Annotated in this window: 101 protein-coding genes, 6 tRNA genes, 1 other RNA gene and 1 pseudogene (1 of these 109 running past the window's edge); 32 read left to right on the forward strand and 77 right to left on the reverse strand. The window is 73.0% G+C overall.

Features of this window, described 5'->3' with window-relative positions; translation table 11 throughout:
• An RNA gene (rnpB, locus tag KKR01S_RS00005) (RNase P RNA component class A) lies at positions 1-264 on the forward strand; the annotation flags it as partial.
• A 65-nt stretch (positions 265-329) separates the two neighbouring features.
• Positions 330-557 (forward strand): hypothetical protein, encoded by a 228-nt coding sequence (locus KKR01S_RS00010; protein ID WP_058730331.1) that lies wholly within the window; start codon positions 330-332, stop codon positions 555-557.
• Between the two features lie 34 nt (positions 558-591).
• Here KKR01S_RS00010 and KKR01S_RS00015 read toward each other — a convergent pair whose 3' ends face one another.
• Entirely contained in the window at positions 592-1,494 is a 903-nt protein-coding gene (locus KKR01S_RS00015; protein WP_061224965.1) for a Nif3-like dinuclear metal center hexameric protein, read from the reverse strand.
• 113 nt (positions 1,495-1,607) lie between these two features.
• On the opposite strand from KKR01S_RS00015, the gene msrA reads away from it, so the two are divergent.
• The 3 genes from msrA (at position 1,608) to epsC (ending at position 3,770) form a co-directional block, all read left to right on the forward strand.
• Complete coding sequence (gene msrA / locus KKR01S_RS00020) at positions 1,608-2,132, forward strand: peptide-methionine (S)-S-oxide reductase MsrA (protein ID WP_058730333.1); 525 nt, start codon at positions 1,608-1,610, stop codon at positions 2,130-2,132.
• A gap of 115 nt (positions 2,133-2,247) precedes the next feature.
• Complete coding sequence (cysK, locus tag KKR01S_RS00025; RefSeq protein WP_058730334.1) at positions 2,248-3,183, forward strand: cysteine synthase A; 936 nt, start codon at positions 2,248-2,250, stop codon at positions 3,181-3,183.
• Positions 3,184-3,185: 2 nt separating this feature from the next.
• On the forward strand, positions 3,186-3,770 hold the full coding sequence (epsC, locus tag KKR01S_RS00030) for a serine O-acetyltransferase EpsC (protein ID WP_058730335.1): 585 nt from the start codon (positions 3,186-3,188) through the stop codon (positions 3,768-3,770).
• A gap of 113 nt (positions 3,771-3,883) precedes the next feature.
• Here the strand turns inward: epsC and gnd are convergent, their stop codons facing one another.
• The 3 genes from gnd to KKR01S_RS00045 form a co-directional block, all read right to left on the reverse strand.
• Entirely contained in the window at positions 3,884-5,410 is a 1,527-nt protein-coding gene (gnd, locus tag KKR01S_RS00035; protein ID WP_061224966.1) for an NADP-dependent phosphogluconate dehydrogenase, read from the reverse strand.
• A gap of 71 nt (positions 5,411-5,481) precedes the next feature.
• Positions 5,482-5,554, reverse strand: a tRNA-Val gene (locus KKR01S_RS00040).
• A 105-nt stretch (positions 5,555-5,659) separates the two neighbouring features.
• On the reverse strand, positions 5,660-6,073 hold the full coding sequence (locus KKR01S_RS00045; RefSeq protein ID WP_058731595.1) for a DUF3052 domain-containing protein: 414 nt from the start codon (positions 6,071-6,073) through the stop codon (positions 5,660-5,662).
• Between the two features lie 364 nt (positions 6,074-6,437).
• Between KKR01S_RS00045 and aceE the strand changes: the two genes are divergently transcribed.
• The 4 genes from aceE to KKR01S_RS00065 all read left to right on the forward strand — a co-directional run bounded on the left by aceE (position 6,438) and on the right by KKR01S_RS00065 (position 12,004).
• Positions 6,438-9,131, forward strand: a complete 2,694-nt coding sequence (gene aceE / locus KKR01S_RS00050) for a pyruvate dehydrogenase (acetyl-transferring), homodimeric type (protein WP_058731603.1) — start codon at positions 6,438-6,440, stop codon at positions 9,129-9,131.
• A gap of 188 nt (positions 9,132-9,319) precedes the next feature.
• Positions 9,320-10,213: an ACP S-malonyltransferase gene (locus KKR01S_RS00055; protein ID WP_058731596.1), complete on the forward strand. Its 894-nt coding sequence runs from the start codon at positions 9,320-9,322 to the stop codon at positions 10,211-10,213.
• Between the two features lie 144 nt (positions 10,214-10,357).
• The gene (locus KKR01S_RS00060) at positions 10,358-10,603 is read left to right on the forward strand and encodes an acyl carrier protein (protein WP_058731597.1); all 246 of its coding nucleotides are present in this window, start codon (positions 10,358-10,360) and stop codon (positions 10,601-10,603) included.
• Between the two features lie 132 nt (positions 10,604-10,735).
• Positions 10,736-12,004: a beta-ketoacyl-[acyl-carrier-protein] synthase family protein gene (locus KKR01S_RS00065; RefSeq protein WP_061224967.1), complete on the forward strand. Its 1,269-nt coding sequence runs from the start codon at positions 10,736-10,738 to the stop codon at positions 12,002-12,004.
• Positions 12,005-12,293: 289 nt separating this feature from the next.
• On the opposite strand, the gene KKR01S_RS00070 is transcribed toward KKR01S_RS00065, so the two are convergent.
• The 24 genes from KKR01S_RS00070 to ftsY form a co-directional block, all read right to left on the reverse strand.
• Positions 12,294-12,800 (reverse strand): DUF3145 family protein, encoded by a 507-nt coding sequence (locus KKR01S_RS00070; RefSeq protein WP_058731599.1) that lies wholly within the window; start codon positions 12,798-12,800, stop codon positions 12,294-12,296.
• 133 nt (positions 12,801-12,933) lie between these two features.
• A complete protein-coding gene (locus KKR01S_RS00075) occupies positions 12,934-13,986 on the reverse strand; it encodes a tyrosine-type recombinase/integrase (protein ID WP_269148336.1) in 1,053 nt (350 codons plus the stop codon).
• Positions 13,983-14,819 (reverse strand): uroporphyrinogen-III synthase, encoded by an 837-nt coding sequence (locus tag KKR01S_RS00080; protein WP_061224968.1) that lies wholly within the window; start codon positions 14,817-14,819, stop codon positions 13,983-13,985. The genes KKR01S_RS00075 and KKR01S_RS00080 overlap by 4 nt, the downstream gene beginning before the upstream one ends.
• Before the next feature lie 71 nt (positions 14,820-14,890).
• Positions 14,891-16,249 (reverse strand): DNA-processing protein DprA, encoded by a 1,359-nt coding sequence (gene dprA, locus KKR01S_RS00085; RefSeq protein ID WP_061224969.1) that lies wholly within the window; start codon positions 16,247-16,249, stop codon positions 14,891-14,893.
• A gap of 53 nt (positions 16,250-16,302) precedes the next feature.
• Positions 16,303-17,844 carry a YifB family Mg chelatase-like AAA ATPase gene (locus KKR01S_RS00090; protein WP_061224970.1) on the reverse strand — a complete coding sequence of 514 codons (1,542 nt, stop codon included), beginning with the start codon at positions 17,842-17,844 and terminating at the stop codon, positions 16,303-16,305.
• Between the two features lies 1 nt (position 17,845).
• Positions 17,846-18,232, reverse strand: a complete 387-nt coding sequence (locus KKR01S_RS00095; protein ID WP_058731763.1) for a YraN family protein — start codon at positions 18,230-18,232, stop codon at positions 17,846-17,848.
• A 306-nt stretch (positions 18,233-18,538) separates the two neighbouring features.
• Entirely contained in the window at positions 18,539-19,267 is a 729-nt protein-coding gene (gene rnhB / locus KKR01S_RS00100; RefSeq protein WP_244884064.1) for a ribonuclease HII, read from the reverse strand.
• 47 nt (positions 19,268-19,314) lie between these two features.
• Entirely contained in the window at positions 19,315-20,091 is a 777-nt protein-coding gene (lepB, locus tag KKR01S_RS00105; RefSeq protein WP_061224972.1) for a signal peptidase I, read from the reverse strand.
• 62 nt (positions 20,092-20,153) lie between these two features.
• Complete coding sequence (gene lepB, locus KKR01S_RS00110) at positions 20,154-20,747, reverse strand: signal peptidase I (protein WP_244884065.1); 594 nt, start codon at positions 20,745-20,747, stop codon at positions 20,154-20,156.
• 74 nt (positions 20,748-20,821) lie between these two features.
• The gene (rplS, locus tag KKR01S_RS00115; protein ID WP_058731467.1) at positions 20,822-21,172 is read right to left on the reverse strand and encodes a 50S ribosomal protein L19; all 351 of its coding nucleotides are present in this window, start codon (positions 21,170-21,172) and stop codon (positions 20,822-20,824) included.
• Between the two features lie 186 nt (positions 21,173-21,358).
• Positions 21,359-22,198 carry a tRNA (guanosine(37)-N1)-methyltransferase TrmD gene (gene trmD, locus KKR01S_RS00120; protein WP_061224974.1) on the reverse strand — a complete coding sequence of 280 codons (840 nt, stop codon included), beginning with the start codon at positions 22,196-22,198 and terminating at the stop codon, positions 21,359-21,361.
• Positions 22,195-22,821 (reverse strand): ribosome maturation factor RimM, encoded by a 627-nt coding sequence (gene rimM, locus KKR01S_RS00125; protein WP_061224975.1) that lies wholly within the window; start codon positions 22,819-22,821, stop codon positions 22,195-22,197. The genes trmD and rimM overlap by 4 nt, the downstream gene beginning before the upstream one ends.
• 143 nt (positions 22,822-22,964) lie before the next feature.
• Positions 22,965-23,204 carry an RNA-binding protein gene (locus tag KKR01S_RS00130; protein WP_058731470.1) on the reverse strand — a complete coding sequence of 80 codons (240 nt, stop codon included), beginning with the start codon at positions 23,202-23,204 and terminating at the stop codon, positions 22,965-22,967.
• A gap of 2 nt (positions 23,205-23,206) precedes the next feature.
• Complete coding sequence (rpsP, locus tag KKR01S_RS00135) at positions 23,207-23,617, reverse strand: 30S ribosomal protein S16 (protein ID WP_058731471.1); 411 nt, start codon at positions 23,615-23,617, stop codon at positions 23,207-23,209.
• A gap of 205 nt (positions 23,618-23,822) precedes the next feature.
• Positions 23,823-24,986, reverse strand: a complete 1,164-nt coding sequence (locus KKR01S_RS00140; protein ID WP_058731472.1) for an ABC transporter permease — start codon at positions 24,984-24,986, stop codon at positions 23,823-23,825.
• Positions 24,983-25,900, reverse strand: a complete 918-nt coding sequence (locus tag KKR01S_RS00145; protein WP_099049693.1) for an ABC transporter ATP-binding protein — start codon at positions 25,898-25,900, stop codon at positions 24,983-24,985. The genes KKR01S_RS00140 and KKR01S_RS00145 overlap by 4 nt, the downstream gene beginning before the upstream one ends.
• Positions 25,901-26,056: 156 nt before the next feature.
• On the reverse strand, positions 26,057-26,857 hold the full coding sequence (locus KKR01S_RS00150) for a response regulator transcription factor (RefSeq protein ID WP_061224976.1): 801 nt from the start codon (positions 26,855-26,857) through the stop codon (positions 26,057-26,059).
• Positions 26,850-28,289 carry a sensor histidine kinase gene (locus KKR01S_RS00155; protein ID WP_061224977.1) on the reverse strand — a complete coding sequence of 480 codons (1,440 nt, stop codon included), beginning with the start codon at positions 28,287-28,289 and terminating at the stop codon, positions 26,850-26,852. The genes KKR01S_RS00150 and KKR01S_RS00155 overlap by 8 nt, the downstream gene beginning before the upstream one ends.
• Positions 28,286-29,581, reverse strand: coding sequence for a hypothetical protein (locus KKR01S_RS10855; protein WP_061224978.1), 1,296 nt, complete (start codon positions 29,579-29,581; stop codon positions 28,286-28,288). Before KKR01S_RS10855 ends, KKR01S_RS00155 begins: the two co-directional genes overlap by 4 nt.
• A 62-nt stretch (positions 29,582-29,643) precedes the next feature.
• Positions 29,644-30,135: an NUDIX domain-containing protein gene (locus tag KKR01S_RS00165; protein WP_058731511.1), complete on the reverse strand. Its 492-nt coding sequence runs from the start codon at positions 30,133-30,135 to the stop codon at positions 29,644-29,646.
• 9 nt (positions 30,136-30,144) lie between these two features.
• Complete coding sequence (gene ffh / locus KKR01S_RS00170; protein WP_061224979.1) at positions 30,145-31,728, reverse strand: signal recognition particle protein; 1,584 nt, start codon at positions 31,726-31,728, stop codon at positions 30,145-30,147.
• Positions 31,729-31,895: 167 nt separating this feature from the next.
• Complete coding sequence (locus KKR01S_RS00175) at positions 31,896-32,246, reverse strand: P-II family nitrogen regulator (protein WP_058731509.1); 351 nt, start codon at positions 32,244-32,246, stop codon at positions 31,896-31,898.
• Between the two features lie 43 nt (positions 32,247-32,289).
• The gene (locus tag KKR01S_RS00180) at positions 32,290-33,546 is read right to left on the reverse strand and encodes an ammonium transporter (RefSeq protein ID WP_058731508.1); all 1,257 of its coding nucleotides are present in this window, start codon (positions 33,544-33,546) and stop codon (positions 32,290-32,292) included.
• Between the two features lie 157 nt (positions 33,547-33,703).
• On the reverse strand, positions 33,704-34,807 hold the full coding sequence (ftsY, locus tag KKR01S_RS00185) for a signal recognition particle-docking protein FtsY (RefSeq protein WP_058731507.1): 1,104 nt from the start codon (positions 34,805-34,807) through the stop codon (positions 33,704-33,706).
• Between the two features lie 53 nt (positions 34,808-34,860).
• Between ftsY and KKR01S_RS00190 the strand changes: the two genes are divergently transcribed.
• Positions 34,861-36,090, forward strand: a complete 1,230-nt coding sequence (locus tag KKR01S_RS00190; RefSeq protein WP_061224980.1) for an MFS transporter — start codon at positions 34,861-34,863, stop codon at positions 36,088-36,090.
• A gap of 125 nt (positions 36,091-36,215) precedes the next feature.
• Here the strand turns inward: KKR01S_RS00190 and smc are convergent, their stop codons facing one another.
• On the reverse strand, positions 36,216-39,824 hold the full coding sequence (gene smc / locus KKR01S_RS00195) for a chromosome segregation protein SMC (protein WP_061224981.1): 3,609 nt from the start codon (positions 39,822-39,824) through the stop codon (positions 36,216-36,218).
• 272 nt (positions 39,825-40,096) lie between these two features.
• Here smc and KKR01S_RS00200 point away from each other — a divergent pair, with 272 nt between their 5' ends.
• The 3 genes from KKR01S_RS00200 to KKR01S_RS00210 are packed head-to-tail and all read left to right on the forward strand — an operon-like array spanning position 40,097 to position 45,068.
• Positions 40,097-41,128, forward strand: a complete 1,032-nt coding sequence (locus KKR01S_RS00200; protein WP_061224982.1) for a 3-oxoacyl-ACP synthase III — start codon at positions 40,097-40,099, stop codon at positions 41,126-41,128.
• 44 nt (positions 41,129-41,172) lie between these two features.
• Complete coding sequence (locus KKR01S_RS00205; RefSeq protein WP_061224983.1) at positions 41,173-43,932, forward strand: alpha/beta fold hydrolase; 2,760 nt, start codon at positions 41,173-41,175, stop codon at positions 43,930-43,932.
• Positions 43,929-45,068, forward strand: a complete 1,140-nt coding sequence (locus tag KKR01S_RS00210; protein WP_244884067.1) for an NAD-dependent epimerase/dehydratase family protein — start codon at positions 43,929-43,931, stop codon at positions 45,066-45,068. The genes KKR01S_RS00205 and KKR01S_RS00210 overlap by 4 nt, the downstream gene beginning before the upstream one ends.
• 119 nt (positions 45,069-45,187) lie before the next feature.
• Here the strand turns inward: KKR01S_RS00210 and KKR01S_RS00215 are convergent, their stop codons facing one another.
• From KKR01S_RS00215 to coaD, 6 genes are all read right to left on the reverse strand, one after another.
• Positions 45,188-46,120, reverse strand: a complete 933-nt coding sequence (locus KKR01S_RS00215; protein ID WP_061224984.1) for a DUF4357 domain-containing protein — start codon at positions 46,118-46,120, stop codon at positions 45,188-45,190.
• 163 nt (positions 46,121-46,283) lie between these two features.
• Entirely contained in the window at positions 46,284-47,231 is a 948-nt protein-coding gene (gene mutM, locus KKR01S_RS00220) for a bifunctional DNA-formamidopyrimidine glycosylase/DNA-(apurinic or apyrimidinic site) lyase (protein ID WP_058730893.1), read from the reverse strand.
• Between the two features lies 1 nt (position 47,232).
• On the reverse strand, positions 47,233-47,931 hold the full coding sequence (rnc, locus tag KKR01S_RS00225; protein ID WP_058730892.1) for a ribonuclease III: 699 nt from the start codon (positions 47,929-47,931) through the stop codon (positions 47,233-47,235).
• A 14-nt stretch (positions 47,932-47,945) separates the two neighbouring features.
• On the reverse strand, positions 47,946-48,149 hold the full coding sequence (gene rpmF / locus KKR01S_RS00230) for a 50S ribosomal protein L32 (RefSeq protein WP_058730891.1): 204 nt from the start codon (positions 48,147-48,149) through the stop codon (positions 47,946-47,948).
• A gap of 2 nt (positions 48,150-48,151) precedes the next feature.
• Positions 48,152-48,763, reverse strand: coding sequence for a YceD family protein (locus KKR01S_RS00235; protein WP_058730890.1), 612 nt, complete (start codon positions 48,761-48,763; stop codon positions 48,152-48,154).
• Positions 48,764-48,829: 66 nt separating this feature from the next.
• Positions 48,830-49,321, reverse strand: a complete 492-nt coding sequence (coaD, locus tag KKR01S_RS00240) for a pantetheine-phosphate adenylyltransferase (protein WP_061224985.1) — start codon at positions 49,319-49,321, stop codon at positions 48,830-48,832.
• A 41-nt stretch (positions 49,322-49,362) separates the two neighbouring features.
• Here coaD and KKR01S_RS00245 point away from each other — a divergent pair, with 41 nt between their 5' ends.
• The gene (locus KKR01S_RS00245) at positions 49,363-50,625 is read left to right on the forward strand and encodes an aminotransferase class I/II-fold pyridoxal phosphate-dependent enzyme (protein WP_081046290.1); all 1,263 of its coding nucleotides are present in this window, start codon (positions 49,363-49,365) and stop codon (positions 50,623-50,625) included.
• A gap of 64 nt (positions 50,626-50,689) precedes the next feature.
• Here the strand turns inward: KKR01S_RS00245 and rsmD are convergent, their stop codons facing one another.
• From rsmD to KKR01S_RS11400, 5 genes are all read right to left on the reverse strand, one after another.
• Positions 50,690-51,262: a 16S rRNA (guanine(966)-N(2))-methyltransferase RsmD gene (gene rsmD, locus KKR01S_RS00250; RefSeq protein ID WP_058730888.1), complete on the reverse strand. Its 573-nt coding sequence runs from the start codon at positions 51,260-51,262 to the stop codon at positions 50,690-50,692.
• 79 nt (positions 51,263-51,341) lie between these two features.
• The gene (locus KKR01S_RS00255; protein WP_061224986.1) at positions 51,342-53,582 is read right to left on the reverse strand and encodes an ATP-dependent DNA helicase RecG; all 2,241 of its coding nucleotides are present in this window, start codon (positions 53,580-53,582) and stop codon (positions 51,342-51,344) included.
• Positions 53,579-54,571 (reverse strand): DAK2 domain-containing protein, encoded by a 993-nt coding sequence (locus tag KKR01S_RS00260; RefSeq protein ID WP_061224987.1) that lies wholly within the window; start codon positions 54,569-54,571, stop codon positions 53,579-53,581. Before KKR01S_RS00260 ends, KKR01S_RS00255 begins: the two co-directional genes overlap by 4 nt.
• Positions 54,561-55,694 (reverse strand): thiamine-phosphate kinase, encoded by a 1,134-nt coding sequence (gene thiL, locus KKR01S_RS00265; protein WP_081101420.1) that lies wholly within the window; start codon positions 55,692-55,694, stop codon positions 54,561-54,563. Before thiL ends, KKR01S_RS00260 begins: the two co-directional genes overlap by 11 nt.
• Positions 55,691-56,719 carry a hypothetical protein gene (locus KKR01S_RS11400; protein WP_263619161.1) on the reverse strand — a complete coding sequence of 343 codons (1,029 nt, stop codon included), beginning with the start codon at positions 56,717-56,719 and terminating at the stop codon, positions 55,691-55,693. Before KKR01S_RS11400 ends, thiL begins: the two co-directional genes overlap by 4 nt.
• Before the next feature lie 233 nt (positions 56,720-56,952).
• Here KKR01S_RS11400 and KKR01S_RS10420 point away from each other — a divergent pair, with 233 nt between their 5' ends.
• Complete coding sequence (locus KKR01S_RS10420; RefSeq protein WP_231377303.1) at positions 56,953-57,492, forward strand: DUF3515 family protein; 540 nt, start codon at positions 56,953-56,955, stop codon at positions 57,490-57,492.
• An 18-nt stretch (positions 57,493-57,510) separates the two neighbouring features.
• Here the strand turns inward: KKR01S_RS10420 and KKR01S_RS00285 are convergent, their stop codons facing one another.
• The 9 genes from KKR01S_RS00285 to leuC all read right to left on the reverse strand — a co-directional run bounded on the left by KKR01S_RS00285 (position 57,511) and on the right by leuC (position 68,112).
• Complete coding sequence (locus KKR01S_RS00285; protein ID WP_058731248.1) at positions 57,511-58,653, reverse strand: D-alanine--D-alanine ligase family protein; 1,143 nt, start codon at positions 58,651-58,653, stop codon at positions 57,511-57,513.
• A gap of 95 nt (positions 58,654-58,748) precedes the next feature.
• Positions 58,749-59,501 carry a succinate dehydrogenase/fumarate reductase iron-sulfur subunit gene (locus tag KKR01S_RS00290; protein WP_058731249.1) on the reverse strand — a complete coding sequence of 251 codons (753 nt, stop codon included), beginning with the start codon at positions 59,499-59,501 and terminating at the stop codon, positions 58,749-58,751.
• The gene (locus KKR01S_RS00295; RefSeq protein ID WP_058731250.1) at positions 59,498-61,462 is read right to left on the reverse strand and encodes a fumarate reductase/succinate dehydrogenase flavoprotein subunit; all 1,965 of its coding nucleotides are present in this window, start codon (positions 61,460-61,462) and stop codon (positions 59,498-59,500) included. The genes KKR01S_RS00290 and KKR01S_RS00295 overlap by 4 nt, the downstream gene beginning before the upstream one ends.
• Positions 61,459-62,229 (reverse strand): succinate dehydrogenase cytochrome b subunit, encoded by a 771-nt coding sequence (locus KKR01S_RS00300; protein ID WP_058731251.1) that lies wholly within the window; start codon positions 62,227-62,229, stop codon positions 61,459-61,461. Before KKR01S_RS00300 ends, KKR01S_RS00295 begins: the two co-directional genes overlap by 4 nt.
• Before the next feature lie 250 nt (positions 62,230-62,479).
• A complete protein-coding gene (locus tag KKR01S_RS00305) occupies positions 62,480-63,607 on the reverse strand; it encodes an NAD(P)H-dependent glycerol-3-phosphate dehydrogenase (protein WP_081046039.1) in 1,128 nt (375 codons plus the stop codon).
• A gap of 74 nt (positions 63,608-63,681) precedes the next feature.
• Positions 63,682-64,488, reverse strand: a complete 807-nt coding sequence (locus KKR01S_RS00310) for a lysophospholipid acyltransferase family protein (RefSeq protein WP_081046038.1) — start codon at positions 64,486-64,488, stop codon at positions 63,682-63,684.
• Between the two features lie 5 nt (positions 64,489-64,493).
• Complete coding sequence (gene murA, locus KKR01S_RS00315; RefSeq protein ID WP_061224989.1) at positions 64,494-65,825, reverse strand: UDP-N-acetylglucosamine 1-carboxyvinyltransferase; 1,332 nt, start codon at positions 65,823-65,825, stop codon at positions 64,494-64,496.
• 185 nt (positions 65,826-66,010) lie between these two features.
• Positions 66,011-66,610, reverse strand: coding sequence for a 3-isopropylmalate dehydratase small subunit (leuD, locus tag KKR01S_RS00320; RefSeq protein WP_058731253.1), 600 nt, complete (start codon positions 66,608-66,610; stop codon positions 66,011-66,013).
• A 62-nt stretch (positions 66,611-66,672) separates the two neighbouring features.
• Positions 66,673-68,112, reverse strand: coding sequence for a 3-isopropylmalate dehydratase large subunit (gene leuC, locus KKR01S_RS00325; protein WP_061224990.1), 1,440 nt, complete (start codon positions 68,110-68,112; stop codon positions 66,673-66,675).
• A gap of 236 nt (positions 68,113-68,348) precedes the next feature.
• Here leuC and KKR01S_RS00330 point away from each other — a divergent pair, with 236 nt between their 5' ends.
• On the forward strand, positions 68,349-69,074 hold the full coding sequence (locus KKR01S_RS00330; RefSeq protein WP_058731260.1) for an IclR family transcriptional regulator: 726 nt from the start codon (positions 68,349-68,351) through the stop codon (positions 69,072-69,074).
• A 181-nt stretch (positions 69,075-69,255) separates the two neighbouring features.
• On the opposite strand, the gene KKR01S_RS00335 is transcribed toward KKR01S_RS00330, so the two are convergent.
• From KKR01S_RS00335 to KKR01S_RS00395, 13 genes are all read right to left on the reverse strand, one after another.
• Positions 69,256-69,328, reverse strand: a tRNA-Glu gene (locus KKR01S_RS00335).
• Positions 69,329-69,458: 130 nt separating this feature from the next.
• Positions 69,459-69,530: transfer RNA gene (locus KKR01S_RS00340), tRNA-Gln, on the reverse strand.
• Between the two features lie 165 nt (positions 69,531-69,695).
• Entirely contained in the window at positions 69,696-71,213 is a 1,518-nt protein-coding gene (gene gltX, locus KKR01S_RS00345; RefSeq protein ID WP_061224991.1) for a glutamate--tRNA ligase, read from the reverse strand.
• A 95-nt stretch (positions 71,214-71,308) separates the two neighbouring features.
• Positions 71,309-72,088 carry a fumarylacetoacetate hydrolase family protein gene (locus tag KKR01S_RS00350; RefSeq protein WP_061224992.1) on the reverse strand — a complete coding sequence of 260 codons (780 nt, stop codon included), beginning with the start codon at positions 72,086-72,088 and terminating at the stop codon, positions 71,309-71,311.
• A 78-nt stretch (positions 72,089-72,166) separates the two neighbouring features.
• The gene (locus KKR01S_RS00355) at positions 72,167-73,276 is read right to left on the reverse strand and encodes a branched-chain amino acid aminotransferase (protein ID WP_061224993.1); all 1,110 of its coding nucleotides are present in this window, start codon (positions 73,274-73,276) and stop codon (positions 72,167-72,169) included.
• Between the two features lie 65 nt (positions 73,277-73,341).
• The gene (locus KKR01S_RS00360) at positions 73,342-74,418 is read right to left on the reverse strand and encodes a 3-isopropylmalate dehydrogenase (protein ID WP_061224994.1); all 1,077 of its coding nucleotides are present in this window, start codon (positions 74,416-74,418) and stop codon (positions 73,342-73,344) included.
• A gap of 54 nt (positions 74,419-74,472) precedes the next feature.
• A complete protein-coding gene (locus KKR01S_RS10650) occupies positions 74,473-75,081 on the reverse strand; it encodes a hypothetical protein (RefSeq protein WP_061224995.1) in 609 nt (202 codons plus the stop codon).
• On the reverse strand, positions 75,078-75,800 hold the full coding sequence (locus KKR01S_RS00370) for a helix-turn-helix domain-containing protein (protein ID WP_058730605.1): 723 nt from the start codon (positions 75,798-75,800) through the stop codon (positions 75,078-75,080). Before KKR01S_RS00370 ends, KKR01S_RS10650 begins: the two co-directional genes overlap by 4 nt.
• Positions 75,801-75,862: 62 nt before the next feature.
• A complete protein-coding gene (gene metG / locus KKR01S_RS00375; RefSeq protein ID WP_058730604.1) occupies positions 75,863-77,413 on the reverse strand; it encodes a methionine--tRNA ligase in 1,551 nt (516 codons plus the stop codon).
• 36 nt (positions 77,414-77,449) lie between these two features.
• Positions 77,450-79,045: a phosphoglycerate dehydrogenase gene (gene serA / locus KKR01S_RS00380; protein ID WP_058730603.1), complete on the reverse strand. Its 1,596-nt coding sequence runs from the start codon at positions 79,043-79,045 to the stop codon at positions 77,450-77,452.
• A gap of 140 nt (positions 79,046-79,185) precedes the next feature.
• A complete protein-coding gene (gene ilvC / locus KKR01S_RS00385) occupies positions 79,186-80,211 on the reverse strand; it encodes a ketol-acid reductoisomerase (protein WP_058730602.1) in 1,026 nt (341 codons plus the stop codon).
• 84 nt (positions 80,212-80,295) lie between these two features.
• Positions 80,296-80,805: an acetolactate synthase small subunit gene (gene ilvN, locus KKR01S_RS00390; protein ID WP_058730601.1), complete on the reverse strand. Its 510-nt coding sequence runs from the start codon at positions 80,803-80,805 to the stop codon at positions 80,296-80,298.
• Between the two features lie 6 nt (positions 80,806-80,811).
• Positions 80,812-82,626, reverse strand: coding sequence for an acetolactate synthase large subunit (locus KKR01S_RS00395; protein ID WP_081101422.1), 1,815 nt, complete (start codon positions 82,624-82,626; stop codon positions 80,812-80,814).
• Positions 82,627-83,049: 423 nt separating this feature from the next.
• On the opposite strand from KKR01S_RS00395, the gene KKR01S_RS00400 reads away from it, so the two are divergent.
• The 3 genes from KKR01S_RS00400 to KKR01S_RS00410 all read left to right on the forward strand — a co-directional run bounded on the left by KKR01S_RS00400 (position 83,050) and on the right by KKR01S_RS00410 (position 83,842).
• Complete coding sequence (locus tag KKR01S_RS00400; protein ID WP_058730599.1) at positions 83,050-83,511, forward strand: hypothetical protein; 462 nt, start codon at positions 83,050-83,052, stop codon at positions 83,509-83,511.
• Positions 83,512-83,649: 138 nt separating this feature from the next.
• Positions 83,650-83,725: transfer RNA gene (locus KKR01S_RS00405), tRNA-Lys, on the forward strand.
• Positions 83,726-83,769: 44 nt separating this feature from the next.
• Positions 83,770-83,842, forward strand: a tRNA-Lys gene (locus KKR01S_RS00410).
• A 91-nt stretch (positions 83,843-83,933) separates the two neighbouring features.
• On the opposite strand, the gene KKR01S_RS00415 is transcribed toward KKR01S_RS00410, so the two are convergent.
• Positions 83,934-84,434: a MarR family winged helix-turn-helix transcriptional regulator gene (locus KKR01S_RS00415; protein ID WP_064725622.1), complete on the reverse strand. Its 501-nt coding sequence runs from the start codon at positions 84,432-84,434 to the stop codon at positions 83,934-83,936.
• 60 nt (positions 84,435-84,494) lie between these two features.
• Between KKR01S_RS00415 and bcp the strand changes: the two genes are divergently transcribed.
• The 8 genes from bcp to KKR01S_RS00455 all read left to right on the forward strand — a co-directional run bounded on the left by bcp (position 84,495) and on the right by KKR01S_RS00455 (position 92,413).
• The gene (gene bcp / locus KKR01S_RS00420; RefSeq protein ID WP_058730598.1) at positions 84,495-84,974 is read left to right on the forward strand and encodes a thioredoxin-dependent thiol peroxidase; all 480 of its coding nucleotides are present in this window, start codon (positions 84,495-84,497) and stop codon (positions 84,972-84,974) included.
• A 112-nt stretch (positions 84,975-85,086) separates the two neighbouring features.
• Positions 85,087-85,168 (forward strand) — tRNA-Leu (locus KKR01S_RS00425).
• A 34-nt stretch (positions 85,169-85,202) separates the two neighbouring features.
• A complete protein-coding gene (locus KKR01S_RS00430) occupies positions 85,203-86,801 on the forward strand; it encodes an ABC transporter substrate-binding protein (protein WP_058730597.1) in 1,599 nt (532 codons plus the stop codon).
• 161 nt (positions 86,802-86,962) lie between these two features.
• On the forward strand, positions 86,963-88,486 hold the full coding sequence (locus tag KKR01S_RS00435; RefSeq protein ID WP_260008890.1) for a malate:quinone oxidoreductase: 1,524 nt from the start codon (positions 86,963-86,965) through the stop codon (positions 88,484-88,486).
• Positions 88,487-88,594: 108 nt separating this feature from the next.
• Positions 88,595-89,677, forward strand: coding sequence for a YihY/virulence factor BrkB family protein (locus KKR01S_RS00440; RefSeq protein ID WP_058730596.1), 1,083 nt, complete (start codon positions 88,595-88,597; stop codon positions 89,675-89,677).
• A 1-nt stretch (position 89,678) separates the two neighbouring features.
• On the forward strand, positions 89,679-90,569 hold the full coding sequence (locus KKR01S_RS00445; protein ID WP_061224997.1) for an alpha/beta hydrolase family protein: 891 nt from the start codon (positions 89,679-89,681) through the stop codon (positions 90,567-90,569).
• Between the two features lie 90 nt (positions 90,570-90,659).
• Positions 90,660-91,766 carry an S-(hydroxymethyl)mycothiol dehydrogenase gene (locus KKR01S_RS00450; protein ID WP_061224998.1) on the forward strand — a complete coding sequence of 369 codons (1,107 nt, stop codon included), beginning with the start codon at positions 90,660-90,662 and terminating at the stop codon, positions 91,764-91,766.
• On the forward strand, positions 91,763-92,413 hold the full coding sequence (locus tag KKR01S_RS00455; RefSeq protein WP_061224999.1) for an MBL fold metallo-hydrolase: 651 nt from the start codon (positions 91,763-91,765) through the stop codon (positions 92,411-92,413). The genes KKR01S_RS00450 and KKR01S_RS00455 overlap by 4 nt, the downstream gene beginning before the upstream one ends.
• Before the next feature lie 132 nt (positions 92,414-92,545).
• Here the strand turns inward: KKR01S_RS00455 and KKR01S_RS00460 are convergent, their stop codons facing one another.
• The 3 genes from KKR01S_RS00460 to KKR01S_RS00470 are packed head-to-tail and all read right to left on the reverse strand — an operon-like array spanning position 92,546 to position 98,504.
• Positions 92,546-93,895, reverse strand: a complete 1,350-nt coding sequence (locus KKR01S_RS00460) for an MFS transporter (RefSeq protein ID WP_061225000.1) — start codon at positions 93,893-93,895, stop codon at positions 92,546-92,548.
• Complete coding sequence (locus tag KKR01S_RS00465; RefSeq protein ID WP_061225001.1) at positions 93,892-97,341, reverse strand: AAA family ATPase; 3,450 nt, start codon at positions 97,339-97,341, stop codon at positions 93,892-93,894. The genes KKR01S_RS00460 and KKR01S_RS00465 overlap by 4 nt, the downstream gene beginning before the upstream one ends.
• A complete protein-coding gene (locus tag KKR01S_RS00470; RefSeq protein WP_061225002.1) occupies positions 97,338-98,504 on the reverse strand; it encodes a metallophosphoesterase family protein in 1,167 nt (388 codons plus the stop codon). Before KKR01S_RS00470 ends, KKR01S_RS00465 begins: the two co-directional genes overlap by 4 nt.
• A 39-nt stretch (positions 98,505-98,543) precedes the next feature.
• Between KKR01S_RS00470 and KKR01S_RS00475 the strand changes: the two genes are divergently transcribed.
• Complete coding sequence (locus KKR01S_RS00475) at positions 98,544-99,650, forward strand: ADP-ribosylglycohydrolase family protein (protein WP_061225003.1); 1,107 nt, start codon at positions 98,544-98,546, stop codon at positions 99,648-99,650.
• Positions 99,651-99,666: 16 nt separating this feature from the next.
• Here KKR01S_RS00475 and KKR01S_RS00480 read toward each other — a convergent pair whose 3' ends face one another.
• The 7 genes from KKR01S_RS00480 to clpS all read right to left on the reverse strand — a co-directional run bounded on the left by KKR01S_RS00480 (position 99,667) and on the right by clpS (position 104,856).
• A complete protein-coding gene (locus tag KKR01S_RS00480; RefSeq protein ID WP_061225004.1) occupies positions 99,667-100,515 on the reverse strand; it encodes a phosphotransferase in 849 nt (282 codons plus the stop codon).
• A gap of 15 nt (positions 100,516-100,530) precedes the next feature.
• Entirely contained in the window at positions 100,531-101,181 is a 651-nt protein-coding gene (gene rdgB / locus KKR01S_RS00485; protein ID WP_061225005.1) for an RdgB/HAM1 family non-canonical purine NTP pyrophosphatase, read from the reverse strand.
• Positions 101,174-101,935 carry a ribonuclease PH gene (gene rph, locus KKR01S_RS00490; RefSeq protein WP_061225006.1) on the reverse strand — a complete coding sequence of 254 codons (762 nt, stop codon included), beginning with the start codon at positions 101,933-101,935 and terminating at the stop codon, positions 101,174-101,176. Before rph ends, rdgB begins: the two co-directional genes overlap by 8 nt.
• Before the next feature lie 58 nt (positions 101,936-101,993).
• Positions 101,994-102,788: an MBL fold metallo-hydrolase gene (locus KKR01S_RS00495; RefSeq protein ID WP_058731790.1), complete on the reverse strand. Its 795-nt coding sequence runs from the start codon at positions 102,786-102,788 to the stop codon at positions 101,994-101,996.
• Complete coding sequence (murI, locus tag KKR01S_RS00500) at positions 102,779-103,861, reverse strand: glutamate racemase (protein ID WP_081101424.1); 1,083 nt, start codon at positions 103,859-103,861, stop codon at positions 102,779-102,781. The genes KKR01S_RS00495 and murI overlap by 10 nt, the downstream gene beginning before the upstream one ends.
• 100 nt (positions 103,862-103,961) lie before the next feature.
• On the reverse strand, positions 103,962-104,513 hold the full coding sequence (locus KKR01S_RS00505; protein ID WP_058730925.1) for a DUF2017 domain-containing protein: 552 nt from the start codon (positions 104,511-104,513) through the stop codon (positions 103,962-103,964).
• Between the two features lies 1 nt (position 104,514).
• The gene (gene clpS, locus KKR01S_RS00510; protein WP_058730924.1) at positions 104,515-104,856 is read right to left on the reverse strand and encodes an ATP-dependent Clp protease adapter ClpS; all 342 of its coding nucleotides are present in this window, start codon (positions 104,854-104,856) and stop codon (positions 104,515-104,517) included.
• A 212-nt stretch (positions 104,857-105,068) separates the two neighbouring features.
• Between clpS and KKR01S_RS00515 the strand changes: the two genes are divergently transcribed.
• From KKR01S_RS00515 to KKR01S_RS11165, 4 genes and pseudogenes are all read left to right on the forward strand, one after another.
• On the forward strand, positions 105,069-106,352 hold the full coding sequence (locus tag KKR01S_RS00515) for a nicotinate phosphoribosyltransferase (protein WP_058730923.1): 1,284 nt from the start codon (positions 105,069-105,071) through the stop codon (positions 106,350-106,352).
• Between the two features lie 97 nt (positions 106,353-106,449).
• Complete coding sequence (locus KKR01S_RS00520; RefSeq protein ID WP_061225007.1) at positions 106,450-107,085, forward strand: isochorismatase family protein; 636 nt, start codon at positions 106,450-106,452, stop codon at positions 107,083-107,085.
• A gap of 79 nt (positions 107,086-107,164) precedes the next feature.
• Positions 107,165-107,326: pseudogene (locus KKR01S_RS11510) on the forward strand (TetR/AcrR family transcriptional regulator); the annotation flags it as partial.
• A gap of 226 nt (positions 107,327-107,552) precedes the next feature.
• The gene (locus tag KKR01S_RS11165; RefSeq protein ID WP_058730920.1) at positions 107,553-107,909 is read left to right on the forward strand and encodes a hypothetical protein; all 357 of its coding nucleotides are present in this window, start codon (positions 107,553-107,555) and stop codon (positions 107,907-107,909) included.
• A 72-nt stretch (positions 107,910-107,981) separates the two neighbouring features.
• Here KKR01S_RS11165 and KKR01S_RS00530 read toward each other — a convergent pair whose 3' ends face one another.
• The 4 genes from KKR01S_RS00530 to KKR01S_RS11170 form a co-directional block, all read right to left on the reverse strand.
• Positions 107,982-109,775, reverse strand: a complete 1,794-nt coding sequence (locus tag KKR01S_RS00530; RefSeq protein ID WP_058730919.1) for a DEAD/DEAH box helicase — start codon at positions 109,773-109,775, stop codon at positions 107,982-107,984.
• A gap of 68 nt (positions 109,776-109,843) precedes the next feature.
• Positions 109,844-110,170, reverse strand: coding sequence for a DUF3039 domain-containing protein (locus KKR01S_RS00535; protein WP_081046080.1), 327 nt, complete (start codon positions 110,168-110,170; stop codon positions 109,844-109,846).
• A 46-nt stretch (positions 110,171-110,216) separates the two neighbouring features.
• Positions 110,217-111,734, reverse strand: coding sequence for a hypothetical protein (locus tag KKR01S_RS00540; protein WP_131800562.1), 1,518 nt, complete (start codon positions 111,732-111,734; stop codon positions 110,217-110,219).
• A 49-nt stretch (positions 111,735-111,783) separates the two neighbouring features.
• Positions 111,784-112,175, reverse strand: the 3' end of a protein-coding gene (locus KKR01S_RS11170; protein ID WP_061225009.1) for an ABC transporter ATP-binding protein. Its footprint extends 442 nt past the window's final position; only the last 392 of its 834 coding nucleotides appear in the window; its start codon lies off the right edge, out of view — the gene reads right to left on this strand; the stop codon is at positions 111,784-111,786.

The following is a 112,175-nucleotide window of genomic DNA, read 5'->3' on the forward strand; positions in this document are numbered from 1 at the left end:
CACCCGCCGTGCCGCGTGCAGCGGTCACGGCGGGCCAGGGTGAAAAGGCGGTGTAAGAGACCACCGGGCGCCTGGTGACAGGTGCCGCAGGGTAAACCCCATCCGGAGCAAGGCCAGACAGGATGCGTTCGAGGGCTGCCCGCCCGAGCATCCGGGTAGGCCGCTCGAGCCGCGGAGCGATCCGCGGCCTAGATGGATGATCGTCGCCGTGCGGCGGGTGACCGCCGCGCGGAACAGAACCCGGCTCATCGGCCGACCCGTCCACCGCTCCCTTCTCCTGCCGTGTACGCTCACAGGTGAGACACGACACAGCCAGACGAGGAGACCCCATGCACCACCACCGCGACGCCGAGCACCGATTCCCGGAGGACGACGCCGAGCAGCCGATCACCAGCCCCGGACCGGACACGGACCCGGAGGGCACCGAGCACGAGGTGAGCCCGGGGCCCGACAGCGACCCCGAGGGCACCGAGCACGAGCCCGGCATGGGCGCGGACAGCAACCGGGAGGCCACCGACTCCGAGCCCAGCCCCGGGCCGGATCTCGGCCAGCGCTGACCGATCCCCCGCCCCAGACCGCCCCGGAGCAGCCTCAGTACCGGGCAGCCTCGGCGTTCGTGGAGGCCGAGCCCGGGTGCCGCTCGGGGCGCACCGCGAAATCCCACGGATCGGTGTTCAGCTCGCTGAGCAGCATCTGCACCGCGAAGCCCTCCCGCGCCAGCTCCGCCTCCAGGGCCCGGGCGCCCTCGGTGAGCCACAGCTGCTCGGAGGCGAAGTGCGAGCAGTCGATCAGGTAGGGCCGGCCCCCGCTCAGCAGGGCCCGCTCGCGCGCCTCCGAGGCCGGGTGGTGGCGCAGGTCTGCGGTCACGTACACGTCCGCGTCCACGGCGCGCACGGCGTCGAACAGGGAATCCCCGGCCCCTCCGCACACGGCGACCCGCAGCACCAGCCCCTCCCGGGGCCCGGCCACCCGCACCCCGCCGGCCGTCGGGCGCATCGCCGAGGCCAGCCGCTGGGCCAGCGCCTCCAGGGTCACCGGCTCCGCCAGCTCCCCCACGCGCCCGATGCCGGTGCTGCCCCGCTCGGCGTCGGTCGGGTCCAGGGGCCGGGCGGCCTTCACCCCGCAGGCGCGGGTCAGCGCATCCGAGACCCCGCCGTCGTAGGAGTCCGCGTTGGTGTGCGAAGCCAGCAGCCCGATGCCGTGCTCCACCAGCTCGTGCACCACCGCGCCCTTGTCCGTGTCCGCGGGCAGGAAGTGCGCCCCGCGCAGCAGCAGCGGGTGGTGGGTCAGCAGCAGCTGCGCGTCCCGGCGCACGGCCTCGGCGGCCACGGCCTGGACCGGGTCCACCGCCCAGAGGATGCGCCGCACCGGCGCGTCCGGGCGCCCGCACACCAGGCCGCTGGCGTCCCAGGACTCGGCCAGCTCCCGTGGCCACAGCCGGTGGGCGGCGGCGACGACGTCGGACAGGTGCGCGGTGGTGCCGGTGGTGCTCATGCCCGCCAGTCTAGGAGACCCGGTCGAGGAACCCGCGGCCCGGGCGGCGCCGCCTTCCCCCGCCAGCGAACCCCGCTGTCCTCCGACTGCCGGCCGGGTCCAGGATGGAGGACATGCGCGAACTGACTCTCGCGGCGGGGTGCTTCTGGTGCCTGGACGCCGTCTACCAGCGGACCCGCGGCGTGGAATCCTCCATCGCCGGATACACCGGGGGCGCCACCGAGCACCCCACCTACCGCGAGGTGTGCACCGGGCGGACCGGGCACGCCGAGGCCATCCGGGTGCGCTTCGACGAGGACGAGGTGCCCGCCGACGTCATCATGGACATGTTCTTCACGACCCACGACCCCACCAGCCTGAACCGGCAGGGCTACGACGTCGGCACCCAGTACCGCTCCGCGGTGTTCTACCGGGACGAGGAGGAGAAGCGGTTCTTCCAGGAGCAGATCGCCCGCGCCCAGCGGCTCTACGACCGCCCGATCGTCACCACCGTCGAACCACTGGGGACCTTCTGGGAGGCCGAGGCCGTGCACCAGGACTTCCAGCGCACCAACCCCGCCAACGGCTACTGCCAGGCGATCATCGACCCCAAGCTGGCGAAGGCCCGGGAATATTACCGCCCGTGGCTCGTTTCTTAAGCCAGGAAACGCCGCGTGGCTACGGTGGTCACGCATCCCACCCGGCCCGCTGCCCGAATCGTCCCCGCCGGGGACGACCAGCGGCCCCGGGCGCCACGACCCCAGGAAGGCTGACATGGCTAAGATCCTCGACAACGTCACCGAAGCGATCGGCGACACCCCGCTCGTGCGGCTGAACCAGCTGGACAAGGACCTGCCCGGCAACGTCGCCGTCAAGCTCGAGTTCTACAACCCCGCCAACTCCGTGAAGGACCGCATCGGCAAGGCGATCATCGACGCCGCGGAGGCCTCCGGGCAGCTCAAGCCCGGCGGCACCATCGTGGAGGGCACCTCCGGGAACACCGGCATCGCCCTGGCCATGGTCGGCGCGGCCCGCGGGTACCACGTCATCCTCACCATGCCGGAGACCATGTCCACCGAGCGCCGCGTGATGCTGCGGGCCTACGGCGCGAAGATCGTGCTGACCCCCGGTGCGGAGGGCATGCGCGGGGCCGTGGACAAGGCCGCCGAGATCGTGGAGAACACCGAGAACGCCGTGCTGGCCCGCCAGTTCGAGAACGAGGCCAACCCCAAGATCCACTACGAGACCACCGGCCGGGAGATCTGGGAGGCCACCGACGGCGCCGTGGACGTGTTCGTGGCCGGCGTCGGCACCGGCGGCACCGTCTCCGGCGTCGGCAAGTACCTCAAGGAGCGCAAGCCCGAGGTCAAGGTCATCGCGGTGGAGCCCTCCGACTCCCCGCTGCTCACCGAGGGCAAGGCCGGCCCCCACAAGATCCAGGGCCTGGGCGCCAACTTCGTCCCGGACACCCTGGACCGGGAGATCTACGACGCCGTCGCCGACGTCACCCTCGAGGACTCCGTGCGCGTCGCCCGCGAGCTGGGCGCCAAGGAGGGCATCCTCGGCGGGATCTCCTCCGGGTCCATCGTGTGGGCCGCACTGGAGGAGGCCAAGAAGTCCGAGAACGAGGGCAAGCTGATCGTCGCCGTCGTCACCGACTTCGGCGAGCGCTACGTCTCCACCGTCCTGTACGAAGACATCCGCGCCTGATCGTGGGCTTCCTCTCCCGCCTGCGCGAGGACCTGGACACGGCCCGGTCCCACGATCCGGCCGCGCGCGGCAGCCTCGAGATCATGATCAACTACTCGGGGCTGCACGCGATCTGGATGCACCGAGTCGCCCACCGCCTCTGGCAGCGGGACGCGACCAAGGCCACGGCGCGCACCCTCTCGCAGGTCTCCCGCTTCCTCACCGGGATCGAGATCCACCCGGGGGCGCAGATCGGCCGCCGGTTCTTCATCGACCACGGCATGGGCGTGGTCATCGGGGAGACCACGGAGATCGGCGATGACGTGATGCTCTACCACGGGGTGACCCTGGGTGGGCGCTCACTGGAGAAGGTCAAGCGGCACCCGACCATCGGGGACGGCACGACCGTGGGGGCCGGGGCCAAGGTGCTCGGGCCGATCACGATCGGCGCCGGCTCCGCGGTCGGGGCGAACGCCGTGGTGGTCCACGACGCCCCCGCGGATTCGATCGTCACCGGGATCCCGGCGGAGCACCGTCCGCGCACCCCGGAGAAGAAGCAGCCGCTGGTGGATCCGGCCACCTACATCGATCCCGCCATGTGGATCTGAGGTCCCCGCACGGGTGAGCCCGGCCCGAGGCCGTACGGTGCCCGCCCGCAGAAGACGACGCCCCGCCCTTCGCAGTGCGAAGGGCGGGGCGTCGTCGTGTTCCACGCTGGGACTTACTTGGAGGGCTCCTTGTTGACCCGCTCCGGGGTCGAGGGGGCGGTCTGCTCCTCGTCGGTGCGGATCTCGGTGCGGTCCCCGGACCACAGGGTGTGGAACGTGCCGGGGCGATCCACGCGCTGGTAGGTGTGCGCGCCGAAGAAGTCCCGCTGCCCCTGGATCAGGGCGGCGGGCAGGCGCTTGCGCCGCAGCGCGTCGTAATAGGACAGCGAGGAGGCGAACACCGGCACCGGCACGCCCAGCGCGGTGGCCTTGGCCACGACGCGGCGCCAGGAGGGAACCAGCTGCTCCATGACCTTCCGGAAGCCCGGGGCCAGCAGCATGTTCACGGGGGCGTCCTCCCCGCGGTAGGCCTGCATGATCTCCCCGAGCAGCTCGGCGCGGATGATGCACCCGGCCCGCCACAGGGAGGCGATGACGTCCAGCTTCAGGTCCCACCCGAACTCCGCGCCGGCCTTGGACAGCTCGTCCAGGCCCTGGGCATAGGAGACCAGCTTGGAGGCGTACAGCGCCCGGCGCACGTCCTCGATGAACTCCGGGTCCCCCTGGGCGACACCCGTGGTGGAGATCAGCCCGGCGGACAGATGCTCCTGGGCCTGGCGGCGGGCTTCCACATCCGAGGAGGACAGGGCGCGGGCGAACACCGACTCGGCGATACCGGAGACCGGGGCGCCCAGGTCCAGGGCGGACTGCACCGTCCAGCGTCCGGTGCCCTTCTGCCCCGCCTCGTCCTTGATGACGTCGATCAGGGCCTCACCGGTCTCGGCGTCCCGCTGGGAGAGGACCTCCGCGGTGATCTCGATAAGGTAGGAGTTCAGGTCCGTGGTGTTCCACTGCCGGAAGACCTCGGCCTGGGCCGCAGGCTCCAGGCCGACGACGGAGCGCAGCAGGTCGTGGGCCTCCCCGATGACCTGCATGTCGGCGTACTCGATGCCGTTGTGCACCATCTTGACGAAGTGCCCGGCCCCGTCGGTGTCGATCCAGGCGCAGCAGGGGGTGCCGTCGTCGGCCTTGGCGGCGATGGTCTCCAGCAGGGGTCCCACGGACTCGTAGGACTGCCGGGAGCCGCCGGGCATGATGGAGGGCCCGTTCAGGGCGCCCTCCTCACCGCCGGAGACTCCGACGCCGACGAAGTGCAGCCCGTTCGCGGCGCACTCCTGCTCGCGGCGGATGGTGTCCTTGAAGTAGGAGTTGCCGCCGTCGATGATGATGTCGTCCTCATCCAGCAGCGGGGTCAGCTGCTCGATGACGGCGTCCACGGGGGCGCCGGCCTTGACCATGACGAGGATGCGGCGGGGCTTCTCGAGGGAGTCCACCAGCTCCTGCAGGGTCTCGGTGCGCACGAAGTCGCCCTCGTCTCCGTGCTCGGCCAGCAGCTCGTCGGTCTTGGCGGTGGTGCGGTTGTGCAGGGCCACGGTGTACCCGTGCCGGGCGAGGTTCCTGGCCAGGTTGGCGCCCATCACGGCGAGTCCGGTGACGCCGATCTGCGCCCGTGCGGTGTTCTGGGAGTTCTCTTCTGCCATGCACCCCAGCCTACGCGGTGTGCGGCGGGTGCGGACAGTCCGGGCGGGCGCGCCCGCGGCGCGATCGTGGGTGGGTCCTACCGGGATCGAACCGATGACCTACTGGGTGTAAACCAGTCGCTCTGCCAGCTGAGCTAAAGACCCTGGCGAACGGGTGGGAGGCTTGCGCAGCCGCCGGCACCCGATCCGAGGGAACACCGTACCGGATGCACAGCCCGCAGGGGGAATCCGCCGCGGCCGCGAGGGCCTTCAGAACCGGGTGCCCACCAGTCGGGTCGCGGCCCACTCGGGGCAGGCGGCCTCGGTGGTGGTCACCCGCAGCCCGGCGGTGGGGGCGGCCTCCTGCAGGTCGGCCGGGGAGACGTAGCCGTCGCGCCCCGCCTTCGGGGTGAGCACCCAGACGACGCCGCCGTCGTCGAGGGTGGTCAGGGAGTCCACCAGCGCATCCACGAGGTCCCCGTCCCCGGCGCGCCACCAGAACAGCACCGCGTCAGCGACCTCCTGGGCGTCCTCGTCCAGCAGCTCCTCGCCCGTGAGGTCCTCGATGTCCTCGCGCAGGGCGAAGTCCACGTCCTCGTCGTAGCCGAACTCCTGGATGAGGTCGCCCTCCTTGAAACCGAGCAGGACTGCCGAGCGGTCCTCGGCGGTCGTGGTCTCGCTCACTGGTTCTTCCTCCTGAGGGGTCTGGGGATCGCCGCGGGGCCGATGCTCGCCGCGGGCGACGGCCGACGTCGCGGGGATGGCGCGCGCCGGCGTCGTCACACGTACCACCCAACACCGTCGACGCCGTCGGATCAAGTGTCGGCACCCGCCCGACGTGGCGCACGCCATGGGTCGGCGGGCTCGCCACGGAAGGGCCCGCACACCCCGGATATGACACCATGGAAGGTGACGCGGCGCGCCGACGAGGGCGCGCCGGGAGCGGCCTCTGACGGGGCGCATGCTCCCCACTGACACCGAGTGAAAGAGGTTCACCGTGGCTCCCTCAGCGACGAACGACCACATCCTCAGCCAGCTCACCGCCGGCATGGCCGACCAGGACCACGAGGAGACATCCGAGTGGATGGAGGCCTTCGACCAGCTCGTCGAGACCCAGGGCACCGAGCGGGCCCAGTTCATCGTCCGCCGCCTGCTGCAGCGGGCCGGGGCCAAGTCCGTTCAGGTCCCCACCGTGACCACCACCGACTACGTCAACACCATCCCCGTGGACCAGGAGCCGGAGTTCCCGGGCGATGAGGAGATCGAGCGCCGGTACCGCGCGCTGCTGCGCTGGAACGCCGCCGTCATGGTCCACCGCGCCCAGCGCCCCGAGATCGGGGTGGGCGGTCACATCTCCAGCTACGCCGGCGTGGCAACCCTCTACGAGGTGGGCCTGAACCACTTCTTCCGCGGCCAGGACCACCCCGGCGGCGGGGACCAGGTCTACTTCCAGGGCCACTCCTCCCCCGGCAACTACGCCCGCGCCTACCTCGAGGGCCGACTGACCGAGGAGGACCTGGACGCCTTCCGGCAGGAGAAGACCAAGCCCGGCCACGAGATGCCCTCCTACCCGCACCCCCGGTGCAAGCAGGACTTCTGGCAGTTCCCCACCGTGTCCATGGGTCTGGGCCCGCTCAACGCGATCCACCAGGCGCAGTTCAACAAGTACCTGCACAACCGCGGGATCAAGGACACCTCCGAGCAGCACGTCTGGGCCTTCCTCGGCGACGGCGAAATGGACGAGCCCGAGTCGCGCGGCGCCCTGCAGCTGGCGGCCAACGACAAGCTGGACAACCTCACCTTCGTCGTCAACTGCAACCTCCAGCGCCTGGACGGGCCGGTGCGCGGCAACGGCAAGATCATCCAGGAGCTGGAGGCGTTCTTCCGCGGCGCCGGCTGGCACGTCATCAAGGTCATCTGGGGCCGCGAGTGGGACGCGCTGCTGGAGAAGGACGAGGACGGCGAGCTCGTGAAGATCATGAACGAGACGCTGGACGGGGACTACCAGACCTACAAGGCGGAGAACGGCGGCTTCATCCGCGAGCACTTCTTCGGGCGCTCCCCCAAGACCAAGGAGATGGTCGCGGACATGTCCGACGACGAGATCTGGTCCCTCAAGCGCGGCGCCCACGACTACCGCAAGGTCTATGCGGCCTACAAGCAGGCCCTGGAGACCAAGGGCCGGCCCACCGTCATCCTGGCCCAGGGCATCAAGGGCTACGGGCTGGGCACCCACTTCGAGGGCCGCAACGCGACCCACCAGATGAAGAAGCTGACCCTGGAGGACCTCAAGGTCTTCCGGGATCGCCTGCGCATCCCCGTCTCCGACGAGGAGCTGGAGAAGGACCTCTACGGCGCCCCGTACTACCACCCGGGTCCGGACGCCCCGGAGATCAAGTACATGCTGGAGCGGCGCAGGGAGCTCGGCGGGTTCATCCCGATCCGGGACGGACACCAGCGGCCCATCTCCCTGCCCCCGGAGAAGGCCTACGCCGGGGCCAAGAAGGGCTCGGGCAAGCAGATGGCGGCCACCACCATGGCCTTCGTGCGCCTGCTCAAGGACCTGATGCGGGACAAGGAGTTCGGCAAGCGGATCGTCCCGATCATCCCGGATGAGGCCCGCACCTTCGGCATGGACTCCTTCTTCCCCACGCAGAAGATCTACAACCCCAACGGCCAGAACTACCTGTCCGTGGATCGCGAGCTGATGCTGGCCTACAAGGAGGCCACGGACGGTCAGCTGCTGCACGTGGGCATCAACGAGGCCGGGGCCACCGCGGCGTTCACCGCCGTCGGCTCCTCCTACTCCACCCACGGCGTCCCGATGATCCCGGTGTACATCTTCTACTCGATGTTCGGCTTCCAGCGCACCGGCGACGGCTTCTGGGCCGCCGCGGACCAGCTCTCCCGCGGGTTCATCATCGGCGCGACGGCCGGGCGCACGACCCTGGCCGGCGAGGGCCTGCAGCACATGGACGGGCACTCCCCGATCCTGGCCTCGACCAACCCGGCGGTGCGCCACTACGACCCCGCCTACGGCTACGAGATCGCCCACATCGTCCAGCGCGGCCTGGAGCACATGTACGGCGAGGGCGACGAAGACCACGACGTCATGTACTACCTCACGGTGTACAACGAGCCGATCGTGCAGCCGGCCGAGCCGGAGGACGTGGACGTGGAGGGCATCCTCAAGGGCATCTACCTGCTCAAGCCCGCCGAGATCGACGGGCCGCGGGCCCAGCTGCTCGCCTCCGGCGTGGCGGTGCCGTGGGCCCTGGAGGCGCAGCGGATCCTGGCCGAGGACTGGAAGGTCTCCGCCGACGTGTGGTCCGTGACCTCCTGGAACGAGCTGCGCCGGGACGCCCGCAAGGCCGAGGAGCAGGCGATGCTGCACCCGGAGCAGGAGCAGCGGGTGCCGTTCGTGACCAGCCAGCTGGAAGGCGCCACCGGCCCGATCGTGGCCTCCTCGGACTTCACCTCCGACGTGCCCGATCAGATCCGCCAGTACGTGCCCAACGAGTTCGCGACCCTGGGTGCGGACGGCTTCGGCTTCTCCGACACCCGGGCCGGGGCCCGCCGGTTCTTCCACATCGACGCCCACTCGATGGTGGTGCGCGCCCTGGAGATGCTGGCGGCCCGCGGCGAGGTCGACGCCGACGCCCCGCGTCAGGCCATCGACCGGTACCACCTGCTGGATCCGGCCGCCGGGGTCTCCGGCAACTCCGGCGGGGAAGCCGCCTGAGCCCGACCCTGCTACCCGCGGGCCGGGACCGACGGGACCGTCAGTGCGACGGCCCCCGTCCGGACCCGGCCCGCGGGCGTCTGTGCGGGGGGTCTCCGCACGGGTCGCAGGGCGGGGCCGGGAAAACCGGAGCGCCCCACGGCCCGTACGGACATGATCTGCGCGCCGATTCGTGGAAAGCTGAGACCGTGATTGCCATACTCTGCCCTGGACAGGGCTCCCAGAAACCCGGATTCCTCTCGCCGTGGCTCGACGACGAAGCGCTGCGCACCCGCCTGGCGGGGCTGGGCGACGTCGTCGGACTGGACCTGGTGCGCTTGGGCACCGAGGCCGATGAGGAGACCATCAAGGACACCGCGATCGCCCAGCCGCTGATCGTGGCCGCGGGCATCGTGGCCGGCGAGCGGCTGAAGGAGGCCCTGACCGGCGAGGACCTGGTCTGGGCCGGGCACTCGGTCGGGGAGATCACCGCGGCCGCGCTGTCCGGCGTGCTCAGCGCGGAGGACGCGCTGCGCTTCATCAAGGTCCGCGCCGAGGGCATGGCCCGGGCCGCCGCGGCCGAACCCACCGGGATGGCCGCGGTGCTCGGCGGGGACGAGGAGCAGGTGCGCGCGGCCATCGAGGAGGCCGGACTGACGGCGGCCAACGCCAACGGCGGCGGTCAGATCGTCGCCGCGGGCACCGCCGCCCAGCTGGAGGCCTTCGCGGCCGCTCCCCCGGCCCGCACCCGCGTGATCCCGCTGAAGGTCGCCGGGGCCTTCCACACCCACCACATGCGCCCGGCCGTGGGACCTCTGCAGGAGCTGGCCCGCGGCCTGGAGCCCGCCGAGCCGGTCTCGACCCTGCTGTCCAACCGCGACGGCAAGCCCGTGACCTCCGGGGCCGCGGCCCTGCAGTCCCTGGTGGACCAGGTGACCCGCCCGGTGCGCTGGGACCTGTGCCAGCAGAAGCTGCTGGAGCTGGGCGTCGACTCCGCGTGGGAGCTGCCCCCGGCCGGCACCCTGACCGGGCTGGCCCGGCGCGCCATGAAGGGCGTGCCGGTCACGGCCCTGAGCTCCCCGGAGCAGCTGCCGCAGCCCTGATCCCCGACCCCCGCGGGGTGGCCGCTGACCGCGGGGAAGAAGCGGAGCGGCGCCGGGGCCGGTAGACTGGCCCCCGGCAGAGCGAAACCCATTCGGCCCGCGCGGCCCAAGCGCCGCCGGGAGACTGCAAGACAAGGAGAACCGATGGCTGACAAGAACGAGATCCTCGCCGGACTGGCCGAGATCGTCAACGAGGAGACCGGTGTGGAGACCGAGGAGGTCCAGCTGGAGAAGTCCTTCACCGAGGACCTGGACATCGACTCCATCTCCATGATGACCATCGTCGTCAACGCGGAGGAGAAGTTCGGGGTGACCATCCCGGACGAGGAGGTCAAGAACCTCAAGACCGTCGGCGACGCCGTCGACTTCATCGCCAACGCCTCCAACTGACGGCGGGCGGCGAAGCCGCCGCGTGGGGTGCGGCGCCCAGTCGGCGCCGTGCCCCGCGCGCTCTCGCCGCGAACCCCGGCCAGCACCATCCGCCCGCCCCGCGGGCTCCCCGTAACAGAAAGTTCTCGGCAGATGAGTCGCAAAGCAGTCGTGACCGGTCTCGGAGCCATCTCACCGATCGGCGCCAGCGCCCACCAGATGTGGGCCAACGCCCTGAAGGGAGTCTCCGGCGTCGTCTGTCTGGAGGACGAGTGGGTGCAGCAGCACCAGCTGCCCGTCTACATCGCCGGGCGGGTCAGCTCCCCCATCAGCGAGTCCGAGTACGTCTCCCGGGTGGAGACCAAGCGCCTGGACCCCTCGGGGCAGTTCGCCGTGCACTCGGCCCGTCAGGCCTGGGCCGACGCCGGGTTCACCGGTGAGGACGCCGAGGCCAGCGAGGAGCTGGATCCGGAGCGGGTGGCCGTGTCCTTCGGGACCGGGATCGGCGGGGTGTGGACCCTGCTGGACAGCTGGGACACGCTGCGCGAGCGCGGCCCCCGCCGGGTGCTGCCGATGACGGTGCCGATGCTGATGCCCAACGGGGCCGCGGCCGCCGTCTCCCTGAACCACAAGGCCCGCGCTGCGGCGCAGACCGTCGTCTCCGCGTGCGCCTCCGGCACGGAGGCCCTGCACGTGGCCCTGGACCTGATCCGCACCGGCAAGGCCGACGTCGTGGTCGCCGGCGGCACCGAGTCCGCGATCCACCCCCTGCCGCTGGCGGCCTTCGCGAAGATGCAGGCGCTGTCCACGCGCAACGACGAGCCGGAGCGGGCCTCCCGCCCCTACGACGTCGATCGGGACGGCTTCGTGATGGGCGAGGGCGCCGCAGCGCTGATCATCGAGTCGGAGGAGCACGCCAAGGCCCGCGGGGCGCGCATCTACGCGGAGCTGGCCGGCACCGGGGTCTCCTCGGACGCCTTCCACATCACCGCCCCCGACGCCGAGGGCCTCGGTGCCGCGCGCAGCCTGCGCGAGGCGATGGCCTCCGGGGACTTCACCGCCGCCGACGTCAAGCACGTCAACGCGCACGCGACCTCCACCCCCGTGGGGGACATCCCGGAGGCCACGGCCCTGCGGGCGGCCTTCGGCTCCGCGACCGATGACATGGCGGTCTCGGCCACGAAGTCCATGACCGGGCACCTGCTCGGCGCCGCCGGGGCGATCGAGGCCGTGATGACCGTGCTGGCGGTGCACGAGCACAAGGCCCCGGCGACCATCAACCTGGAGCACCAGGACCCGCAGATCGACCTGGATGTGGTCACCCAGGCCCGGGATCTGCCGGCCGGGGAGATCGTCGCGGTCTCCAACTCCTTCGGCTTCGGCGGGCACAACTCGGTAGCCGCCTTCCGCTCGGTGAACTGACCCCCGCATCCCCCACGCGCACGACGGCGCCCCGGCTGGACAGATCCTGCCGGGGCGCCGTCGTCTCCCGTGGGTGCTTCTCTGGCTTTCCTCACGCCGCGGGTGCCATGCCGGGGGCCGCGGCGGGTTCCCGGCAGGCGGGTTTCGTGCTGAGATGCGCTGTTCGTGCTGAGATGCGTCCCGCCGTGCGGTATCTCAGCACGATCCCCGCATCTCAGCACGAACCCAGCATCTCAGCAGGGGGCGTTCCTGGGTGGTGCGGTGCCGCTGAGGCCGAGCAGGCTCGGGGTCAGCTCACCCGGTGCAGCACGCGCACGTTCTCCGGGGCGCTGACGCACTCGCGCAGGGGCTCCAGCTCCTCGTCCCACGCCTCCCCCAGCGCGAGGGAGAACTGGCGCAGCAGGGCCTGGGGATCACCCTGGGCGCTCTCGTAGGCGCAGCGCACGCGGTCCTCGGTGATGACGGTGTTCCCGGCGGCATCCGTCATGGCCCAGAAGATGCCGAGGCCGGGGGTGTAGGCCCAGCGACCGGCGTCGGATCCGGGGCGGGCCTCCTCGTGGATCTCGAAGCGCAGATTCCCCAGCTGACGCAGGGCGGAGGCCAGCAGGGCACCGGTGCCGCAGGGGCCCTCCCATTCCAGGGTGGTGCGCACCTGTCCGGGCAGGGCGAACTGCGGGGACCACTGGGGCTCCGGGGTGCGTCCGACCACGGATTCCAGGGCCCACCGGATGTGCGGGCACAGCGAGGCGGGGGCTGCGTGGATGTGCAGCACCCCGTGGGTGCGGGGGGTGTTCACGTCGTCTCCTCGGGACACGGGACAGATGCGTCTTCCCCTACGATCTGTCGCCCCGACGGCGGACGTTGCGGGCCCTCGCCCGGGCACCATTGTGCCCCACCCGCAGCGATGGGCCAACCGCGACCCGGCGCGCTCAGGCCCGCGGGTGGGCCCCGCGGTAGGTGTCGGCCAGGCGCTGCACCGAGACGTGGGTGTAGATCTGGGTGGTCGCCAGGCTGGCGTGTCCCAGCAGCTCCTGGACCGCGCGGATGTCGGCCCCGCCGTCCACCAGGTGCGTGGCCGCGCTGTGGCGGAAGACGTGGGCGCCGGTCACCCCGGTGTCCGTGGCTCGGGTGAGGGCCGCGTTGATATCCTCCCGCAGCTGCCTCGGGTCCGCCCGTCCGCCGCGGGGCCCGAGGAACACCGCCGACGCGGCCGACCCCTCGGGGTGGGCACCGGCCCAGCGGGGGCGGCCCTGCTCCAGCCAGGCACGCAGGGCGGCGACGGCCGGGGCCCCCAGGGGGACGGTGCGCTGCCGGTTGCCCTTGCCGGTCAGGGTCAGGGTGCGCCGCTCCCAGGAGATGTCCCCCAGATCCAGGCCGGCCAGCTCTGCGATGCGCGCGCCGGTCGAATACAGCACCTCCACGACCGCCAGCGTCCGCAGCCGGCGGGTGCGGGCCGCGGGAGGCTCTGATCCTTCGCTGCCGGGGCCCGCGGACGCCCCGGACTCGGCCGCCGCAGCATCGGCCGCGTCGGAACGGGCGCGCTCGGGCTCGCGCAGGTGGGCGATGACGGCCTCGACCTGCGCGGCGGAGAGCACCGGCGGCAGGCTGCGGGGGCGCTTGGGCGACTGCAGGCGCACGGAAGGGTCGACGGGAACCAGCCCCTCCCGCTGCGCCCAGCGGAAGAAGCCGCGCGCCGCGGAGGCCCGACGGGCGGAGCTGGTCCGGGCGGCACCGTCGTGCCCGGCCAGCCAGTCCCGCAGGTCCTCCAGGGTGATCTGCTCCGGGCTCTCGCGTCCGCGGCGCTGGGCGTGGCGCATCAGGTCCGCCAGATCCCCCAGATACGCGGCGATGGTGCGCGGGCTGCGATGCCGCTCCCACCGCAGGTGCTCCTCGTACTCGCCCAGGGCGCGGGCGTGGGCCTCCCCCAGCTCCTGCTCTCCCGACCGGTCCTCCCCGGGCCTGTCGGCCGTCGGGGCGCTCACGGCCGCTCCCGAGGTGATCGACTCTGCGCCCATGTACCGACCTGCCGCAGCATCGCCCCCAGCCGGAAGCGCTCGGGGTGCTGCACGGTGAAGCCGTGCTCCCGCAGGGGTGCGGCGGTGACCGCCCCGACGGCGAACAGGCCGAGGTCCCCCGAGGCGCTGCGCTCGGCCAGGCGGCACCGCTGCTCGGCGTCGGCCGCCTTCAGCCACGCCGCGGCGGCCCCCGCGGAGGTGAACAGCACGGCATCGGCCGATCCGTCGGCGGCTTCGCGCACGCTGCGCAGCACCGGCTCCGGATCCGCGGGCTGGGCATAGCGGTACAGGACCACCCCGTGCACCTGCGCACCCCGTTCGCGCAGGTCCCGGGCGTCGCGGCCGTCGTCCATCCCGTGGTGCTGGATCGCGACGGTGCGTCCGCTCAGCCCCTCGACGGTGAGGTGTTCGATCAGCTCGCTCGTGCTCTCCCCGGGTGCGACCCAGTCGGCCGTGAGCCCGGCGGCCCTGATGGCCCCGTGGGCCTTGGCGCCGCGGGCGAGCAGGCGGGTCTGACCGAGCAGGCGGCGCAGCGGCTCCCCGAGCTCGAGCGCATCGGCGGCCGCCAGCCAGGCGCGCAGCCCCACCCCCGTGGTGATCAGCACCGCCTCGGGACGCGCGGCGAGGATCGCTCGGGTGTCCCGGGCGATCTGCTCGTCCCGCTCGGCCGGGACCACCACCAGGGCTGGGCAGTGGAAGACCTGGGCCCCGAGGCGGGTCAGGGCGTCGTCGATCTCCCGGGAGCGGCGCTGGGCCGTCAGGTGCACGCGCAGCGGGGCTCGGGCATCGGTGTCGCTCACGTCAGAGACCTCCTGGGTCGATGGGTGCGCCGTCGCCCCGGGTCGAGGGAACCGGGGCGACCTCCTGCCCTTCACACTGTATCCACCGGGGTGCCCGATCCCGCACGCTGCGCCGGACGGGAGTCCGGGTGCAGCCGCCAGGTGCCGTCCTCGCGCCGCTGGGCCAGCCCGCGGCCCTCCAGCACGGACAGGCTCGGCAGCACCTGGCGGATCGCCAGCCCGGCGACGGCGCACAGCCTGTCTGCGGGCACGGCGCGGGCCACGGGCAGGGCATCCAGCACCAGCCGCTGCACCTCGTCCAGCCCCTCCCGCGGATCCGGCTCCCCGGGACCGGCACCGGCTCCCGCAGCACCGCCGAGCCCGGGGCCTTCGGACCCAGACGCCCCGGTTCCGGCCGCACCGGCTCCAGGTCCGGGCATCGGCAGGAGTCCCTGCCCCGCGCCGGCCAGGCCCGGCAGCTGCGGGGAGCCGATGAGCTCCCGCAGGTCCCGGGTGCTGGTGACCATGCTCACGGGCTCCTCCTGCAGCAGCCGGTGGCAGCCCGCAGACTGGGCGCTGAACACGCTGCCGGGGACCGCGGCCACCGTGCGCCCCCATTCCAGGCCGTGATGGGCGGTGTTCAGCGCACCGGAGCGCCACCCGGCCTCCACGACCACGATCACCTCGGCCAGCCCCGCGATCAGCCGGTTGCGCTGCAGGAACCGGTGGCGCATCGGGGAGCACCCGGGAGGGACCTCGGTGAGCACCAGCCCGCGGTCGGCGATCTCGCGCAGCAGGTCCTCGTGCCGGCGGGGGTAGAAGCGGTCGATGCCGCAGGCCAGGAAGCACACCGTCGCCGGATCACGCACGGAGGTGGCCAGGGCGGCCCGGTGCGCGGCGGCGTCGATCCCGAAGGCCCCGCCGGACAGGATCCCGTAGCCTTCGGCCGCCAGGTCTCCGGCCAGGTGGGAGGTGACGGCGGTGCCGTAGCCCGTCGCGTCCCGGGAGCCGACGAAGGCGATCTCCCCGACCCCGCACCGGGACAGCCGCTCCCGCTGACCGCGTCCCCACAGCCCCCACGGCTGGGCCGGGCCGAGGTCCAGGAAGGGCTCGGGCCAGTCCGGGTCCTCCGGGCAGGCGAACCAGGCGCCGTGGTGGCGGGCGAGGGTCTCCTCGAGGGCCTCGACCCGGCGCAGCCCGACCCGCGGCTGCCACCGCCGCACGGCCTGCTCCAGGGCCTCCTCGGTGAGGCTGCGGGCGTGTTCGGGCCAGGCTTCGGCCGCTTCGCGCCGCTCGGCCGGGCTCGGGCGGTCGCGGCCCTCGGCGATGGCCAGGGCGCGCTCCGGTCCGAAGGCCGCGACCAGCACGATGGCCACCGAGTCCTGGGGTTCGGCGATCTGCATCAGGCGCTGCCGGGCGGTGCGCACGGCAGCGGGGGCGAGAGAGGACATGACGGTCTCCTGGGATGTGGTTCGGTCGGCGGGTCGTGGCGGCGGGACTGGGCTCAGGCGGGAGCCAGCTGGGAGGTCAGCCGCAGGCTGATCGCGGTGTCGATGTCCTGGCGTGCAGGCGAGGTGCGCCCCTCCAGATCCGCGATGGTCCAGGCCAGGCGCTGCACGCGGTCGCAGCCGCGCAGGGTCAGCTCGCCCCGGTCCAACAGGCCCTGCAGCGGGGTGAGCACGGTGGGTTCCAGGCGCAGCGCACCGCGCAGGTGGGTGCCGCCGAGCTGGCCGTTGGTGGACAGGCCGAGTCCGGCCAGCCGCTCGGCGGCGATCGCGCGGGCCTGGCGGACTCTGGCGGCCACGGCGGCGCTGGTCTCGGCCTCGCCGCGGCTGCGCATCTGGGCGTAGGAGAGCTTGGGCACCGTGATGTGCAGGTCCACCCGGTCCAGCAGCGGCCCGGAGAGCTTGGCGAGGTAGCGACGACGCTCCACCGGGCCGCAGGAGCAGCGTCCCCCGCCCATCTCCTGGGAGCGTCCGCAGGGACACGGGTTGGCGGCCAGCACGAGCTGGAAGCGGGCCGGGTACTGTGCGCTGGCCCGGGCCCGGTCGATGGTGATCAGCCCGGATTCCAGGGGCTGGCGCAGCGCGTCCAGAACTCCGCGGCGGAATTCCGGGGCCTCGTCGAGGAAGAGCACGCCGCGGTGGGCCCGGGAGGCGGCACCGGGTCGCGGCAGCCCGCTGCCCCCGCCGACGATCGCCGCGGCCGAGGCCGTGTGGTGCGGGGCCTCCCACGGGGGATCCTCGATCAGCCGGGTCAGCGGGGCGGTGCGCTGGCCGATCGAGTGCACCGCGGTGACCTCGTGGGCTTCGGCGGCCCCGAGCCGCGGGAGGATGCCCGGCAGCCGTTCGGCGAGCATCGTCTTCCCGGATCCGGGTGGCCCGACCATGGACAGGTGGTGGCCTCCGGCGGCGGCGATCTCCAGGGCCCAGCGGCCCTCCTCCTGCCCGACGACGTCGGCCAGGTCCTTGGGCGCCGCGGGGGCAGGTTCCGCTGCGACGGCGCGCGGGCGCTGCGGCGGGCGGATCAGCGTCTCGGTGCGGGCGCCGGCCCAGGCCAGGACATCGGCCAGGCAGGAGAATCCGTGCACGACGGCCCCCTGGACCAGCTGCGCCTCCGGCAGGTCCTCCTCCGCCACCACGACGTGCTCGTGTCCGGCGGCCACCGCCGCGGCGACGCTGGGGAAGACCCCGGGCACGGGACGCAGGCAGCCGTCCAGACCCAGCTCGGCCAGGTAGACGCACCCGCCGGTGGGCTCGGTGGCGCCGTCGGCCTGCACCGCGGCCATGACGATCGCGAGGTCGTAACCCGAGCCGGTCTTCGGCAGGGTCGCCGGGGTGAGGTTCACGGTGATGCGGCGCGGGGCCAGGGCGCGACCGCTGTTCTTGGCCGCCGAACGGATCCGCTCCCGGGACTCCATGAGCGTGGCGTCCGGCAGCCCCAGGAGCACGAAGGACGGCAGCGAGGCGCCGATGTCGGCCTCCACATCCACCAGGTGGCCCTCCAGGCCCAGCAGGGCGACGGTGTGCGTACGGGCGAAACCCATCTCAGCCCACCCCTTCCAGCTGCTCGTAGGTGAAGCCCGTCGGGGTGCCGGTGATGGCCACCGCGTCGATGCGCACCCGCCCCGGGCGCAGCCCGCAGCCGCGGGTCCACTCCCCCGTGAGCCGGCGCAGGCTGCGGATCTTCTGCTCGTCGATGGCTTCGAAGGGATGCCCGCAGTCTGCCGTGGTGCGGGTCTTGACCTCGCAGATCACGTATCCTTCCGGGGCACGGCAGATCAGGTCCAGCTCCCCGCGCGCGGGCTCGCCGCGCTCGGCCTGCGCGCCGGCGGGCGGCCGCCAGTTGCGCTCCAGCACCTCCCATCCGCGTCCGATCATCACGGCGGCGGCGATCTGCTCGCCCCACCGCCCGGTCTGTGCTCGCTCGTCCATGTCGGCACCTGCCTTTCCGTCGGCACCCATCGTGGGCGCAGCGCGGCAGGCGCAGACCGGAAACCGCGGATTCGAGGCGGCGAAAGTGGATGGGAAGCCCGGATCACGGCCGCGTCCACCGGTTCGGGAGACCGGTCCCCCATCGTCCCCGGGCACGGGCGCACGGACCGGACCGCCGGTCGAGGGGTTCGGCGGCGCAGGCGCGACGCGGGGAGGGGCGAGGAAGGGGCGGCGCAGGTGCGAAGCCGAGAGGCGTGTTGCGAGCGCGCGGACCTGGAAGGGAGGGCCCGACGTCGGCAGTGGGGGTCAGCCGCGGGCGGCCCGGGCCGCCTCGAGAGCCTCGGAGGCGGCACCGAGCTTCCAGCTGAGCCGATGCTGCGGCGTCGGGCCCAGGGCGGCGATGGCCCGCCGGTGGGCCGCGGCGCCGTAGCCCTTGTTCCCGGCCCACCCGTAGCCGGGGTGGGCTGCGTCCAGCTCGAGCATCAGGGCGTCCCGATGCACCTTCGCCCAGACGGAGGCCGCGGCCACGCTCGCGCAGGCCACGTCCGCCTTCACCCGGGTGCTCACCCTCCCGGTCCACGCGGGCAGGTCTTCGCCCTCCAGAGCCTGCGCCACGGGATCCGGCTCCGCGAACAGGTCCGGGGCAGGCGCGGTGAGCCAGTCATGGCTGCCGTCCAGCAGGACGGCGTCGGGCCGGTGCCCTGCCGCGCCCAGCTGGGCCAGCGCACGCTGCCCGGCCAGGCGCAGGGCCCCGGTGATGCCCAGCAGGTCGATCTCCCGGGGCGAGGCGCAGCCCACGGCCGCGGGGATCCAGGCCGCGATCTGCTCGGCCATCGACGTGCGTCGGGCCGGGGAGAGCAGCTTGGAATCCGTCAGGTCCGGGATGGTCAGCCGCGTGTGCGCGTCCACGACGGCGGCTCCGACCGCCACCGGCCCGGCCAGGGCGCCTCGGCCCACCTCGTCCATGCCGGCCACGGATCGGCACCGCGGGCCCAGCAGGCTGCGCTCCAGGTCCAGGGCCGCCACGGGGCGCACCGTGTGGGGCCTTCCGGTCGCGGGCCGGACGTGCTCGGCGTCGGGCATCAGGACTTCGAAGGGGCCGGCACGTCGGCGAAGACCTCGTGGTGGTCGTCCAGCAGGTGGAAGCGGTTCAGCGGCCACGCGGTGACGAAGGCCCGGCCGACGACGTCGTCCGCCTTCACGAACTCCGTCTTCTGCTCGATGTGGTACCGGGAATCCGCCGAGGCGTCCCGGTGGTCGCCCATCACGAAGAACTCGCCGTCGGGCACGGTCACGTCGAAGGGCATCCCGCAGGGGTGGGAGCCGGGGTACAGGTAGGAGGATTCGTCCAGGGTCCTGCCGTTGACGGTGACCTCGGAATCGGCGTCCTTGCACACCACGTGGTCCCCGCCGGTGCCGATGACGCGCTTGATGAGGTAGTTCTCCGAGGCATCCGGCATGACCCCGACGAAGGACAGCGCCTTGCGCGCCGGGGAGACCTGGCCCTGCTGCGAGGCGGGGATCCACCCCTGGGTGTCCTCGAAGACGATGATGTCCCCGCGGGAAGGGTCGTGGAACCAGCTGCCGGCGACGTTGACGAAGATGCGGTCGTTCAGCTCGAGGGTGTTCTCCATCGAGCCGGAGGGGATGTAGAAGCCGCGCAGCAGGAAGGTCTTGACCAGGAAGGCGATGATCACCGCGTAGAGGATGACCAGCAGGGTCTCCCGGATCTTCCCCCAGGCCCCCTGCGGCCGCTCCTCCCGGTCCCGGCGCCGAGCCCTCCGGGAGCGGTGCCCGGCCGCGGGGGTCGGGGCGGCGTCGTCGGGGTGGGAGGCCGCGGGCGTGGCCGGATCTGCCATGGGATTCCTTCATGGGCCGGGTCGGCGGGGTCCCGCCGGGTGGTGGATGGGGCTACCGCAGTCTAACGGTCCAGGCTGTGAATACGATGCAGCGGCCAGACGACGGCCACGGGGGTGCCGATGATCCGGTCCTCGCGGATCATCCCCCCGCCGGGGGCCCCGAGCAGCGCCCGGGAGTCCCGGGAGTCGGAGCGGTGATCCCCCATGACCCACAGCCGGCCGGCGGGAACCCGCACGGAGAACTCCTGCTCGGAGGGCTTCTCCCCGGGCGGCAGGTACGGCTCGGTCAGGGGCTGGCCGTTGACCTCCAGGCGCCCGTCCGCGGAGCAGCAGCGCACGGTGTCCCCGCCGACGCCGATCACGCGCTTGACGAACACGTCCTCGCGGATGCGCAGGCCGGTCCAGGCGCCGGCGACCTCCAGGGTGTGGCCCAGCCACCCGCCCTCGGAGCGGTAGGGGGCCAGGGAGCCGGTGCCGTCGAAGACGATGATCTGCCCACGCTCCGGGTGGTCCTGACCCACCCGCCAGACCGCGATCCGATCCCCCGGCATCAGGGTGTCCTCCATGGACCCGGAGGGCACCGTGAAGATCTCCAGCAGCAGGCAGCGCACGAGGATCATCAGCGTCAGCGCCAGGGCCAGGACCGCAACGACCAAGCGCCGACCCCCGAGCGGGAGTCGGCGCTTGGCCTCAGGGGCGGAAGGCTCCGCCCGAGATGAGGGTGACAACCCTACGCGTTGTCGCGCTTCTCGCGGATGCGCGCGGCCTTGCCGTGGCGCTCGCGCATGTAGTACAGCTTGGCGCGGCGCACGTCACCGCGGGTCAGCACCTCGATCTTGTCGATGATCGGGGAGTGCACCGGGAAGGTGCGCTCCACGCCGACGCCGAAGGAGACCTTGCGGACGGTGAAGGTCTCGCGCACCCCGGCACCCTGGCGCCCGACGACGTAGCCGCGGAACACCTGGACGCGGGAGCGGTTGCCCTCCACGATGTTGACGTGCACGTCCAGGGTGTCGCCGGGACCGAAGTCCGGGATGTCCTGGCGCAGGGACTTGCTGTCGATGAAATCGAGAGTCTGCATGACTGTTCGCTTCTCCTCGGCCGCCGCCGCAGGTCGCCGACCGATGCTCACGCCGCCGTGCGCCCCGGGGATCCGGGGGTGGGCGGTGCTGCTGGGTATCCGAAGCAGGATCGGTGCCTCGGTGCCGTGTCCGTCAGGTCGCTCTTCCCCCTGCGGCAGGGGCGTGCCCGAACACGGCGCAATCGCCTATCCTAGCGGGTCGGCGCCCTCGCCGCCAGTGTCGCGGGCGGCCTCCTCGAGCACCGCCCGGTCGCGCGCGTCCAGGCGCTGCGGGGGCAGCGCCTCGATCAGGTCGGGGCGGCGCTCCAGCGTGCGGCGCAGCTGCCAGTCCCGGCGGGTCCGGGCGATCAGCGCGTGGTTGCCAGAGAGCAGCACCTGCGGCACCTCCCGGCCGCGCCAGTCGGCCGGCTTGGTGTACACGGGGTACTCCAGCAGTCCCTCCGCGTGGGATTCCTCGACCAGCGAGGCGGGGTTGCCGATGACCCCGGGCAGCAGCCGGGCCACGGCCTCGATCATCGCCATCACGGCGACCTCTCCCCCGTTGAGCACGTAGTCCCCGATGCTCACGGGGCGCACGCGGAAGCGCTCGGCGGCCCACTCCAGCACGCGCTCGTCGATGCCCTCGTAGCGCCCGCAGGCGAAGACCAGGTGCTCCTCCTGCGCCCAGGCCTCGGCGGTGCGCTGGGTGAAGACCTCCCCGGCCGGGGAGGGCACGATCAGCAGCGGCCGAGGATCCGGCTGCGCAGGCTCGGCGGGTTGAGCAGGCTCGGCGGGTTCGGCGGTATCGGCGGGTTCATCGAGGATGGCCTCCAGGGCTTCGGCCCACGGCTCGGGCTTCATGACCATCCCGGCCCCGCCGCCGTAGGGGGTGTCGTCCACGGTGCGGTGTCGGTCGTGGGTGTGCTCGCGCAGGTCGTGCACGCGCAGATCCAGCAGACCGGCGCGGCGGGCCTTGCCGATCAGGGACAGCTCCAGGGGCGCCAGGTACTCCGTGAAGATGGAGACGACGTCGTAGCGGTGCCTCACGGCCGCGGCTCCCCGTCCTGCGCGTCGTCGTCGCCCCGGTCCGGCGCGTCGGCGTCGTCCCGGTTCAGGTTCAGCAGGCCCGGCGGGGGCGTGATGATGATCCGCCCGGCCTCCAGGTCCACCTCCGGGACAATCTCAGCCACGAAGGGCACCAGGGACTCGGAGCCGTCCGCGAGGGTCACGGCCAGCAGGTCCTGGGTCGGCAGGGTCTGCAGCCCGGAGACGGTCCCGACCGGCTCCCCCAGCCGAGCACGCGCTGCATCCTCACCGGCGCGGTCCCACTCCTCGGGGTCCACGGCGTACACGGCCAGGCCCGTGAGCTCGTGCTCGTAGTACCCCTCGGTCTCCTCCGCCTCCTCGGTGTCGATGAGCAGGTGGTGGTTGCGCAGGGCCTCGGCCCCGTTGCGGTCGGAGACCTCCTCGAAGCGCAGCACCAGGATGGACTTGTTCCACCGGGCGCCGGCCACCGTGAGGGTGCCTTCGGGGGCCAGCGGGCTGGCCGGGTCCAGAATCAGAACCTCCCCCCGGGCGAAGCGGGTCTCGGGGTCGTCGGTGAGCAACTGGACGGTCACCTCCCCGCGGATGCCGTGGGGCTTGCCGATGCGGGCGGCCTGGACGCGCACTGGTCCTCCTGGGAGTGGGGTCTGAAGGGATGTGGGAACGGCGAAGGCCCGCGGCCGCCGGGATGCGGCGGCCGCGGGCCTTGGCTGCGTCGGCTCCCGCGGCGGTCGATGGCGCGCGGGGTCCGAGTCGGCGACGGCGGGGATCAGCGGCGGTCGGTGTCGACGATGTCGACCTTGACCTGCTCATCCTCCGCCAGCGCGCCGATCACGGTGCGCACGGATTTCGCGGTGCGCCCGTTGCGCCCGATGACGCGGCCGAGGTCCTCGGGGTCCACTCGGACCTCGAGGGTCTGGCCGCGGCGGCCGCTGTGGGAGCGGACCTCGACCTCCTCGGGGTCATCCACGATGCCCTTGATGAGGTGCTCCAGCGCGTCGGCGAGCATGATTACTCCGCGGACTCCTCGGCCGGGGTCTCGGTCTCCTCGGCCTTCTGCTCACCCTTGGGGGTGACGGCCTCGGTGATGATCACGGAGCCCTTCTCCGGGACGGTGAACTCGGGCTTGGGCTCGACCGGCTTGACGGAGGACTCGGTGGAGCCCTCGCCGGTGAACTTGGCCCAGTCGCCGGTCAGCTTGAGAAGCTTCAGCACCTGCTCGGTCGGCTGGGCGCCGACAGACAGCCAGTGCTGGGCGCGCTCCGAGTCGATGCGCACGAGCGAGGGGTTCTCGGTCGGCTGGTAGATGCCGATCTCCTCGATCGCGCGGCCATCGCGCTTGGTGCGGGAATCCATGACCACCACGCGGTAGCGGGGGTCACGGATCTTGCCCATACGCTTCAGACGGATCTTCGTAGCCACTGTTGTGGACTCTCCTGTTTCTGTACATGGTGAGCCGGTCGCAGGCGGTACGCGCCGTGGGGTGGGCGGTGGTGCCTGGCGGCTCGATGCGGACACAATGAACACGCGGTGAGAGGGTCCGCGCGCATCGAGTACCCGTCAAGTATGCCAGATGGGTCAAGTCCTGGCCAGCACCGCGCGCAGCCGCCCTCTCCCCGCCCCGGTGTCAGGACCGGCCGGTGAGCACCTGCCCCCAGCGCAGCCGGGTCCCGGTGCGCAGCACCGCCCGCCGGTACACGCGCCCGGCCCACGCGGTGATCAGCACCAGGGCCAGCAGACCCAGGCCCAGGGAGGCCGCACCCTCGACGGGCCCGGCGGTGCCCTGCACCAGGCGCAGCGGCATCACCACCGAGGAGGCCAGCGGCACCCAGGACAGCGCGGTCTGCACGGTGCCGGAGGCGAACAGCCCGGCGAAGTACAGGACCATGAGGATCGTGGTCAGCGGGGTGGAGGTCGCGGAGAGGTCCTCGGGGCGATCCGCCATCGCCCCGGCCACCGCCCACAGCGCCGCGAGGATCGAGAAGCCCACGAGGAAGAAGGCCAGGAACCACCCCGAGCCGCGCAGCACCCAGCCCATCTCCAGGCCGACGTCGAAGAGGTTCATCGCCAGCAGTCCGGCGGCCAGGTAGAGGACCAGCTGGCCCAGGGCCAGCCCGATGTTGGCCGCGAGCTTGCCGATGAGCACCTGGCGCACGGGTACGGCGGCCGCGATGATCTCCACGACGCGGTGGGACTTCTCCTCGAGGATGGACTGGGCGATGCCCATGCCGAAGACGATCGCGGCCAGGTAGAACAGGATCGCGAAGACGAAGCTGAGCACCCGACCGGCGGCCACCTGCTGGGAGGACTCCGTGCCCTCCAGGGACACCCGGGCCTCGGCGCGCAGGGCCGTGAGGTCCACTCCCTGTTCCGCGGCCGCCCGGGCCTCCAGATCCTCGGTGACGACCTCCGTCAGGATGCGGGAGTGCTGCGTGGCGGACCCGTCCGGGGTGATGATGCTCCAGCGATCCCCGCGCTGGATGAGGGCCAGGTCCGCCTCGTCCCGTTCGACGCGGTCGATGGCCTCCTGATCGCTCCCGACCCGCTCGGGGGTCAGGGAGTCCTGCGCCGAGCTCTCGTGCAGCGTCGTCTCGGCCTGCTCCACGTACTGCTGGGCCTGGGAGGAGGAGACCGCCACGGTGGTCTCGGTGCCGCGGTCGGAGAACCAGGAGTAGGCGGCGATGCCGCCGATAATGAGGACCAGCGTGACGACGAGGCTGGTCAGGAAGGATTTCGCGGTGGCGCGCACGGCGATCTCGCGCAGCGCCACGGTCTGCCAGGCGGTGGTCATCGGGTGGCCTTCCGGTAGATCTCGCTGAGGGTCGGGTAGATGCGGGTGAAGCCGGTGAGCCCGCGGGGCACGAGGTCGGCCAGCAGGCGCGAGCGCGTCCGATCGCTCTCCCCCGGGTCCTCCGGGAGCTCCACGAGCGCCTCTCGCCCGGCGACGTCGAGCACGTCCAGTTCGGGGACGTCCCGCAGCCAGCCCAGGTCCGCCTCGGCGGTGATCCGGTAGCGGGCCGGGCCGGTGCTGCGCAGGGTCTCGGCGCTCCCGGCGACGGCCACCGTCCCCTCGTGGAGGATGACGACGTCTTCGCACAGCCGCTCCACCAGGTCCAGCTGGTGGCTGGAGAACAGCACGGGCACCCCGCGGCGCAGCAGGCGACGCAGCATCTCGACCATGGAGTCCACGGCCGCGGGGTCCAGCCCGGAGAACGGCTCGTCCAGGATCAGGGCCTCCGGCTCGTGGATCAGGGCCGCCGCGATCTGCACGCGCTGCTGGTTGCCCAGGGAGAGGGATTCCAGCAGGTCGCGGCCCCGATCCGCGAGGCCGAACTCCTCCAGGAGCCGCCCGGCCCGGTCGCGGGCCTCGGCTCGGGCCACACCCTGCAGCTGGGCGAGGTAGACCAGCTGGTCGATGATCCGCTGCTTGGGCCACAGCCCGCGCTCCTCCGGCATGTACCCGAAGCGGCCGATCTGCTCCGCGCCCAGGGGCTCACCGCGCCACAGGACCTCCCCCGCCGCGGGTTCCAAGATCCCCATGATCATGCGCAGGGTGGTGGTCTTCCCGGCGCCGTTGGCGCCGAGGAACCCGGTCATCGTGCCGGGGCGCAGGGCGAAGTCCAGCCCGTCCACCACGGTCCGCTCGCCGAAGCGGCGAGTCAGGCCGTGCACGCGCAGCACGGGGTCATCGGGCATCGGGGGCATGGGGGTCTCCTCAGGGCTTCGGATGCGGCGGATGCGGACGCGCACGGCGGTGCGGGCCGCGTCATCCACGCTAGGCCGAGCGATTCCGGCCTCGCCTCCCCCCGGAGGATGAATCCGCCTCCGGCGCCCCTCCCCCGGCGGGGGGATCCACGCGGATCAGTCCCGGGCGCCGAGCCCGGCCCGGTGCGCGAGCACGACCGCCTGCACCCGGTCCCGGGAGCCCGTCTTGGCGAAGACGGCGGAGACGTGGGTCTTCACGGTGGCCTGCCCGAGCCACAGCTTCTCGGCGATCTCGCCGTTGGACAGGCCCTGGGCCATCAGCCCGAGGATCTGCGTCTCGCGCGGGGTCAGCGTGGCCAGGCGACGGCGGGCCTCCTCCCGTTCGGCCTCGCGCGCGGGGTCCGGTTCCGCCCCCGCCCCCGGCTCGACGGCGTCGGGCGAGGAAGCGCACCCACCGGCAGCCTTGCCGGTGCGGCCCTCCCCGGCCAGGCCGTGTTCGGGCGCCCCCTCCCCGGATTCCCCGGGCATCCCGGCCACCCGCCGGATCAGCGGGAGGGTGACCTCGGGGCTGAGCAGGGCCTGCCCGGATCCCACGGCGCGCACGGCCGCGACGAGCTCCTCCGGGGTGGCCGTCTTCAGCAGGAAGCCGCTGGCCCCGGCCCGCAGGGCGGCCATCAGGTGCTGGTCCTCACCGAAGGTGGTCAGCATCAGGACCCGGCCGAGCTGGCGTCGAGTCACCTCCCGGGTCGCCTCGATGCCGTTGACCCCGGGCATCTGGATGTCCATCAGCACGACGTCGGCGGGCCGCTCGGCCAGCAGCCGCAGAGCCTGACCGCCGTCGGCCGCCTCCCCGATGACCTCGATGTCCTCCTCCAGCTCCAGGACCAGGCGGAATCCGGCCCGGACCAGCGCCTGATCGTCCACCAGAAGCACCCGCAGAGTCTGCGCCTCAGCCACGGGAGACCCCCTGCGCCGCTTCGAGCTGCCCGTGCGCCTCCTCGGGCGGCAGGGGCAGGGCGAAGCGCACGAACCATCCGCGCCCGCCGACGCGCGGACCCCAGCAGGCGTGACCGCCGTGGGCCTCGGCCCGCTCCCGCAGACCGCGCAGCCCCCGGCCGCCGGTCCCGCCGATCACACCTCCCACGGGTGCGGGCCCGCCGCCGTCGTCGGTGACCTCGCCCTCCAGCAGACCTGCCTCGGCGCGCAGGCGCACGACGAAGGCCGCGGTCCCGGAACCGGCGTGCTTGGCGGCGTTGGTCAGGGACTCCTGGGCCATCCTCAGGAAGGCCAGCTGGGCGGGCAGGCCCATCGTGCGCAGAAGGGTCTCCCACGTCGCCTCGGGCACGGCCAGCTCCCAGCGCACCGTGAGCCCGGCCCGCTCCATCTCCCGGGGCAGGCGCAGGGTCCGGGCGAGTCCCGGTTCCTCCTCCGCGGACTCCGGGCCCTCGTGGGGGTCGCGCAGGACGGCGAGGATCGTGCGCAGCTCCGCGACGCCCTCCCGGGTGGAGCCCTCCACGCGCAGGAGGGCCTCGCGCAGGGCGGAGGCCGTCGGGCCCGTCAGGTGAGCCTCGTCGGGGGCGCCGGCCTTCTCCAGGCGCCGGCGGGCACCGCCGGCGAGCATCCCGACCCCGGTGAAGTGGTGGCCGATCGCGTCGTGCAGCTCTCGGGCCAGGCGCACCCGCTCCTGCAGGACCGCCTGCTCGCTCAGCCGCTGGGACTGCGCCCGGATGGTCTCGGCCTGCTCGGCCAGCAGGGTCGTGCGCAGGGCGGCGCGCCAGGAGGCCCGCCCGAAGGCCGCGGCGCCGCCGAAGTAGGCCAGGTTCATCGCGGCGAAGACGAGGACGTAGGAGACCACCGGATCGAAGGGTCCGGCGCCGTCACGGGGAACGCGGTCCTTGAGGATGGCCACGGACTGCCGCATGGACAGGTCCAGCAGGACCCACAGGGTCATCACGAGGATCACCGCGAGCATCGCCGTCCACACCGCGGCCCGGTGCCGGGCCCAGGCCACCGCAGAGTAGATGGTCGTGAAGTAGGCGATCTGGAAGGTGACGGTCATGCTGCCGGCCGGACCCAGGTACGCCCCGCCGATGAACAGGGCCGTAGCCGCCAGCATCGTCGCGACCGGGTGGGAGCGACGCAGCGCCAGCAGTGCCGCCATGAGGAGCACGACGGCGTAGTCCCGCGGCCGCACCGCGTGATCGCCGTATTGGCCGACGGACTGCGAGGTCGCGATGTTCAACGCGCTCAGCGCGGCCATCCCCGCGGCGATCAGCGCATCCGCGCGCCGCTGCCGGGCCGTGGGGGCCGGTCTCACCCAGTCCGGGTGCTGGGGGTCATCCAGTCGGGCGCGGATCCGCTCGGTCCAGGGCGATGCCGCCGGGCTCACCGGTTCCGACGCCCCAGCCAGGTGCCCACGCCCCAGCCGAGGGCCGCGGCGGCGCTGACCGCGGCCCCGCGCACCAGGCGGGCGGGCAGGTGGTGCTCGGGCAGGGCGGGCCCGTGCGGGCCGATGCCCCCGGCCCGGGATCCGGCGCCGACGCCCGGGCTCATCGAATCCGGGTTCTGGTCCGTCCGGACACCGCGCACCCCGTCCAGCAGGGTCTGCGCGCCATCGCGCACGCGCTGGGCCACCGCGCCGACCGGGCCCTGCTCGGGGGCGATCACCTCGTGCTCCGGCAGGTCCTCCGGGGTGCGCCGCCCGTCCAGGATCTTCGCTGCGTCCTCCGGCAGGCCCAGCAGCTGGAGCACGGATTCGGGGGCGTAGCGCCCGGTGGCGTCCTCGGCGTATCCGGCCAGGCGCCGGGCGGAGGGAGCGTCCAGGCGGAAGCGCTCGGCCAGGGCGGCGACGGCGCCGCGGCGGGCGGCGTCGCGACGGGGCTGGGAGGCCAGCCCGGAGACCTGGGCCTGCAGCCGCCCCGCGGGGGAATCCTCGGGGTAGGTCGCCACGGAGGTGCGCACCGGGCCCCATTCCAGGGTCACCGGGTCCGCGTCCTGACCGAGCACGGTCAGGGCCCGGTGCTCCCCGTCCGTGTCCAGCAGAACCGCCGGGGCGTCGACCGCGTCCAGCAGCTCCACGAGGTCCTCGTAGTCGGTGCCGGCGGCCAGGGACCAGCCCGCGGCGGGGGCGGCGAGCTGGACGGGTCCGCGGCGTCGGGTGCGCAGCAGGCGTCGGCGCAGGGCGGGCACCGGGAGGCAGACCTCGGCGACGGCGGTGGGGGCGGCCTGCGGGGACGGGCCGGTCTGCCAGGAGGCGTATTCCAGCCCGGGGAAGGCCAGCAGCTCCTCCATGAAGTCCTCCAGGCCCGCACCCAGGGTGAGCCGCCCTTCCGCGTCGGCCCGGGCCACGCGCGGATCAGCACCGGGGCCGGTGACCGGCAGCATCAGGTCGATCGTGCGCTCGGCGGCGCTGTACACGGCCGGCACGGACTGCTCACGCAGCACCCGCAGGATGCTCTCCTGCTCGGCGGGACCGCCGCTGGGGTCCACGGACACGGCGCCGTCGGCCTGCTCGGTGAGGCGCCGGTGCAGGTCCAGGCGCACAGGCACCCACTGCCAGCCCGCCGCCGCGGGGTGCGGGGTCTGGGCCTGGGGCCGGTGCGGCGGCCGGGCGGATGCGGGATCCTGCGGGTCCACGACGACCTCCTCCTTCTCAGCGGTGGGCGGGCAGCCGGAGAGCATCGGCTCCGCTTCCTCGAGCGCCTCGGCGGCGTTCGGATCCTCGATCGGATCCTCCTGCGGGCTCAGCCCCAGCTGGTGGAGCTCAATTCTACGACCTCACCGGTCTTCCGGGCTTCCAGGGCACGACGCAGGCGCCCGGCGAATCCCGGACCCACGTACGCGTCCAGCTCAGCCGCGGGGACGAAGCGGTATTCCAGCAGCTCCTCGGCCTGCAGCCGGATCGGCGCGTCGGCAGGGATGGTGCCGCCGTCGTAGAGGAAATAGGCCGAATCCCCCCACTCGCCCATCGACAGGCCGTGGAAGATCAGCAGCAGCCGGCCGGGCTCCAGGCGCAGCCCGGTCTCCTCCACGACCTCCCGGAAGCAGCCCTCCTGCGGGGCCTCGCCGGCCTCCACCGTCCCACCGGGCAGGGTCCAACCGTCCTTGTAGTTGGGCTTGGCCACCAGCACCGACCCGTTCGGATCGGTGATCAGGGCGCCTGCGGCCAGGCGACGGCGCGGCAGGGAGGCGACGAAGGCCCGGAAGTCCTCCGGGGAGAGGTAGGTATCAGCCATGCTTCCGGTCTACTGGTCCCCGAGGAACTTCTCAAACCCCTTGGGCAGGTTGGACAGGTCCAGGTCCTGCTTCTGCTGCTGACCGAAGGAGGACCCGCGGGCCGCGGCCGGCTGCTGCAGGCCCTTGCGCTGGGCCTCGCGCTTGGCCGGGTTGCCGGAGCCTTTGCGCTTGGCGTTCTTGCCCTTGGCCTTCTTCTTGGACCCGCCGCCGGGCCCGCCCATCCCGGGCATGCCCGGCATCCCCTGCATACCCGGCATTCCAGGCATGCCCTTGCCGCCGGCCATGCGCTTCATCAGCTTCTGCGCCTGGCCGAAGCGCTCCATGAGCTGGTTGACCTCGGAGACGGTGACGCCGGAACCGCGGGCGATGCGCGCGCGGCGGGAGCCGTTGATGATCTTCGGGGCCACCCGCTCGTGCGGGGTCATGGATCGGACGATGGCTTCGACGCGGTCGATCTCCTTCTCGTCGAAGTTCTCCAGCTGCTGGCGCATCTGGGCCGCACCCGGCATCATCATCAGCAGCTTCTTCATGGATCCCATCTTGCGGATCTGCTGCATCTGGGCCAGGAAGTCCTCGAAGGTGAAGTCCTCGCGATCCTGGAACTTCTTGGCCATCCGGTCGGCTTCGGCCTTGTCCCAGGAGGCCTCGGCCTGCTCGATGAGGGTCAGGACGTCGCCCATGTCCAGGATGCGGTCGGCCATCCGGTCCGGGTGGAACTGCTCGAAGTCCTTCACGCCCTCGCCGGTGGAGGCGAACATGATGGGCTTGCCGGTCACGCTGGCCACGGACAGGGCCGCACCACCGCGGGCGTCGCCGTCGAGCTTGGACAGCACCACGCCCGTGAAGTCCACGCCCTCGTCGAAGGCCAGGGCGGTGTTCACGGCGTCCTGGCCGATCATCGCGTCGATGACGAACAGGACCTCGTTGGGCACGATCGCATCGCGGATGTCCCGGGCCTGCTTCATCAGCTCCTGGTCCACACCGAGCCGTCCGGCGGTGTCCACGATGACGACGTCGTGCAGCTTGGCGCGGGCCTCGGCCACTCCGTCCCGGGCCACCTGCACCGGGTCCCCCGTGGGGTCGTCGAACTCGCTGGTGGTGCCCGGGTGCGGGGCGAAGACGGGGACGCCGGCGCGCTGGCCGACCACCTGCAGCTGGGTCACGGCGTTGGGCCGCTGCAGATCCGAGGCGACCAGGATGGGCTTGTGCCCCTGAGTGGACAGCCAATGCGCGAGCTTCCCGGCCAGGGTGGTCTTGCCGGCACCCTGCAGACCGGCGAGCATGATGATGGTCGGACCGGTCTTGGCCATGCGGATGCGCCGGGTCTGCCCGCCGAGGATCTGCTTGAGCTCGTCGTTGACGATCTTCACGACCTGCTGGCCGGGGTTCAGGGCCTCGGAGACCTCAGCGCCCAGGGCGCGCTGCTTGACGGCGCCGGTGAACTCGCGGACCACGGGCACCGCGACGTCGGCGTCGAGCAGGGCGCGACGGATCTCGCGCACGGTGGCGTCGACGTCGGCTTCGCTCAGGCGGCCCTTGCCGCGCAGGTTCTTGAAGGTGGCCGCAAGACGGTCGGACAGGGAGTTGAACACGAGGCGTGGTCTGCTTTCGTCGGGTCCGGGCGGACGCCACCGGGATCGGGGCGGCGGAATCTACCGCAGCCGCCGGCGACGTCGTGGCAGTCAGCTTCCCAGAATAGCACCGGATCCCCCGGGCAGCCCGGGGGATCCGATGGGAGTGCGATCGTGTGTGGGTCCCGCTACTTCGAGTCGTACAGGGCCTTCTCGTCGGCCTCGCCGGTGCGCACGCGCTTGACCTCGTCCACCGGCTGCACCCAGACCTTGCCGTCGCCCTGGCTGCCGGTGTGGGCGGCCTTGACGATCACGTCCACGATCTCCCGGGCCCGCTCGTCGGTGGTGAGGATCTCCACGCGGATCTTCTGCAGCAGATCCACGGTGTACTTGGCGCCGCGGTACACCTCCCGGTGTCCGTGCTGGATGCCGTAACCGGCGGCGTCGGAGATGGTCATGCCGTGGATGCCGTACTCCTCCAGGGCCTCCTTGACGTCCGTGAACATCTCCGGTCGGACCACTGCGGTGATGAGCTTCATCTGTTCTCTCCTGAGGATCGAATGGGTCTGGGGATGGGCGGGCTCAGCCCCGCACCGAGAACTGGCCGGAGGTGCCGGAGGCGAAGGAGTAGGCGGTCTCCGCGTGGGCGGCCAGGTCGATGCCCTGGATCTCCGAGCGCTCGGGGACCCGGAACCCGATGGTCTTGTGGATGGCCAGGCCGATCACGGCGGTGACGATCCCGCAGTACACGATGGTCACCAGAGCCGCGACCACCTGGGTCAGCAGCAGCTCGAAGCCGCCGCCGTAGAACAGCCCGGCGGTGCCGGTCTCCGGGGTGGCGATGAACCCCAGAGCCACGGTGCCGATGATCCCCGAGACCAGGTGCACCCCCACCACATCCAGGGAGTCGTCATAGCCCAGCCGGTACTTCAGGCCCACCGCGAAGGCGGAGCCGACGCCGGAGACCACGCCGAGCACCACGGCCCAGCCGGGATCCACGTTCGCACAGGCCGGGGTGATGGCCACCAGGCCGGCGACGACGCCGGAGGCCGCGCCGAGGCTCGTGGCGTGCTTGTCCCGGATGCGCTCCACCGCGATCCAGCCGAGCATCGCCGCGGCCGGGCACACCAGGGTGTTGATCCAGGTCAGCCCCGCCTGAGCGGGAGTCGCGGCGGCGCCGACGTTGAAGCCGAACCAGCCGAACCACAGCAGCGCGGCACCCAGCATCACGAAGGGCAGGTTGTGCGGACGCTGGTTGGCGTCCCGGCCGAAGCCGCGGCGGGCGCCGATGATCAGGCACAGCACCAGACCGGCCATACCGGCGTTGATGTGCACCACCGTGCCGCCGGCGAAGTCGATGGCCTCCCCCAGGGCCGAGCCGATCGCGCCGTCCTTGAGCAGGCCGCCGTCGGCCCACACCATGTACGCCACGGGGGCGTAGACCAGGGTGACCCACAGGGGCACGAAGATGCACCAGGCGCCGAACTTCGCGCGGTCCGCGATGGCTCCGGAGATCAGGGCCACGGCGATGATCGCGAAGGTCGAGGAGAAGGCGATGCCCAGCAGGGAGCCGTCGTGGGTGGCCTGCTCGGATCCGAAGTCCGTGAAGGGGTTGCCGAGGATCCCGGGGATCAGCTCATCCCCGCCGGCCACCGACGAGCCCCACAGCACCCAGACGACGCCGATGATGCCGATGGACACGAAGCTCATCATCATCATGTTCAGGGCGGCCTTGACGCGGGTCATGCCGCCGTAGAAGAAGGCGAGTCCGGGGGTCATCAGCAGCACGAGAGCGGCGGCAACGATCGTCCAGACGTCCTGGGCAGTCAGTTCTTGCATAGCCGGGGGTCCTTACGAGTGACGGATGCGGGGCAGGTGCCCCCACGATGCCGTCATCGTGTTTCGCTCTCCCGACCGCGCCGGTAACGGCCGTGTTTCGCGGACGTCCGCCGTGTTCCGGGAGCGTAAAACCGCCGTCATCTCGGCGGAGCCCGGATCAGTCCAGCAGCGCGTCCACGAAGCCCTCCGGATCGAAGGGCGCCAGATCATCCGGGCCCTCGCCCAGGCCCACCAGCTTGACCGGCACGCCGAGCTCGTTCTGGATGGCCACCACGATGCCGCCCTTGGCCGTCCCGTCCAGCTTGGTCAGCACGATCCCCGTGATGTCCACGACCTCGGAGAACACCTTCGCCTGGACCATGCCGTTCTGCCCGGTGGTCGCATCGATCACCAGCAGCACCTCGGTCACCGGGGCCACCTTCTCCGTGACCCGCTTGACCTTGCCCAGCTGATCCATCAGCCCGGCCTTGTTCTGCAGGCGCCCCGCGGTGTCGATCATGACGGTGTCCGCCCCGCGCCGCTTGGCCTCGGTGACGGCCTCGAAGGCCACCGAGGCCGGATCCGCGCCCTCCTTCTCCGAGCGCACCGTGTCCACCCCGACCCGGTTGCCCCAGGTCTGCAGCTGGTCCGCCGCCGCGGCCCGGAAGGTGTCCGCGGCCCCCAGCACCAGGGACTTCTCCTCGGCGACCATGACCCGGGCGAGCTTGCCGACCGTCGTCGTCTTCCCGACGCCGTTGACCCCGACCACCAGCACGACGCCGGGATCCTCCCCCGCCCCGTCCAGGGCGAGGCTGCGGTCCATGGTGGGATCCACCAGCTTCAGCAGCTCCTCGCGCAGCATCGCCTTCACGTGCGCCGGATCCTCGGTGCCCTCGACCCGGACCCGGGTCTGCAGGGCCTCCACCAGCCGCTGGGAGGGCTCCGAGCCGAGGTCCGCCAGCAGCAGCGTCTCCTCGATCTCGTCCCAGACGTCCTGGTCGATCCTCTCTCGGGAGAGCAGGGTCAGCAGGCCCTTGCCCAGCATCGAGTTGGAGCGGGCCAGGCGCTCGCGCAGCCGGACCAGGCGCCCGGCCACCGGTGCCGGCGTCTCGTAGCGGGGTCCGGCCGGTGCCTGCTCCTCTGCGGCGATGTCGTCCGGCTCCCGGGTCTCCGGGTAGCCGCCCTTCGGGGCCTTGGGGCCCTTGAGCAGCACGAAGGCCAGGCCGCCCAGGACGATCACGCCGAGGGCGATGAACAGGATGAGGATCAGGGAATCATTCACGTCCCCCAGCTTGCCACAGGGCGCCCCGCCCGGCGCGGGTACAGTGGGCGGCTGTGCCCCGACACCTCCCCTTCCGACGTCGACCTCCCGCCGAGGACCCGCAGACCGACCGCACCCCGGTGCCCCAGGACCTGAAGGTCATGATCGTCGCGGCGTTCGTGATCGCCGTCGGCTACGGACTCGTCGCGCCCGTGCTGCCGCAGTTCGCGGCCTCCTTCGGCGTGGGGGCGGCCGCCTCGGGTGCGGTGATCAGCGCCTTCGCCCTCATGCGGGTGGCCGGCGCTCCGGCGGCCGGGCCCCTGGTGAGCCGCTTCGGCGAGCGCGCCGTGTACCTGTGGGGCCTGGGGATCGTGGCCGGCTCCTCCCTGGCCACGGCCTTCGCCCCGAGCTACCCGCTGCTGCTGGTGCTGCGCGGTATCGGCGGGGTGGGCTCGGTGATGTTCACGGTGTCCGCGATGGGTCTGATCGCCCGATTGTCCCCGCCGGACATCCGCGGGCGGGTCTCCGGGTACTACGCGACGGCCTTCCTGACCGGGAACATCATGGGGCCGGTGATCGGGGCGGCCGCGGCCGCGCTCGGCCTGCGGGCCCCGTTCGCGATCTACGCCGCGGCCCTGGCGGTGGCGATCGCGGTGGCCGCGTGGAAGCTGCGGCCCACGGCCCCGACCACGGACACCGGCTCGATCCCCCTGCCGATGCGCATCCGGGAGGCCTGGGCGCGTCCGACCTACCGGGCCCTGCTGGTGTCCTCCTTCGCCAACGGCTGGACCAACCTCGGCGCACGCGTGGCGATCATCCCGCTGCTGGGCGCGGCGGTGGCCGGGGCCTACGGGGCGTCGGTGGCCGGCATCGCCCTGGCGGTGCTGGCCGCGGGCGCTGCGATCTCCCAGATCTTCCTGGCCGGCACCTCGGATCGGATCGGCCGGCGACCGGTGATGCTCACCGGGCTGCTGGCCGCGGCCGGGCTGACGGCGCTGACCGGCGTCGTGCCCGGGCCGTGGGCGCTGTGGGGCGTGTGCCTGCTGACCGGGATCTGCACGGGCTTCTACGCCCCGGCGCAGCAGGCCGCGCTGGCCGACGTCGTGGGGACCCGACGCTCCGGAGGTGCGGTGATGGCGCTGTTCCAGGCCTCCAGCGACGTCGGGCAGATCCTCGCCCCGGTGCTGCTGGGTGCTGTGGTCGACGCCGCCGGGTTCAGCCCGGCCTTCCTGATCAGCGCGGCCCTGCTGGTGCTCGCCCTGCTGGCGTGGCTGCCGCGCACCGCGGAGCCCGCCCGCCCCTGACCGGGCCGCACCCTCCGCGCCCTCTCCGGCTGTTTGGGAGGGATTTCGGTGTCTGGGAGCGTCCTCGTGGCTCCCAAACACCGAAACCCCTCCCGAACGCGGCGGATCGGGACCGGGGGCCCGCCTCAGCGGAGGTCGGCCAGGCGCTGGGAGATGACCTGGGTGATGCCGTCCCCGCGCATCGAGACCCCGTAGAGAGCGTCGGCGATCTCCATGGTGCGCTTCTGGTGGGTGATGATGATCAGCTGCGAGGACTCCTGCAGCTCCCGCAGGATGGTCAGCAGGCGCCCCAGGTTCCGGTCATCCAGGGCGGCTTCCACCTCGTCCATCACGTAGAACGGGGAGGGCCGGGCCTTGAAGATCGCCACGAGCATCGCGATCGCGGTCAGCGAGCGCTCCCCGCCGGAGAGCAGGGACAGCCGCTTGACCTTCTTGCCCGCGGGCTTGGCGTGCACCTCGATCCCCGTGGTGAGCAGGTCCTGCGGGTCGGTGAGCACCAGCTTCCCCTCCCCGCCGGGGAACAGGGTCCCGAACACGCGCACGAACTGCTCCTGGGTGTCCGCGAAGGCCTGGGCGAACACGGTGCGCACGTGCTCGTCCACATCCCGGATGATCTCCTCCAGGTCCGCCCGGGACCTCTTGAGGTCCTCCAGCTGCTGGGCCAGGTACGTGTGCCGCTCCTCCAGGGCGGCGAACTCCTCCAGGGCCAGCGGGTTGACCTTGCCCAGGGCCTTCAGGTCCCGCCGGGCCCGCTCCAGGCGCTTCTCCTGGGCCGCGCGCTCGAAGGGCTCCTGCCCCGCGGCTTCCCCGTCCTCATCCAGCACGGGGATGGGCAGGTGCGGCCCGTAGTCCTCCACGAGGGTCTCAACGGTCAGGGACAGCTCCTCGTGCACGGCTTCGCGCAGGGATTCCAGGCGGGCCTCGCGGGTGGCCCGTTCCAGCTCCCCGGAATGGGTGGTGCGCCGCAGCTCGTCCAGCTGGTCGCGCTGCTCGCGTTCGTCGGTGCGGGCCTCGTGCAGGCGGGTCTCGACGGCGGCGCGGCGGGTCTGGGTCTGCTCCCGGATCCGGGAAGCCTCGGTGAGGGAGACCTCGATGCGCTCGGCGACCCGCGCGATCATCTCCCGCACGCCGCGTCGGGCGCGCAGCCGGGCGGCCTGCCGGGCCTCCTGACGCTGGACCTCGGCGCGGGCGGTGCGCTCGGCGGCCACGGCCCGGCGGGCGGCCTCCAAGCGCCGTTCGGCCGCGCGCAGCCCGGATTCGGCAGCGCGCACGCCCAGCAGGGCCTCGGTCTCGGCGGTGCGGGCCGCGGCCGCGGCGTCGGCGGTGCGGGTGCGCTCGGCCTCGGCGGCGTCCACGGCCTCGGTGCCCTCCTGGCGCTGCAGCTCCAGGGCGGCGGAAACCGCGCCCACCGCCTTCTTCAGGGTCGCGGCCAGCCCCGGCTCCCGGGCATCCAGCTCCTGCAGGTGCTCCCGGGCCGCGGCGAGCTCCTCCTCGGTGGTGCCCACCAGGGTGCGGGCCCGGGACAGGGCCGCCGCACTGGCAGTGGACTCCCGGCTGATGCGGGCGAACTCGGCGCGGGCGGTCTTGGCCTGCTCGCGGGCGCGGCGGTGCTCCGCGGAAGCCTCGTCGTGTCCGGCCCGGACCCGCTCGTGGGTCTGCTGCAGTTCGACGACGGCGGCGCGGGCGGCGTCCAGGCGGCTGCGGATCTCCAGCCCGGTGACGGCATCGGCGGAGCCGCCGCGGGCGGTGTGCGCCTCCAGCACGGTGCCGTCCGCGGCGGCGATCCGCCAGACCGGCCCGGCACCGGCGGGCAGGTGCCGGCGCAGGGCCTCGGCGGCCGCGGCGTCGGCCACCAGCGCCGTGCGGGCCAGGAGACGACGGATCCGCGGGGCGAGGTCCCCGCCGTCGACGGCCCGCGGGGCCCAGTGCGCCGGTATCCCGGCGGCCGCGGCGGCGCGGGCGAGCGGGGCGGGCATCTCGCCGCCGTCGATGTCCCCGTCCTCGGCGGCATCCCCCAGGGCGTCATCGGTGAGCACGCTGACCACGCCGAGATCCCGCTGCCGCGCCGTCTCGAGGATCGGGGCGATCCCCTCCCGATCGGCGGATGAGCTCAGGGCCAGGCCCTCGGCCAGAGGCCCGAGGGCGGCGGCCACGGCCGCGGCGTGCTCGGGGGCGGTCTGCAGGTGCTCGGCCACGGCCACCAGCCGGTCGGGGAACGCGGCGAGCACGGCATCGGTGCCGTCGGCCGCCGGCATCGCGTCGGTCAGTGCCGCGACGCGGGCTCGGGCGGCGTCCAGCTCCCGCCGGGCGGCGGCGGCCTCGGCGGCGGCCTCGTCCAGCCGGCGCTGGGTGGTCTCGGTGTGGGCCTCGGCCTGCTCGGAGGCCTCCGCGGCCGCGCGATGGTCCTCCTCGGAGGGGCCCGCGGCGGCCGTGAGCTGCTCGAGCTGCCCCTGCTGCTCGGCCAGGCGCTCCTCCAGTCGGGCGATCCGCTCCCGCTGGTCCTCGCGGCGGGAGACCAGCGCCTCGTGCTCGGAGCGGGCGGTGGCCATCCGTCCGCGCAGGGCGGCGATGTCCTCGCGGCGGGCGGCGGCCTGAGCCACCAGGGCCGCGTGGTGTTCCTGGGCCTCGTCGGCGGCGGCCTCCGCCTCGGCGCGGGTGCGCCCGGCCCGCTCGTGGTCTGCCCGGGCCTGCTCCTGCCGTTCGGTCAGTCCCGTGAGCTCCTCCTCCAGGCGCCGCACGGCGGCCTCCAGCTGCTCCGGATCCCGCAGGTGCGCCCGGGCCACCGGCGCGGAGGCGGCGCGCACCCGCTCGTCGGCCAGCTGCGCCAGGGAGGCGAAGCGCTCCGTGGTCTGGGTCAGGGCGTAGTAGGCGTCCCGACTGGCCGCGACCTCGGGGCCCAGCCGGGCGGCCTCGGCCTCCAGCTCGGTGATCCGGCCCGTGAGCTCCTCGTGCACGGCCTCGGCCCGGCGCAGCCCCTCCTGGGCTTGGGCCAGGGCCTCGGCGTCGGCCTCCAGGGCGGTGGAGGCCTGCACCCAGTCGTCGGCGAACAGCCGCGCCCGGGCATCGCGCACCTCGTGCTGGATGCGCTGGGCGCGCCGGGCCACCCTGGCCTGGCGTCCCAGCGGGGTCAGCTGCCGGCCGATCTCCCCGGTGAGGTCCTCCAGCCGGGAGACGTTGGCCTCCATCGAGGCCAGCTTGCGCAGGGTCTTCTCCTTGCGCCGCCGGTGCTTGAGCACGCCCGCGGCCTCCTCGATGAACCCGCGTCGCTCCTCCGGGGTCGCGTGCAGGATCCGGTCCAGCTGCCCCTGGCCCACGATCACGTGCATCTCCCTGCCCAGCCCGGAGTCGGAGAGCAGCTCCTGGATGTCCAGCAGGCGGCAAGATGAGCCGTTGATCGCGTACTCGGAGCCCCCGCTGCGGAACAGGGTCCGGGAGATCGTCACCTCGGAGTACTCGATGGGCAGGGCGCCGTCGGCGTTGTCGATGGTCAGGGTCACGTGCGCCCGGCCCAGCGCCTGGCGGGCGGAGGTCCCGGCGAAGATGACGTCCTCCATCTTCCCGCCGCGCAGGGACTTCGCCCCCTGCTCGCCCATGACCCACGCGAGGGCGTCCACCACGTTGGACTTGCCCGAGCCGTTGGGGCCGACGACGGCGGTGACCCCGGGTTCGAACTCGAAGGTCGTCGCGGAGGCGAAGGACTTGAAGCCGCGCACGGTCAGGGTCTTCAGATGCACGGTGCTCCTTCCACGGCTCACGGTTGCCTGCCCGACGCCGGGCGGGGGCCGAGCCTGCACCACTCTATCGACCCGCCCCCACCCCGCCGGCGTCGGGTGGCCGCCCGCGGGAAATGACAGGAGCCCACTCCGGGGGCTGTAGAGTTGATCAGCGGACTGCCGCGCGTCCGTCTCGTCCCACCCCGAGGGGTGCGGCGGCAGGGTCGGGGCCGGTCCCCACGATCTTCGGCTCGCACCTGCATCACACCACTTCGTCGCGAAGGCACGATTCATTGACCTCTAACTCCTCGATCCGCCATCGGAACTCGTCGCTGCTCTCGGTGACCAGAGTGGAAGCCGAGGAGGTCGTGCCGTCCTCCTGGTTCGATGACCAGCTGGCGGACACCTACCGCCGCCTGCGCATGCCCCGGGGCCTGCTGGAGCGCCTGGCCGGGATCCGGGAGCGGCGCGGATGGGCCGAGGGCTCCAGCTTCGACGACGGCGCGGCCCGCGCCGGACGCGCCGCCCTCGAGCAGGCCGGGGTGGCCCCGGAGCAGATCGGGCTGCTGATCAACGGCTCCGTGACCCGCGACAACTTCGAACCGGCCGTGGCCGTGGGCATCCACCACGCGCTCGGGCTGCCGCGCCACGCGCTGAACTTCGACATGACCAACGCCTGCCTGGGCTTCGTCAACGGCATCACCGTGGCCTCCTCCATGATCGACGCCGGGGCCATCGACTACGCGCTGATCGTGTGCGGGGAGGACCCCTCCCCCTGGCACGAGACCGCGCTGCGCATGCTCAACCGAGAGGGCTCCACCCGGGACGAGGTGCTCGCTCAGTTCGCGACCCTGACCCTGGGGTCGGGGGCAGCGGCGGCCGTCATCGGTCGCGCCGACCGCCACCCGGAGGGCCACCGCATCCTCGGCTCCGTCTCCCGCGCCGGCACCGAGCACAAGGACCTGTGCATCGGCGGGGACGCCGGGCAGGGCATGGCCACCGACGCCACCGGCCTGCTGACCCACGGGCTGAAGCTGGTCACCGACGCCTGGGAGGAGGCGCACCGGGAGGGCTGGGACTGGACGGACATGGACGCCTACGTCACCCACCAGATCTCCACCTCCCACACCAACGCCATCGTGGACGCCGTGGGCATCGACCGAGACCGGATCCCGCTGACCTTCCCGTACTGGGGCAACGTCGCCGCGGCGGCCCTGCCGATGACCCTGGCCCTGCAGGCCGAGACCCTGGAGCCCGGGCAGCGGGTGCTGTGCATGGGCGTGGGCTCCGGGCTGAACACGGGGCTGATGGAGATCGCCTGGTAGGGCCCGCAGACCCCACCACCCGAGCAGCGAAAGGCCAGGAGACGATGAGCACGCAGACCCCCGCCCGCCGGACCGCGCCCCAGCCGGGGCCCGTGCCGCTGAAGCCGTGGCCGGGGGTGCGCCGCGCGGACAGCCGCACCCTGCGCGTGGTCTCCTCGGCCGCCGTCGACGCCGGGACCGAGCGGACCTGGCACTACCTGGACAACGCCGCCGAGCTCGCCGAGCGCGGCCTCACCCCCGTGGGAACGCTGCTGTGCGTGCACGGCAACCCCACCTGGTCCTACCTGTGGCGGCGCCTGGTGCGCGCCGGGGCGGACTTCGCCCAGCCGTGGCGCGTGGTGGCCGTGGACCAGCTGGAGATGGGCTTCTCCGAGCGCACCGGGCTCGCCCGCACCCTGGCGGATCGGGTCGCCGACCTCGGGGACTTCACCGCCGCCCTGGGGCTGGACGAGCAGGCCGGGGAGCACGGCGTGGTCACCGTGGCCCACGACTGGGGCGGGCTGATCTCCCAGGGCTGGGGGGCCGCGCACCCGGGCCTGCACGCCGGGCGCATCCTGACCAACACGGCCCTGTCCCAGCCGGCCGACGCCGCCGTGCCCGGGGCCCTGCGCCTGGCCCTGCACCCGGCGGTGCACGGGTGGGGCACCCGCTCCACCACCGCCTTCCTGGACGTGACCCTCGCCCTGCACCGCGGGGACTGGGATCCGGCCGTGAAGGCCGCCTACCGCGCCCCCTACGACGACGCCGAGAAACGCGACGGGATCCGCGGCTTCGTCGCGGACATCCCGGCGGACCCCGGGCACCGCTCCCACGCGGCCATGCGCGGCATCGCCGAGGCCGTGGCGGGCGATGAGCTGCCGGGGCTGATCCTGTGGGGTCCGCACGATCCGGTCTTCCAGCAGCGCTACTTCGACGACCTGCTGCGCCGGATGCCCCAGGCGCAGGTGCACCGCTTCGAGAAGGCCGGGCACCTGGTGGCCGAGGACGAGGACATCGTCCCCCTGGTGCGGACGTGGCTGGCCGAGACGTACGGTGAGGCGGAACCGGTCATCGCCCGGCACCGCCGGGTGCGCGCCGAGCGGGAGGCCCGCTCCCCGCTGGCCGCGGACTTCCGCCCCATGACCGCCGAGCTGGAGGCCCGCCGGGAGGACGACGCACCGGCCGTCGTGGACATGGGCCGGGTCCGACGCCGCGCGGGATCCGGGCGCCACGGGGCCGCCCCGGTCAAGCGGCGGCTGAGCTGGCGGGAGCTGAACGCCGAGGTGGATCGCACCGCCGCGGTGCTGCGCGGACTGGGCGTGCGCCGCGGGGCGCGGGTGAGCCTCATGGTCCCGCCCGGGGCGCGCCTGACCGTGCTGATCTACGCCTGCCTGCGCGTGGGCGCGGTGATCGTCGTCGCGGACACCGGGCTGGGGCTGAAGGGCCTGACCCGGGCGCTGCGCGGGGCCTCCCCCGAGTTCCTCATCGGCATCCCGCAGGCCCTGGCCGCCGCGCGCGCCGCAGGCTGGCCCGGGCGGCGGATCCTCGCCGGCTCCGCGGACCCGGTGAGCACCCGTGCGTTCGGGCTGATCGGAGCCACCGACGACGCCGCCCCGGCCGCCCCGGCCGGCACCCCCTGGGACGCGCCGCGCCCGGAGGATGAGGCCGCGATCCTCTACACCTCCGGGTCCACGGGGCCCGCCAAGGGGGTCTCCTACACCCAGCGGCAGCTCAGCGCGATGCGCGACGCGATCCAGCGGACCTACCGGCTTCAGCCGGGTTCGGGGCTGGTGGCCGGCTTCGCGCCCTTCGCCCTGCTGGGCCCGGCCTTGGGCGCCACCTCGGTGACCCCGGACATGGATGTCACCCGGCCCAAGACCCTCTCCGCCCGGGCCCTGGCCCAGGCTGCGCAGGCGATCGAGGCGACCATCGTCTTCGCCTCCCCCGCGGCCCTGATGAACGTCGTGGCCACGGCCGAGGACCTCGCCCCGGCCGAGGCCGAGGCCCTGGGCCGGGTGCGGCTGCTGCTCTCGGCCGGAGCGCCGCTGACCCTGCCGCTGCTGCGCCGGGTCTCCGCCCTGGTGCCACGCGCCCAGGTGCACACCCCCTACGGGATGACCGAGGCCCTGCCCGTGGCGGACATCTCCCTGACCCAGATCGAGCAGGCCGAGCGCGACGCCGCCTCGGGCATGCGCGGCGCGGGCGGCGGGGTGTGCGTGGGGGTCCCCGTGCACGGGGCCGAGCTGGCCCTGGGGCTGCTGGACGAGGAGGGGAATCCCTCCCGCGAGCCCTCCCACGCGGAGCGGCGCACCGGGGAGATCCTGGTCAGCGCCCGGCACATGAAGGACCACTACGACCGGCTGTGGTGGACGGAGCGGGACTCCGCGGCCATCCCCGGCTGGCACCGCACCGGCGACATCGGGCACTTCGACGCCGCGGGTCGGCTGTGGGTGGAGGGCCGCTTGGCCCACCTGCTGCGCACCCCCGACGCCGTGGTGACGCCGGTGGCCGCGGAGGCCGCGGCCGAGACTCTCCCGGCGGTGCGCCGGGCCGCGCTGGTGGGGGTGGGCCCGGCCGGTACGCAGGCGCCCGTCGTCGTCGTGGAGCCCGAACAACGCCGCGGGGTGCACCCGGGGCCGGCCCCGCTGGAGCTGGCCGACGCCGTGCGCGCTGTGGTGCGCGGACGCACCGGGGTGGTCCCGGTGGCCGTGCTGCAGGTGCCGGAGCAGCCCACGGACATCCGGCACAACTCGAAGATCGACCGCCCGCGCCTGGCCGCGTGGGCCGAGAGCACCCTGTCCGGGGGGAAGGTGGCCAAGCCGTGAACCAGCAGGAGCACCGCCGCAGGGGTCATGCCCAAGGCCCCGGCCGGGAGCCCGACACCGCGTGGCGGGCCCCGGATCCGGACGAGCGCCGGGAGATCCTGCCCGATGCCCGGCTTCCCGAGCCGAACGGGCGCACCGTGCTGGTCACCGGGGCCTCCGGGATGCTCGGGGCGCGCACCGCGCTGGAGCTGATCCGCCGCGGCTGGAGCGTGATCGCCCTGCAGCGCTCGGACGCCACCGCGGTGCGCAAGTCCCTGCAGGCCAAGGGCGCCGAGCGCTTCGAGCAGCGCCGCGGCTCGATCACCGACGCCGAGGCCGTGGCCCGGGCGATGGACGGGGCCGATGCGGTGGTGCACCTGGCCGCCAAGGTCAGCGTCTCCGGGCCGTGGGCCGAGTACGAGGAGGTCAATGTTCGGGGCACCCGGGTGATGGTGGAGATGGCCAAGCGGGCCGGGATCCGCGACTACGTGCAGATCTCCTCCCCGTCCGTCTCCCACGCGGGCTCCGCCTTTATGGGCCAGCCGAATCTGACCGCCGACCCCGACCACGCGCGCGGGAACTACGCCCGCTCCAAGGCCTACGGGGAGCTGCTGGCCCTGGAGGCCGACGGCGAGGACTTCCGGGTCGGGGTGATCCGCCCGCACCTGGTGTGGGGCCCCGGGGACACCCAGCTGGTGGAGCGGATCATGGAGCGGGCCTCCCGCGGCGGGATCCCCCTCCTGGATGCCGGAGCCGCGCTGATCGACACCACCTACGTGGACAACGCCGCCACCGCGATCGTCCGGTGCCTGGAGCGCCTGGAGACGGTGCACGGGCGTCCCCTGGTGGTGACCAACGGGGAGCCGCGCACGGTGGGCGAGCTGATGGCGGCGATGTGCCGGGCCGGCGGGGTGCCCGCCCCCACCCGGCGGGTCCCGGCGTCGCTGGCGAAGCTGGCCGGCCGGGTCATCGAGAAGGTCTGGGAGAAGCGCCCCGGCGAGGATGAGCCGCCGATGACGGAGTTCCTGGCCGAGCAGCTGTCCACCTCCCACTGGTTCGACCAGCGCCGGACGCGCGAGCTGCTGGACTGGGAGCCCGCGGTCTCCATCGACGAGGGGATGCGCCGCCTGCGCGAGTACTACGCCCCGCAGGCCTGACCCCCGCCGCCCCTTCTGCCGGTTTGGGAGGGGTTTCGGCGTTTGGGAGCGTCCTCGTGGCTCCCAAACACCGAAACCCCTCCCAGATTGCCCCTCCGGAGGCCCCGGCGCAGTGGTGGTCAGGCGAAGGCGCCGCTGTCCTTGAGGTCGCCCAGGCTGGTGCCTTCGGCATCCGCCCAGGAGAGGTTGCCGTTGCGGGGATTGCCGGATACGAAACTCGCGGCCGCGCTGGCCGAGGTGAAGGAGATCGCCGCGGTGGTCCTCTCCCCATCGACGGCGGCGGCATGGACCGATCGGATCCGGCCGATGCGCCGGTCGGTGCACTCGCCCTTGATCGTGCTGCCCGCCTTGAGCACCCAGCTTCCAGCCGAGTGCACCAGCACCGCCGGCTCGGTGCTGCCGCGCAGGCGCATGAACAGCTCCGTGCTGCTGGCCGCACGGGCGGGTTCGGTCGCTGCGCTCACGGGGTCTATATCACTGCCGCTTTCGCTGCCAGCCAGCGGTGGTTCGAGGAAGAGCATGCGCATGGAGGCGATCATCAGACGGGCATCGGCGAGAACCGCCCTGAGGTCGTTGTAGACGTCGTCCTCCACGTCGCCCGCCGAGGGAGTATCGATGTTCTCCGGTGAATTGCGGCCCGCCTCGCGTGCCATGCGGATGAGATGAGACTCCAGGAACTTCAGCTCGGTGGCGGTGAAGTTCTTGGGCTCATCCACCAGAAGGACGGCGGTGTGGCACCACCGGTGGCGTCCTTGATCCCGGTGCTCGATCACGCGGCTCAGAGCGCCCTTGCCGTTGGCACGCAGATCCGCTTTGCCGATGTACAGTCGCGGATTGTCCGCGCTCGGATCCTCCAGAAGCATGTACACACCCGGCTGATTCATCTTCTTGTCGCAACGCCAGGCGTCGAAGGAGCTGGCGGGGACCAGATACACGCTGTAGGTGCGACGAGGAAGCCGCACTCGCTGAGGACCATCGAAGCGACCTTCGAGCAGCGTCAGCTCGAGGCGGCGAGCATCGTGTTTTGCCATCGACAAGATCACCTCGGTCATCGGGATATTCAGCTGTGCCTCTCATCTTCGCACGCATCGCGGCCGGCGACAGACCCTGAGCGCGGGGTTTGGGAGCGGTTTCGGTGTTTGGGAGCGTCCTCGTGGCTCCCACACGCTGAAACCCCTCCCAAGCGCGCTGCCGGGGCCGCGTGGGGGGGCGGAGTCAGAGCGCGCGGGGGGCGCGCTGGCAGCGCGGGCAGCGGTAGGAGGAGCGGTTCATGAACGGCTCCCGGCGGATCGGGCGCCCGCACCGGCGGCAGGCCAGACCCTCCCGGCCGTAGACGTTCAGCCCCCGCGCGAAGTAGCCGGACTCCCCGTTGACGTTCACGTACAGGGCGTCGAAGCTCGTCCCGCCCTCGGCCAGGGCCTCGGTCATCACCTCGGTCACCGCGCCCAGCAGGTCCCGGGTCTGCGCGGCCGTGAGGCTGCGGGCCGGTTTGGCGTAGTGCAGCCGGGCCCGCCACAGGGCCTCGTCGGCGTAGATGTTGCCGACCCCGGAGATCGCGGTCTGATCCAGCAGCACCCGCTTGATCCCGGAGTCCGTGCGCAGCAGCCGACGCCGGAAGGCGCGGGCGTCGAAGTGCGGATCCAGCGGGTCCCGGGCGATGTGCGCCACCGACGCCGGGATGCTCGCCTCCCCGAGCTCGGAGGCGCCGGCCCCGGGCACCGGGGAACCGGCGGCGTCGTGCACCGGCAGCAGCCGGTCCAGGAACATGCCGCCGAAGATCCGCTGGTCGACGAAGCGCAGCTGGCCGCGCCCGCCCGGGAAGGACTCCCCCGCCTCCGCAAGATCGCAGCGCAGCCGCAGGTGCCGGGGATCCGGGGCGTCGGGCCGAGCCAGCAGGGCCTGCCCGCTCATGCCCAGGTGCACCACCAGGGCATCGTCCAGACGGTGCCCCTGCGGATCCGCGAGCAGCAGCCACAGGTACTTCCCGCGCCGGGCGACGTCGTCGATCCGCGCGCCACTGAGCCGGGCGCGGAAATCCCCCGGTCCGGCGTCGTGGCGGCGCAGGGATCGGGGATCCAGGACCTCGACGTCGGTGACGCGGGCGCCGAGCACGTGCGCGGCCAGTCCGGCGCGCACCACCTCGACCTCGGGCAGCTCCGGCACCTCAGGCGCCGGTGACCACGCCGTGCAGGGCGCGGAAGGCGACCTCCGCGGCCGCCCGCTCCGCCTGCTTCTTGGCCGGACCGGAGCCCTCCCCGTGGGCGGTCCCGCCCAGCAGGACGGTGGCCCGGTAGATCCGGGCGTGCTCGGGGCCCTCGCCCTGGACCTCGTAGCTGACCTCCCCCAGGCCGCGGGCCGCGGCCAGCTCCTGGATCTCGGTCTTCCAGTCCCGCCCGGCGCCGAGCACGAACTCATCGTCCAGCAGGGGCGAGGTGAAGCGCAGGACCAGGTCCCGGGCGATCTCCGGGCCGCAGGTGATGAAGGTCGCCCCGAACAGGGCTTCCATGGTGTCGGCGAGGATCGAGTCCTTGTCCCCGCCGTGGGAGATGGCCTCTCCCCGCCCCAGGCGGATGTGCTGCCCCAGGCCGATGCCGCGGGCCAGCACCGCCAGGGACCGCTCGGAGACGACGGCGGCCCGACGCTTGGCCAGCTGCCCCTCGGGCAGGTGCGGGAAGCGGTGGTACAGCTCGGTGGTCACGGCCAGGCCGAGCACGGAGTCCCCGAGGAACTCGAGGCGCTCGTTGTCCGGGGTGCCGGGGTGCTCGTGGGCGTAGGAGCGGTGGGTCAGCGCAAGCAGCAGCGTCTCGGCGTCGATGTCGACGCCGAGACGCTGCAGAAGCTCTCCGTGGGACGCGGTGTCCATGGTGGGAACCTGGATCAGGCGTCGGCCACCTTGCGGCCCTTGTACTCGAAGTACAGCGGGGTGCCGGCGGAGTCGGTGACGACCTTGGCCTGGTGCGGGAGGCTGTAGGTCACCTTCCCGTTCTCCACGGTCTTGACCAGCTGAGGCGCGGTCGCCTTCCACTGGGAACGGCGTGCGCGGGTGTTGGCACGGGACATCTTCCTCTTGGGAACAGCCACTGCTATCTCTCTTCTCTCGTCGTTGTCGTCTCGTTCGCGGCATCCTCGGTGCCGAGCAGCCCCGACAGGGCGGACCAGCGCGGATCCACCACGTCGTGGTGATGCTCCGGATCCTCCTCCAGGCGCGCCCCGCAGACGGAGCACAGGCCCGGGCAGTCCTCCCGGCACACGGGCTGGAACGGAAGCTGCGTGATCACCGCGTCCCGCAGCACGGGCTCGAGGTCGATCGCATCGTCCTCGACGGCGTGCTGCTCGTCCTCCTCGTCCGCTGCGGGCTCGGGGTCCAGGACGTACAGCTCCTGGATGTCGGCCGTGACCGGAACCTCGAGAGGATCCAGGCAGCGGCTACATTCACCGTGGGCCGTCACGGACGCGGTGCCGGAGACCAAGATACCATCATGCACGGATTCCAGGCGCAGATCCACGGTGATGTCGGAGCCGGCCGGCGCCCCGATCAGGGCGTTGTCGAAGTCCTCGGGGGCCGGCAGGGCCCGCCGAAGCGTCTCCATCGTCCCCGGCCGGGCGGCCAGGGCCTTCACGTCGACCACGAGGGCCGATGCCTTCTCACGCGTGATGATGCACTCCTGTTCGAGGTTGGACCGACGTCCCAGCATACTCGAGACGCCGAACCGGGACAACCCCCGCCGCGGCAGCCGTCGATCCCACCGGCCGGCGGAGCCTCAGCCGTGCCCCAGCAGCCCCTGCTCCAGCAGGTGCCGGTGCACGCTGCGCGGCAGGTAGTCGGAGACGTCCCCGCCCAGGGAGGCGACCTCCATGATCAGGGAGGAGGAGAGGTGCCCGTGCTTGGGGTCCCCGGCCAGGAAGACCGTCTCGACGCCGGCGAGGTTGCGGTTCATGGTCGCCATCGGGGCCTCGTACAGGTAGTCCCGGTCATCGCGCAGCCCCTTGACGACGGCCCCGGCCCCGCGGGAGCGGGCGAACTCGGCCACCAGGCCGGCGCCCATCGGCTCCACCGTGATCCCGTCCAGCCAGGAGAAGACCTCCTGGACCATGGCCACCCGCTCCTCCAGGGGCAGGCGGAAGGTCTTCTGGGGGTTGTGCGCGACGGCGACGATGACCCCCTCGGAGAAGATCTTGGCGGCGCGGGCGATGATCTCGATATGGCCGTTGTGGATGGGGTCGAAGGATCCGGGGCACACAGCGAGGGTCATGTCTGCCAAGGTACCAGGGCCGGGCCCGTAGCATGGCAGGCATGTCTGCGAACACCGGCGCCTCGCGCCTGCCCGAGCCCGTGGATCCCGCCAGCCCATCCCCCGCGCCCTGGCGGCGCCTGGCCGATGCGGCGGGTCTGACCGATGAGCGGGGACGACTGTCCTCCACGATCTTCGAGGAGATGAGCTTCCTGGCGGCCCGGCACGGGGCGATCAACCTCGGCCAGGGCTTCCCGGACACGGACGGCCCCGAGATCCTGCGCGAGGCCCTGGCCGAGGCGGTGGCCGGCGGCGGCAACCAGTACGCGACCATCGCGGGCGACCCGGACCTGCGCCGGGGCGTGGCCGAGGCCGAGGAGCGGGCCGGGCGGCGCCGTCCGGACCCGGAGACCGAGGTCGCCGTGACCGCCGGGGCCACCGAGGCCCTGGCCGCGGCGATGCTGGCGCACCTGCGCCCGGGCGATGAGGTCGTGTTCTTCGAGCCCTTCTACGACCTGTACCCGGCCGTGGCCGCGCTGGCCGGGGCCGCCGTGCGCACCGTGCCCCTGCGCCCGCCGCACTTCCGCCCGGACCCCGAGGACCTGGCGGCGGCCTTCACCGAGCGGACCCGCATGGTCGTGGTCAACGACCCGCACAACCCCACGGGCACGGTGCTGGGCGAGGAGACGGCGCGGCGCGTCGTGCAGCTCGCGGCGGCCCACGACGCGCTGATCCTCACGGACTCGGTGTACGAGCACCTGCACTACGACGCCGACCCCGTGGATCTGGCCGGGCTGCCCGGTGCCGCCGAGCGCACCATCCGGGTCTCGGCCGCCTCGAAGACCTTCTCCGTGACCGGCTGGCGGGTGGGCTGGGCCATCGCCCCGCAGCCCCTGACCCGCGCCCTGCGGGTGACCAAGGGCTACCTGTCGCATTCGGCGGCGGCCCCGCTGCAGGCGGCGGTGGCCCGGGCGCTAGCCTGGGCCGAGCAGGGCTCCTTCTACCCCGAGCTGCACGAGCGCTACCGTCGCCAGCGCGACGTGCTGCTGGAGGGCCTGTCCGCGACCCGCCTGGAGGTCTGCGCGCCGGAGGGCACGTTCTTCGCCGTGGCCCGGGTCGGCCGGGACGCCCCGGAATGGGCCGGCACCGGGGCGCAGCTGGCCCAGGCCCTGCCCGAGCGGGCCGGGGTCGCGGTGGTGCCGCTGAGCGCCTTCGCCACGCAGGCCAATGCCCACCTCTACGCGGACTGGGTGCGCTTCGCCTTCTGCAAGCGCCCCGAGGTGCTGCGCGAAGCCACGCGACGGATCGCCGCCGCCGGGCTGTGAGCCGGTCCCCGGGGAGTCTGGTGCGCGGGGATCCGGGCCCGAGGCACCCCGAGGCTGGGCCCGCTCAGGCCTCGGCCGGCTCCGCGAACCACAGGGCCGTCTCCCCGTAGGTCCGGTGGGAGAAGCGCTCCAGACCCGCCGGCCACACGGGCTCCTCGTCCCGGGCGGAGCGCTCCACGACGACGACGCCGCCGGCGTCCAGGCGGGGGGCCACCCGCATCAGCAGGTCCGCCAGCTCCTCCCGGCCCATCGCGTACGGCGGGTCCAGGAAGACCAGATCCCATCGGGGCTGCTCGGGGAGCCGCTCCAGCCAGGGGCGGGCCGCGGCGTCGTGCACCGTCACCCGCGCGGGGGCGCCGGCCCGGGTCAGGACCGCCAGGTTGGCCCGGCAGGCGCTCAGGGCCGCGCGGTCCCGGTCCACCAGGTCCACGCTGGAGGCGCCCCGGCTGGCCGCCTCCAGGCCCAGGGCCCCGGAGCCGGCGAACAGGTCCAGCACCCGGGCGCCGGCCAGCACGTCGTAGCCCTCCAGCCGGGAGAACAGGGATTCCTTGACCCGGTCCGTGGTGGGGCGGGTGTTCTGGCCTCGCACCGGCTGCAGCCGGGCGCCCCCGGCGATCCCGGCGATGATCCTGCTCATTCTGCGCTCCCTCCGCCGCCTCGCATCTTCTCCTTCCAGGCCCGCTGCGCCGTCACCGCTGCCCGACCCGCCGCGCGGCTCATCCGCGCTCCAGGTAGCGGCTGGCCTCATCCGAGTCCGCCCGCTCCACGGCGGCGGCCAGATCCGGCCACCGGGACAGCTCGGGGTCCTCGGCCACCAGCTCCCGGGCATCGGCGCGGGCCTGGGCGATGATCTGGGGGTGGCGCAGCACGGAGAGGGTCTTCAGGGTCGAGTGCGTGCCGGACTGGCTGGCGCCCAGGATGTCGCCTTCGCGGCGCTGCTCCAGATCGGCCAGGGACAGCGCGAAGCCGTCCCGCGTCGAGGCCACCGCGTGCAGGCGCTGCATCGAGGGCCCGTCCTCCTCCTGCTCCGTGACCAGCAGGCACGTGCCGGGCAGGCTCCCGCGCCCGATGCGCCCGCGCAGCTGGTGCAGGGTCGAGATGCCCAGCCGGTCCGCGTCCATGATGACCATCAGCGTGGCGTTGGGGACGTCCACCCCCACCTCGATCACCGTCGTCGCGACCAGCAGGTCGATCCGCCCGGCCGCCATCTCCTGCATGATGCGGGTCTTCTCCTCCCCCGGGACCCGGCCGTGCAGGATGCCGATGCGCACCCCGGCCAGCTCCGGCATCCCGGCCAGGCGGGCGGAGAGACCCTCCACGGACTGCAGGGGCGCGCCAGTGCCGGGGCGGGCGGGGCCGCCGTCCTCGATGGTCGGCACGACCACGAACACCTGGTGCCCGGCCTGGGCCTCCTCCCGAGCGCGCTGCCAGATCCGCTGCTCCCAGCCGGGGTGCGCGGCGAGGGAGACCACGTGGGTGGCGACCTCCCGGCGCCCGGCCGGCAGCTCGTCCAGCACGGAGGTCTCCAGGTCCCCGAACACCGTCATCGCGACCGAGCGCGGGATGGGGGTGGCCGTCATGACCAGCCGGTGGGCCGGGGCCTGGTCGGAGCCGCTCAGGGCGTGGCGCTGGGCCACCCCGAAGCGGTGCTGCTCATCGACGACCACGAGCCCGAGGTTCTCGAAGATCACCTGCTCGCCGAGCAGCGCGTGGGTGCCGACGACGATCTGCGCGGCGCCGGTGGCGATGTCCAGCAGGGTCTGGCGCTTGGCGGCGGCCGGCTGGGAGGCGCTGAGCAGCGCCACGTGAACGGGCCCGGTCGGGGCGGCCAGGTCCCCGAGGGCGGCGGTGAGCGAGCGCAGGTGCTGCCCGGCCAGCACCTCGGTGGGCGCCAGCAGCGCCGCCTGCGCCCCGGCGTCGGCGACCTGCAGCATCGCCCGCAGGGCCACGAGGGTCTTCCCGGAGCCGACGTCGCCCTGCAGCAGCCGGTTCATGGGCCGGGTGCCGGCCAGGTCCGCGGCGATCTCCTCCCCGACCCGCACCTGCCCGTCGGTGCGGCGAAAGGGCAGGGCGGCGTCGAAGGCGGCGAGCAGCCCGTCCTCCCGGGCCGGGTGGGCGCTGGTGCGCCGGGACTCCCACCGGTGGGCGCGCCGGGCCAGCACGGTCTGCAGCACCAACGCCTCCCGGTAGCGGAAGGTGCGCAGACCCCGGTGCGGCTGCTCCTCATCGTCGGGGCGGTGCACCGCCTCGTAGGCCGCGGCGATCGGCATCAGCCGGTGGCGGCGGCGCAGGGCCTCCGGGACGGGGTCCTCCAGCTGGGTCAGATCCGTGCCGTCCAGCACCGCGGCGACGGCGGCGGCGATCCGGTCCGTGGTGTATTTCGCGGTCGCGGGGTACACGGGGATCGGCGCCTGGGCGGCCTGCGGGTCCGCGGCGGCCGCGAGGTCCGTGAGCACCGCGTAGTGCGGGTTGGTCAGGGTGAGTCGGCCCCGGTACTCGGAGACCTTCCCGGAGAACATCACGTGATCCCCGGGGTGCAGGTCCTTGGCCGCGGTCCAGGCGTTGAAGAAGGACAGGGTCATGGTCTGTCCCGGGTCCGCCGGGGCCACGCCGATGTCGGTGCCCGCCAGGCCGTCCAGGCGCGCCGCCGCCGTGTCCGGGGCGGGTGCGGGGCCGGTGCCAGCGGGGTCCAGCTGGTCCGTGACGGTGACCTCGGCGATCGAGCCGCGGCGGGTGTGCAGGGAGCGGGTGTGCACGGAGAGCACCCGGGAGATCAGGGAGACCTCCTGGCCCTCCCGCAGCTCGGCGAAGCTGGTCAGCTCCCCGCGGGGCAGGTAGCGCCGCGGCAGGTGCTCCAGCAGGTCCCCGACGGTCTCCAGGCCCAGGTGCCGGCTCAGGGCCTTCGCGGTCTGCGGGTGCAGGACCTCGGTGAGGGGCCGGTCCTCCAGCCGGGTCACGAGCGCCCTCCCGGGGCGAGGGTCTCGGTGGTGATGCCGGTGGGTCGGCCGTGCCGGGTGAGCACGGCCATCGCCTCGGCGGCCGTGCCCACGTGCACGTGGACCTTCCAGCGCATCCTCGGCCCCGTCGGGTCGATGGCGGTCATGATCACGGAGTCGCCGATGCCGGTCAGCTCGTGGCGCACGGTCGCCGCTGCCAGCGGGTCCAGCGTGATCGTGCACATGAACTCGACGGCGTCGGGATCCGCCCCGGCCCCGCGCCCGGGCTGGGCCGACGGGTTCCGGTCGGCGGCCTCGGGGGTGGTCAGCCACCTCCCGTAGGGGCGCTTGCGCGCCCCGGGGTAGGCCTTCCCGGCCACGGTGTGGCTCAGGCAGTCCAGGACGATGAGCACGCCGAGGGCCCCGGCGTCCACCCGCCCGGTGCCGCGCAGCACCTCCAGCTGCTCCCCGGAGGCGGCCACGGCCCGGCAGCCCTCCTCCACGAGGTGCTCGAGCAGGGCGACCAACCCCCGGTGGGAATCCGGTTCCTCGGTGGATCGGGCCACCCACTCCTCGGAGGCCTCGGCCACGGTGCGCACGAGGGTCCAGATGGTGCCCTCCACGGGGTCGTTCAGGGCGGAGGTGACGCGCACCCGCGCGTGGTCCAGGGCCGCGACCAGCTCCGGTGCGCTCAGGCGCTTGGCGGCGGCCAGGGGCTCGGCCATCCCGGCGAGCATGACCGCCAGGAGTGTCCCGGAGTTGCCGCGGGCCTCCTCCAGGCAGTGCTGGGCGCAGATGCCCAGCAGCTCCCCGAGCAGGCTCGTGCCGACCAGCCGGGCGGCGTCGGCCCCGGCGCGCACGGTGGCGGCGAGGTTTCCGCCGGTGTCGGCGTCGGCCACGGGGAAGACGTTGAGGGCGTCCAGGGGTTCGCGGACCTCCTCCAGGGCCGCGGCGGCGGTGCTCAGCCAGTCGCGCAGCGCCTCCGCGCCGGTCGCCGTCCTACCCGCCAAAGTGATCCCATCCCAGGTGCTCGGGGACGCCTCCGTCCAGGGTCACGGGCGGGTCGTCCCTGTGCTCGTCGTCGCTGTGGTTCTTGCGGCACGAGCCTATCGCACGCACCCCGGGGGGCAGGGGCGCCTGTGGAGGCAGGCAGGCCAGCAGCCCGTGGTCCTCTCCCCCGGTCAGCACCCAGTCCATCGGGTCCCGTCCGAGGAGGCGCCCGGCCGGCTCCAGGTCCGCGCGCAGCCCGCTCAGGGCCGGGGAGTCCAGCCGCACCTGCACCCCGGAGGCCCGGGCCAGCCGCCCGGTGTCGCGCACCAGGCCGTCGGAGACGTCGATCATGGCCCGGGCCCCGGCACCCGCCAGGGCCGGGCCCGCGCCCAGGGGCGGGCAGGGGCGCAGCTGGGTGGCGGCCAGGTCCGCCAGGGCCCGCCGATCCGCATCCCGCGCACCCGGCCGGGCGTGCGCGGTGTCCTCCTCGGTGGGGATGTCCCCGGGGTCGAAGTCCTCGTGCAGCAGCAGGTCCAGCCCCGCCGCGGCGCGTCCGAGCGTCCCGGCCAGCACGACGACGTCCCCGGGCCGGGCCCCGTCCCGGCGCACCGGCATCCCGCGGCAGGCGCCCAGGGCGGCGACGGTCGCGGACAGCTCCCCGGCCCCGCCCAGGTCCCCTCCGTCCACCGAGCAGGCGTCGGCCCCCAGCGCGCGGATCGCGGCCACGTAGCCGCGGGCCATGTCCTCGAGGAAGTCCACCGCGGTGGTCCCGGGGAAGCTCAGGGAGATCACCAGGCTCAGCGGGTCCGCGCCCATCGCGGCGAGGTCGGCGAGGTTCTGCGCGGCGGACTTCCAGCCCAGCTCCGCACCGCGGGTGCGGTGCCCGCACGGCCACCGGAGCAGGTGGTCCTCCCCCTGGGTCTGGGTGTCGGTGCTGAGCACCGCGAGGCGTCCGGCCAGGTCGTAGACGGCCGCATCGTCCCCGGGGCCCTCCACGACGCGCGGGCCCTCCGGGGAGCGGCCCGCCGGCTGCGCGGCGAAGATCGGCAGGATCCGCCGCAGGATCCCCTCCTCCCCGGTCGCCGCGGCCGTGCCGGGGGCGGGCTCCCGCCCCTGCTGGGCCGCGTGGTGGGCCGGGGTCATCGGCGTCCGGCCCGACGGGGCCCGCCCAGCGTCCGGGAGGAGCGGTGGATGACCAGCACGATCCCCCCGAGGGCCAGGGCGGAGAACACGATGATCGGGACCGGTCCGCGCAGCGCGGAGAGGTCCGGGGTCCCCGCGCCGGCCTCGGTGCTCAGGCCCGCGTCCCCGGATTCCCCGCGCACGGCCTGCACGCCGGCGTTGTCATTGGAATCCACGGGGGCCCCGCCCGAGGTCCGGTCCGAGCGGGCGGAGCCGTCGTCGCGATCCAGGTAGTAGCTGACCCAGCCGGAGACTCCGGCCAAGGTCGGCTCTCCGCCGTGCTCGCGCAGCGGGGAGAACCCGCCGTGCTCATCGGCGCGTCCCCGCGCCTGGGGCCGAGTCGAGGAGCCGCCCGTACCCTCGACCCGCGCCTGCGGCTCCCGGGTGCCGGGAGCGTAGGGGACGGCCGCCTCCTGACGTCCGGGCGCGACGTCGGAGGCCGCCGAGCCGCCGTCCGACCCGCCGGAGGACGGCGCGCCGCCCGCACCACCGGAACCGCCGGTGGCGCTGGGCTGGGGCGCCGGGGCGCGGGTGGGCTCCTGCGTGGGCTCGCGGGTCGGCTCACGGGTGGGCGTGGGCTGCGCGGAGCGGGTGGGCGAGGCCGACGGGGATCGGCTCGGCGCGGGGCTGGACGTGGGGGATGCGCTGGGCGCGGGGGTCGCGCTCGGAGCGGTGGGGGCCGGCGTCGGCTGCCCCGCCGGGGTGGCGCTGGGCGCGGTGGTGGGGACCGCAGGGGCCGTGGGCTCGACGCTCGAGCTGGGCGCGGGAGCGGTAGTGGGCTGCGCGGTGGGGGCAGGGGCGCCCGTGGGATCGGGGGCCGCGGAGGCGGATGCGCTCGCGGTGGCCTGCGGGGCGGGGGTGGGCTGTCCGGGCGCTTCCTGGGCCAGGGCGGCGCCTCCCACGCAGGTGCCCACGAGGCAGGTCAGCGCGCCGACGCCGAGGGCCCGCGCGCGGGCTGCCCGCCGGGGGTGGGCTCTGCGGTCCATGGAAGCTCCTTCCTGCGCACGGCACGGCGGTTCTCTCGGCGGCGACGGGCTCGGGCGCCGTCTCCCGGGGCCTGGTGCCGCCCCGGCGTCGGCCGCTGCGGTGGACTACCCTGGGGACCGTGTCATCCCCAGCCGCCGCCCTGCCCTCGCCGTCTGACAGTGTACGGACCGCCCCTCGGAAAAGACAGACCCGCCGGGTCCTGATCCTCACGGGCACCCTGGCGGGGGCGCTACTGCTCAGCGGCTGCGCGGGGGCGGCCGTGACGCTGGATCCGGCCCCCGATGCCGCGGATCCCGCATGCGCGCCCGCGATGGTGGCCATGCCCACCCAGCTGACCGGTCTGGACCAGCGCGAGACCACCGCCCAGGCCACCACGGCCTGGGGGGATCCGGCGGCGATCGTGCTCAAGTGCGGGGTGCATGTGCAGGAGCCGGTCGCGGATCCGTGCGTGAGCGTCAACGGGGTGGATTGGATCCTGGCCCGGGAGGACGATCAGGCGGACCCGGCGTCGGCGGCCTCGGATTCCCCCACCCGCGCCACCTCCGGCAGTCCGAGCCCCGCGGCCTCCTCCGCGTCGGCAGGCGAACGATCCGAGGACCCGACGGGCACGTGGACCGCGACCACCTTCGGGCGCACCCCGGCGATCCGGGTGACCTTCGACGCCTCGAAGGTGCCCTCCTCCTCCCTGCTCACCGAGCTGGACTCCGCGGTCTCCCAGATCCCGCAGACCAAGAGGTGCCAGTCCGTGCAGGATCTGCAGTACCACCGCTGAGCCCGCAGCGCGCCGGGCTCAGCGCAGTCCGACGGGGCGCTCCAGGGCCAGGCGCAGCAGCTCGTCGACCAGCTGGGCGTAGCCGATGCCGGTCTCCTCCCACATCAGCCGGTACATCGAGATCGGGGTGAACCCGGGCAGGGTGTTGATCTCGTTGATCACGACGCGCTCATCCGTCGTCCAGAAGAAGTCCGCCCGCGCCAGGCCCTCGGCGTCCACGGCGAGGAACGCCCGCACGGCCTGGGCGCGGATGTCATCGCGCACGGGCTGCGGCAGGTCCGCGGGGCAGCGCAGCACGGAGTCCTCGGTCTGGACGTACTTGGTCTCGAAGTCGTACCAGGCGTCCTCCTGCCCGACGACGACCACCTCCCCCGGGTGCGAGGCCCGCGGGGTGTCGTGGTGGTGCCCGTCGAGCACGGCGCACTCGATCTCCCGGCCCTCGATCCCGGCCTCGACCACGACCTTGGGGTCGAACTCCTGGGCCTCGGCGACCGCTGCCTCCAGGTGGGCCCAGTCCTCGACCCGGGTGATCCCGCAGGAGGATCCGGCCCGGGCGGGCTTGACGAACACCGGCAGCCCCAGCTCCCGGACCCGCTCGATGCTCTCCAGCCGGGACCGCTCCCACTGCCGGGCGGTGATGACCCGGTAGGGGCCCACCTGCAGCCCGGCGGCCTCGAAGGCCATCTTCATGAAGTGCTTGTCCATCCCGACGGCCGAGGCCGTGACCCCGGAGCCGACGTAGGGCAGCCCGGCCATCTCCAGCAGGCCCTGGAGGGTGCCGTCCTCCCCGAAGGGACCGTGCAGCAGGGGGAAGACCACGTCCAGGCGGGGGCCCTCGTGGAAGGAGCCGTCGGCCTCGCGCAGCACCAGGTGCTGCCGGTGGGCGGCGGGCCCGCCCAGCGGCAGGTGCACCTCGGGGCCCTGCCCGGTGAACTCCGGGAGAGTGTCGGCCTCGCGGGTCGCGGTCAGCTCCCGCTCATCGGACAGGTGCCAAACCCCATCGCGAGTGATCCCGATCAGCACGGGCTCGTAGGTGCCGCGGTCCAGGGCCTGCAGCACCCCCGCGGCGGTGATCACCGAGATGGCGTGCTCGGAGGAGCGTCCGCCGAACAGGATCCCCACGGTCGTGCGGTCGGTGGCCTGGCTGGTCGCGATGGTCATGGATGCCCTTCGGGTTCACGGGTGCGGCGGACGTCCCCGATCCTACCGCGGGTGGCCCGCTCCGGACCCAGTCCCGGCCGCGACCGGGCCGCCCCTCAGCCGCGGGAACGGCGACGCAGCACGGCCCGGGCCCGCTCCCGGTTGACCGCGCTGATCGCGGACAGCGGGATCCCTGCGGGGCAGACCACCGCGCACTCCCCGTACACGGAGCACGGCCCGAACTCCTCCTCGATCTGCCCGACGACGCCGCGAGCGCGCTCGGTGCGCTCCGGGGCGCCCTGGGGCAGGGTGGCCAGGTGCTCGAGGATGGACCCGGCGTAGAGGTTCGCCGCCCCGTTGGGGCAGGCGGCGATGCAGGCCCCGCAGCCGATGCATGCGGCGAAGTCCAGGGCCCGCTCGGCCTGGTCGTGGCCGATCCGGTCGTCGTCGGCGTCGTGGGCGGTGCCGGCGTCCACGGCGACGAAGCCCCCGGCCTGCACGACCCGGTCCAGGGCCGAGCGGTCCACCACGAGGTCGCGCACGACGGGGAAGGCCCCGGAGCGGAAGGGCTCCAGGCGCACCGTGTCCCCGTCGGAGAAGGAGCGCAGGTGCTGGCGGCAGGAGGGGGTGTTGGCCTCGGGGCCGTGCGGCTGGTCGTTGACCGTGATCCCGCAGGTCCCGCACACCCCCTCGCGGCAGTCGGAGTCGAAGGCCACCGGCTCCCGACCCTCGGCCACCAGCTGGGCGTTGAGGTGGTCCAGCAGCTCCAGGAGGGACATCTCCTCGGCGGCGTCCTCGATGCGGTGGGTCTCGAAGCGCCCGGGTTCCTCGGGTCCGTCCTGGCGCCAGACGTCGATGGTCAGTCTCATGAGTAGTTCCTCGTCTGCAGGGGTACGGCGGTGAAGGTCAGCGGCTCGGCGCGGCGGATGTGCTGCCCGTCGGCTCCGCGCTGCCAGGCGGAGACGAAGCACCAGTGCTCGTCGTCGCGCAGGGCCTCGCCCTGCTCGGTGCGGTGCTCCTCGCGGAAGTGGGCCCCGGCGGATTCGTCCCGGTCCAGGGCGTCCACGCACATCAGCTCGGCCAGCTCCAGGTAGTCCTGCACGCGTCCGGCGTGTTCGAGCTCCTGGTTCAGCCGGTCCCCGGTGCCGACCACGCGCAGGTCCCGGTGGAAGCGCTCGGACAGCTCCCGGATCTCGGCGATGCCGCGGCGCAGCCCCTCGGCGGTGCGCGAGACCCCGCAGCGCCGGTAGAGGATCTCCCCCAGCTGCGCGTGGAAGCTCTCCGGGCTGGTGCTCCCGCCGATGCCCAGCAGGTGCTCGATGCGCTGGCGCACGTCGTCGACGGCGGCGCGCACCGCGGGGTGGTCCCCGTCCAGCGGCTGCTCGCCGAGGTGCCCGGCGAGGTAGTTCGGCACGGAGTACGGGAGGGTGAACCAGCCGTCCACGCAGGCCGAGAGCAGGGAGTTGGCCCCGAGCCGGTTGGCCCCGTGGTAGGCCCAGCCGGCTTCCCCGGCCACGAACAGCCCCGGGATGCTGGACATCTGGTCGTAGTCGGTCCACAGCCCGCCCATCGAGAAGTGCGCGCCGGGGGCGATGCGCATGGGCACCTCGTGGGGGTCCTCCCCGGTGGCGTCGCGGTACATCGCGAAGAGGTTGCCGTAGCGCTCGTCGATGACCCTGGTGCCCAGGCGCTGCAGGGCGTCGCGGAAGTCCAGGTACACGGAGTTGCGCAGGGGCCCGACGCCGTGGCCGGCCTCGATCTGCTCCCGGGCGGCCCGGGAGGCGATGTCCCGCGGGGTGAGGTTGCCGTAGGCGGGGTACTTGCGCTCCAGGTAGTAGTCCCGCTCCTGCTCGGGGATGTCCCCCGGGGCGCGCTCGTCCCCGGCCTCCTTCGGCACCCAGATCCGGCCGTCGTTGCGCAGGGATTCGGACATCAGCGTGGTCTTGGACTGCCACGAGGCGCTGACCGGCAGGGCGGTGGGGTGGAACTGGATGTAGCAGGGCGAGGCGAACAGGGCCCCGCGCCGGTGGGCCCGCCAGGCGGCGGTGGCGTTGGAGTTGCGGGCCAGGGTGGACTTGTGGAACACGTTGCCGTACCCGCCGGTGGCCAGGACCACGGCGTGGGCGGTGTGGGAGAAGACCTCCCCGGTGATCAGGTCCCGCAGCACGACGCCGCGGGCGACGCCGTCGTGGACGATCACGTCCAGCATCTCGCAGTGGGTGTGCAGGTCCACGGAGCCGGCGGCCACCTGGCGCTGCAGGGCGCGGGCCGCGGAGACCTGCAGCTGCTGCCCGGTCTGCCCGCGGGTGTAGTACGTGCGCGAGACCTGCACGCCGCCGAAGGATCGGGTGGCCAGCTGCCCGCCGTACTCCCGGGCGAAGGGCGCGCCGATGGCGTTCATGTGGTCGATCACGCGCACGGACTCCTCGGCCAGGCGGAAGGCGTCGGCCTCCCGGCCGCGGTAGTCCCCGCCCTTGACGGTGTCCTTGACGAAGCGGCGCAGGGAGTCGTTATCCACCTTGCGGGCCCGGGCGGCGTTGATCCCGCCCTGGGCGGCCACCGAGTGGGCGCGGCGGGCGGCGTCGTGGAAGGTGTAGGCCGTGACCCGGTAGCCCAGCTCCCCCAGGGCCGCGGCGCACCCGGCCCCGGCCAGGCCGGTGCCGATCACCACGACCTCGAACTTCCGGCGGTTCAGCGGGGAGACGAGCCGGTACTCGTCGCGCCGGCGGGCCCAGGCGGTGGCCGGGTCTCCCTCCGGGACCTTCCCGTCCACGGGCTCACCGTGCACGATCCGGGGGTCCACGGCGTCCACGTCGATCCTCTGGCTCATCGCACGACTCCTGTCAGTACGGCTAGGGGGATGGAGATGTTGCCGATCATCACGGCCAGCCCGTACGCCCCGCACAACAGCATCACGGTGCCGCGCACGCGCTCGGCGACGGTGATCCCGACGTCGCACAGCGCGGACCACAGCCCGTGGGCCAGGTGCAGGAAGAGCATCACCATGGCCGCGATGTACACCGCGGCGGCCCAGGGCCGGGAGAAGCTGGCGACGAGGTTGGCGTAGGCGTGGCTGGCCTCGGGGGTGGTGTGCTGGAAGCCCTCCGGGGCCACCCCGACCCCGGCGGTCAGATCCAGCAGGTGGAAGACGATGAACAGCAGCAGCACGATGCCGGTGACCGGCATGGTGCGCGCGGCGAAGGAGTCCATCCCGTGCAGGCCGCGCCGGCGGTGGGGGCCGCGGGCGATCCTGGCCCGCCGGGAGATCACCACCGCGCACCACACGTGCAGCACCAGGCAGATCAGCAGCACGGTGCGGAAGATCCACAGGAAGCCCTCATAGGGCAGCAGCGGCTCCAGGAGCGTGCGCAGCCACAGGGCATAGGCGTCGAAGTGCTCGGGCCCGGTGTAGACCTTCAGATTCCCGATCATATGGACCAGGACGAACAGCGCGAAGATCACCCCGGTGACGGCCATGATCCATTTCGCCAGGACCGTGGAGGGCCAGCCCGCGCGCAGCCGGCGGGAGCGCTCGGCGGCGGGCGTCGGTCTCGTGGCGCGGTCGGGCGGTGCGACGGTGCGGGTGCTGGGGCTCATCGCGGGCTCCTGGGCGAGGGCGGTCAGGGTGGGCGGCAGCGCGGGTCTCCGCGATCGCGGAAGCCCGGTCTCACCTGCTGTCGCAACCATTATCTGCATCATCGGCGCAATATTCGGGGATATCGGCGAAGATGACGGCGATGTGACGTCGCGGATATGCTCGGGAGAATTAGCGAAGAATGTTCTGACGCAATTCCCGCGCGGTGCGGATATCCGCCGTCGCCGGGCTCAGCGGCCCGGAGTGCGGGGATCAGTCCCGGTGCGGGGTCTCGGCCTTCAGGCGCCGGCCCAGCAGCATCGGCTGCAGCTGCTCCACCGCGACCCGCCCCTCCAGCACCGCCACGACCGCCTCGACGATCGGCATCTCCACCCCGTGGCGCCGGGCCAGCTCCAGGACCACCCGGGCGGACTTCATGCCCTCCGCGGTCTGGGTCATGCGCGCGGCGACCTCCGCTTCGCTCAGCCCCGCCCCGAGCAGGCGGCCCGCGGTGTGGTTGCGGGACAGCGGGGAGGAGCAGGTGGCTACCAGGTCCCCCATCCCGGCCAGTCCCGCCATGGTCTCCGGGCGCCCGCCCAGGGCCAGGGCCAGGCGCGTGGTCTCGGCCAGGCCGCGGGTCATCACGGAGGCCTTCGAGTTGTCTCCGTAGTCCCGGCCCTCGCAGATCCCCACGCACAGGGCGATGACGTTCTTGACCAGTCCGCCGATCTCCGCCCCCACCACATCCGCGGAGGTGTACGGGCGGAAGTACGGGGCGTTGCACGCGGCCGCGGCCCGCGCGGCTACGTCGGCGTGTCGGGCGGCCACCACGGAGGCGGTGGGCTGCTCCTGGATGATCTCCCGGGCGAGGTTCGGCCCGGAGAGCACGGCGACCCGCTCGATCGCCCCGGGCAGCACCTGGTCGACCACCTCGGACATCCGCAGGCCGGTGCCCCGCTCCAGGCCCTTGGCCAGGGAGATCAGCACGGCCTCGGGGGCCACCGCCTCGCGCACGGCCTCCAGCTGCGCGCGCAGGGCCTGGGCGGGCAGCCCCAGCACGACGACGTCGGCCCCGTCCAGCACGGCCGCGGCGTCGGAGGAGAACTCCAGCGCCTCGGGCAGGCGGGTGTGCGGGAAGTAGCGGTCGTTGGTGCGCAGGCGCTGGGCCTGTTCCATGGCCTGGGCGTCCCGGCCCCACACGGCCACCGGCCAGGGGCTTCGGGTCTGGGCTCCGGCGTCGGCGGTGATCTTGGCGAAGGCCGTGCCCCAGCTGCCCGCCCCCAGCACCGCCACCTTCCCCGGGAGCCCGCCCTGCGGGGCCGGGTCCGGGGCGAGGTCGGGGTGCGGTGCTGCGTCGACGTGGCGTGCGGCGTCGGGGTGCGGTGCGGGCTGTGCGGTCATCGTCGTCCTCCTCCATCCCGGACCGTGGGCCCGAGGATCAGCCGGGGCCCGGTCTGGCACCGGACTCCCGGGATTCAGCGCTCGGGGTGGCTCACGCGCCGGCCCTGTCGGGGATCCCAGCGCCCGGGCGGGGCGCTCTCCCCGCGCAGCTGCTCCAGCAGCTGCGTGATCGCGGACATCATCCGCTCGGTGGTCTCGGTCAGCACCGCGCGGTCCACGTGCTGGGTGCGATCCTCGCCCACCAGATCGGACAGCTCCAGCGGCGCCCCGATGAGGGTGCGCACGCTCTTGCGCGGCAACAGGCGGGGCCGACTCGCGTGCGGGGGCAGCAGCTCCTGGTCGCCCCAGTGGGCCACCGGGATCACCGGCGCCCCGGTGGCCAGGGCGAGCCGGGCCGCCCCGGTGCGCCCGGCCATGGGCCACAGGTCCGGGTCCCGGGTGAGGGTGCCCTCCGGGTAGATGATCACCGCTCCCCCGGCGTCCACCACGGCGCGGGCCGCCTTCAGGGACCTGCTGGCGTCCATGGACCCGCGGAAGACGGGGATCTGGGCGGTGGCCCGTAGCAGCGCGCCCAGCACCGGGACCCGGAACAGGGACTCCTTAGCCAGGAAGCGCGGGATCGTGCCGGAGCGGTAGACGGGGTAGGCCACGGTCAGCGGATCCACCTCGGTCACGTGGTTGGCCACGACGATGTAGCCGCCGTCGCGGCGCAGGTGCTCTTCACCCGACCAGGATTTGCGCAGCGCCAGGGAGTACACCGCGCGCACCACCGTGGCCGCCACGTGGAACAGGGCATCCCCGGCCCTAGTGGGGCCGTTGCCGGTGGCGCGGGCCGCCGCCGCGGTGCCGTGACCGCTCGGGCCGGGCTGCTGGGAGGCCATCCGGATCAGCGTCCCGCGGCGTCGTCGACGTCGAAGCGCGCGCCCAGGGCCTGCAGCTTGTCCACGAAGCGCTCGTAGCCGCGGTTGATCAGCTCCACCCCGGTGACCTTCGAGTCGCCCTCGGCCGCCAGGGCCGCGATGAGGTGGCTGAAGCCGCCGCGCAGGTCCGGGATGTTGATGTCCGCCCCGTGCAGCGGGGTCGGTCCGGAGATGACGGCCGAGTGCAGGAAGTTGCGCTGCCCGAAGCGGCAGGGCACCGAGCCCAGGCACTCGCGGTGCAGCTGGATGGAGGCGCCCATCCGGTTCAGGGCGGTGGTGAAGCCGAAGCGGTTCTCGTACACGGTCTCGTGCACGATGGACACGCCGTCGGCCTGGGTCAGGGCCACCACGAGCGGCTGCTGCCAGTCCGTCATGAACCCGGGGTGCACGTTGGTCTCCACGATCAGCGGGTTCAGCTTGCCCCCGGGGTGGAAGAACCGGATGCCCTCGTCGGTGATGTCCAGGCCGCCGCCGAGCTTCCGGAAGGTGTTCAGGTAGGCCATCATGTCCCCCTGGCGGGCCCCGCGCACGAAGATGTCCCCGCCGGTGGCCAGGGCCGCGGAGCCCCAGGAGGCCGCCTCGATGCGGTCCGGCAGCGCCTTGTGGTTGTACCCGGACAGCTCGGGCACGCCCTCGATGTGGATGACCCGGTCCGTCTGCACGGTGATGATCGCGCCCATCTTCTGCAGGATCGCGATCAGGTCCATGATCTCCGGCTCGGTCGCGGCGTTGCGCAGCTCGGTGTTGCCCTCCGCGCGGGTCGCGGTCAGCAGCACCTGCTCGGTCGCCCCCACGGAGGGGTAGGGCAGCTCGATCTTGGCGCCCTTCAGACCCTTGGGGGCGATCATGCGGATGCCGGAGGGCAGCTTGTCCACCTCGGCGCCGAAGTTGCGCAGCACCTGCAGGTGGTAGTCGATGGGCCGGTCCCCGATCTTGCATCCGCCCAGATCCGGGATGAAGGCCTCGCCGATGGCGTGCAGCAGCGGGCCGCACAGCAGGATCGGGATGCGGGAGTCCCCGGCGTGGGCGTCGATGTCCGCGTGCTGGGCCACGGAGACGTTGGTCGGGTCCAGGGTCAGGTCCCCGTTGTCCGGGTCCTTGGTGACGGTGACCCCGTGCAGGGACAGCAGGTCGGTGACGACCGTGACGTCCTTGATCTCCGGGACGCTGCGCAGGAGCGAGGGGCTGGCGCCCAGCAGCGCCGCGACCATGGCCTTGGGGACGAGGTTCTTGGCCCCGCGCACGGCCACCTCACCGCGGAGGGGCTCACCGCCCTTGATGTTCAAAGCGCCGATCATAGCTGTCCAATCGTGAGGGGAACGCCGCGCGGTCTGGCCGCGGCCCGAGCAGCCCTCACCAGCGCCGATGGTCGCGGAAAGGACGTCCCCAGATTATTTCAGTTTCACGTCCAGGCCAATTCCCCGGACCGGCGACCGGGGTGGATTCGCCCCGCGCGCACCGGCTGCGGGGCCGGCGCGACCCCTCAGGTGCGCACCGGCAGGGTGCGGGGCTTGAAGCTGGCCCGCCGGGCTTCGAAGTCCTCGATCTCCTGCTCGTGGGAGAGGGTCAGGGAGACGTCGTCCAGCCCCTCCATCAGCCGCCAGCGCGTGTACTCGTCGATCCGGAAGGGCACCTGCAGCCCGCCGCAGACCACGGTGCGCTCGGTGAGGTCCACCGTGATCTGCCGGCCCGGCTCCTCCTCGATGGCCTTCCACAGCAGCTCGACGTCGGGCTGCTCGACCTGGGCGGCCACCAGTCCCTGCTTGCCGGCGTTGCCGCGGAAGATGTCGGCGAACCGGGCGGAGATGACCACGCGGAAGCCGTAGTCCTTCAGCGCCCAGACGGCGTGCTCCCGGGAGGAGCCGGTGCCGAAGTCCGGTCCGGCCACCAGCACGGAGGCGGCCCGGAAGGCCGGCTGGTTGAGCACGAAGTCGGGGTCCTTGCGCCAGCCGGCGAACAGGGCGTCGTCGAATCCGGTCTTGGTGATCCGCTTCAGGTAGACGGCGGGGATGATCTGATCGGTGTCCACGTTGCCCGCGCGCAGCGGGGCGGCGATGCCGGTGTGGCGGGTGATGGGTTCCATGACGGGGCCTTCTTCGACGAAAGGGGCGGGAATCGAGGATCCGCTCGGGAGCGCGGCGGGGCTCAGGCGGGCACCGGCTGTGCGGCGGGCAGGTCGGCCGGGGAGCTCAGGGTCCCGCGCACCGCGGTCGCCGCGGCGACCAGCGGGGAGACCAGGTGGGTGCGTCCGCCCTTGCCCTGGCGTCCCTCGAAGTTGCGGTTGGAGGTCGAGGCGCAGCGCTCCCCCGGGGCCAGCTGGTCCGGGTTCATGCCCAGGCACATCGAGCAGCCGGCGAAGCGCCATTCCGCGCCGAACTCGGTGAAGATCCGATCCAGGCCCTCCTCCTCGGCCTGCAGGCGCACCCGGGCGGAGCCGGGCACGACCATCATCCGCACCCCCTCGGCCTTGGTGCGCCCGCGCAGGATCTCGGCGGCCGCGCGCAGGTCCTCGATCCGGGAGTTGGTGCACGAGCCGAGGAACACGGTGTCCACCGGGATCTCCTTCATGGGGGTCCCGGGCCGCAGGTCCATGTACTGCAGGGCCTTGGCCGCGGAGGCCTGGGCGCTCTCCTCCGCGAAGCTGCCCGGATCCGGCACGGCCTCGGACAGCGGCACCCCCTGGCCGGGGTTGGTGCCCCAGGTGACGAAGGGCTCCAGGGCGTCGCCGTCGATGACGACCTCGGCGTCGAAGCCCGCGCCCTCGTCCGTGCGCAGGGAGCGCCAGTACTGCACCGCCCGCTCCCATTCCTGCCCCTGCGGGGCGTGCGGGCGGTCCTTGAGGTAGGCGAAGGTGGTCTCATCCGGGGCGACCATCCCGGCCCGGGCTCCGGCCTCGATCGACATGTTGCAGATGGTCATCCTGCCCTCCATGGACAGCTCCTCGATCGCGGATCCCCGGTACTCCAGGACGTATCCCTGCCCGCCGCCGGTGCCGATCTTCGCGATGACCGCCAGGATGATGTCCTTGGCGGTGACCCCGGGCTTCAGGTGCCCGTCCACGGTGATCGCCATGGTCTTGAACGGGGCCAGGGACAGCGTCTGGGTGGCCATCACGTGCTCGACCTCGCTGGTGCCGATGCCGAAGGCCAGGGCCCCGAAGGCCCCGTGGGTGGAGGTGTGCGAGTCCCCGCACACCACGGTCATGCCGGGCTGGGTCAGCCCCAGCTGGGGGCCGACGACGTGCACGATGCCCTGCTCGGCATCGCCCAGGGAGTGGATGCGCACCCCGAACTCGGCGGCGTTGGCCCGCAGCGTCTCGATCTGCTGGCGGGAGGTCTGGTCCGCGATGCGCCGGAAGATGTCCTGGGTGGGGGTGTTGTGGTCCTCGGTGGCGATGGTCAGGTCCGGGCGGCGCAGGCGCCGCCCGGCCAGGCGCAGCCCCTCGAAGGCCTGCGGGGAGGTGACCTCGTGGAGCAGGTGCAGGTCGATGTAGATGAGGTCCGGCGCGCCGTCCTGCCCGGTGACGACGCGGTGGTCCTCCCAGACCTTCTCGGCCAGGGTGCGGGGGCGGGATGCCTCGGCCATGTCCTTGCTCCTTCTCGATGCCGCGCCGCGAGGGGCGGCGCGAAGTGTGCTCGGTGACTCATTGTGCCGAGGGATCGGGTAGGCTTCCAGGAAATGGACCAGCCTTCCACCATTTGAGATCGGAGACGTCGACCATGAGCACCAGCACCACGCCGAGCGACCCCGAGGGGCCCACCGGGATCCACCCGGAGGAATCCGGGGAGCGCATCCTCGGAGGCCTGGGCACCGCGGATCCCATGAGCGTGGCCGTGCGGCCCAGCGGCGTCGGGGTTCTGGACAAGGCCACCCACATCCTGGACTGCCTGGAGGCCGGCCCGGCCTCCCTGGCGCAGCTGGTGGAGGCCACCGGGCTGGCCCGGCCCACCGCGCACCGCCTGGCCGTGGCCCTGACCCATCACCGCCTGGTGGCCCGGGACGTGCAGGGCCGCTTCGTGCTGGGCCCGCGCCTGGGAGAGCTGGCCGCCGCCTCCGGGGAGGATCGGCTCTTCGCCGCGGCCGGGCCGGTGCTGAACCAGCTGCGCAACGCCACGGGGGAATCCGCGCAGGTCTACCGCCGTCAGGGCGAATGGCGGATCTGCGTGGCCAGCGCAGAGCGCCCCATCGGGCTGCGGGACACGATCCCGGTGGGCACGCAGCTGTCCATGAAGGCCGGATCGGCCGCGCAGGTGCTCATCGCCTGGGAGGATCATCACCGGCTGCTGGAGGGGCTGCGCCAGGCGCGCTTCTCGGCCACGGTGCTGGCGGCGGTGCGCCGTCGGGGCTGGGCGCAGTCGGTGGGCGAGCGGGAGCGGGGCATCGCCTCGGTCTCGGCCCCGGTGCGCAACCCGGCCGGCAAGGTGATCGCCGCGGTGTCGATCTCCGGTCCCATCGAGCGGCTGTCCCGTCAGCCGGGGCGCCTGCACGCCGACGTCGTCTGCCAGGCCGCCCGCCAGCTCAGCGACGCCCTGCGCGCCCAAGCCTGAGCGGGGCGGGTGGGCGGCGGGCAGGCCCGGGCCGTCCGTTCGCAACCGGCGGCCCGGGCGCCCGCCCCCGAGACCGGCGATCCATGCCCGCGGCATCACCGAGGAAGGGCGGAAGAATCGGGGCGGAGACGAGAGAAGCCCGGCAGAACATCTGTTCTGCCGGGCTTCTCATCTTAGGCCGTGACCCCAACCGGATTCGAACCGGTGTTGCCGCCGTGAGAGGGCGGAGTACTAGGCCGCTATACGATGGGGCCGGAAGCATTTCCCCGGGGAATCCCCCGGCGTCCTGCGCCTCGAAAAACTCTACCGAATCCGTGAGATCCTGCAAAATCCATTCTCGGTGAAGCTTCTCACATCCGAGCTTTCAGATGCCTGAGCGCTTCGCTGGGATACCAGGACTCGAACCTAGAATGACGGTACCAGAAACCGTTGTGTTGCCAATTACACCATATCCCATCGCTGCCGGATGGCCGACCTTTCGGCCCGCTTCCATCGCTGCAACGGACATTCACTCTACCGACACCCCGCGGGGCGCGCAACTCGAGGCCGCGTGTCCTCCCCCACAGAGCAGCGCCGCCGCGCCCTCCCCGCTGCGGGACGGGCGCGGCGGCGTCGGCCGGGTCAGTCCGCGGTCCCGCCGAGCTCGGCGCGCAGCGCGTCGATGCGCGCCAGGGAGGAGTCCCGGCCCAGGATCTCCAGAGACTCGAACAGCGGCGGGGAGATCCGGGCCCCGGAGACCGCGATGCGCACGGGCCCGAAGGCCAGGCGCGGCTTGATCCCCAGGCCCTCCACGATGGCGTCTCGCAGGGCCTGCTCGATCGGGGCGGCCTCCCAGGTCTGCAGGTCCCCCAGCGCGGCCCGTGCGGCGTCGAGCACCTGGGGGGCGGACTCCTTCAGCTGCTTGCGGGCGTCCTCGGCGATCTCGATCTGGTCGTCTGCGCGGAACAGGAACCCCAGCAGCCCCGGGGCCTCCCCCAGCAGCTGCATCCGCTCCTGCACCAGCGGCGCCGCCGCGTGCAGGATCTCCCGCTCCCGGTCGCTGAGGCTCTCGTGCACGATGCCGGCCTCGCGCAGATACGGGATCAGCCGCTCCTCGAACTCATCCCGGCCCAGCAGGCGGATGTGGGAGCCGTTGATCGCCTCGGCCTTCTTCACGTCGAAGCGCGCCGGGTTGGCCAGCACGTCGCGGACGTCGAAGTGCTCGACCATCTCCTGCAGGGAGAACACGTCCTGATCCGAGGACAGGGACCAGCCCAGCAGCGCCAGGTAGTTGACCAGGCCCTCCTTGATGAACCCTGCCTCGCGCAGCAGGAAGAGGTTGGACTCCGGGTCCCGCTTCGACAGCTTCTTGTTGCCCTGGCCCATCACGTAGGGCAGGTGGCCGAACTCCGGGATGAACTCGGCGACGCCGATCTGCACCAGCGCCCGGTACAGCGCGATCTGCCGCGGCGTCGAGGAGAGCAGGTCCTCTCCGCGCAGCACGTGGGTGATGCCCATCAGCGCGTCGTCCACGGGGTTGACCAGAGGGTACAGGGGCTTGCCGTTGGCCCGGACCACCACGTAGTCGGGCACGGAGCCGGCCTTGAAGGTGATCTCCCCGCGGACCAGGTCGTGGAAGGTGATGTCCTCATCCGGCATCCGCAGGCGCAGCACCGGCTGGCGGCCCTCGGCGCGGAACGCGGCCTTCTCCTCCTCGGTGAGGTTCCGGTCGTGGTTGTCGTAGCCGAGCTTGGGGTCCTCGCCGCGCTCGCGGTGGCGCTGCTCGACCTCCTCGAGGGTGGAGAAGTCCTCGTAGACCAGGCCCGCGGCCACGAGCTTGTCGATGACCTCGGCGTAGATCTCCCCGCGCTGGGACTGGCGGTACGGCTCGTGCGGCCCGCCGACGCCGACGCCCTCGTCCCAGTCGATGCCGAGCCAGTGCAGGGCCTCGATGACCTGCTGGAAGGACTCCTCGGAGTCCCGGGCGGCGTCGGTGTCCTCGATGCGGAACACCAGCGTGCCGCCGGTGTGCCGGGCGTAGGCCCAGTTGAACAGGGCCGTGCGGACCATGCCCACGTGCGGGGTGCCGGTGGGCGAAGGGCAGAAGCGCACGCGCACGGGGCGGTTTCCGCTCACGGTGGGGGTGATGGCGTCGGACATATCGGTGTTCAGCTCAGCTCTCTCGTGCGATGTTTCGGTGCGATGGTTCGTGTGATGGCGGGAGGGGGGGCGCCCGGGAGGGGGTGCTCGGCGGCTCAGGCGTCCCGGAAGGTGTTCACCAGCGGCCCGCCGATCCCCTCGATCTCGATCTCGACCTCCTGCCCGTCCCGGACCAGGCCCACCCCGTCCGGGGTGCCGGTGAGGATCACGTCCCCGGGCAGCAGGGTGAAGGCCTCGGAGACGGCGGCCACCAGCTCAGGCACGGAGAAGACCATGTCCGCGGTGGTCCCGTCCTGCACGAGGTCCCCGTCCAGCCAGGTGCGGATGGACAGCTCCTCGGTGTTCAGCTCGGTCTGGATCCACGGGCCCAGCGGGCAGGCACCGTCGAAGCCCTTGGCGCGCGCCCACTGCAGGTCCGTGCGCTGCAGGTCCCGGGCGGTGAGGTCGTTGGCCGCGGTGTAGCCGAAGACCACCTCCGGCACCCGCTCGACCGGCACGGACTTGGCCATGCGCCCGATCACCACGGCAAGCTCGGCCTCGTAGGAGACCTCCTCGCTGGCTTCGGGCAGGGTAATGGGGTCCCCGGGCCCGGCCACCGCGGTATTGGGCTTAAGGAACAGCTGCGGGGTGCTCGGGGTCGCGTTTCCCAGCTCCTCGGCGTGCCCGCTCCAGTTGCGCGCGACCCCGACGATCTTGGAGCGCGGGATGATCGGGGAGACGAGGCGGACGTCGTCGATCGCGTAGGTCTGCCGGGTGGGCTGGATGCCGGTGTAGAAGGGATCGCCGGCCAGGACGGTCAGGATCTCCTCCCCCGGCCCACCGTCCACGCGGCCGAAGTGCAGTTCGTTCTCGGCGGTGAATCTCGCGATGCGCATGGCTCCCAGCCTAGCGCGTGGCCGCCCGGCCGACGCCGCGAGGGTGCGGCGCCGGCCGGGCGGGAGGCGGCCGTCAGGTCACAGGACCCGGTGCATCCACCCGTAGGGGTCCTCGACGGTGCCGTGCTGGATGCCCACCAGCTGATCGCGCAGCCAGGTGGTGATCTCCCCGTTGGTCTGCGCCGGGGCGGGGATCTCCCCGCGCTCGGAGAGCAGCCGGCCCATGGGGGCGATCACCGCGGCGGTGCCGCAGGCGAAGATCTCGGCGATCTGCCCGGAGGCGACGCCCTCACGCCACTCCCCCAGGGTCACGGTGCGCTCCTCGACCTCGATCCCGTGGTCCTGGGCCAGGTGGATCACGGAGTCGCGGGTGATGCCGGGCAGGATGGTGCCGGTCAGCTCCGGGGTCACCAGCTTCCCATCGCGGGTGACGAAGAACACGTTCATTCCGCCGAGCTCCTCAACGGCGTCCTCGCGGTTCCGGTCGGTGAAGATCACCTGCTTGCAGCCCTGCGCCTCGCCCTCCAGCTGGGGCAGCAGGCTGGCGGCGTAGTTGCCGCCGCACTTGGCGAATCCGGTGCCGCCGGCGTGGGTCCGCGCCCAGGTGGTGGACAGCCAGATGTCCACCGGCTCGGGGGTGCCGAAGTAGTTGCCCGCCGGGGAGGCGATGACCTCGTAGAGCACCTCCCGGGAGGGACGCACCCCGAGGAAGGGCTCGGTGGCGATCATGAAGGGCCGCAGGTACAGGGAGGTGCCCTCCCCGTCGGGGATCCAGCGGTGATCGCGGCGCACGAGCTCGTCCAGGGAGGCCAGGAACAGCTCCGGGGGCAGGGCGGGCAGGGTCAGGCGCTCGGCCGAGCGGTTCAGCCGAGCCGCGTTGGCCTCGGGGCGGAACAGCCACACGGAGCCGTCGGCGTGCCGGTAGGCCTTCAGGCCCTCGAAGACCTCCTGGCCGTAGTGGAACACGGCGCTGGCAGGGTCCAGCTGCAGCGGCGCGCGGGGTTCGATCCGCGGGTCCGTCCAGGTGCCCTCCTCCGGGCTGCGCCCGCTCCACCGGATCGCGGCGACGTAGTCCGTGGCGTGGTCCCCGAAGCCCGGATCGGCGAGGATCTCCCGACGCCGGGCATCGCTGACCGGATCGGTGTTCTCGACGAAGCGGAAGGAGGGCTGGGGCTGCTCGGGGGTCATGGGAGGGGTTCCTCGTTTCGGTGCTGGGATGGCGGGTTTCTCGGGGGCGGCGGGCGGTCGGGCGGTCACAGGCGGGTCAGGATGGCCTCCCCGATCTCGGCGGTGGAGCGTTCGGCTCCGGAGCGCTCCCGCAGGTCGGCTTCCACGGCCCGCTCGATGCCGGCGGCCGCCGCCTCCATCCCGCGGTGGCGCAGCAGGAGCGCGCCGGCCAGGATCGCCGCGGTGGGATCGGCGATCCCCCGTCCCGCGATGTCCGGGGCCGAGCCGTGCACGGGCTCGAACATCGAGGGGTGGGCCCCGGAGGCGTCGATGTTCCCGCACGCGGCGTATCCGATGCCTCCGGTGATCGCCCCGGCCTGGTCGGTGAGGATGTCCCCGAAGAGGTTGTCCGTGACGATCACGTCGAAGCGGGAGGGGTCCGTGGTCAGGAAGATCGTCGCCGCATCCACGTGCAGGTAGTCCACGGCGACGTCGGGATGCTCGGCGGCCAGCTCGTCGAGGATCCGGGAGTACAGCCGCCCCGCGTGCACGAGGACGTTGGTCTTGTGCACCAGGGTCAGGCGCCGGCGCCGGGTCTCGGCCAGCTCGAAGGCGTAGCGCACGAGGCGGCGGATCCCGTGGGCCGTGTTCACGGAGACCTCGGTGGCGATCTCGTGATCGGTGCCGGTGCGCAGGGAGCCGCCGCTGCCGGTGTAGGGCCCCTCGGTGCCCTCGCGCACGACGACGAAGTCGATCTCCCCCGGATCGCGCAGCGGCGAGACGGCCCCGGGCAGCAGCCGGGAGGGGCGCAGGTTGACGTAGTGGTCGAAGGCGAAGCGCAGGCGCAGGAGGATCTCCCGCTCCACGAGCCCGGAGGGCACCTCGGCCGACCGCGGATCCGCCCCGACGGCGCCGAACAGGATCGCGTCGTGTTCGGCCAGCCGAGCGAGGGTGCCCTCGGTGAGGGTCTCCCCGGTGCGCAGCCAGTGCTCGGCGCCCAGGGCGTACTCGGTGGAGCGCACGGCGACGCCCTCGGTCTCGGCCGCGCGCACCAGCACGCGGTGGGCCTGCTCGGTCACCTCGGGGCCGATCCCGTCCCCGGGGATGACGGCCAGGTCCAGCGCGGCGGAGGAGGGGGCGGGGGGCTCAGACGTGGTGGGCATGACACCACGGTAGTCCTCGGGTCCTCGCGGAAACCGCATCCTGGACACCCCGTCTCACGATGTGAACCCCAGTCCCCGGTGGGCGGCCCCGCGCACGGCGAGCCAGGCCAGCCCGGCCCAGGCGGCCGCCCACAGCACCGAGGCGAAGGTGCCGACGATGAAGCGCTCGGCTCCCGCCCCGCCGCGCAGCTGCCCGAGGCGTCCCAGCCCCTTGATCGCCGCGATCACGCCGAGCCCGGCCGGCCAGCCCAGCAGCAGCGCGGCGAAGACCGCGGCCCGCTCCAGCAGCCCGATCCACAGTCCGCCGCGCAGCACGGGATCCCGCTCCGGATCCTGCGGCTCAGACGGGCCGGCCGAGCCGTCGGGAATCGTCGTGCGGTGGGCCAGCCCGAGCACGGCGGCGCTGACGACCGATCCGCCCGGGGCCGCCGCTCCCGCGCACCCGAGCACGAGCAGCAGGACCTCGACGGCGCCGAGGCTGGGCGCCTGGCCTGCGAGCGTGCCGGGATCGGCGAGCAGCAGCACCGCGCACACCACCAGCAGGGCCAGCAGCACGGCCGCCCAGGCCACCCGCCGCCGCGTGGAGGCCAGCGGCACGCGCAGGCAGGTGACGGCCCCGATGAAGGCGGCGGTCAGGGACAGGACGAGGGCGATGAAGGTCATGGTCTGCTCCCATCGGTCGGTGTGCCGGAGGTCCGAGGATTCGAGGCCCGGGCCTCGGAGCCCTCGCGCGCCTCGAGGGCCGCGGCCAGCGCGACGGCGTGGCCCATGACCTCCTCGAGTGGGCGGTACAGGGCGGTGTCCAGCCGCTCGGAGACGGCCTGCTGGGTGATGCCAAGCCGGGCCGCGGCCTCGGCCTGGGTCAGGCCGGTCAGCGCCAGGTCGTAGGCCTGCCGCGTGGTCTCGCGCTGCCGAGCGCGCACCCGCAGGATCAGGCGCAGCTGGGCCTGCACGGCGGCGGCCAGATCCGGTGCACCCGGCCGGGGTGCATCCGGGTCCGGTTCCGCGGAAGATGGCCCGGCAGGGTCGGCGTCGGCGGGGCCGCCCTGGAAGCCCAGGTGCGAGGGGTCGGCCTTGGCCTGCTCGACGGCGGTGCGCGCCCGGAGGAAGGCGGGGCCGCGCCCGGCCCGGGAATCCGGCTGCCCCGCCGGGAGGCGGGCCGGGCCCTGCCCGATCCCGCAGTGCCACCGGCCGGTCAGGGCCAGCTCCACCGCGCAGCGCAGCGCGTCCCGGGCCTCATCGAACACCGCCTGGGCCTCATCCCCGGCGGTCCGGGCGAAGGGCAGGCGGGCGCGATCCGCCCAGGGGGCGCCGTCCAGCTCCGGGATGCGATCCGGGTGGTGGCGGGAGTCGATCTGATCGACCGTGAGCACGAACACCATGGAACGATCCTACAAGGCCATAGCCTTGTGTGCACCCCTCACAAGGCAGGAGCCTTGTCTGCTCAGGACTCGGGCAGCTCCACGCGGGGGAAGATCCCCTGCGGACTGGGCAGCTCGGTGCCGGGGCGGATGCGCTGCTCGACGGCGGAGAACATCCGCGCCGAGCCCTCCTCTTGGCCCAGCTGATCCAGGAGCCGGGCCATCGACGTCGGCATCACCGGCTGCACCAGCAGCGCCACGATCCGCAGGACCTCCAGCGTCGTGGCCAGCACGGCCGCCATCCGCTCCGGGTCCGCCTTGCGCAGCTTCCACGGCTCCTGGGCGGTGAAGTAGCGGTTGGCCTCGGCGATCACCCGCCAGATCCGATCCAGCGCGCGGTGGAAGTCCAGGACCTCCAGGTCCCGGCGCACCGCCGGCAGCAGCGCGTCGGCGGCCTGAAGCAGGGCGGCGTCCTCCGGGGTCGGCTCCCCGGCCTCCGGGACCTTTCCCCCGCAGTTCTTCGCGACCATGGACAGCGAGCGCTGGGCGAGGTTGCCCAGGTCGTTGGCCAGGTCCGAGTTGATCCGCGAGACGATCGCCGGGGCGCTGTAGGAGCCGTCCTGGCCGAAGGTGACCTCGCGCAGCAGGAAGAACCGCAGCGGGTCCACCCCGAAGGAGTCCACCAGCTGCGCCGGATCCAGCACGTTGCCCACGGACTTGGACATCTTGGCCCCGTCCACGAGCAGGAAGCCGTGGGCGAAGACGTTGCGGGGCAGCTCGATGCCGGCCGACCAGAGGAAGGCCGGCCAGTAGACCGTGTGGAAGCGGATGATGTCCTTGCCGATCACGTGGAAGTCCGCCGGCCAGTAGCGGCGGAACATCTCGCCGTCGACGTCCGGGAAGCCCAGGCCGGTGAGGTAGTTGGTGAGGGCGTCCACCCACACATACATGATGTGCTTCGGATCCCCCGGCACGGGGATGCCCCAGTCGAAGGTGGTCCGGGAGATGGACAGATCCCGCAGCCCCGAGGCCACGAAGGAGGCGACCTCGTTGCGCCGGTGCTCCGGCATGGCCAGGCCCTCGGTGCGGTACAGCTCCAGCAGGCGGTCCTGGTACTTGGAGAGGCGGAAGAAGTAGGACTCCTCCTCCGTCCACTCCACCTCGGTGTCGGTGGGGATCGCGTAGCGCACCCCGTCCGAGCGTAGCTCCGTCTCCTCCTCGGCGTAGAAGGCCTCATCGCGCACCGAATACCACCCGGCGTAGGTGTCCAGGTAGATGTCCCCGTTGGCCTCCATGCGCCGCCACATCTCCTGGCAAGCGGCCGCGTGGTCGGGATCCGTGGTGCGGATGAACCGGTCGTAGCTGATCCCCAGCAGATCGTCCATGGCCCGGATCTTCGCGGAGTTGGCGTCGGCCAGCTCCTTGGCGGTGATGCCCTGCTTAGCCGCGGAGGTCTGCATCTTCTGTCCGTGCTCATCCGTGCCGGTCTGGAATCGCACGTCGTAGCCGTCCAGGCGCTTGAACCGGGCCAACACGTCGCAGGCGATGTGCTCGTAGGCGTGGCCGATGTGCGGATCCCCGTTGGGGTAGACGATCGCGGTGGTGAGGTAGTACGGATCGGCGGGTGAAGTCATGGCTCCCACTGTATCGAGGTGGCGGATCCTGCGGGCTCAGTCCGTCAGGGACACGGCCGCGGCCAGGCCGGCGCGGATGGTGTCCCGGATGGAGGCGACCATCGCGGGGGCGGCCGGGGAGTCCAGGGCGAGCACGGAGAAGGCCCGCTCCTCGTTCTCGGCCCGCGAGACCTGCATGCCGGCGATGTTGACCCCGGCGGTGCCCAGCAGGGTCCCCATCGCGGCGATGATCCCCGGGCGATCCCGATAGTCCAGCAGGAGCATGTGGTCGGTGAGGTTGACCTCGAAGTCGAAGCCGTTGATCCCGGTGAGCTTCTCCACCAGCTTGGGGCCGGTGACCGTGCCGGAGACGGACAGCCGGGTGCCGTCGGCCAGGATCGCGCTGATCGTGGTCTCGTTGCGGAAGCCCTCGACCTCGGGGGTGGTCACCAGGGAGGTCTCCACCTGCCGCTGCTCGGCGATCATGGGGGCGTTGACGTAGGAGACCTTCTCCGAGACCACGTCGGTGAACACGCCTTTGAGGGCCGCCAGGCGCAGGGAGGAGACGTCCTTCTGCGCGATCTCCCCCGCGATGCGCACCTCGATGCTGGTCAGCGGCGAGTCCGTGCTCAGGGCGGTGAGCACCCGCCCGAGCTTCTCGGCCAGCGCGATGCCGGGGCGCACGTCGGCGTCGATGGGTCCGCCGGCGATGTTGACCGCGTCCGGGACGAGCTCGCCCTCCAGGGCCAGCTTCACGGAGCGGGCCACGGACACCCCGGCCTTCTCCTGGGCCTCGCGGGTGGAGGCGCCCAGGTGCGGGGTGGTCACCACCTGCGGCAGGTCCACCAGGTCCAGCCCGGTGTCCGGCTCCGTCTCGAAGACATCCAGCGCGGCCCCGGCGATCTGCCCCTCCTTCAGGGCCTGGGCCAGGGCACGCTCATCCACCAGTCCGCCGCGGGCGACGTTGACGACGACGGCCGTGTCCTTCATCGCGGCGAAGGCCTCGGCCCCGAGCATCCCGATGGTCTCGGGGGTCTTGGGCATGTGGATGGTGATCACGTCGGCCTCGGCCAGCAGGGTCTCCAGGTCCGTCAGGCGCACGCCCAGGGAGGCCGCGCGCGGGGCGGTGACGAAGGGGTCGTAGGCCAGCAGCTCGGTGCCGAAGGGCGCCAGGCGCTCGGCCACCAGCCCGCCGATGCGCCCGAGGCCGATGATGCCGACCTTCTTCTCGTACAGCTCGGTGCCGGTGTAGGCCGAGCGCTTCCACTCCCCGGCCCGCAGCGAGGCGTTGGCCTGGGAGATGTTGCGCAGCAGACCCAGGATGTGCCCGACGGTCAGCTCGGCGGCGGAGATGATGTTGGAGGTGGGGGCGTTGACCACCATGATCCCCGCGGCCGTGGCGGCGGGGATGTCCACGTTGTCCAGGCCGACCCCGGCGCGGGCGATGACCTTCAGGCGGTGGGCGGCGGCGATGGCCTCGGCGTCCAGGGTCGTGGCCGAGCGGATCAGGATCGCGTCGACCTCGGCGATGTCGGCCAGCAGCCGGGTGCGGTCCGCGCCGTCGGTGCGGCGGATCTCGAAGGCCGGGCCCAGGGCCTCGACGGTCGCGGGAGAGAGCTCTTCGGCGAGCAGGACGACGGGCTTGTCGCTCACGGGGGTTCCTTCGCTTGGGGTGCGGCGGGGGGTGGGTATCCGCGGATGCGGGGTGGAGTGGTGCGGCGCTGGGGGTGCCCCGCGAGGGCGGGGCGGCCGGGGCGGAGGAAGCTTCCTCCGCCCCGGCGCACCGGAGGGGATCAGCGGGCGGCGGAGCCGTCCGTGTAGTCCTCATCGGCGGACTTCCAGGAGAACAGCTTGCGCAGCTCCTGGCCGGTCTTCTCGATGGGGTGGGCGGCACCGCGCTCGCGCAGCCGGGTGAACTCGGGGGCGCCGGCCGCCTGGTCGTCCATGAACCGCTGGGCGAAGGAGCCGTTCTGGATGTCCGCCAGGACCTCCTTCATGTGCTCCTTGACGTCCGGGGTGATGACCCGCGGCCCGGAGACGTAGTCACCGAACTCGGCGGTGTCCGAGCAGGACCAGCGCTGCTTGGTGATCCCGCCCTCGTTCATCAGGTCCACGATGAGCTTCAGCTCGTGCAGCACCTCGAAGTAGGCGATCTGCGGCTGGTAGCCGGCCTCGGTCAGGGTCTCGAAGCCGTACTGGACCAGCTGGGACACGCCGCCGCACAGCACGGCCTGCTCGCCGAACAGGTCCGACTCGGTCTCCTCGGTGAAGGTGGTCTTGATGACCCCGGCGCGGGTGGCCCCCAGGGCCTTGGCGTAGGACAGGGCCAGGTCCATGGCCTTCCCGGAGGCGTCGACCTCCACGGCCACCAGCGCCGGCACGGCCCGGCCGGCCTCGAACTCGCGGCGCACCGTGTGCCCGGGGCCCTTGGGGGCGACCATCGCGACGTCGATGCCCTCGGGCACCTCGATGTAGCCGAAGCGGATGTTGAACCCGTGGGCGAAGAACAGGGCGTCCCCGGGCTGCAGGTGCGGCTGGATGGACTCGCGGTAGATCTGGGCCTGGACCTGATCCGGGGTGAGGATCATGATGACGTCGGCCTCGGCGGCCGCCTCGGCCACGCTGAGCACGCGCAGCCCCTCGGCCTCGGCCTTGGCCTTGGAGCGGGAGCCCTCGGCCAGTCCGATGCGCACGTCCACGCCGGAGTCGCGCAGGTTCAGGGCGTGGGCGTGGCCCTGGGAGCCGTAGCCGATGATGGCGACCTGGCGGTCCTGGATGATCGACAGGTCGGCGTCGTCGTCGTAGAAGATCTCGGTCATGGGGTCAGCTTCTCCTTGCTGGTCGGTGGGTGGGTCTGCGGACCCGGTATGCGCCCTGGCGGGCGGGCCGGGTGGTTCGGTGGGTCAGCGGCGCAGGGCCTTCTCGGACAGGGAGCGGGGACCGCGGGAGACGCCGAGGGTCCCGGCGCGCACGATCTCGCGGATGCCGAAGGGCTCCAGGACCTCCAGCAGGGCCTCGAGCTTGCCGGCCGGTCCGGTGGCCTCGATGACCACGGATTCGGTGGAGACGTCCACCACGCGGGCGCGGAACAGCTCGGCGGCCTGGGTGACCTGGGTGCGGGTCGCGGCGTCGGCGCGGACCTTGACCATCACGTGGTCCCGCTGCACCGAGGTCTCCGGGGGCAGCCGCACGACCTTCAGGACGTGGATGAGCTTGTTCAGCTGCTTGGTGACCTGCTCCAGGAGGACCTCGTCGGCCTCGACGACCACGGTGATCCGGGAGATCCCGGGCACCTCGGTGCCCCCGACGGCCAGCGAGTCGATGTTGAACTGTCGGCGGGCGAACAGCCCGGAGACCCGGGTCAGGACGCCGGGGGTGTCCTCCACGAGCACGGACAGGGTGTGGGCGGCCATGGGCGCTCAGTCCTCTCGGTTCCAGTCGGGTGAGGTGTCCTTGGCGATCTGGATCGCGTCGTTGGACACCCCGGCGGGCACCATCGGCCAGACCATCGCGTCCGGGCTGACGGTGAAGTCCACGACGACGGGGCGGTCGTTGATCTCCAGGGCCCGGGCGATCGCCTCGTCCACCTGGTCGTCGCCTTCGCATCGGAAGCTGGCGCAGCCGTAGGCCTCGGCGAGCTTGACGAAGTCCGGGATGCGCCGGGAGGCGTGGCCGGTGTTCAGGTGGGTGTTGGAGTAGCGGCCGTCGTAGAACAGCGTCTGCCACTGCCGGACCATCCCCAGCGAGGAGTTGTTGATCACCGCGACCTTGATGGGGATGTCGTTCAGGGCGCAGGTGGCCAGCTCCTGGTTGGTCATCTGGAAGCAGCCGTCGCCGTCGATGGCCCACACCACCCGGTCCGGGCAGCCGACCTTGGCGCCCATCGCCGAGGGCACGGCGTAGCCCATCGTGCCCAGGCCCGCGGAGTTGATCCACTGGTGCGGGCGCTGGTAGCCGATGAACTGCGCGGCCCACATCTGGTGCTGGCCCACCCCGGAGCAGTAGATGGCCTCGGGTCCGGTGAGCTCGCCGATGCGGCGGATGACGTGCTGGGGCGAGCCCAGCCCGTCCTCGGTGGGCACCCACCCCAGGGGGTACTCCTCCTTGAGCCGGTTCAGCACGGCCCACCAGTCCCCCAGGTCCGGGGTGCGCCCGGAGGTCTGCGCGCGGTAGGCCTCGATGAGGTCCGGCAGCACGGCCTTGAGGTCCCCCACGATGGGCACGTCCGCCCAGCGGATCTTGGAGATCTCCGCCGGGTCGATGTCCACGTGGATGACCTTGGCGTGCGGAGCGAAGGAGTCCAGCACGCCGGTGACCCGATCGTCGAAGCGCGCGCCGAGGGCCACCAGCAGATCGGCCTGCTGCATCGCGGTGACGGCGGGCACCGAGCCGTGCATCCCGGGCATGCCCAGATGGTGCGGGTCCGCGTCCGGGAAGGCCCCGCGGGCGGTGAGGGTGGTGACGACGGCGGCATCGGTGGCCGCAACGAGCTCGGCCAGCTCGGCCCCCGCATGCGAGCGCAGCATGCCTCCCCCGACGTACAGGACGGGGCGGCGGGCCTCGGCCAGCAGCTGCGCGGCCTCGCGGATCTGCTTGGCGTGGCCCTTGAGCACGGGGTGGTAGCCGCGCAGCTGCAGGGGCACGGGCCATTCGAAGTCCATCTGGCCCTGCTGGGCGTCCTTGGTGATGTCCACCAGCACCGGGCCCGGGCGCCCGGAGGCGGCAAGGTGGAACGCCTCGGCCAGCACCCGCGGGATGTCCTGGGCGCGGGTGGCCATGAAGGAGTGCTTGGTGATGGGCATGGTCATCCCGACGATGTCCGCCTCCTGGAAGGCGTCCGTGCCGAGCACCGCGGAGGAGACCTGCCCCGTGATCGCGACCATCGGCACGGAGTCCATGTGGGCGTCGGCCAGCGGGGTGATGAGGTTGGTGGCCCCCGGCCCGCTGGTGGCGATGCACACCCCGACCCGGCCGGTGGCCAGGGCGTAGCCCTGCGCGGCGTGTCCGGCCGCCTGCTCGTGGCGGACCAGGATGTGATTGATGGACTCGGAGTCCAGCAGCGGGTCGTAGGTCGGCAGGATGGCCCCGCCGGGCAGGCCGAAGACGTCGGTGACCCCGAGCTCCTCGAGGGTGCGGATCACGGCCTGGGAGCCGGTCATGCGCTCGGGCGGGCGGGTCCCGGTCGGAGCGGTCGGGGTGGGTGAGGAGGCGGTGCTCATTGCGTTCGTCCTCATTCTGTGGGTGGTCTTACCGGATGGTGCGTTCGGCCTTCGACCGCTGCTGTTCCTCGGCGGATGGGCCGGTGCGACGGGCGGATCGCGAAAGACCCCTCGGCCCGGGTGCGGGGCGAGGGGTCCGTGTCAGCTGTTCGGCCGCCGCCCGACTCGGTGCGGCGGTGGCGGCCGGCAGGCTGCCGTCCTCTAGCGGACGCCACGGACCCCGCGCTCCGCCGGAATGAGCGGAATGCGTGCGTCCGTGAGGGCTGAGGATGCGCGGCGTGCCATGTGCTCCATACAACGCCGGGGCATCCAGGAGATCAAAAACGTTTCATAATGTGAAACAGCCCTCCCGAGGCCCGCGCCGGGGGGGGTGACTCCGGGCGTCACCGGGGCACGGACCCCTCCCCTGCAGGGGCCGGCCCGTCTAGACTCGCAGACATGTCTCTCAGCGGACCCTCGGTCGCCCTGCAGGATCGCCTGCGCAGCATCTTCGATGCCCAGGTGATGAACTACGGCGCTTACAACCTGGTATGCACCCCGGGAGACGCCGCCTCCGCGACGGGGGGATCCCCCGCCGAGGAGCACGCCGCCGCCGGGCACTTCCTGGTGGGCTATCGGCGCGGACCCGCGGAGCTGATCATCGCCCCCTTCGACCCGAAGACCCTCGAACCGCTCGCCCCACCGATCGCCGTGGACAACACCAACATGCTGCGCGGCGAAGCGCTCACCGACCGCTCCATCCTGCTGGAGACCACCTCCGGGGCTCGATTCCGACTGGAGATCTCGCCGCTGATCGAGGTTCCCACCGCCGCCGGGAACGAGGTGCTGGAGCAGGAGGCCGACGTCGCGGACCTGCTGGAGTTCCTCGCCCAGCTGTTCGGCCCGGCCCAGCGACCCTGAGGTCGGGCCCTCCAGAGCCCTTGATACGCCCGCGTCGGGACGGATTTGCCCGATGGCCGATCCCGGCGTAGAGTATCCATTCGTTGCCGCGCGGTGCGGATGCCGACCGACCGGGTCGGAGCCGTCGCGCAGCGGTGAGCGCCTCTAGCTCAATTGGCAGAGCAATTGACTCTTAATCAATGGGTTCCGGGTTCGAGTCCCGGGGGGCGCACCAGGCGGTGTCCGCGCGGACGCCGTCGACGATCGCCCTCAGGGCGAGCGCCTCTAGCTCAATTGGCAGAGCAATTGACTCTTAATCAATGGGTTCCGGGTTCGAGTCCCGGGGGGCGCACCGAGAAACGCGAGCAGGGGCCCGATCCGCCGAGGATCGGGCCCCTGCTCGTCGGGTGTCACCCCTGACGGCCGTGCCATCCGGCCGTCGGCTAGCCCCGCGGCTCCGACGATGCCGGGGAGATCCCGGACACCAGCCCGGAGCCCTCGGCGCGCACGACGTCCAGCGGCATGGTGTCGGTCTCGGACAGGTCGCGGATCACCTGCTCCAGCGCCTGGCGCAGCTCCTCGTGATCCAGCACGCCGGTGCCGGCCAGGTCGTGCTCGATCTCGGCGGCCTCCGCCAGCGCACGGCGACCTTTGTCCGTGAGAACCATCACGTAGCTGCGACGGTCCACCGCATTGCGCTCCCGAGCGATGTGCCCGTGCGCCTCCAGGCGCGTGAGGGTCTTGCCCATGGTCTGGGCCTGAACGCCGACCTTGTGCGCCACCTGCGCCTGGGTCAGCCCGCCCTCGCGGCTGATCACGTCCAGGGCCATGACCCCCGCGTGGGTCAGTCCCAGCGCCTGCAGCTTGCGGTTCCAGTTGTACTCGAACATGCGCGCGGCCGTGGACATCAGGCGCGAGATCGACCATTCCCGGATTTGTGGCATGCCCAGCAGTATAGACTGTCGCTTTCACGCCATCCGAGCCCCCAGGAGGACCCCGCCGTCATGACCGAGAGCCGTCGCCTGAGTCCCGGAGACCGGGCCCCCGAGTTCACCCTCCCCGACGCCGACGGGCACCCCGTGAGCCTGAGCGCACTGCGCGGGCAGCCCGTCGTCGTCTACTTCTACCCCCGCGCGGAGACCCCGGGGTGCACGACCCAGGCCTGCGATTTCCGCGACAGCCTCGCGGCACTGGGCGCGGCCGGCTACCGCGTCGTGGGCATCTCCCCCGATTCCCCGGCCAAGCTGCGCTCCTTCGCCGAGCACCACGACCTGGGATTCACCCTGCTCAGCGATGCCGACCACGCCGTGGCCGAGGCCTACGGCGCCTGGGGGGAGAAGACCAACTACGGACGCACCAGCGTGGGCCTGATCCGCTCCACCGTCGTCGTCGATGCCGAGGGCGCCGTGCGCCTGGCCCAGTACAACGTGCGGGCGAAAGGACACGTGGCCAGGCTGCGCCGCGAGCTCGGCCTGTCCGACTGAATACCCCGGGCGGGGGCCCTGCCGGACCGCGGCGAGGCCGAGCCGGTAGACTGCGAGGGCCGACCCCGGCCCCGCACCTCCCTCAACCGGGAGGACGCGCCGGGGCCAGCGAGCGCGAGTGGTGGAACTGGCAGACACGCAGGATTTAGGTTCCTGTGCCCTGCGGCGTGCGGGTTCGAGTCCCGTCTCGCGCACCGGCACCCCGGTACCCCTGAGGAAGGAGCCCCCGTGAGCACGAGCCGTCGAGGATTCCTGGGCGGCTGCCTCGCCGCCGGGCTGGCGCTGAGCGGGTGCTCCGGGGAGGAGCCCTCCCCGGCGGCCAGCGCCTCGGCGGATCCGACGCGGCTGACCTTCGCCGACGCCGCCCCGGCCCCCAGCCTGGACCCCTCCACCGACGGCCGGCTGGAGACGGCGCGGATCAGCGCGCAGGTGCTGGAGCCGCTGGTGCGGGCCAACCCGGACACCGGGGAGGCCATGGCCCATCTGGCCGAGTCGTGGAAGATCTCCGGGGACGGGCTGACCTACACCTTCCGCCTGCGCTCCTCCCCCCGATTCCACGACGGGCGGACCTTCGATGCCCAGGCCGTGCGGGCCAACGTCCTGCGCTGGGCGGAGGCGGCCCGCACCCAGCACCACCCGCCCACGGCCTTCCAGACCGTGTTCCGGATGCCCGGCACCGCCGAGGCACCGGCCCTGTTCGCCGAGTGCACCGCCCCCGACGCCCGCACCGTCGTCCTGCGGCTGAACCGCCGGCACCCGGCGCTGATCCGCGCCCTGACCCAGCCGGCCTTCGGCATCGCCTCCCCCGCCTCCTTCGCGGACGGGAAGGACCCCGGTGGGCACCCGGTGGGCACCGGGCCCTTCGTCTTCCAGCAGCGCGAGGACCAGACCGTGCGGCTGCGCCGCAACGAGGACTACTGGGGGGACGCCCCACAGGTGCAGGAGCTGGTGTTCCCCACGGTCATCGGGGCCCAGACCCGCTACTACCGGCTGCTCACCGGCGAAGCCGATGCGATCGACCTGGTGGGCACGTCGGATTTCGTCAGTCTCGCCCGACGCGGCTACCAGATCCAGCAGCGGGACCCGTACAACCTGGCGTTCCTGGCGATCAACCAGCGACACCCGGTCTTCGCCAGCGTCCAGCTGCGCCGGGCCGCCGCCCACGCGATCAACCGGTCGGACATCGTGCGCTCCTACTACCCCGAGGGCACCGAGACCGCCAACGACTTCACCCCCAAGCTCTTCGACGTCAGCGGCAGCGGCACCGGATCCGCCTACCGCTACGACCTCGGGCTGGCCCAGCGCCTCGTGCAGGCCTCGGACTATGACGGCCGATCCCTGCGCTTCTGCTATCCCACCGACGTGTCCCTGCCGTACCTGCAGAAGCCGGAGGCGATCTACGCGCGGATCGCCGAGGGGCTGACCAAGGCGGGCTTCACGATCGAACCGGTGCCGATCCCCTGGTCCGAGGACTATCCGGCGCGCATCCACGCCGAGGACCCGGATCGGGCCCTGGCCCTGACCGGGATCATGGGCACCTACCGGGATCCGGACGCCTTTCTGGCCCCGCTGTTCTCCCGTCGCACCGATCTGCTCGGCGCGCAGGAGTCCGAGCTGTTCGAGGCCGTCGAGGACGCGGCCGGCCAGCAGGACGGGGACACCCGCAAGGACGCCTACCGGCGGATCAACGAGATGGTCTCCGAGACCGTGCCGGCGGTGCCGCTGGCCTATCCGATCTCCGCGGTCGCGCTGAGCTCGCGGGTCACCGGGTACCCGCTGGCCGCCACCGGCGTCGCCGAATTCGACCGGGTCACCCTCAGCGATTGAGCCCGCGCACCCGGCCCAGGGCCGGGCGCGTTCGATTTCCGCCCGCGCGGAGGGCTACGCTGAGGGGAGCCGAGGCCGTCCCGGAGGCTTGAGCGGTGCGCCCCGCGCATCGCGCGTCCGCCCCGCGGACGGCCCGCAGGCGCGGTCGCCGTCGGCCCCGCCTGCCGCACCGTCGAGCACAGGAGAACAGGACTGCCGTGACCAAGACCCTGAAGACCGACGTCGCCCTGGTGGGCGGCGGAATCATGAGCGCGACCCTCGGGGTCCTGCTCCAGGAGCTCGAGCCGGACTGGGACATCACCCTGTTCGAGCGGCTGGACAAGGTCGGTGCGGAGAGCTCCAACCCGTGGAACAACGCCGGCACCGGGCACTCGGCCCTGTGCGAGCTGAACTACGCCCCGCTCGGGGCCGACGGCACGGTGGACCCGGCCAAGGCCCTGAACATCAACGAGCAGTTCCAGCTCAGCCGCCAGTTCTGGGCCACCCTGGTGGAGGAGGGCAAGCTCGCCGACGCCGGCTTCATCAACCCGGTGCCGCACATGTCCCTGGTCTTCGGGGACGCCCACAGCGACTACCTGAAGAAGCGCTGGGAGGCCCTGCACCCGCAGACCCTGTTCTCCTCGATGCGCTTCACCGAGGACCGCGACCAGATCCAGCAGTGGGCGCCGCTGACGGTGCGCGGACGCGACGCCTCCCAGCGCATCGCCGCCAACTGGTCCCCCGAGGGCACGGACGTGGACTTCGGCAACCTGACCCGCCAGCTCACCGAGCGCCTGACCGGGCAGGGCGCCTCCGTGCGCTACGGCCACCAGGTGCAGGACCTGCGCCAGGAGTCCGACGGCTCCTGGTCCCTGCGGGTGCGCAACCTGCTGGACTCCGATGACGACCTGCTGGTGCGGGCGAAGTTCGTCTTCCTCGGCGCCGGCGGCTACGCGCTGCCGCTGCTGCAGAAGTCCGGGATCCCCGAGGGCCGCGGCTTCGGCGGCTTCCCGGTCTCCGGGCTGTTCCTGCGCAACACCAACGAGGACACCGCCTCCCAGCACGACGCGAAGGTCTACGGCCAGGCCTCCGTCGGGGCCCCGCCCATGTCCGTGCCGCACCTGGACACCCGGTGGGTCGACGGCAAGCGGTCGCTGCTGTTCGGGCCCTATGCCGGATTCAAGACCAACTTCCTCAAGCACGGCTCCCTGCTGGACCTGTTCCGCTCGGTGCGCGCGGACAACGTCTACCCGATGGCCCGCGCCGGGCTGGACAACCTGGATCTCGTCAAGTACCTGCTCAGCGAGCTGGTCAAGACCCGCTCCTCCAAGATCGCCTCCCTGCGGGAGTACTACCCGGAGGCAGACGCGGATGAGTGGGAGCTGATCGAGGCCGGCCAGCGCGTGCAGGTCATGCGCAAGGACGCGAAGAAGGGCGGGGTGCTGCAGTTCGGCACCGAGCTGATTACCCATGGGGACGGCTCGATCGCGGCCCTGCTGGGCGCTTCCCCCGGCGCCTCCACGGCCGTGCCGATCATGCTCAACCTCATCAAGAAGTGCTTCCCGCAGCGCATCGACGCCTGGTCCTCGCGGCTGAGCGAGCTGGTGCCCACCTACGGTCACCGTCTCAACGACGACGCCCGACTGGCCGAGGAGACGATGTCGCGCACCGCGAAGGTCCTCGGCATCCACCACGAGACCCGCTGACAGAGCCCCGCTGCCCCGCGAGCCGATGCCGCCCGAGTCGTTCGGGCGGCATCGGCCCCGGCGACCACCCTGCGCGGTCCCCGCGCCGACCCCCGACTGGAGCCACCGGTGAACCTGCCCGAACAGACCATCGCCAAAGCCGAGATCGACGAGGAGCAGTCCTCCTCGCCGCATCGGCACAAGACCCGCAAGGTCACCAGCATCTCCAAGCCCGGCTGGGGCTACATCCTCAAGCGGACGCTGAACTCCTTCACCTCCAAGGGCTGCACGGACCTCGCGGCGACCCTGACCTACTTCACGGTGCTCTCGGTGTTCCCGGGGCTGCTGGCCGTCGTGTCCCTGCTGGGCGTGTTCGGCCAGGGTGAGCAGACCACCGAGACGATCCTGGACCTGATCCAGCCGTACGCCCCCAGTCAGCTGATGGACCTCATCGAGCAGCCCATCCGCCAGCTCACGGAGGGCAACGGCGCCGGCCTGGCCCTGATCACCGGTATCGTCGGCGCCCTGTGGACCGCCTCAGGGTACACCGGCGCTTTCGGTCGTGCCCTGAACCGGATCTACGGCGTCGTGGAGGGCCGGCCGATCTGGAAGCTGCGCCCCTGGAACCTGCTGGTGACCTTCACGATGGTCATCCTCGTGGTGCTGACCATGCTCACCGTGCTGCTCTCCGGCGGGGTCATCGAGTTCTTCTCCGACCACCTGGGCATCGGCGACCAGATCACCCAGATCTGGAACTGGGTGCGCTGGCTGATCACCCTCGTGCTGGTCGTGGCCCTGATCGCGCTGCTGTACTACGCGACCCCCAACATCAAGCAGCCCAAGCTGCGCTGGATCAGTCCCGGCGCCGCCATCGCGCTGGTCATGATGGGGGTGGCCGGGGCGGCCTTCGGGTTCTACGTCTCCAACTTCTCCAACTACAACGCCACCTACGGCACCCTCGGTGGCGTGATCGTCATGCTGCTGCTGATCTGGATCATGAACAACGTCCTGCTGCTCGGGGCGGTGCTGGACTCCGAGCTGGAGCGGGCCCGCCAGCTGGAATCCGGCATCCGGGCCGAGGAGGACATCCAGCTGCCCCCGCGCGGCATCCGCCAGGCGGAGAAGATGCGCGACGCCCACGCCGATCTGGTCAAGCAGGGCCGGCAGCTGCGCCTGGACAACGACCACCTGGACTACTCCGAACAGGACTGAGGTGACCGGCCTGCGCTGGAGCCTGCACCGGGCCCGCCCCGCAGCCCCTTCCGGGGCGGCGGGGCGGGCCCTCTCGCCTGCCCAGCCGCCGGTGCTGCTGGTGCACGGGCTGGCGGTGACTGCCGCGCAGTGCTGGGTGCGCACGGGGTGGACCCGTATCCTGGCCCACCGGGACCTGGTGCTCATCCAGCTGCCCGGACACGGGGATCCCGCCCCCGCGGCCGGGGCCAGCGCTTCCGGTGAGATCCCCCTGGAGGAGGCCGACGGGGTGCCGGGGCTGCTGGCGGCCCTCCTGGAGGCCGGAGCCGAGGCCTGCGAGAGCCTCGGGGCGCCGGTGCTGCTGGACGGGCTGGGCTACTCCCTCGGTGCCCGGCTGCTGTGGCAGCTGGCCCGGGAGGAGCCGGAAGCCCTCCGCCGCCTGGTCCTGGGCGGGCTGCCCGCCCGCGATCTGCTGGCCGAGCTTCCCCCGGCGCGGACAGGCGGCCCCTCCCCCGCACCCGACCCCGGCACCGGTCCACGAGAGTCTGCGGGCCTCCTCGGGCCCACCGAATCGGGAGTCCTTCCGGGCCCGCGGGACCCGGATCCCGCACTGGCCGAGCTGGGCGGGGTCCTGGCCCGCTCCACGATCCCCCGCGATCGCATCGCCGCGCTGCTGCCGCTGGTCACCCACCCGCGGTTCGTCCCCGCCCCGGGACCAGGCCAGCCGCTCCTGCTGGCGGCCGGCGCGAGTGACGCCATCGCCGGGCCCGACCTGGCGCGGCTGGCGGCGCTGGCACCGCGCTGCACCGCCCTGCCCCTGCCGCAGCGCACCCACGCCGACGCCCTGACCAGCGGAATCTTCCGCCGGGTCGGCGCGGCCCATCTGGGCGCGGCAGCGGCTTCTCGTGATTGACTGGTCATGGACCGCCGCCGTGCGCGCCCGCCGAGAGGCCGGGTCGATCGGGTGCGCGCACGAGGCCACCCCAACCGTTGAGGAGGAACCATGCAGCAGGTCAAGGCCGTCATCGTGCGGGAGAAGGACGCTCCCGCCGAGCTGACCACCATCACCGTCCCGGATCCGGGCCCGGGTGAGGCCCTCGTCAAGGTCCTCACCTGCGGGGTCTGCCAGACCGACATGCACTACCAGAAGGGCGGGGTCGGGGACGACTTCCCCTACCTGCTGGGCCACGAGGCCTCCGGGATCGTCGAGGCCGTGGGCGAGGACGTCACCGGCGTCGCCGTCGGCGACCACGTGATCCTCAACTGGCGGGCCGTGTGCGGCCAGTGCCGCGCCTGCCGCCGCGGGGAGCCCTGGTACTGCTTCGACACGCACAACGCGCACCAGAAGATGACCCTGCAGGACGGCACCGAGCTGGAGCCGGCCCTGGGGATCGGCGCCTTCGCGGAGAAGACCCTCGTGGCCGCCGGCCAGTGCACCAAGATCGAAGGGGACATGGACCGGGACCAGTACGCCGCCGTCGGGCTGCTGGGCTGCGGCATCACCGCCGGGATCGGGGCGGCGCTGAACACCGGGGCCGTGCGCCGCGGCGAATCCGTGGCCGTGATCGGCTGCGGCGGGGTCGGGGTGGCGGCCGTGGCGGGTGCCGCCCTGGCCGGGGCCACCACGATCATCGCGGTCGACGTGGACGGACAGAAGCTGGCCGCCGCCGAGCGCCTGGGCGCCACCCACACCGTGGACTCCTCCGAGCGCGACGCCGTGGAGGCGATCCGCGAGCTGACCGGCGGGCACGGCGCCGACGTCGTCATCGACGCCGTCGGGGTGGCCGAGACCTTCCGCCAGGCCTTCGAGGCCCGGGACCTGGCCGGTCGCCTGGTCCTGGTCGGCGTGCCGAACCCGGGCACCGAGCTCACCCTGGACCTGGCCGACGTCTTCTCCCACGGCGGTTCCGTGCGCCCCGCCTGGTACGGGGACTGCCTGCCCACCCGGGACTTCCCGATGCTCGTGGACCAGTACCGCCTGGGCCGGCTGGACCTGGATGCGTTCGTCACCGAGCGCACGGACCTGGAGCACATCAACGAGGCCTTCCAGAAGATGGCCGACGGGGCCGTGCTGCGCTCCGTGGTGGACCTGCCGGGAGGTGGCGCGTGAGCACCCGCATCGAGAACACCGTCACCGCGGGCACCTTCTCCCTGGACGGGGGGACCTGGGAGGTGGAGAACAACGTCTGGGTGATCGGCGATGACGAGCGCTGCGTGGTCATCGACCCGGCGCACGACCTGGAGGCCGTCGCCGGGCTGGTCGGGGATCGGGAGGTCACCGCGATCCTGCTGACCCACGCCCACGACGACCACGCCGGACTGGCTCCGGAGGCCTCCCTGCGCTTCGGCGCGCCGGTGCTGCTGCACCCGGAGGACCGCCCGCTGTGGCTGCTGGCCAACCCGGACACGGACGTGCAGCCGCAGCCGCTGTCCGAGGGGCAGCGGATCCCCGCCGGCGGGGCCACCCTGACCGTGCTGCACACCCCGGGCCACTCCCCCGGCTCCGTGTGCTTCCTGAGTGAGGACCTGTCCTGGGAGGGCTCCTCCCCGGTGGTGTTCTCCGGGGACACCCTGTTCCAGGGCGGACCCGGGGCCACGGGCCGCTCCTTCAGCGACTTCCCGACGATCATCGACTCGATCACGGAGAAGCTGCTGAGCCTGGACCCGGGCACCGCGGTGCTCACCGGTCACGGGGAGACGACGACGATCGGGGCGGAGGCCCCGCACCGACAGGAGTGGATCGACCGCGGCCACTGAGCCGGTCCTGCACCGCACGGGGCCGCCCCGCGGCGAGATCGGGCCGGAGCATCCCTCCCAGCTGAGGGGGGGGCGCTCCGGCCCGCTCCGCGTCCTGGGCCAGCGTGCTCGGCCTGTCTCGACCCGCTGGGGTCACCGTCCGTCGCGGCGGGCGAGGTGCCGGGCCAGGCGCGCGTCGGTCTCCCGGCGCTCGAAGCGCTGGCGCCACAGGTACCCGTACAGGTGGGCCAGCAGCAGGTAGGCCCCGGCGGAGAGCACCGGGAGCATCAGCGCGGAGTTGTAGCCCAGGGAGTCCCCCAGCACCGCGCCCCAGGCCAGCCCCAGGGCGTTGCCGGCCAGCAGCGAGGCCAGCGCCGAAGTGAGCACGAGGTCCAGGCAGCGCACCGGGGCGATGGACATCACCACGGAGTCGGTGACGATCAGGGCGACCCCGACCACCGCCCCCTCCACGACCAGGCTCAGCGCCAGCGTGGCGTCCCCGGTGGGCATGGACACCGGCATCCCCACGAGGGTCAGCAGACACGCCCACAGCAGCCACGCCCCCCAGGTGTTGGTCCGGGCCCGCAGCCCGACGACGATGACCGCCGAGACCAGGCTGGATCCGCCGAGCACGGCGTAGAGCAGCCCCACGTACTGCACGGCGTCGAAGTTCATGGTGTAGCTGACCAGCGAGGACTGCATGGATCCGAGCAGCAGCCCCAGGGCGCCCATGCCCACCACCGGCAGCCACATCAGCGAGCGCCTGGCGGCGTCCTCGGCGGCCGCCTCCGGCTCCGGCGGCGGGCTGGTGGGGCCGAGGGCGTGGCGCAGCCGGAAGAACGCGAAGGCCAGCACTCCGACGACGTTGACCGGCACGACCATGAGCAGCCCCGTGTGCGGGCCGCCGATGACGCAGCTGAGCCCGGTCACCGCGGCCCCGAGCAGCAGGGACAGCACGTCCGCGACGGATTCGAAGGCGAGGGAGGAGTTCAGCAGGCTGCGATCGGCCAGGCGCTGGGATTCCCCCGCCCAGCGGATCCGGGCCAGGGCCGCCACGGGAGCGCAGGTGGCCCCGGTGACCGCGCACGCGGCCAGCAGCAGCCCGATGCCGATCTCCGGGTGACGCTGGACCCGGTCGGCCTCGTGGATCAGCCACAGCAGCGCGGCCGTGTTGGCCACCGAGCAGAACAGCAGCACCACCCGCTGACCCACGCGCCGGGCGAGCATCCCGTACAGCGGGACCGAGACGGCCAGCGCCAGGGCCACCGCCCCGGCGGCGTATCCGGCCAGCAGCACCTGCCGGGTCCAGGAGGCGATCATCACCAGCGTGCCCAGCGGCAGCATCGCCACCGGCAGGCGAGCGAAGACGGTCACCCCCAGGTAGCCCAGCCCGACCAGGCGCGCCAGGACGCGCAGCCGGGCCCAGGCCGTACCGGCCCGGGCGGCCGGGGGGATGCGGAAGGACCCGGTGGACCCGGGTGCCGTGGCGGGTGGGGTTCTCATCCTGCGTCGCTTTCGATCAGGGATCCGGCCGGGGTGCGCCGGACGCGCAGGTGCTGCGGGATCCGGGCGCGCAGGTCCGCGACGTGGCTGATCAGCCCGATGACCCGCCCGTTCTCGCGCAGTCCGTCGATCGCGTCCATGACGTCCTCCAGCGTATCCTCGTCCAGGCTGCCGAAGCCCTCGTCGACGAACAGGGTGTCGATCTGCACCCCGCCGGCCCGGGCCTGCACGACGTCGGCCAGGCCCAGGGCCAGGCACAGCGAGGCCATGAAGGACTCCCCTCCGGACAGGGAGCTGGTCGGGCGGGCCACGGAGGACCAGGCGTCGAAGACCTCCAGGCCCAGCCCGGAGCGGCGCCCGTGCCCGGCCGCGGCGTCGGAGTGGCGCAGGGTGTAGCGCCCCGAGCTCATCTGCTGCAGCCGCAGGCTCGCGGCCTCGGCGATCTCCTCGAGCTGGGCGGCCAGCACGTAGGTGGTCAGGGACATCCGCTGCAGGTTCTCGGCCCCGTTGCCGGCGGCCACCTCCGCGAGGTCCCCGATGCGCCGGGCCCGCTCGGCCCGCCGCCCGGAGCGTCGGGCCCAGTCCCCCCAGCGGACGGCCAGCTCCCGCAGATCGGCCAGCAGCTGCTGGGCCCGCTCCCGGGTGAGCAGGACCCGCTCGTGCTCCTCCTGGGCGGCGGCCTCGCGCCGGGCGGCCTGCTCGACCAGCTCGCCGCGCCGCTGCGGATCGGTGATCGACGCCGCATCCAGCCCCTCGGCCTCGGCCCGCTGCGCCTCCTCCAGCAGCCTGCGATGGGCCGGGGCCTGCCAGGCCTCCTCCAGCCGGGCCCGCTCCTGCTCCTCGGCGGCCACGGTCCGGCGCAGCTGTCCGCGCCGCTGCGGATCCAGGGACCGCGCCAGCGCCTCGGGGACATCGGCGAAGCCGGCCTCCCGCGCGGCCTGCGCGCCCGCGCGGGCAGACCGGGTTCGACGCCGTGCGGTGCGGGAGCGGGCTTCCAGACCGCCGAGAACCCGCTCGAGCAGCCGCTCCAAGTCCTCCGCGGCGGCCAGTCGGGTGCGCAGCGTCGAGGAGTCGAGCAGGTCCCGGGGGTCGCCGCCGCGCCGGGCCCGAGCGGAGCGGGCCCGCTCCCGGGCCTGGGCGCCGCGGGTCTGCAGGTCGCGGTGCTCCAGCTCCTGTCCCCGCAGGCGCTCGCGCAGCCGGTCCAGCTCCTGCGCCAGGCGCTGGGCCCGGCCCCGGTGCTGCTCGGCCCGCCGCTCGGCCTGCTCGGCCGCGCGCACCCGCGCTGCCGCCGCGTCGAGGCCCTCCTGCGCCTGCTCGGGGGTGGGCGGGGTGCCCTCGGCGTCCAGGGCCTCGAGGGCGGCGTCGACCCGGGCCAGCGCCTCGAGGATCCGCTGGGCCTCGGCCAGGGCGGCGTCGCGGCGCCGCCGGGCCTCCTGCAGAGCCCTGGGACTCAGATCCGGGGGCGCGGCCTGCCCGCTGCCGTCCCACGCTCCCCGGTCGAGGCCCGCCTCGGTCTGCCCCGGCGCGGAATCGGCGCCGCCGGGGACAGACCCGGGCATGGCTCCGGCATGCGGGTCGGGATGCTCCCGGCTGCCGCAGACGGGGCACGGACGCCCCGGGACGAGGTCCTCGGCCAAGGTCGCCGCGGCATCGCGCAGGCGCGCGCTCTGCAGGCGCTCGTAGCGCTCCAGGGTCTCGGTGCGCTCGTGTTCGGCCCGTTCGTGGCGTTCGGCCAGCTCCCGCCGCTGCTCCAGGTGACGGATCCGCTCGGTGCTGCGCCGTCGAGCCCGGGTGGCCTCCTGCTCCTCCTGCCGGGCCGGCGCAGCATCTGCGGCGAGGTGCTCCTGGGCGGCGACGGCCTCGGCCTCCCGCTGCGCGGCGGCCTGGGTCCGGTCGATCTCCTCCCGGGTGGCCCCGACAGCCTCCTGCGCACGGCGGATCCGCTCCACCAGCCCGCGGGCCTGCTCCTCGGCCGCGGCCTGCTCCTCGGCGGCGCGCAGCTCGGCCTCCAGGGCTCGACGCCGCTCCCGCAGCCGCACCCGGTAGGGATGCTCCCCCTGAGCGGAGGCCTCCTGCCCCTCGGCTGTAACCGCATCCGAACCGGCCTGCGCGCCCTCGGGCGCGTTCTCGACCTCGGCCGCGTGCTCGCCGTCGGAGGCGAGACCGGAGGCGGCATCGTCCTCAGCATCCGGGTCGGCGTCGGGCTCGGCCCCGACCTGCTCCCAGAACCGCTCGTCCAGGGCCTGCTCCCGCGCATCCGGCGCGACGGCGTGCGGTCCGGACTGGCGCAGCCTGCGGGCCCGGCGGGTCAGGTCGGTGAGCTCCTGCTGGATCTGGTGCAGTTCCTCCTCTGCGGCGCGGCGCTGATCCTCGGCCGCGCGCACGGGCTCGGCCCGCTCGGCCGCGGCCAGGCGCTCGGTGCGCTGGCGGTGCTCGGCCTCCCGGGCGCGCAGGTCCTCGGCCCGCCGCTGCAGGACGGCGTGCTCCCGGGCGGCCTCCAGCGCGTCGCGCTGCCGGGCCGTCTCCTCCCGATGCCGGGTCCAGGCCGCGCGCGCGGAGCCGAGGGCCTCCTCCAGACCGGCTGCGGCCTCGGCCAGACGCCGCTGGGCCCGGTGGATCCGGCGGGCCGGCTCCTGCTCCCCCGAGTCCTCCTGTTCCCCCGGTTCTTCTCGTTCCTCCGGCGCCTCAGGCTCGGTTGTCTGCCGTCCGGGCGCGCCGAGCGCACCGGGGTGATCGCCGTGCTCCGGGGTCAGGAGGCCGCGCTCCCGCTCCTGCAGCCGAGCGAACTCGGCCAGCAGGTGCTCACGCTGCCGGGCGGCATCGGCCAGCTCCTCCCGGGCGGCCCGCGCCTGCTCCTGCAGCACCCGCTGCGTTTCCGCGTACAGGTCCGTTGGGAACAGCCGCCGCAGCAGCTCCTCGCGGTCCGAGGAGGAGGCCTGCAGGAACTGGGCGAAGCGACCCTGCGGGAGCATGACCACCTGGGCGAACTGCTGACGGGTCAGGCCGATGGCCTGGGCCAGGTGCTCACCGGCCTCATCCATCCGGGTGGAGACCACCTCCCACTCGGCCTCCGGATCCGCCTCGGGACGCCGGCGCACCAGCACCGTGGCGTGCTGCTCGACGTAGCCGGCCTTCGCCCGGGTCGAGGGCCGGTTCCAGGCGGGGCTGCGCTGCACGAGGTAGCGGTGCTCTCCGATGCTCACCTCCACCTCCACCGAGGGCTTGGCCGCGGCCTCGGCGAAATGCGATTTCAGGCCCTTGGCGTTCTCCGGGACGGTGGTCGTGCCGTACAGGGCGAAGGTGAGCGCCTCGAACACCGTGGATTTGCCGGCGCCCGTGGGCCCGGTGAGCAGGAAGAGCCCGGCCTCGTTCAGCGGCTCGAAGTCGATCTCCTGGGCCTGCCGGTACGGGCCGAAGGCCTCCAGTCGCAGCCGGTGGATCCTCATGCCCGCTTCCCTTCCGTCGCGTCCGTCGCCTCCGCCTCGTGCGCCTGCTCGTCCCGGGCCCGGTCCAGGGCCCCCTCCACCAGCCGCCGCTCCGGCTCATCCAGGGGGCGGCGGCGGACCTGCTCGTAGAACTCCGCGCACACCTGCTCCGGGGTGCGGGCCCGGGCCAGGCGCTGGGCGTAGAAGCCGGCCGGGCGGGTGCGCAGACCGTCGAAGAGCAGCTCCACGGTGTGCGGGAAGCGGGTGCGCAGCCGCTCCATCGGATGCGCCGGCCGCTCGGCGTCGGTCAGGGTGATCTGGCACATCCGCTCCCGGGCCCAGTCCAGCTCCGGGTCCTCCAGCAGCTCCTCCAGGCGCCCCCGCAGCCGGGCCAGCGGCACCTGGTGCTCCCAGGCCCCCGGGGTCGCCTCGATCCCGCCCTCCGTGCGCTCCAGCATCCAGTAGCCCTTGACCTGGTCCGTCTCGGAGAAGGAGAAGCGCAGGGGCGAGCCGCTGTAGCGCACCGTCGGCGTGATCTGCTGGCGCCCGTGCAGATGCCCCAGGGCGGCGTAGTCCAGGCCCCGGAACACCGACGCCGGCACGGCCCCGAGGCTGCCCGATTCGATGGCCCGCTCCGAATCCGTCGGCTCGGCCCCCACCGCGAAGCAGTGCGCCATGACGATGCCGCGCACCCCCGGGCGCCGGGCCAGATCCGCCCGGATGCGCTCGGCCACCGCCTCCAGCACCGCCGCGTGCGTGGGCTGCACCCCCAGGCTGGGGCCCGCGGCCCGCGGGTCCAGGTAGGGGATGCCGTACACCGCGGTGGACTCGTCCAGCAGCACCGGCCGCACGGCGTCGGCCAGGCGGGTGCGCAGGTGCACCCCCGCCCCTTCCAGGATGGTGTCCCCGAAGCCCAGGCGGGCCGCGGAGTCGTGGTTGCCGGAGGTCAGCACCACCGTGGTGCCCTGGGCGTTGAGCTCGCCCAGCAGCCGGGAGAGCAGCTGGATGACCTCGGTGCGCGGGGAGGCCTGATCGTAGACGTCCCCCGCGATCAGCACCGCATCCACCTGCTGCCGGGCGCAGACCCGCACCAGCTCGGCGCAGATGGCCTCCTGATCCGCCTGGAGGGAGCGGCCGTGGAAGCTGCGCCCCAGGTGCAGGTCCGAGGTGTGCAGGATCTTCATGGCTCCAACGTAACCCGGGCGACTGACAGAATGAGCACCATGGATTCCCTGCCCATCCCCTTCCCCGACGCCGCCGAGTACCCCGCACTGGTGCGCGCGGCGCTGCGCGCGCAGGCCCGGGCCCGCCCCGAGCTGCTGGGCGCGCTGGCCGCCGGCATCGAGGGGCTGCGCGAAGCCCTGGACTGGTCCGCGCAGGGGGTCGGCGCGGACGAGACGGCGTGCGTGTGGCTGGGCGATCTGCGGTGGGCCCGGGCGCTGGGTCTGAACCCCGAGGAGGCCGCCCCGATGCCGCCGAGGGCGTGGTGGGAGCCCGAGGCCGCCCGCCTGGCCCCCGCGGACTTCGCCGAGCGGCACCCGCTGCTGGCCCGGGCCCTGTGCGCCGGTAACATGCCGTATCCGGCGCGCACCCCCTTCACCGAGCTGGCCGATGACGCCTTCCTCCCCCGCCTGGCAGTGCTCCCCCTGCACCCGCGCGAGGGCCTGGAGCAGCTGGGCCAGCTGGCCGTGAACCTCACCGCCCTGACCCACGGTCACCCGGAGGCCCTGGCCGCAGGCCTGGTGATCGTGCTGCATCGGCGGGCCCTGCTCGGGCTGGACGCCGAGGCCGTCGGGGATGCCGGGAACGGCGCGGACCCGCGGCGTCGTGCTCCGGCGCAGCTGCGGGAGCGGGCCCGGCGCCGCGTGCTCGAGCTGCTCAGCCCTCGGGATCCGGGCGGATCCGCGCCGTCCGCCGGGCTGCTCGCCTCCTACGGGGCCACCGGCGCCACCCGCTCCGGTCTGGCCCGCGTCCTGGCGGCGGCACCGCTGAGCGCGGCCGTCCTGGCCGATCCCGACGCCGCGGGGACCGCGCAGGGGCGGGGCGGGGATCAGGTGCCCGGGTGCGTGCGGGCCCTGGCCCGCGAGCTCACCGGAGCGGGCATCGCGCGACCGGAAGCGGACGCGGCGGACGGCGGGGCCGCGGCCGACTCCGAGGCCCGGTCCGAGGCGGATTCCGACGAGGCCTCCGAGACGTCACAGTCGCCGATGGCGCGGGCCGGGCTGGCGCCGACATATCCCTCGGCCGAGCAGCTGGCCGATCGGCTGGCCGAACGCTGGGTCGAGACCGCGCGGCGGTGGTGGGGGGTCTGGGGCGCCTCGGGAGGGTGACCGGCCGCCCTGCCCCTCAGGCCTCCGCTTCGATCCAGCGGTCGGCCCGCTCCACGGCCTGACGCAGGGTCGCGCCACCGTAGCCGTGGATCATCGCATACCCCACGGCCTGCAGGGGCATCAGCCGCTGCAGCACGCGGCCGCGCTCGGCCCAGTCGCGTCCCACCACACGGGTCACCGCCTCCCAGCCGAACCAGTTCCCGGCCGCGGCGATGTCCCAGCCGGGATCCCCGACGCTGGCATGATCCCAGTCGATGACCCCCGAGATGCGCTCCCGGTTCCACAGGATGTTGTGCCCGGCGAAGTCGGAGTGGATGAACCGGGGGGTCACCGGGTCCAGGGCCAGGGCATCGTCCAGCAGGCGCTCGGCGCGCTCCCGGTTGCCGTGCAGCAGCTGGGGGATGATCCGCTCTCGGACGGTGCGCGGCCAGTGCGAGCCGCCCCAGTGGGACTGGGAGGGTTCGAGCATCGCGGACAGGGGCGCGGGGTCGATCGCGTCGATCGCGCGCAGCGCCCGGCCCAGGGCCCGCGCCGGGGCGGGGCCCACCTCGCGGGGCCGCCCGGGCACCCAGGTCAGCCCGACGGCGACGTGCCCGCCGCGTTCCAGCACCCGGGTCAGGGGGCGGGGCACCTCGAAGGGCAGGTCCGCAGGCAGGGCGCGCAGCAGGTCGGTGCGGCGCTGGACCTGCCGGCCCACCAGGTGGTTCTTCGCCACCCGCACGCTGACCCGCTGACCCGCGTTGACCACCAGGTGCGCGGACCCGTTGGAGTGCACGTCCCATTCGGTGGGCGCGCACCGGACCCCGGCCTGGTCGAGGACCGCCTGGATGAGGGGTCGGAAGCGCATCAGCGCGAACGGGGACATGCGGGCCACGGCGGGCTAGACCTTCTCTCCGCCGGCCCCGTCCAGCAGGGCGGCGATGTGCGGGATCAGCGCGGTGAAGGCCCGGGCGCGGTGGCTGATCGCGTTCTTCAGCTCCGGCGGGATCTCGGCGCAGCTGGCCCCCTCCCACGCGGCGGGAAGCTCCTCGGGCACGAGGATCGGGTCGTAGCCGAAGCCGTGCTCCCCGCGTGGCTCGGTGAGCAGCCGCCCGGTAAGGCGCCCGGTCTGCACGACCTCGGTGTCCGAGCCGACCAGGCTCGCGGCGCACTCGAAGGCGGCACCCCGATGCGGATCGGGGATGTCGGACAGCTGAGCCAGCAGCAGGCGCAGGTTGGCCGCATCGTCGCCGTGGCGCCCGGACCAGCGGGCGGAGAAGATCCCCGGCGCCCCGTGCAGCACGGCCACGGACAGCCCCGAGTCATCCGCGATGGCCGGCAGGCCGGTGGCCTCATAGACGGCGCGGGCCTTGAGCAGGGAGTTCTCGGCGAAGGTCGTGCCGGTCTCGGGCACGTCCGGGACGCCGAGGGAGCCGGCGTCGACCACCTCCGCGTCCACCTCCAGGCCCGGCACGGCATCGCGCAGGATCTCGCGCAGCTCCCGCAGCTTGCCGGAGTTGTGGGTGGCCAGGATCAGCCGCGGCTCACTCATGGGCACCGGCCAGCGTCTGCGACTGGATCCTGGACAGCTCGGCCGTGCCGATCAGGGCCAGGTCCAGCAGGCTGTCCAGCTCAGCCCGGTCGAAGGGCGCGCCCTCGGCGGTGCCCTGAACCTCCACGAAGCTGCCGGAGCCGGTGACCACCACGTTCATGTCCGTCTCGGCCCGCACGTCCTCGGTGTAGGGCAGATCCAGCATGGGCACCCCGTCGATGATGCCCACAGACACCGCGGCCACGGAGTCGGTCAGGGGCTGGGCGCCCCGGGGCAGGATCTTCTCCTGGCGCGCCCAGTCCAGGGCGTCGGCCAGGGCGACGTAGGCCCCGGTGATCGCGGCGGTGCGGGTGCCGCCGTCGGCCTGCAGGACGTCGCAGTCCAGGACCACGGTGTTCTCCCCGAGGGCCTTCAGGTCGATGATCGCGCGCAGGGAGCGCCCGATCAGCCGGGAGATCTCGTGCGTGCGTCCGCCGATCTTGCCTTTCACGGATTCGCGGGCGGAGCGGGTCGAGGTGGCCCGCGGCAGCATCGCGTACTCGGCGGTGACCCAGCCGCGGCCCTCGCCCTTGAGCCACCGGGGCACGCCCTCGGTCAGGGAGGCGGTGCACAGCACTCGGGTGTCCCCGCACTCGATGAGGGCCGAGCCCTCGGCGTTACGGGACCACCCGCGGGTGATGGAGATCGGACGCAGCTGGTCGACGGCGCGCCCGTCCGCGCGCGTGAGGGTCTGGGGGGACTCGGTGCTCGTCATGTCCCTCACTGTACCCGGGCCGCCCCCGGCCGCGCCCCGCAGGAGCCCGGGGCGCGGCTCAGCGGGGCGGGATCGCGTAGGTGCGGGAATCCTCGGCCACGCAGATCGGCCCGGCGTAGGTGCGGGAGGCCTCGGCGCGGGCCACCTCCGGGTCGTTCCACACCGGCAGGTGGGTGAGCATCAGGTGTCCGACATCGGCCTCGGCCGCCACCCGCCCGGCCCGCACCCCGGTCAGGTGCACCCCGCGGATCGCGTCGTCGCGCCCCTCCTGGAAGGCGGCCTCGCACAGGAAGAAATCCGCCTCTCGGGCGGCCTCGACCAGCCCGGGGCACGCGTCCGAGTCCCCCGAGTAGGCCAGGACGCTGCGGCGCCCGGCCAGCTCGTGGGTCACCCGGATCGCGTAGGGCTCGGGGGCCGGATGCAGCACGGGGAAGGCCTGCACCGTGAACGGCCCCAGGCGCACCGGCTCCCCGGGGGCCCAGGGGTGGAAGCCGAAGGAGCCGGTGAGCCCGGGCTCCAGGCCGATCCCGTGGGTGCGGGCCAGGTACGGGTGGGTGTCCGCCGGTCCCCACAGCGGAATCGGCGGCCCGGGCCAGCCGCGCGGATCCCAGCGCACCGCGATGTGCAGGCCGGCCAGGTCGATGCAGTGATCGGGGTGCAGGTGGGAGATGAAGATCCCGTCGATCTGCGGCAGGCTCAGGTGCCGCTGGATCGCCCCGAGCCCCCCGCTGCCCAGGTCCAGCAGGATGCGCCAGGTGCGCCCGGCCTCATCCTCGCCGCTGACCAGATAGCACGAGGCCGCGGAGTCGGGTCCGGCGAAGGAGCCGCTGCACCCGATGATGGTCAGCTCCATGCCCGTCCCTCCTGCGCCCCAGACTCGGCGTCCGGTTCCGGGGCCGCCGCGGAGCGGGGCCCGGGATCCGTCCCCGCGGCTCCGGCGACCTCGGCCGCTGCACCCGATGTCGCAGCCACGGCGCTCAGGTCCACGCTGGCGGTGCGGATCATCTCCGGGGTGACCACCGCCAGGGAGCCGGTGGGGTAGGACTCGGCGATGCTCGCTGAGTGGCGCACCCCGAGGACCTCGGGGCCCAGGAAGCGCCGGGCCAGGGCCTGGAAGCGCTCGGGGTCCCCGGTGGCCACGAATTCGTGGCGCGGGGCGGGGGCGTCGGCCGGGCGCTGCAGGTCCTGGGCCATCAGCGCCCGGAACAGGTCCTTGGCGGTCTCCTCGGAGGAGGTCACCAGCGTGACCTCCTCCCCCAGGACGTAGGAGATGACGCCCGTGAGCAGGGGGTAGTGGGTGCAACCCAGCACGACGGTGTCCACCCCAGCCTCCTGCAGCGGGGCCAGGTGGGTGCGCACGGCCTCCAGGAGCTCGGGCCCTGAGGTGATGCCGCGCTCCACGAACTCCACGAACTCCGGGCAGGCCTCGGAGACGATCCGCAGCTGCGGGGCCGCGGCGAAGGTGTCCTCGTAGGCGCGGGAGGAGACCGTGGCCACCGTGCCCAGCACGCCGACGACGTCGTTGCGGGTCGCGGCCACGGCCCGGCGCACGGCCGGCTGGATCACCTCGACCACGGGTATCCCGTAGTGGCGGGTGTAGCGCTCGCGGGCGTCGCGCAGCACCGCGGAGGAGGCGGTGTTGCAGGCGATGACCAGGGCCTTGACCCCGGAGTCCACGAGGTCGTCCATGATGCGCAGGGCGTTGGCGCGCACCTGGGCGATGCTCAGCGGTCCGTAGGGGCCGTGGGCCGTGTCCCCGACGTAGAGGATCTGCTCGTGGGGCAGCTGGTCCATGATGGCCCGGGCCACGGTCAGTCCGCCGACGCCGGAGTCGAAGACCCCGATCGGGGCCCCGGGGGTGGGACGGGCGGGGGCGGCGCTGCCCCAGGCGGTCACGGCATCGGTCTGGTCGGGAAGCGAGTTCATGATGCCTTCGAGGATAGCCGCTGCGCGAGCGGGCCCCGGCACGAGCTCGACCACGTGGCCGGGGCGACGAGAGACCGACCACAGGGGGAAGGTCCGGGGATCACAGTCGCTGGAGCATGGCCTCCATCAGGGAGTCCTGCAGCCAGGAGACGAACTGGTACACCAGGGACATGTAGGACTCCACGTCCGTGGCCTGGTTCCAGTCGGTGTAGCCGGCCACGCGCTCGGCGTCCTGCTCGTCGCGGATCCCCAGGCGCGCAGCCAGGACCAGGCGCACGTCGTTCAGGGCCGCGGCGAAGGCCCGGGCGTGCTCGTCGTCCAGCTGCAGCTTCGGGGCCTCGCAGTCCATCGCGGCCATCCGCAGGCGCCCGATCTTCTCCTCGCGGATGCCGAGCTCGGTGAAGCGGCGGAATTCCGCGGCCTCGCCCTCATCGGCCGCGGCCTGCGGCAGCAGGCGGGCCAGGGCCGGATCCTCCGGCGCCTCGGCGTCCTCGGTGATCCCGAGCATCGCGGCCAGCGGGTCCTGATCCGGATCCTGCCGCGGCTCCAGGGTGGTCACGACGTCGCCGAACAGCTTGATCAGCAGCTCCCGCTCGGGCTGCTCCAGGTGCCCGGTGATGCCGCGCCGCCCGGCGCGGAAGGGACGAGCCATCTCACTCACCGTCCTTCTCGAAGGTGGCCCACAGCCCGTAGCCGTGCATCGCGGCGGTGTGCCGCTCGGCCTCCTCGCGGCTGCCGGTGAACACGACGGCGCGCCCGTCCTCGTGCACCTGGAGCATCAGCCGGTGGGCCTGCGCCTGGGAATGCCCGAAGTGGGTGCGGAACACCCAGGTCACGTAGCTCATGAGGTTCACGGGGTCGTTCCATACGAGCACCCGCCACGGGGTCTGCTCCTGGGGGCGCTGGAGCAGCCCGAGCCCGCCCTCCGGGGTGGTCTCGGGGGCCGTGGGGCCGGTGACGGCGGTGCGGGTCGGTTGGGTGCGCTGCTGGGCCATGACCCGCCCGAGTCTACCCGGCACGCGGGTCCCGGGGCGGGGCGGGTTCGCCGTCGGCGTCGCACCGGGTGGCGGCGCAGCGCTGGCCAGCCCGGGTGCGGGGAGCCCAGCGGAGGGCGCCGCAGTCCTTGGCCGGGCCAGGCGCGGTGGCTACAGTGGGAGGCGTGATCGAGACTACTCCCGCCCTGCTCACGGATCACTATGAGCTGACGATGATCGAAGCGGCCCTGCGGGCCGGAACCCACGAGCGCCGCAGCGTGTTCGAGACCTTCACCCGCCGCCTGCCGGCCGGACGCCGCTACGGGGTGCTGGCCGGGACCGGTCGGTTCCTGGAGGAGCTGGCGGACTTCCGCTTCACCCCGGAGCAGCTGGATTTCCTGGGCCGCACCCGGGTGGTCGGGGATGCGACCCTCGAGTACCTGGCGGACTTCCGCTTCACCGGCTCGGTGCGCGGCTACGCCGAGGGCGAGGCGTTCTTCCCCCACTCCCCCGTGCTGCAGGTGGAGGGCACCTTCGCGGAGGCCTGCGTCCTGGAGACCCTGATCCTCTCGATCCTCAACTACGACTCGGCCGTCGCCTCCGCGGCCTCGCGCATGGTCGGGGCGGCCGCGGGTCGGCCCTGCCTGGAGATGGGCTCGCGCCGGGCCCACGAGGCCGCCGCCGTCTCGGCGGCCCGCGCCGCGGTGGTGGCGGGATTCGCCGGGACCTCCAACCTGGAGGCGGGGATGCGCTACGGGATCCACACCATCGGCACCTCCGCGCACGCCTTCACCCTGCTGCACGACGACGAGCGCGCGGCCTTCGCGGCCCAGCTGGCGGCCCAGGGCGCGGGCACCACGCTGCTGGTGGACACCTACGACGTCGAGGCCGCGGTGCGCACCGCGGTGGAGCTGGCCGGTCCGCAGCTGGGCGCGGTGCGCCTGGACTCCGGGGACCTGGGCGCCCAGGCGGTGTGGGTGCGCGCCCTGCTGGATGAGCTCGGCGCGAAGGACACGAAGATCACCGTGACCTCGGATCTGGACGAGTACGCGATCGCCGGGCTGCGCTCCGCGCCCGTGGATTCCTACGGGGTGGGCACCCGGCTGGTCACCGGCTCCGGGGCGCCGACCACCTCCATGGTCTACAAGCTCGTGGCCCGGGAGGGCGCTTCCGGGCAGCTGGAGCCAGTGGCCAAGCGCTCGGCCGGCAAGGGCTCCACCGGCGGTCGCAAGCACGCCGTGCGCCAGCTGGGCGCGGACGGCCGGGCCGTCGCGGAGGTGGTGGCCTCCAGCGAGCAGGCCCTGGATCGGGCCAGGGGAGACCTCCCCGAGGGTGTGCGGACGCGGGAGCTGATGACGGACCTGGTGCGCGAGGGTGAGATCCTGCCCGGGGCGACCGGGGCCGAGGGGCTGAAGGCCGCCGCCGCGCGCCACGCCGCATCCTGGGCCGAGCTGCCCGCGGCCTCCCGGCGGCTGTCCGAGGGGGAGCCGGCCATCCCCACGCAGCTGCTGTCCTGACCTCCCGGGGACGCACCGCCTATCCTGGTGCCGAACCGGATACCGCAGGTGCGCGGCGCCGCGCCGCGCACCTGGACCATCGCTCCTGGAGGATTCCATGACCCGTGCCCTGATCATCGTGGACGTGCAGAACGACTTCTGCCCCGGCGGCAGTCTCGCCACCGAGCGGGGCGCGGAGGTTGCCGGCGGCATCTCCGAGTACCTGCTGACCCACGGTCCCCTCTACGACGCCGTCGTCGGCACCCAAGACTGGCACGTGGATCCGGGCGAGCACTTCTCCGAGACCCCGGATTTCCGCACCTCCTGGCCGGTGCACTGCGTGGCCCACTCCCGCGGCGCGGCGGTGCATGAGGACCTGGACGCCGACGCCGTGGATGCCTGGTTCCGCAAGGGCGCCTACGAGGCCGCATACTCGGGCTTCGAGGGCCTGCTGGTCCCGGAGGAGGCGGTGGCCACCGGCGAGCGGGAGCCCGGCGCGCAGACCGAGGATACGGTCAACGTGTCCCTGGACGACTGGCTGCAGGAGCAGGAGATCGACGCGGTGGACGTGGTCGGCATCGCCACGGACCACTGCGTGAGGGCCACCGCCCTGGACGCGGTGGACGCCGGATACGAGACCCGAGTGCTGCTGGACCTGACGGCCCCGGTGGCCCAGGAGACCGCCGAGGTGGCGGTCGCGGCCCTCCAGGAGGCCGGGGCCGAGGTCATCGACTCCTCGGAGATCCGCCGGTAACGGACCCTTCTCTGCCCCTCTCGGATCCGGGGTCGCCCCGATTATAGACGGATCGTTCTAGAACGTTTAGTATGGAACCATGGCGAGGCCCCGGGGATTCGACGAGCAGGAGGTGCTGCGGCAGGCGACGGCGCTGTTCGGGCACGAGGGATTCGACGCCGTCTCCGTGGACCGGCTGACCTCGGTCCTCGGACTCAGCCGCGCGAGCTTCTACAAGATCCACGGCTCGAAGCACGGACTGATGCGCGCCGCGCTCGAGCAGGTCTGCGACCGAGCCCGGGCGGGTGAGGTCACCCACGACGCCCAGGATCTCGTCCTGGTGGCCCTGTTGGAGCTGGCTCCGCACCACGACGGCCTGCGCGCCCTGACCGAACGCGCCGTCGGACTGTGCTTCGACGACGATCCCCGCCGCCTCGGCGAGCGCCTGCTGATCCGCGCCCGCCGCACCCCGAGGAAGGCGACCGAGCATGAGCAACGCCATCGAGCTGACCGAACGCGAGCTGATCATCACCCCGCGGGGCCTGGACAAACTCTGGTCCTTCACCCGGCGGGTGGCCGTGCCCTGGGCCCACGTGCGCGGGGCCACCCACGACCCCGGGATGCGCGATGAGCCGAAGGGGTGGCGCGGGCCCGGGCTGCGCGTAGGCGGCAAGCTCAGCGGCACCTTCCACCGCGACGGCCAGCGGCACTTCCTGAACGTGCGCGGCTACGAAGACGCCGTGGTCATCGAGCTGACCGACGAGCCGATCCAGCGGATCATCGTCTCCCTCGCCGATCCCGCCGCGCAGGTCGCCCGGATCAACGCCCGCGCCGCGGCCGCTTGATCCGCCGCCGACGGGCGCCGGATCCATCGGCTCCCACCCGTCTCGAGCGCCGCCGGGGCTGCGGGCCGGGGCCTACCGGCGCCCCACGAACCAGTTCTGCAGCTTGTCGATCCGGGCCTGGATCTGCTCGGCGGTGGCCTGGGCCACCGGCGGGCCGCCGCACTCCCGGCGCAGCGCGTTGTGCACCGAGCCGTGCGGCTGCCCGGTGCGCGCGGCCCAGGCGGAGACGTTCTTCGCCAGCTTGTTCCGCAGCTCCTTGAGCCGCCGGTGATCCGGCACCGCCGGGGACTGCCGCGGCGGCTGAGCCGGTGCCCCCGCCCGGGAGCCGCGCTGGCGCTCCTGCAGCAGCGTGCCCACCTGCTCGGCGTCCAGCAGCCCCGGGATCCCCAGGAAGTCCTGGTCCTCCGCGCCGATCTCGAAGCCCTGGTAGTCCTGCCCGTCGTAGAGCACCCCGTGGAAGGCCGCCTGGGAGCCGATCGCCTCGAACCTGCCCGCGGCCAGAGCCGAGCTGGCCTTCTCCTCGCGGTTGGCCTCCTCCAGGGCCTCATCGTCCAGACCCTCGTCGGCGGCGATGATCGCCTCCTCGTCGGGCCGGGTGCCCAGGTCCAGGGCGTGGTCCCGCTCGGCCTCCATCTCCTGGGCCAGGGCCATCAGCAGCGGCACCGAGGGCAGGAACACCGAGGCCGTCTCCCCGCGACGCCGGGCCCGCACGAAGCGCCCGATGGCCTGGGCGAAGAACAGCGGGGTCGAGGTGGAGGTCGCGTACACGCCCACGGCCAGGCGCGGGACGTCCACCCCCTCGGAGACCATGCGCACCGCGACCATCCAGCGCTCCTGCTCGGAGGCGGAGAAGCGGTCGATCCGCCCGGAGGCGGTCTTGTCATCGGAGAGGATCAGGGCCGGCTTCTGCCCGGTGATCCTCTCCAGCCGCGCGGCGTAGGCGCGGGCGTCCTCGTGGTTGGAGGCGATCACCAGCCCGCCGGCATCGGGCACGGTGCGGCGCACCTCCGAGAGCCGCTGGTCCGCGGCCTGCAGGACCGCCGGGATCCACTGGCCCCGCGGGTCCAGGGCGGTGCGCCAGGCCTGGGCGGTGATGTCCTTGGTGAACCCCTCCCCCAGCTCGGCGGCCATCTCCTCGCCCTCGGCGGTGCGCCAGCGCATCTGCCCGGAGTAGGCCATGAAGATCACGGGGCGCACCACGTGGTCCTTCAGGGCGGGCCCGTACCCGTAGGAGTAGTCCGCCTGCGAGCGCAGCAGCCCCTCCTGGTCCTGCTCGTAGCGCACGAAGGGGATCTGGGAGGAGTCCGAGCGGAAGGGGGTGCCGGTCAGGGCCAGGCGCCGCTGCGCGGGCTCGAAGGCCTCGCGCAGCCCGTCCCCCCAGGACAGGGCGTCCCCGGCGTGGTGGATCTCGTCGAGGATCACCAGGGTGCGGGCGTTCTCGGTGCGGGCCCGGTGCAGCAGGGGCTTGTTGGCCACCTGCGCGTAGGTCAGGGCCACCCCGGAGAAGCCGCGGGCGTGGTGCCCGTCGGCGTTCTTGAAGTTCGGGTCGATCGCGATGCCCACGCGCGCGGCGGCGTCGGCCCACTGGGACTTCAGGTGATCCGTGGGGGCGACGACGGTCAGCCGGGACACGGTGCCCCGGTCCATCAGCTCCTTGGCCACCCGCAGGGCGAAGGTGGTCTTGCCGGCCCCCGGGGTGGCCACGGCCATGAAGTCCCGGGGCTGCTCGGCGAAGTACTTCTCCAGGGCCTCCTGCTGCCAGGCGCGCAGCTTGGGGGCGGTGCCCCACGCGGCCCGGTCCGGGTAGGCCGGCGGCAGGTCCGCTCCGGCGGCGAACAGGGACGGCTGCTCCGGATCGTCGGTCACTGCGGGGTCATCACTCCTGGTCGGGCCTCGGTCGGTCGGTGCGCGGAAGGAAGGTCAAAGAGTGCGGGTCAGTCCTGGCCGCCGTCATCATCCTTGCCGCCGCGCATGGACTCGTAGATCTCCTTGCACAGCGGGCACACGGGGAAGCGCTGCGGGTCCCGGCCCGGCGTCCACACCTTACCGCACAGGGCGATCACGGGTTCGCCGGTCATCGCCGACTCCATGATCTTCTCCTTGCGCACGTAGTGGGCGAAGCGCTCGTGGTCCCCGGGCTCGATGAGCTGGCGCTGCTCCTCCCGCTCGATGGTCGCGGCCCCGCCGGTGCGGGTGCCCTCCAGGGGCTCGGCGGTGTCCAGGATCTCCGGGGCGGTGCGCAGGGTGCTGGTGCTGATCATGCCCAGCATTCTACGCGCCCCGCCTCGCTCGACGGCAGCCGCCCGGTCAGCGGAACACGGAGACCTGCGCCAGCAGCTCCGGGGCCCGGGCGTCGTAGCGGCGCGCCCCCAGGCGCACCCCCAGGCCGAGCACCGCCAGGCCCAGTCCGATCCCGACCGCCAGGGCCACCCAGCCCAGCCATCCCAGCCCCGGGACCAGGCTGACCAGGTACAGGATGATCGCGGGCAGGTTCAGCGCGAGGCAGACCAGGGCCGCCAGGAGCATCCCCATCTTGGCCCCGGAGCCGGCCCCGCCGCCGGCCCGCTTGAACGGGGAAGCCCCCGGCGGCGGCACCGGAGCGGCCCACAGCGCCGAGGCCACCGCCCCGACGCCGGTGCCGATCAGGCAGAACCCGAGGCTGACCCCGAGGTTGGCCGGCACCTGCTCGGGGAAGCCCGCCAGCACGGTGCACGCCGCGGAGACCACCAGCGTCGCCGGCAGGTACACCCCGAGAACCCCCAGGGCCCGGCCCCAGCGATCCTGGCGCCCGGTCAGCGGGGCGAGCAGGTGCAGACTGAACGCGGAGTTGTCGTAGGCGGTCAGATAGCAGGCGATCGTGCAGGCCGTGAGCCCAGCGAAGGGTCCGGCCATCAGGGCCTGGGCGCCGTCCTGCAGAGCGGACAGCCCGGTGAACAGCACCGCGATGCCCAGCACCCCCAGGAGGCTGAAGGACATGCGGGGATCGCGCAGCAGATCCAGGCCCGTGCGCACGGCCACCGCGCTCACCGGGCCGCGGGCAAGGGCCAGGCCCGTGCCCGGCGCGGCGTCGTCCGCCCGGCGGGTGCGCCCCCGCTGCGCACGACCCGACGAGCCCGCACTCACGGTGAGCAGCTCCCCGCGCAGCAGCGCGCTCAGCAGCCACAGGCCGATCCCGATGCCCAGCACCGGCAGGCCCAGGCGCACCGGGAGCAGCGTCGGGGTGCCCGCGGCGTCGGCGACGGCGAGGTACCCCGCGGACCAGGGGATCCAGCCGGCGATGCCGGTCGCGGCCTGCCGGGCACTCGGCCGCAGCAGGATCAGGCTCAGCAGACCGAACAGCAGACCGGAGAACATCAGCAGCACGTAGCCCAGGGCGGACAGCACCGTGGTCAGCCCCCGACGCCGGCGCAGTCGGCGCCCGCAGGCCGCCGCGATGCGCGCCCACACCACGAAGCAGACGAAGCCGAGGACCCCGGCCACCAGGGACAGCAGCGCCTGCCCGGGCCCGTGGGCGGACAGCACCGGGGTGAGCATGCCCAGCAGGCTCAGCGGACCCAGCACCCCCACGAGGCTCGAGGCCACCTGCGCCAGCACGATGTCACGCAGCCGCAGCGGATAGGGGCTGAGCAGCTCGGGGTCCAGGGTCTGGTCCTCGCTGGCCACCACCACCGGCACCAGCACCCAGACCAGGCCCAGCAGGGCACCCAGGCACGCGGCGATCTGCGCGGCGACCAGCGGACCCGCCTCCCGCAGGGCCAGGAACCCCGCGGCCGCGGCGAGCACCGCGCACCCGGCGATCACGAGGGAGACCACGGTTCCGGCCACGACCCAGCCGCTGCGGCGGAAGGAGGCGCGGAACAGGGCCCCTTCAGGCTCAGGAGCCGCCCAACCATGAGATCCCCTCCGTCTGCGCGCGCCCGCCGACCAGCTCCACGAAGGTCTCCTCCAGGGAGCGCTCCCCGCGCACCTGATCCACGGTTCCGGCCGCCAGGATCCGCCCCTCGCCCATGATCGCGACGTGGTCGCATAGTCGCTGCACCAGGTCCATCACGTGGCTGGAGATCACCACGGTGCCGCCGCGCCGGACGAAGCCGGTGAGGATGTCCCGGATGTTGGCCGCCGAGACCGGGTCCACGGCCTCGAAGGGCTCATCCAGGACCAGCACCGAGGGGGCGTGCACCAGCGCCGAGGCCAGCGCGACCTTCTTGCGCATCCCCGCGGAGTAGTCCGCGACGGTGCGATCGGCGGCGTCGTGCAGGTCCAGGG

The sequence above is a fragment of the Rothia kristinae NBRC 15354 genome (genome assembly GCF_001570865.1).
Classification (GTDB): domain Bacteria; phylum Actinomycetota; class Actinomycetes; order Actinomycetales; family Micrococcaceae; genus Rothia; species Rothia kristinae.

What these genes read in the sequence shown, in the direction of transcription:
- clpS (WP_058730924.1), bottom strand. Translation starts at nt 104,856, where the DNA reads ATGGCCCAGCAGCGCACCCAACCGACCCGCACCGCCGTCACCGGCCCC.
- KKR01S_RS00290 (WP_058731249.1), bottom strand. Translation starts at nt 59,501, where the DNA reads ATGAGACTGACCATCGACGTCTGGCGCCAGGACGGACCCGAGGAACCC.
- KKR01S_RS00165 (WP_058731511.1), bottom strand. Translation starts at nt 30,135, where the DNA reads ATGGCTGATACCTACCTCTCCCCGGAGGACTTCCGGGCCTTCGTCGCC.
- gnd (WP_061224966.1), bottom strand. Translation starts at nt 5,410, where the DNA reads ATGGCAGAAGAGAACTCCCAGAACACCGCACGGGCGCAGATCGGCGTC.
- KKR01S_RS00400 (WP_058730599.1), top strand. Translation starts at nt 83,050, where the DNA reads ATGTCTCTCAGCGGACCCTCGGTCGCCCTGCAGGATCGCCTGCGCAGC.
- KKR01S_RS10650 (WP_061224995.1), bottom strand. Translation starts at nt 75,081, where the DNA reads ATGACCTTCATCGCCCTCGTCCTGTCCCTGACCGCCGCCTTCATCGGG.
- rdgB (WP_061225005.1), bottom strand. Translation starts at nt 101,181, where the DNA reads ATGAGTGAGCCGCGGCTGATCCTGGCCACCCACAACTCCGGCAAGCTG.
- KKR01S_RS00175 (WP_058731509.1), bottom strand. Translation starts at nt 32,246, where the DNA reads ATGAAGCTCATCACCGCAGTGGTCCGACCGGAGATGTTCACGGACGTC.
- thiL (WP_081101420.1), bottom strand. Translation starts at nt 55,694, where the DNA reads ATGACCCCGGCCCACCACGCGGCCCAGCAGGGGCGGGAGCCCGCCCCC.
- aceE (WP_058731603.1), top strand. Translation starts at nt 6,438, where the DNA reads ATGGCCGACCAGGACCACGAGGAGACATCCGAGTGGATGGAGGCCTTC.
- KKR01S_RS00180 (WP_058731508.1), bottom strand. Translation starts at nt 33,546, where the DNA reads ATGCAAGAACTGACTGCCCAGGACGTCTGGACGATCGTTGCCGCCGCT.
- KKR01S_RS00355 (WP_061224993.1), bottom strand. Translation starts at nt 73,276, where the DNA reads ATGACCCCCGAGCAGCCCCAGCCCTCCTTCCGCTTCGTCGAGAACACC.
- KKR01S_RS00010 (WP_058730331.1), top strand. Translation starts at nt 330, where the DNA reads ATGCACCACCACCGCGACGCCGAGCACCGATTCCCGGAGGACGACGCC.
- KKR01S_RS00245 (WP_081046290.1), top strand. Translation starts at nt 49,363, where the DNA reads ATGTCTGCGAACACCGGCGCCTCGCGCCTGCCCGAGCCCGTGGATCCC.
- KKR01S_RS10855 (WP_061224978.1), bottom strand. Translation starts at nt 29,581, where the DNA reads ATGCTCTCCGGCTGCCCGCCCACCGCTGAGAAGGAGGAGGTCGTCGTG.
- bcp (WP_058730598.1), top strand. Translation starts at nt 84,495, where the DNA reads ATGACCGAGAGCCGTCGCCTGAGTCCCGGAGACCGGGCCCCCGAGTTC.
- KKR01S_RS00215 (WP_061224984.1), bottom strand. Translation starts at nt 46,120, where the DNA reads ATGACCGAGGTGATCTTGTCGATGGCAAAACACGATGCTCGCCGCCTC.
- KKR01S_RS00475 (WP_061225003.1), top strand. Translation starts at nt 98,544, where the DNA reads ATGGATTCCCTGCCCATCCCCTTCCCCGACGCCGCCGAGTACCCCGCA.
- lepB (WP_061224972.1), bottom strand. Translation starts at nt 20,091, where the DNA reads ATGGCAGATCCGGCCACGCCCGCGGCCTCCCACCCCGACGACGCCGCC.
- KKR01S_RS00535 (WP_081046080.1), bottom strand. Translation starts at nt 110,170, where the DNA reads ATGATCAGCACCAGCACCCTGCGCACCGCCCCGGAGATCCTGGACACC.
- msrA (WP_058730333.1), top strand. Translation starts at nt 1,608, where the DNA reads ATGCGCGAACTGACTCTCGCGGCGGGGTGCTTCTGGTGCCTGGACGCC.
- KKR01S_RS00090 (WP_061224970.1), bottom strand. Translation starts at nt 17,844, where the DNA reads ATGGGTTTCGCCCGTACGCACACCGTCGCCCTGCTGGGCCTGGAGGGC.
- KKR01S_RS00360 (WP_061224994.1), bottom strand. Translation starts at nt 74,418, where the DNA reads ATGCCCACCACGTCTGAGCCCCCCGCCCCCTCCTCCGCCGCGCTGGAC.
- rnc (WP_058730892.1), bottom strand. Translation starts at nt 47,931, where the DNA reads ATGGACACCGCGTCCCACGGAGAGCTTCTGCAGCGTCTCGGCGTCGAC.
- KKR01S_RS00520 (WP_061225007.1), top strand. Translation starts at nt 106,450, where the DNA reads ATGACCCGTGCCCTGATCATCGTGGACGTGCAGAACGACTTCTGCCCC.
- KKR01S_RS00515 (WP_058730923.1), top strand. Translation starts at nt 105,069, where the DNA reads ATGATCGAAGCGGCCCTGCGGGCCGGAACCCACGAGCGCCGCAGCGTG.
- ilvN (WP_058730601.1), bottom strand. Translation starts at nt 80,805, where the DNA reads ATGGCCGCCCACACCCTGTCCGTGCTCGTGGAGGACACCCCCGGCGTC.
- KKR01S_RS00470 (WP_061225002.1), bottom strand. Translation starts at nt 98,504, where the DNA reads ATGAAGATCCTGCACACCTCGGACCTGCACCTGGGGCGCAGCTTCCAC.
- KKR01S_RS00480 (WP_061225004.1), bottom strand. Translation starts at nt 100,515, where the DNA reads ATGTCCCCGTTCGCGCTGATGCGCTTCCGACCCCTCATCCAGGCGGTC.
- KKR01S_RS00145 (WP_099049693.1), bottom strand. Translation starts at nt 25,900, where the DNA reads ATGCCCCCGATGCCCGATGACCCCGTGCTGCGCGTGCACGGCCTGACT.
- KKR01S_RS00060 (WP_058731597.1), top strand. Translation starts at nt 10,358, where the DNA reads ATGGCTGACAAGAACGAGATCCTCGCCGGACTGGCCGAGATCGTCAAC.
- KKR01S_RS00450 (WP_061224998.1), top strand. Translation starts at nt 90,660, where the DNA reads ATGCAGCAGGTCAAGGCCGTCATCGTGCGGGAGAAGGACGCTCCCGCC.
- rph (WP_061225006.1), bottom strand. Translation starts at nt 101,935, where the DNA reads ATGACGAGCACCGAGTCCCCCCAGACCCTCACGCGCGCGGACGGGCGC.
- KKR01S_RS11400 (WP_263619161.1), bottom strand. Translation starts at nt 56,719, where the DNA reads ATGGACCGCAGAGCCCACCCCCGGCGGGCAGCCCGCGCGCGGGCCCTC.
- leuD (WP_058731253.1), bottom strand. Translation starts at nt 66,610, where the DNA reads ATGGAACCCATCACCCGCCACACCGGCATCGCCGCCCCGCTGCGCGCG.
- KKR01S_RS00350 (WP_061224992.1), bottom strand. Translation starts at nt 72,088, where the DNA reads ATGCGCATCGCGAGATTCACCGCCGAGAACGAACTGCACTTCGGCCGC.
- KKR01S_RS00095 (WP_058731763.1), bottom strand. Translation starts at nt 18,232, where the DNA reads ATGGACGAGCGAGCACAGACCGGGCGGTGGGGCGAGCAGATCGCCGCC.
- cysK (WP_058730334.1), top strand. Translation starts at nt 2,248, where the DNA reads ATGGCTAAGATCCTCGACAACGTCACCGAAGCGATCGGCGACACCCCG.
- murI (WP_081101424.1), bottom strand. Translation starts at nt 103,861, where the DNA reads ATGAACTCGCTTCCCGACCAGACCGATGCCGTGACCGCCTGGGGCAGC.
- metG (WP_058730604.1), bottom strand. Translation starts at nt 77,413, where the DNA reads ATGACTTCACCCGCCGATCCGTACTACCTCACCACCGCGATCGTCTAC.
- KKR01S_RS00495 (WP_058731790.1), bottom strand. Translation starts at nt 102,788, where the DNA reads ATGGAGCTGACCATCATCGGGTGCAGCGGCTCCTTCGCCGGACCCGAC.
- KKR01S_RS00295 (WP_058731250.1), bottom strand. Translation starts at nt 61,462, where the DNA reads ATGAGCCAGAGGATCGACGTGGACGCCGTGGACCCCCGGATCGTGCAC.
- KKR01S_RS00465 (WP_061225001.1), bottom strand. Translation starts at nt 97,341, where the DNA reads ATGAGGATCCACCGGCTGCGACTGGAGGCCTTCGGCCCGTACCGGCAG.
- KKR01S_RS00300 (WP_058731251.1), bottom strand. Translation starts at nt 62,229, where the DNA reads ATGAGCCCCAGCACCCGCACCGTCGCACCGCCCGACCGCGCCACGAGA.
- leuC (WP_061224990.1), bottom strand. Translation starts at nt 68,112, where the DNA reads ATGGCCGAGGCATCCCGCCCCCGCACCCTGGCCGAGAAGGTCTGGGAG.
- KKR01S_RS00395 (WP_081101422.1), bottom strand. Translation starts at nt 82,626, where the DNA reads ATGAGGACGAACGCAATGAGCACCGCCTCCTCACCCACCCCGACCGCT.
- rplS (WP_058731467.1), bottom strand. Translation starts at nt 21,172, where the DNA reads ATGCAGACTCTCGATTTCATCGACAGCAAGTCCCTGCGCCAGGACATC.
- coaD (WP_061224985.1), bottom strand. Translation starts at nt 49,321, where the DNA reads ATGACCCTCGCTGTGTGCCCCGGATCCTTCGACCCCATCCACAACGGC.
- KKR01S_RS00285 (WP_058731248.1), bottom strand. Translation starts at nt 58,653, where the DNA reads ATGACCATCGCGACCAGCCAGGCCACCGACCGCACGACCGTGGGGATC.
- dprA (WP_061224969.1), bottom strand. Translation starts at nt 16,249, where the DNA reads ATGTCCTCTCTCGCCCCCGCTGCCGTGCGCACCGCCCGGCAGCGCCTG.
- KKR01S_RS00235 (WP_058730890.1), bottom strand. Translation starts at nt 48,763, where the DNA reads ATGCTGGGACGTCGGTCCAACCTCGAACAGGAGTGCATCATCACGCGT.
- ilvC (WP_058730602.1), bottom strand. Translation starts at nt 80,211, where the DNA reads ATGACCGAGATCTTCTACGACGACGACGCCGACCTGTCGATCATCCAG.
- gltX (WP_061224991.1), bottom strand. Translation starts at nt 71,213, where the DNA reads ATGTCCGACGCCATCACCCCCACCGTGAGCGGAAACCGCCCCGTGCGC.
- KKR01S_RS00015 (WP_061224965.1), bottom strand. Translation starts at nt 1,494, where the DNA reads ATGAGCACCACCGGCACCACCGCGCACCTGTCCGACGTCGTCGCCGCC.
- KKR01S_RS00505 (WP_058730925.1), bottom strand. Translation starts at nt 104,513, where the DNA reads ATGGCTCGTCCCTTCCGCGCCGGGCGGCGCGGCATCACCGGGCACCTG.
- KKR01S_RS00370 (WP_058730605.1), bottom strand. Translation starts at nt 75,800, where the DNA reads ATGGTGTTCGTGCTCACGGTCGATCAGATCGACTCCCGCCACCACCCG.
- KKR01S_RS00460 (WP_061225000.1), bottom strand. Translation starts at nt 93,895, where the DNA reads ATGAGAACCCCACCCGCCACGGCACCCGGGTCCACCGGGTCCTTCCGC.
- KKR01S_RS00415 (WP_064725622.1), bottom strand. Translation starts at nt 84,434, where the DNA reads ATGCCACAAATCCGGGAATGGTCGATCTCGCGCCTGATGTCCACGGCC.
- KKR01S_RS00305 (WP_081046039.1), bottom strand. Translation starts at nt 63,607, where the DNA reads ATGACCGCACAGCCCGCACCGCACCCCGACGCCGCACGCCACGTCGAC.
- KKR01S_RS00130 (WP_058731470.1), bottom strand. Translation starts at nt 23,204, where the DNA reads ATGCTCGCCGACGCGCTGGAGCACCTCATCAAGGGCATCGTGGATGAC.
- KKR01S_RS00205 (WP_061224983.1), top strand. Translation starts at nt 41,173, where the DNA reads ATGAGCACGCAGACCCCCGCCCGCCGGACCGCGCCCCAGCCGGGGCCC.
- KKR01S_RS00330 (WP_058731260.1), top strand. Translation starts at nt 68,349, where the DNA reads ATGAGCGTGGCCGTGCGGCCCAGCGGCGTCGGGGTTCTGGACAAGGCC.
- KKR01S_RS11165 (WP_058730920.1), top strand. Translation starts at nt 107,553, where the DNA reads ATGAGCAACGCCATCGAGCTGACCGAACGCGAGCTGATCATCACCCCG.
- KKR01S_RS00310 (WP_081046038.1), bottom strand. Translation starts at nt 64,488, where the DNA reads ATGGCCTCCCAGCAGCCCGGCCCGAGCGGTCACGGCACCGCGGCGGCG.
- murA (WP_061224989.1), bottom strand. Translation starts at nt 65,825, where the DNA reads ATGATCGGCGCTTTGAACATCAAGGGCGGTGAGCCCCTCCGCGGTGAG.
- KKR01S_RS00065 (WP_061224967.1), top strand. Translation starts at nt 10,736, where the DNA reads ATGAGTCGCAAAGCAGTCGTGACCGGTCTCGGAGCCATCTCACCGATC.
- rsmD (WP_058730888.1), bottom strand. Translation starts at nt 51,262, where the DNA reads ATGAGCAGGATCATCGCCGGGATCGCCGGGGGCGCCCGGCTGCAGCCG.
- KKR01S_RS00140 (WP_058731472.1), bottom strand. Translation starts at nt 24,986, where the DNA reads ATGACCACCGCCTGGCAGACCGTGGCGCTGCGCGAGATCGCCGTGCGC.